This is a genomic window from Marinobacterium alkalitolerans (genome assembly GCF_017776525.1).
In the GTDB taxonomy this organism is placed as follows: domain Bacteria; phylum Pseudomonadota; class Gammaproteobacteria; order Pseudomonadales; family Balneatricaceae; genus Marinobacterium; species Marinobacterium alkalitolerans.
On sequence record NZ_JACVEW010000012.1, the window covers coordinates 1 to 108,644 of the forward strand.

The 108,644-nt window shown below is 55.9% G+C and carries 110 protein-coding genes and 2 pseudogenes; 34 read left to right on the plus strand and 78 right to left on the minus strand.

The window, feature by feature from the left end; all coding sequences use genetic code 11:
- Together H9C73_RS16240 and H9C73_RS08920 are read right to left on the minus strand one after the other, a co-directional pair.
- A partial coding sequence (locus H9C73_RS16240) for a tetratricopeptide repeat protein (RefSeq protein WP_209287475.1) occupies window positions 1-626 on the minus strand: 626 nt, incomplete at its 3' end.
- Window positions 627-770: 144 nt separating this feature from the next.
- Window positions 771-2,189 carry a mannose-1-phosphate guanylyltransferase/mannose-6-phosphate isomerase gene (locus H9C73_RS08920; protein ID WP_209287476.1) on the minus strand — a complete coding sequence of 473 codons (1,419 nt, stop codon included), beginning with the start codon at window positions 2,187-2,189 and terminating at the stop codon, window positions 771-773.
- Window positions 2,190-2,315: 126 nt separating this feature from the next.
- On the opposite strand from H9C73_RS08920, the gene rfaH reads away from it, so the two are divergent.
- The 3 genes from rfaH (at window position 2,316) to H9C73_RS16095 (ending at window position 6,016) form a co-directional block, all read left to right on the plus strand.
- Window positions 2,316-2,807 carry a transcription/translation regulatory transformer protein RfaH gene (gene rfaH / locus H9C73_RS08925; RefSeq protein ID WP_209287477.1) on the plus strand — a complete coding sequence of 164 codons (492 nt, stop codon included), beginning with the start codon at window positions 2,316-2,318 and terminating at the stop codon, window positions 2,805-2,807.
- Window positions 2,808-2,844: 37 nt separating this feature from the next.
- On the plus strand, window positions 2,845-4,182 hold the full coding sequence (locus H9C73_RS08930) for a magnesium transporter (RefSeq protein WP_209287478.1): 1,338 nt from the start codon (window positions 2,845-2,847) through the stop codon (window positions 4,180-4,182).
- Between the two features lie 88 nt (window positions 4,183-4,270).
- Entirely contained in the window at window positions 4,271-6,016 is a 1,746-nt protein-coding gene (locus H9C73_RS16095) for a PglL family O-oligosaccharyltransferase (RefSeq protein WP_209287479.1), read from the plus strand.
- A 5-nt stretch (window positions 6,017-6,021) separates the two neighbouring features.
- On the opposite strand, the gene H9C73_RS08940 is transcribed toward H9C73_RS16095, so the two are convergent.
- Window positions 6,022-6,579, minus strand: coding sequence for a DUF1285 domain-containing protein (locus H9C73_RS08940; RefSeq protein WP_209287480.1), 558 nt, complete (start codon window positions 6,577-6,579; stop codon window positions 6,022-6,024).
- A gap of 135 nt (window positions 6,580-6,714) precedes the next feature.
- Between H9C73_RS08940 and H9C73_RS08945 the strand changes: the two genes are divergently transcribed.
- Complete coding sequence (locus H9C73_RS08945) at window positions 6,715-7,680, plus strand: methylenetetrahydrofolate reductase (RefSeq protein WP_209287481.1); 966 nt, start codon at window positions 6,715-6,717, stop codon at window positions 7,678-7,680.
- A 55-nt stretch (window positions 7,681-7,735) separates the two neighbouring features.
- Here H9C73_RS08945 and H9C73_RS08950 read toward each other — a convergent pair whose 3' ends face one another.
- The 10 genes from H9C73_RS08950 to H9C73_RS08995 are packed head-to-tail and all read right to left on the minus strand — an operon-like array spanning window position 7,736 to window position 14,479.
- On the minus strand, window positions 7,736-8,083 hold the full coding sequence (locus H9C73_RS08950; RefSeq protein ID WP_209287482.1) for a HepT-like ribonuclease domain-containing protein: 348 nt from the start codon (window positions 8,081-8,083) through the stop codon (window positions 7,736-7,738).
- Window positions 8,076-8,381, minus strand: a complete 306-nt coding sequence (locus tag H9C73_RS08955; protein ID WP_209287483.1) for a nucleotidyltransferase family protein — start codon at window positions 8,379-8,381, stop codon at window positions 8,076-8,078. Before H9C73_RS08955 ends, H9C73_RS08950 begins: the two co-directional genes overlap by 8 nt.
- A gap of 44 nt (window positions 8,382-8,425) precedes the next feature.
- A complete protein-coding gene (locus H9C73_RS08960) occupies window positions 8,426-9,163 on the minus strand; it encodes a retropepsin-like aspartic protease (protein ID WP_209287484.1) in 738 nt (245 codons plus the stop codon).
- Between the two features lie 18 nt (window positions 9,164-9,181).
- Entirely contained in the window at window positions 9,182-9,556 is a 375-nt protein-coding gene (locus tag H9C73_RS08965; protein WP_209287485.1) for a translation initiation factor Sui1, read from the minus strand.
- A 44-nt stretch (window positions 9,557-9,600) separates the two neighbouring features.
- The gene (locus H9C73_RS08970) at window positions 9,601-10,917 is read right to left on the minus strand and encodes a deoxyguanosinetriphosphate triphosphohydrolase (RefSeq protein WP_209287486.1); all 1,317 of its coding nucleotides are present in this window, start codon (window positions 10,915-10,917) and stop codon (window positions 9,601-9,603) included.
- Window positions 10,918-10,923: 6 nt separating this feature from the next.
- Complete coding sequence (locus H9C73_RS08975; RefSeq protein WP_209287487.1) at window positions 10,924-12,390, minus strand: pilus assembly PilX family protein; 1,467 nt, start codon at window positions 12,388-12,390, stop codon at window positions 10,924-10,926.
- A gap of 57 nt (window positions 12,391-12,447) precedes the next feature.
- Window positions 12,448-12,837: a type IV pilin protein gene (locus tag H9C73_RS08980; protein WP_209287488.1), complete on the minus strand. Its 390-nt coding sequence runs from the start codon at window positions 12,835-12,837 to the stop codon at window positions 12,448-12,450.
- Window positions 12,838-12,846: 9 nt separating this feature from the next.
- Window positions 12,847-13,485 (minus strand): PilW family protein, encoded by a 639-nt coding sequence (locus tag H9C73_RS08985; RefSeq protein ID WP_209287489.1) that lies wholly within the window; start codon window positions 13,483-13,485, stop codon window positions 12,847-12,849.
- 2 nt (window positions 13,486-13,487) lie between these two features.
- Entirely contained in the window at window positions 13,488-14,021 is a 534-nt protein-coding gene (gene pilV / locus H9C73_RS08990) for a type IV pilus modification protein PilV (protein ID WP_209287490.1), read from the minus strand.
- Window positions 14,018-14,479 (minus strand): GspH/FimT family pseudopilin, encoded by a 462-nt coding sequence (locus H9C73_RS08995; RefSeq protein ID WP_209287580.1) that lies wholly within the window; start codon window positions 14,477-14,479, stop codon window positions 14,018-14,020. The genes pilV and H9C73_RS08995 overlap by 4 nt, the downstream gene beginning before the upstream one ends.
- Window positions 14,480-14,707: 228 nt before the next feature.
- Between H9C73_RS08995 and H9C73_RS09000 the strand changes: the two genes are divergently transcribed.
- Window positions 14,708-16,210, plus strand: coding sequence for a pilus assembly PilX family protein (locus tag H9C73_RS09000; protein WP_209287491.1), 1,503 nt, complete (start codon window positions 14,708-14,710; stop codon window positions 16,208-16,210).
- 233 nt (window positions 16,211-16,443) lie between these two features.
- Window positions 16,444-16,670 (plus strand): annotated as a pseudogene (locus H9C73_RS16100) (integrase core domain-containing protein); the annotation flags it as partial.
- 393 nt (window positions 16,671-17,063) lie between these two features.
- Here H9C73_RS16100 and H9C73_RS16460 read toward each other — a convergent pair.
- Entirely contained in the window at window positions 17,064-17,423 is a 360-nt protein-coding gene (locus tag H9C73_RS16460; RefSeq protein ID WP_209287492.1) for a prepilin-type N-terminal cleavage/methylation domain-containing protein, read from the minus strand.
- Between the two features lie 336 nt (window positions 17,424-17,759).
- Window positions 17,760-17,862 (minus strand): annotated as a pseudogene (locus H9C73_RS09010) (prepilin-type N-terminal cleavage/methylation domain-containing protein); the annotation flags it as partial.
- A 269-nt stretch (window positions 17,863-18,131) separates the two neighbouring features.
- Between H9C73_RS09010 and pilB the strand changes: the two are divergent.
- Genes pilB through H9C73_RS16465 form a run of 7 tightly spaced genes read left to right on the plus strand, consistent with a single transcriptional unit; the run spans window position 18,132 to window position 23,350 of the window.
- A complete protein-coding gene (gene pilB, locus H9C73_RS09015) occupies window positions 18,132-19,847 on the plus strand; it encodes a type IV-A pilus assembly ATPase PilB (protein WP_209287493.1) in 1,716 nt (571 codons plus the stop codon).
- A 12-nt stretch (window positions 19,848-19,859) separates the two neighbouring features.
- The gene (locus tag H9C73_RS09020; RefSeq protein WP_209287494.1) at window positions 19,860-21,095 is read left to right on the plus strand and encodes a type II secretion system F family protein; all 1,236 of its coding nucleotides are present in this window, start codon (window positions 19,860-19,862) and stop codon (window positions 21,093-21,095) included.
- Window positions 21,095-21,967, plus strand: a complete 873-nt coding sequence (locus H9C73_RS09025) for a prepilin peptidase (protein WP_209287495.1) — start codon at window positions 21,095-21,097, stop codon at window positions 21,965-21,967. Before H9C73_RS09020 ends, H9C73_RS09025 begins: the two co-directional genes overlap by 1 nt.
- The gene (coaE, locus tag H9C73_RS09030) at window positions 21,967-22,590 is read left to right on the plus strand and encodes a dephospho-CoA kinase (RefSeq protein WP_209287496.1); all 624 of its coding nucleotides are present in this window, start codon (window positions 21,967-21,969) and stop codon (window positions 22,588-22,590) included. Before H9C73_RS09025 ends, coaE begins: the two co-directional genes overlap by 1 nt.
- A complete protein-coding gene (locus H9C73_RS09035; RefSeq protein ID WP_236014189.1) occupies window positions 22,583-22,801 on the plus strand; it encodes a DNA gyrase inhibitor YacG in 219 nt (72 codons plus the stop codon). Before coaE ends, H9C73_RS09035 begins: the two co-directional genes overlap by 8 nt.
- A gap of 35 nt (window positions 22,802-22,836) precedes the next feature.
- On the plus strand, window positions 22,837-23,097 hold the full coding sequence (locus H9C73_RS09040; protein WP_209287497.1) for a DUF4160 domain-containing protein: 261 nt from the start codon (window positions 22,837-22,839) through the stop codon (window positions 23,095-23,097).
- A gap of 4 nt (window positions 23,098-23,101) precedes the next feature.
- Window positions 23,102-23,350, plus strand: a complete 249-nt coding sequence (locus H9C73_RS16465; protein WP_209287498.1) for a DUF2442 domain-containing protein — start codon at window positions 23,102-23,104, stop codon at window positions 23,348-23,350.
- 36 nt (window positions 23,351-23,386) lie between these two features.
- On the opposite strand, the gene phrB is transcribed toward H9C73_RS16465, so the two are convergent.
- From phrB to H9C73_RS09065, 4 genes are read right to left on the minus strand one after another with little or no spacing between them, the layout of a single operon-like run.
- Window positions 23,387-24,769 (minus strand): deoxyribodipyrimidine photo-lyase, encoded by a 1,383-nt coding sequence (phrB, locus tag H9C73_RS09050; protein ID WP_209287499.1) that lies wholly within the window; start codon window positions 24,767-24,769, stop codon window positions 23,387-23,389.
- Window positions 24,770-25,735 carry a YbgA family protein gene (locus H9C73_RS09055; protein ID WP_209287500.1) on the minus strand — a complete coding sequence of 322 codons (966 nt, stop codon included), beginning with the start codon at window positions 25,733-25,735 and terminating at the stop codon, window positions 24,770-24,772. It lies immediately after the preceding gene.
- A 9-nt stretch (window positions 25,736-25,744) separates the two neighbouring features.
- Window positions 25,745-26,404: a ChrR family anti-sigma-E factor gene (locus tag H9C73_RS09060; protein ID WP_209287501.1), complete on the minus strand. Its 660-nt coding sequence runs from the start codon at window positions 26,402-26,404 to the stop codon at window positions 25,745-25,747.
- Complete coding sequence (locus tag H9C73_RS09065; protein ID WP_209287502.1) at window positions 26,401-27,021, minus strand: sigma-70 family RNA polymerase sigma factor; 621 nt, start codon at window positions 27,019-27,021, stop codon at window positions 26,401-26,403. The genes H9C73_RS09060 and H9C73_RS09065 overlap by 4 nt, the downstream gene beginning before the upstream one ends.
- A 123-nt stretch (window positions 27,022-27,144) precedes the next feature.
- Here H9C73_RS09065 and H9C73_RS09070 point away from each other — a divergent pair, with 123 nt between their 5' ends.
- Genes H9C73_RS09070 through H9C73_RS09090 form a run of 5 tightly spaced genes read left to right on the plus strand, consistent with a single transcriptional unit; the run spans window position 27,145 to window position 32,421 of the window.
- Entirely contained in the window at window positions 27,145-28,536 is a 1,392-nt protein-coding gene (locus H9C73_RS09070; protein WP_236014190.1) for an NAD(P)/FAD-dependent oxidoreductase, read from the plus strand.
- Window positions 28,533-29,330, plus strand: coding sequence for a DUF1365 domain-containing protein (locus H9C73_RS09075; protein ID WP_209287503.1), 798 nt, complete (start codon window positions 28,533-28,535; stop codon window positions 29,328-29,330). Before H9C73_RS09070 ends, H9C73_RS09075 begins: the two co-directional genes overlap by 4 nt.
- The gene (locus H9C73_RS09080) at window positions 29,317-30,567 is read left to right on the plus strand and encodes an SAM-dependent methyltransferase (RefSeq protein WP_209287504.1); all 1,251 of its coding nucleotides are present in this window, start codon (window positions 29,317-29,319) and stop codon (window positions 30,565-30,567) included. The genes H9C73_RS09075 and H9C73_RS09080 overlap by 14 nt, the downstream gene beginning before the upstream one ends.
- Window positions 30,564-31,871 carry an MFS transporter gene (locus H9C73_RS09085; RefSeq protein ID WP_209287505.1) on the plus strand — a complete coding sequence of 436 codons (1,308 nt, stop codon included), beginning with the start codon at window positions 30,564-30,566 and terminating at the stop codon, window positions 31,869-31,871. Before H9C73_RS09080 ends, H9C73_RS09085 begins: the two co-directional genes overlap by 4 nt.
- A complete protein-coding gene (locus tag H9C73_RS09090) occupies window positions 31,861-32,421 on the plus strand; it encodes a DUF3833 domain-containing protein (RefSeq protein WP_209287506.1) in 561 nt (186 codons plus the stop codon). The genes H9C73_RS09085 and H9C73_RS09090 overlap by 11 nt, the downstream gene beginning before the upstream one ends.
- Window positions 32,422-32,453: 32 nt before the next feature.
- On the opposite strand, the gene H9C73_RS09095 is transcribed toward H9C73_RS09090, so the two are convergent.
- The 11 genes from H9C73_RS09095 to H9C73_RS09145 all read right to left on the minus strand — a co-directional run bounded on the left by H9C73_RS09095 (window position 32,454) and on the right by H9C73_RS09145 (window position 46,319).
- Window positions 32,454-33,545, minus strand: coding sequence for a methyl-accepting chemotaxis protein (locus tag H9C73_RS09095; protein ID WP_209287507.1), 1,092 nt, complete (start codon window positions 33,543-33,545; stop codon window positions 32,454-32,456).
- Window positions 33,546-33,690: 145 nt separating this feature from the next.
- Window positions 33,691-34,125, minus strand: coding sequence for a nuclear transport factor 2 family protein (locus H9C73_RS09100; protein WP_209287508.1), 435 nt, complete (start codon window positions 34,123-34,125; stop codon window positions 33,691-33,693).
- A complete protein-coding gene (locus H9C73_RS09105) occupies window positions 34,118-34,894 on the minus strand; it encodes an SDR family NAD(P)-dependent oxidoreductase (RefSeq protein ID WP_209287509.1) in 777 nt (258 codons plus the stop codon). The genes H9C73_RS09100 and H9C73_RS09105 overlap by 8 nt, the downstream gene beginning before the upstream one ends.
- The gene (locus H9C73_RS09110; protein ID WP_209287510.1) at window positions 34,887-35,576 is read right to left on the minus strand and encodes a DUF6134 family protein; all 690 of its coding nucleotides are present in this window, start codon (window positions 35,574-35,576) and stop codon (window positions 34,887-34,889) included. Before H9C73_RS09110 ends, H9C73_RS09105 begins: the two co-directional genes overlap by 8 nt.
- 87 nt (window positions 35,577-35,663) lie before the next feature.
- Window positions 35,664-37,346: a methyl-accepting chemotaxis protein gene (locus tag H9C73_RS09115; protein WP_209287511.1), complete on the minus strand. Its 1,683-nt coding sequence runs from the start codon at window positions 37,344-37,346 to the stop codon at window positions 35,664-35,666.
- 226 nt (window positions 37,347-37,572) lie between these two features.
- Window positions 37,573-38,322, minus strand: coding sequence for an acetoacetyl-CoA reductase (phbB, locus tag H9C73_RS09120; RefSeq protein WP_209287512.1), 750 nt, complete (start codon window positions 38,320-38,322; stop codon window positions 37,573-37,575).
- Window positions 38,323-38,498: 176 nt separating this feature from the next.
- Window positions 38,499-39,863, minus strand: a complete 1,365-nt coding sequence (locus H9C73_RS09125) for an MATE family efflux transporter (protein ID WP_236014192.1) — start codon at window positions 39,861-39,863, stop codon at window positions 38,499-38,501.
- Between the two features lie 97 nt (window positions 39,864-39,960).
- Window positions 39,961-41,277, minus strand: a complete 1,317-nt coding sequence (locus tag H9C73_RS09130) for a DUF1329 domain-containing protein (protein ID WP_209287513.1) — start codon at window positions 41,275-41,277, stop codon at window positions 39,961-39,963.
- Window positions 41,278-41,297: 20 nt separating this feature from the next.
- Entirely contained in the window at window positions 41,298-42,950 is a 1,653-nt protein-coding gene (locus H9C73_RS09135) for a DUF1302 family protein (protein ID WP_209287514.1), read from the minus strand.
- Between the two features lie 15 nt (window positions 42,951-42,965).
- Window positions 42,966-45,401 (minus strand): efflux RND transporter permease subunit, encoded by a 2,436-nt coding sequence (locus H9C73_RS09140; protein WP_209287515.1) that lies wholly within the window; start codon window positions 45,399-45,401, stop codon window positions 42,966-42,968.
- Between the two features lie 18 nt (window positions 45,402-45,419).
- Entirely contained in the window at window positions 45,420-46,319 is a 900-nt protein-coding gene (locus H9C73_RS09145) for a WD40/YVTN/BNR-like repeat-containing protein (RefSeq protein ID WP_236014193.1), read from the minus strand.
- A gap of 505 nt (window positions 46,320-46,824) precedes the next feature.
- Here H9C73_RS09145 and H9C73_RS09150 point away from each other — a divergent pair.
- A complete protein-coding gene (locus H9C73_RS09150) occupies window positions 46,825-48,075 on the plus strand; it encodes a YeeE/YedE family protein (protein ID WP_209287517.1) in 1,251 nt (416 codons plus the stop codon).
- A gap of 71 nt (window positions 48,076-48,146) precedes the next feature.
- Window positions 48,147-49,205: an alkene reductase gene (locus H9C73_RS09155; RefSeq protein ID WP_209287518.1), complete on the plus strand. Its 1,059-nt coding sequence runs from the start codon at window positions 48,147-48,149 to the stop codon at window positions 49,203-49,205.
- 46 nt (window positions 49,206-49,251) lie between these two features.
- Here the strand turns inward: H9C73_RS09155 and H9C73_RS09160 are convergent, their stop codons facing one another.
- The 8 genes from H9C73_RS09160 to H9C73_RS09195 form a co-directional block, all read right to left on the minus strand.
- On the minus strand, window positions 49,252-50,175 hold the full coding sequence (locus H9C73_RS09160) for a catechol 2,3-dioxygenase (protein WP_209287519.1): 924 nt from the start codon (window positions 50,173-50,175) through the stop codon (window positions 49,252-49,254).
- Between the two features lie 43 nt (window positions 50,176-50,218).
- A complete protein-coding gene (locus H9C73_RS09165; protein ID WP_209287520.1) occupies window positions 50,219-50,572 on the minus strand; it encodes a 2Fe-2S iron-sulfur cluster binding domain-containing protein in 354 nt (117 codons plus the stop codon).
- Window positions 50,573-50,715: 143 nt separating this feature from the next.
- The gene (locus H9C73_RS09170; protein ID WP_209287521.1) at window positions 50,716-51,777 is read right to left on the minus strand and encodes an NADH:ubiquinone reductase (Na(+)-transporting) subunit F; all 1,062 of its coding nucleotides are present in this window, start codon (window positions 51,775-51,777) and stop codon (window positions 50,716-50,718) included.
- Between the two features lie 11 nt (window positions 51,778-51,788).
- Entirely contained in the window at window positions 51,789-52,151 is a 363-nt protein-coding gene (locus H9C73_RS09175) for a phenol hydroxylase subunit P4 (protein ID WP_209287522.1), read from the minus strand.
- Window positions 52,152-52,227: 76 nt separating this feature from the next.
- Window positions 52,228-53,730: an aromatic/alkene/methane monooxygenase hydroxylase/oxygenase subunit alpha gene (locus H9C73_RS09180; RefSeq protein ID WP_209287523.1), complete on the minus strand. Its 1,503-nt coding sequence runs from the start codon at window positions 53,728-53,730 to the stop codon at window positions 52,228-52,230.
- Between the two features lie 16 nt (window positions 53,731-53,746).
- A complete protein-coding gene (locus H9C73_RS09185) occupies window positions 53,747-54,016 on the minus strand; it encodes an MmoB/DmpM family protein (RefSeq protein WP_209287524.1) in 270 nt (89 codons plus the stop codon).
- Between the two features lie 18 nt (window positions 54,017-54,034).
- Window positions 54,035-55,018, minus strand: coding sequence for an aromatic/alkene monooxygenase hydroxylase subunit beta (locus tag H9C73_RS09190; protein WP_209287525.1), 984 nt, complete (start codon window positions 55,016-55,018; stop codon window positions 54,035-54,037).
- A 27-nt stretch (window positions 55,019-55,045) separates the two neighbouring features.
- Window positions 55,046-55,357: a phenol hydroxylase subunit gene (locus tag H9C73_RS09195; RefSeq protein WP_209287526.1), complete on the minus strand. Its 312-nt coding sequence runs from the start codon at window positions 55,355-55,357 to the stop codon at window positions 55,046-55,048.
- Window positions 55,358-55,745: 388 nt separating this feature from the next.
- Here H9C73_RS09195 and H9C73_RS09200 point away from each other — a divergent pair, with 388 nt between their 5' ends.
- Window positions 55,746-57,461, plus strand: coding sequence for a sigma-54-dependent Fis family transcriptional regulator (locus tag H9C73_RS09200; RefSeq protein WP_209287527.1), 1,716 nt, complete (start codon window positions 55,746-55,748; stop codon window positions 57,459-57,461).
- 139 nt (window positions 57,462-57,600) lie between these two features.
- Here H9C73_RS09200 and H9C73_RS09205 read toward each other — a convergent pair whose 3' ends face one another.
- The 14 genes from H9C73_RS09205 to H9C73_RS09270 form a co-directional block, all read right to left on the minus strand.
- Window positions 57,601-57,792: a 4-oxalocrotonate tautomerase gene (locus H9C73_RS09205; RefSeq protein ID WP_209287528.1), complete on the minus strand. Its 192-nt coding sequence runs from the start codon at window positions 57,790-57,792 to the stop codon at window positions 57,601-57,603.
- Window positions 57,793-57,806: 14 nt separating this feature from the next.
- A complete protein-coding gene (dmpH, locus tag H9C73_RS09210; RefSeq protein WP_209287529.1) occupies window positions 57,807-58,613 on the minus strand; it encodes a 2-oxo-3-hexenedioate decarboxylase in 807 nt (268 codons plus the stop codon).
- Entirely contained in the window at window positions 58,613-59,641 is a 1,029-nt protein-coding gene (gene dmpG, locus H9C73_RS09215; RefSeq protein ID WP_209287530.1) for a 4-hydroxy-2-oxovalerate aldolase, read from the minus strand. The genes dmpH and dmpG overlap by 1 nt, the downstream gene beginning before the upstream one ends.
- A gap of 14 nt (window positions 59,642-59,655) precedes the next feature.
- Complete coding sequence (locus H9C73_RS09220; protein ID WP_209287531.1) at window positions 59,656-60,567, minus strand: acetaldehyde dehydrogenase (acetylating); 912 nt, start codon at window positions 60,565-60,567, stop codon at window positions 59,656-59,658.
- Window positions 60,568-60,597: 30 nt separating this feature from the next.
- Window positions 60,598-61,383: a 2-oxopent-4-enoate hydratase gene (gene dmpE / locus H9C73_RS09225; RefSeq protein WP_209287532.1), complete on the minus strand. Its 786-nt coding sequence runs from the start codon at window positions 61,381-61,383 to the stop codon at window positions 60,598-60,600.
- Window positions 61,384-61,392: 9 nt separating this feature from the next.
- A complete protein-coding gene (locus H9C73_RS09230; RefSeq protein ID WP_209287533.1) occupies window positions 61,393-62,853 on the minus strand; it encodes a 2-hydroxymuconic semialdehyde dehydrogenase in 1,461 nt (486 codons plus the stop codon).
- 353 nt (window positions 62,854-63,206) lie between these two features.
- Complete coding sequence (locus tag H9C73_RS09235) at window positions 63,207-64,271, minus strand: hypothetical protein (RefSeq protein ID WP_209287534.1); 1,065 nt, start codon at window positions 64,269-64,271, stop codon at window positions 63,207-63,209.
- A gap of 208 nt (window positions 64,272-64,479) precedes the next feature.
- Window positions 64,480-65,679 (minus strand): benzoate/H(+) symporter BenE family transporter, encoded by a 1,200-nt coding sequence (locus H9C73_RS09240; protein WP_209287535.1) that lies wholly within the window; start codon window positions 65,677-65,679, stop codon window positions 64,480-64,482.
- A gap of 12 nt (window positions 65,680-65,691) precedes the next feature.
- On the minus strand, window positions 65,692-66,084 hold the full coding sequence (locus H9C73_RS09245; RefSeq protein WP_209287536.1) for a RidA family protein: 393 nt from the start codon (window positions 66,082-66,084) through the stop codon (window positions 65,692-65,694).
- A 103-nt stretch (window positions 66,085-66,187) separates the two neighbouring features.
- Entirely contained in the window at window positions 66,188-66,973 is a 786-nt protein-coding gene (locus tag H9C73_RS09250) for a 1,6-dihydroxycyclohexa-2,4-diene-1-carboxylate dehydrogenase (protein WP_209287537.1), read from the minus strand.
- Between the two features lie 9 nt (window positions 66,974-66,982).
- Window positions 66,983-67,996, minus strand: coding sequence for a benzoate 1,2-dioxygenase electron transfer component BenC (gene benC / locus H9C73_RS09255; RefSeq protein WP_209287538.1), 1,014 nt, complete (start codon window positions 67,994-67,996; stop codon window positions 66,983-66,985).
- 70 nt (window positions 67,997-68,066) lie between these two features.
- Window positions 68,067-68,561 (minus strand): aromatic-ring-hydroxylating dioxygenase subunit beta, encoded by a 495-nt coding sequence (locus H9C73_RS09260; protein ID WP_209287539.1) that lies wholly within the window; start codon window positions 68,559-68,561, stop codon window positions 68,067-68,069.
- A gap of 2 nt (window positions 68,562-68,563) precedes the next feature.
- Window positions 68,564-69,916, minus strand: coding sequence for a benzoate 1,2-dioxygenase large subunit (gene benA / locus H9C73_RS09265; protein WP_209287540.1), 1,353 nt, complete (start codon window positions 69,914-69,916; stop codon window positions 68,564-68,566).
- Between the two features lie 200 nt (window positions 69,917-70,116).
- A complete protein-coding gene (locus tag H9C73_RS09270) occupies window positions 70,117-71,040 on the minus strand; it encodes a catechol 2,3-dioxygenase (protein ID WP_209287541.1) in 924 nt (307 codons plus the stop codon).
- A 237-nt stretch (window positions 71,041-71,277) separates the two neighbouring features.
- On the opposite strand from H9C73_RS09270, the gene H9C73_RS09275 reads away from it, so the two are divergent.
- The 6 genes from H9C73_RS09275 (at window position 71,278) to H9C73_RS09300 (ending at window position 76,745) form a co-directional block, all read left to right on the plus strand.
- Entirely contained in the window at window positions 71,278-72,453 is a 1,176-nt protein-coding gene (locus H9C73_RS09275) for an ABC transporter substrate-binding protein (protein ID WP_209287542.1), read from the plus strand.
- Window positions 72,454-72,518: 65 nt separating this feature from the next.
- Window positions 72,519-73,382 (plus strand): branched-chain amino acid ABC transporter permease, encoded by an 864-nt coding sequence (locus H9C73_RS09280; protein WP_209287543.1) that lies wholly within the window; start codon window positions 72,519-72,521, stop codon window positions 73,380-73,382.
- A gap of 13 nt (window positions 73,383-73,395) precedes the next feature.
- On the plus strand, window positions 73,396-74,358 hold the full coding sequence (locus H9C73_RS09285) for a branched-chain amino acid ABC transporter permease (RefSeq protein ID WP_209287544.1): 963 nt from the start codon (window positions 73,396-73,398) through the stop codon (window positions 74,356-74,358).
- Window positions 74,355-75,134, plus strand: a complete 780-nt coding sequence (locus H9C73_RS09290; protein ID WP_209287545.1) for an ABC transporter ATP-binding protein — start codon at window positions 74,355-74,357, stop codon at window positions 75,132-75,134. The genes H9C73_RS09285 and H9C73_RS09290 overlap by 4 nt, the downstream gene beginning before the upstream one ends.
- A gap of 1 nt (window position 75,135) precedes the next feature.
- Window positions 75,136-75,846, plus strand: a complete 711-nt coding sequence (locus H9C73_RS09295; protein ID WP_209287546.1) for an ABC transporter ATP-binding protein — start codon at window positions 75,136-75,138, stop codon at window positions 75,844-75,846.
- An 86-nt stretch (window positions 75,847-75,932) separates the two neighbouring features.
- Entirely contained in the window at window positions 75,933-76,745 is an 813-nt protein-coding gene (locus H9C73_RS09300; protein ID WP_209287547.1) for an IclR family transcriptional regulator, read from the plus strand.
- A gap of 19 nt (window positions 76,746-76,764) precedes the next feature.
- Here H9C73_RS09300 and H9C73_RS09305 read toward each other — a convergent pair whose 3' ends face one another.
- The 3 genes from H9C73_RS09305 to H9C73_RS09315 all read right to left on the minus strand — a co-directional run bounded on the left by H9C73_RS09305 (window position 76,765) and on the right by H9C73_RS09315 (window position 79,131).
- Entirely contained in the window at window positions 76,765-77,730 is a 966-nt protein-coding gene (locus H9C73_RS09305) for an AraC family transcriptional regulator (RefSeq protein ID WP_209287548.1), read from the minus strand.
- A 136-nt stretch (window positions 77,731-77,866) separates the two neighbouring features.
- A complete protein-coding gene (locus tag H9C73_RS09310) occupies window positions 77,867-78,181 on the minus strand; it encodes a c-type cytochrome (protein WP_209287549.1) in 315 nt (104 codons plus the stop codon).
- Window positions 78,182-78,252: 71 nt separating this feature from the next.
- On the minus strand, window positions 78,253-79,131 hold the full coding sequence (locus H9C73_RS09315) for a LysR family transcriptional regulator (protein ID WP_209287550.1): 879 nt from the start codon (window positions 79,129-79,131) through the stop codon (window positions 78,253-78,255).
- Window positions 79,132-79,333: 202 nt separating this feature from the next.
- Between H9C73_RS09315 and H9C73_RS09320 the strand changes: the two genes are divergently transcribed.
- Both H9C73_RS09320 and H9C73_RS09325 read left to right on the plus strand, forming a co-directional pair.
- Window positions 79,334-79,882: an antibiotic biosynthesis monooxygenase gene (locus H9C73_RS09320; protein ID WP_328797955.1), complete on the plus strand. Its 549-nt coding sequence runs from the start codon at window positions 79,334-79,336 to the stop codon at window positions 79,880-79,882.
- Between the two features lie 26 nt (window positions 79,883-79,908).
- Window positions 79,909-80,919, plus strand: a complete 1,011-nt coding sequence (locus H9C73_RS09325; RefSeq protein WP_209287552.1) for an LLM class flavin-dependent oxidoreductase — start codon at window positions 79,909-79,911, stop codon at window positions 80,917-80,919.
- Between the two features lie 56 nt (window positions 80,920-80,975).
- Here H9C73_RS09325 and H9C73_RS09330 read toward each other — a convergent pair whose 3' ends face one another.
- From H9C73_RS09330 to H9C73_RS09395, 14 genes are all read right to left on the minus strand, one after another.
- Window positions 80,976-82,271: an amidase gene (locus H9C73_RS09330; protein ID WP_209287553.1), complete on the minus strand. Its 1,296-nt coding sequence runs from the start codon at window positions 82,269-82,271 to the stop codon at window positions 80,976-80,978.
- A gap of 20 nt (window positions 82,272-82,291) precedes the next feature.
- Window positions 82,292-83,212 (minus strand): flavin reductase, encoded by a 921-nt coding sequence (locus H9C73_RS09335; RefSeq protein WP_209287554.1) that lies wholly within the window; start codon window positions 83,210-83,212, stop codon window positions 82,292-82,294.
- A 15-nt stretch (window positions 83,213-83,227) separates the two neighbouring features.
- Window positions 83,228-84,151 (minus strand): catechol 2,3-dioxygenase, encoded by a 924-nt coding sequence (locus H9C73_RS09340; protein WP_209287555.1) that lies wholly within the window; start codon window positions 84,149-84,151, stop codon window positions 83,228-83,230.
- Window positions 84,152-84,201: 50 nt separating this feature from the next.
- Complete coding sequence (locus tag H9C73_RS09345; RefSeq protein ID WP_209287556.1) at window positions 84,202-85,518, minus strand: TRAP transporter large permease; 1,317 nt, start codon at window positions 85,516-85,518, stop codon at window positions 84,202-84,204.
- On the minus strand, window positions 85,518-86,039 hold the full coding sequence (locus H9C73_RS09350) for a TRAP transporter small permease (protein WP_209287557.1): 522 nt from the start codon (window positions 86,037-86,039) through the stop codon (window positions 85,518-85,520). The genes H9C73_RS09345 and H9C73_RS09350 overlap by 1 nt, the downstream gene beginning before the upstream one ends.
- Before the next feature lie 9 nt (window positions 86,040-86,048).
- Window positions 86,049-87,077 carry a TRAP transporter substrate-binding protein gene (locus tag H9C73_RS09355; RefSeq protein WP_209287558.1) on the minus strand — a complete coding sequence of 343 codons (1,029 nt, stop codon included), beginning with the start codon at window positions 87,075-87,077 and terminating at the stop codon, window positions 86,049-86,051.
- Between the two features lie 85 nt (window positions 87,078-87,162).
- Window positions 87,163-88,125 (minus strand): PDR/VanB family oxidoreductase, encoded by a 963-nt coding sequence (locus H9C73_RS09360; protein WP_209287559.1) that lies wholly within the window; start codon window positions 88,123-88,125, stop codon window positions 87,163-87,165.
- Window positions 88,126-88,135: 10 nt separating this feature from the next.
- Window positions 88,136-88,891: an SDR family NAD(P)-dependent oxidoreductase gene (locus H9C73_RS09365; RefSeq protein ID WP_209287560.1), complete on the minus strand. Its 756-nt coding sequence runs from the start codon at window positions 88,889-88,891 to the stop codon at window positions 88,136-88,138.
- 10 nt (window positions 88,892-88,901) lie between these two features.
- Window positions 88,902-89,384: an aromatic-ring-hydroxylating dioxygenase subunit beta gene (locus tag H9C73_RS09370; RefSeq protein ID WP_209287561.1), complete on the minus strand. Its 483-nt coding sequence runs from the start codon at window positions 89,382-89,384 to the stop codon at window positions 88,902-88,904.
- Window positions 89,384-90,694: an aromatic ring-hydroxylating oxygenase subunit alpha gene (locus tag H9C73_RS09375; protein ID WP_209287562.1), complete on the minus strand. Its 1,311-nt coding sequence runs from the start codon at window positions 90,692-90,694 to the stop codon at window positions 89,384-89,386. The genes H9C73_RS09370 and H9C73_RS09375 overlap by 1 nt, the downstream gene beginning before the upstream one ends.
- Before the next feature lie 54 nt (window positions 90,695-90,748).
- The gene (locus tag H9C73_RS09380; protein WP_236014194.1) at window positions 90,749-91,264 is read right to left on the minus strand and encodes a nuclear transport factor 2 family protein; all 516 of its coding nucleotides are present in this window, start codon (window positions 91,262-91,264) and stop codon (window positions 90,749-90,751) included.
- Window positions 91,265-91,274: 10 nt separating this feature from the next.
- Entirely contained in the window at window positions 91,275-91,637 is a 363-nt protein-coding gene (locus H9C73_RS09385; RefSeq protein WP_209287564.1) for an IacB protein, read from the minus strand.
- A 24-nt stretch (window positions 91,638-91,661) separates the two neighbouring features.
- A complete protein-coding gene (locus tag H9C73_RS09390) occupies window positions 91,662-92,810 on the minus strand; it encodes an acyl-CoA dehydrogenase family protein (RefSeq protein ID WP_209287565.1) in 1,149 nt (382 codons plus the stop codon).
- A gap of 135 nt (window positions 92,811-92,945) precedes the next feature.
- On the minus strand, window positions 92,946-93,230 hold the full coding sequence (locus H9C73_RS09395; RefSeq protein WP_209287566.1) for a hypothetical protein: 285 nt from the start codon (window positions 93,228-93,230) through the stop codon (window positions 92,946-92,948).
- A gap of 99 nt (window positions 93,231-93,329) precedes the next feature.
- On the opposite strand from H9C73_RS09395, the gene H9C73_RS09400 reads away from it, so the two are divergent.
- The 4 genes from H9C73_RS09400 to H9C73_RS09415 all read left to right on the plus strand — a co-directional run bounded on the left by H9C73_RS09400 (window position 93,330) and on the right by H9C73_RS09415 (window position 97,555).
- Window positions 93,330-93,812, plus strand: coding sequence for a MarR family winged helix-turn-helix transcriptional regulator (locus tag H9C73_RS09400; protein ID WP_209287567.1), 483 nt, complete (start codon window positions 93,330-93,332; stop codon window positions 93,810-93,812).
- A gap of 60 nt (window positions 93,813-93,872) precedes the next feature.
- Window positions 93,873-94,586 (plus strand): 16S rRNA (uracil(1498)-N(3))-methyltransferase, encoded by a 714-nt coding sequence (locus H9C73_RS09405; RefSeq protein WP_209287568.1) that lies wholly within the window; start codon window positions 93,873-93,875, stop codon window positions 94,584-94,586.
- Between the two features lie 173 nt (window positions 94,587-94,759).
- The gene (locus H9C73_RS09410) at window positions 94,760-95,785 is read left to right on the plus strand and encodes a Fe(3+) ABC transporter substrate-binding protein (RefSeq protein ID WP_209287569.1); all 1,026 of its coding nucleotides are present in this window, start codon (window positions 94,760-94,762) and stop codon (window positions 95,783-95,785) included.
- Window positions 95,786-95,863: 78 nt separating this feature from the next.
- Window positions 95,864-97,555 (plus strand): ABC transporter permease, encoded by a 1,692-nt coding sequence (locus H9C73_RS09415; RefSeq protein ID WP_209287570.1) that lies wholly within the window; start codon window positions 95,864-95,866, stop codon window positions 97,553-97,555.
- Here the strand turns inward: H9C73_RS09415 and H9C73_RS09420 are convergent.
- The 8 genes from H9C73_RS09420 to H9C73_RS09455 all read right to left on the minus strand — a co-directional run bounded on the left by H9C73_RS09420 (window position 97,552) and on the right by H9C73_RS09455 (window position 107,734).
- Entirely contained in the window at window positions 97,552-98,100 is a 549-nt protein-coding gene (locus tag H9C73_RS09420; RefSeq protein ID WP_209287571.1) for a biliverdin-producing heme oxygenase, read from the minus strand. The two genes, H9C73_RS09415 and H9C73_RS09420, sit on opposite strands and share 4 nt — an antisense overlap.
- A gap of 4 nt (window positions 98,101-98,104) precedes the next feature.
- Window positions 98,105-99,586 (minus strand): GAF domain-containing protein, encoded by a 1,482-nt coding sequence (locus H9C73_RS09425; protein ID WP_209287572.1) that lies wholly within the window; start codon window positions 99,584-99,586, stop codon window positions 98,105-98,107.
- Window positions 99,587-99,596: 10 nt separating this feature from the next.
- Complete coding sequence (locus H9C73_RS09430) at window positions 99,597-104,105, minus strand: EAL domain-containing protein (protein ID WP_209287573.1); 4,509 nt, start codon at window positions 104,103-104,105, stop codon at window positions 99,597-99,599.
- 63 nt (window positions 104,106-104,168) lie between these two features.
- Window positions 104,169-104,633 carry a YiiD C-terminal domain-containing protein gene (locus tag H9C73_RS09435; RefSeq protein ID WP_236014195.1) on the minus strand — a complete coding sequence of 155 codons (465 nt, stop codon included), beginning with the start codon at window positions 104,631-104,633 and terminating at the stop codon, window positions 104,169-104,171.
- Complete coding sequence (locus tag H9C73_RS09440; RefSeq protein ID WP_209287574.1) at window positions 104,633-105,190, minus strand: nitroreductase family protein; 558 nt, start codon at window positions 105,188-105,190, stop codon at window positions 104,633-104,635. The genes H9C73_RS09435 and H9C73_RS09440 overlap by 1 nt, the downstream gene beginning before the upstream one ends.
- Before the next feature lie 20 nt (window positions 105,191-105,210).
- Complete coding sequence (gene queF, locus H9C73_RS09445) at window positions 105,211-106,035, minus strand: NADPH-dependent 7-cyano-7-deazaguanine reductase QueF (protein ID WP_209287575.1); 825 nt, start codon at window positions 106,033-106,035, stop codon at window positions 105,211-105,213.
- Window positions 106,032-106,805 carry an ABC transporter permease gene (locus H9C73_RS09450; protein WP_209287576.1) on the minus strand — a complete coding sequence of 258 codons (774 nt, stop codon included), beginning with the start codon at window positions 106,803-106,805 and terminating at the stop codon, window positions 106,032-106,034. Before H9C73_RS09450 ends, queF begins: the two co-directional genes overlap by 4 nt.
- Window positions 106,802-107,734 carry an ABC transporter ATP-binding protein gene (locus H9C73_RS09455; RefSeq protein ID WP_209287577.1) on the minus strand — a complete coding sequence of 311 codons (933 nt, stop codon included), beginning with the start codon at window positions 107,732-107,734 and terminating at the stop codon, window positions 106,802-106,804. Before H9C73_RS09455 ends, H9C73_RS09450 begins: the two co-directional genes overlap by 4 nt.
- A 146-nt stretch (window positions 107,735-107,880) precedes the next feature.
- Between H9C73_RS09455 and H9C73_RS09460 the strand changes: the two genes are divergently transcribed.
- A complete protein-coding gene (locus H9C73_RS09460) occupies window positions 107,881-108,291 on the plus strand; it encodes a PA2817 family protein (protein WP_209287578.1) in 411 nt (136 codons plus the stop codon).
- 129 nt (window positions 108,292-108,420) lie between these two features.
- Here H9C73_RS09460 and H9C73_RS09465 read toward each other — a convergent pair.
- A partial coding sequence (locus H9C73_RS09465) for a hypothetical protein (RefSeq protein WP_209287579.1) occupies window positions 108,421-108,644 on the minus strand: 224 nt, incomplete at its 5' end.

Genomic DNA, 108,644 nt, shown 5'->3' on the forward strand with positions numbered 1-108,644 from the left:
TGCTCCGGTTGCTCCGGTTGCTCCGGTTGCTCCGGTTGCTCCGGTTGCTCCGGTTGCTCCGGTTGCTCCGGTTGCTCAGTATCGAGTGCAGGCGCGGTTTGTCCAATCACATCTGCAGCTTCGGTGACGGGAGGCGAGGCCTCTACCGGTAAGGGTACAGCCTGCTCATTTTCATAAGCGACCGGCTTTCCTCTAAGCGCTGCAATGCGTGCCGCAAGCCTGCCCGAGTCCACTTCCAGCCGTTCGGTCATCTTGGGCAGCACACGATCGGCACGCGGGTCGCCATTTTCCTGCGCAAGATGCATCCAGGCGAGGGCTTCAAGCGGGTCCGGTCCCGCATGCTTGAGGTAAAGAATCGCCAACTGGTATTGAGCACGAGCATGCCCTTGTTGAGCGGCCTTCAGCCACCATTCACGGGTGACATCCAGATCCTTCTTTCCCGGCATAAAGTAATACAGCCGCCCCAGACTGACCTGAGCATCCACATGCCCCTGTTCAGCCGCTTGCAGCAGTAATGCATGGGCACGTTCCAGGTCTTTCTCCGCCCCGATACCATCCATATAGGACAGCCCGTCACGATACAAAACATCGGGATCAGCCGCATGCGCCGGGGTGAATAACAGCACACCAAGGCACAGCGAAAAACCAACACGCTTAGATGACCACGTCGTTACAGCCTTCAGGGATGACATCAACACTCAAGCTCCATGCATAAGACTGGCTTCAAGGCTATCAGATTGAACATTGGAACGGGAGCACGCTCCACCGCTTTACCCCTGCTCGCCCCTACCCGCCCTGCCATAGGGGTCTTCCAGGCGCTCGATGTCATCTTCCTGCAAATAGCTTCCAGACTGCACCTCAATCAGCTGCAAAGTGTCATCCCCCGGGTTTTCGAGTGCATGAGCCGTGCCGCAGGGAATAAAGGTCGATTGATTGGGGTACAGCTCAAAGATTTCCGCGCCACGGGTCACACGGGCAACGCCTTGCACAACCACCCAGTGCTCGGCGCGGAATTGATGCCGCTGAAGTGACAGCCGCCCCCCCGGATTAACCGCGAGCTGCTTGACCTTGTAACCGTGCGATGATTCCAGCACACGGTAGGTACCCCAGGGCCGGTGCACATCACGCTGACTCTCCCGACCGGCCTGAAGCGGTTTGATGCGTTCAAGCAACTCGGGCACGTCCGAAGCCTGATCACGGGAAGTCACCAGCACCGCTTCAGGTGTATCGGCCACCACCAGGTGTTCAACACCCACACACACCACCGGGCGAGTTTGAGCCACGACACAGGACTCACGCACCCGGTGTAATACTGCCGGCCCCACAGTAGTGTTAGCTGCTTCGTCCTGTGGGCCCGAAGCCCACAAGCTATGCCAACTTCCCAGGTCTGACCAGGGACTATCCAGCAACACCATTGAAGCCCTGTCTGTCTTTTCCATCACGGCCTTGTCCAGCGAAATAGCCGGACAGCCCTCAAGCGAAGTACCGACCGGGCGTAAGAAATACAGGTCCTGCTCAAGTGACTGCATGGCATTGGTACAGCACTCAAGCACATCAGGACAGTGCTGCTGCAGCGCATCAAGCAAAACGGAAGCGCGAAACATGAACATGCCACTGTTCCAGTAACAGCCCTGATCGATCAACGCTTGCGCCTGTTCAACGGGGGGCTTTTCCACAAATTCAGCCACATCCCACCCATCCCATACCGCCTGCCCCGGACGTATATAACCGTACTCGATTGCAGCCCGATCCGGCGTCACGCCAAAGGTCACCAGCCTGCCGCTCTCGGCCAGTCGCCGCCCGTGTTCGACGGATCGCGCAAACCCGGCCACGTCCGTAATCGTCTGGTCCGAAGGCAACACCAACAAAACGGGGTCATCTGCGCTTTCTGTGCAGGCCAATGCCGCCAGTGCAACCGCGGGAGCCGTACTCAGGCTTACGGGTTCCAGCAGTACGCGTGCATCACCATAGCCAGCGCAGCGTGCCACTTCCGCCACTTGAAAACGGTAATCTTCACGCGTGACCAGCAAGGGCGCCAGCACGTTGAGTGGCTGCAAACGCTCCAGCGTGAGCTGCAGCAGTGATGACTCACCTCCAGCCAACGGCAGAAACTGTTTGGGATGGGTTTCGGTGGAGAGCGGCCAGAGCCGCAGGCCACTGCCACCGGCAAAAATTACGGGCTGGATCATGTCAGAGTCCATCGGGTATCGGGGGCCTCATCTTAGCGACCACAACGGCGGTTGCAACTGCCACGCCCCCATACAAACCCCGGCCTAACTGTTAAAATAAAAGGGCGTGGAATAAAGGAATGTCGCATGTCTGATTACAAGTGGTACGTTATTCAATCCAAGCCTGGTCAGGCACAGCGGGCTGCGAATGAGTTGGAGAATCAGGGGTTCGAAACCTTTCTACCCATTATCAAGGTCGAAAAGCTGGTCCGAGGCACACGCACCTTGCGTGAGGAGCCGTTATTTCCCGGCTACGTTTTCATCGAACTGTCAGAGCTCAGCAGTAACTGGCGTCCGATTCGCTCCACCCGTGGCGTTGCGCGCCTGATCACCTTTGGCGATAAGCCGGCCGTGGTGCCGGATGACGTGATCGAGCAGATTCGGGACAGCGTGAAGCAGCAGGCTGAGATCAGCTCGCTGGAACCCAACCAGCCAGTCATCATTCAGGACGGCCCCTTCAGCCACCTGAACGCCGTGTTCATGGAGTATGACGGAGACAAGCGTGCGTTTCTGTTGCTGGAGCTGTTGGGCAAGTGGCAGCGCCTGTCGGTTCCGCTCTCAGCCATACGTAAAGCCTGACCTGCTTCATCACAGTATTTTCTCAGAGTAGCCACTTATGAACGACGATATTGGCCAGCATATAGATGAGATGATCCGGCAGGAGGATAGCGGTACTCGCCCCTCCGGCCAGGAAGCCTTTGACGACCTGGAGCCGGATCAGATCGCCCTGCTGCTTGAATCACTGCCGCTTGATGCGCGTGAGCATGCCTGGTTTCAGGTGCCGGTTGAAAGCCGCGCCGACGTTCTGGTGGCCATGCGCGCCGAGCCACGGGACAGCCTGCTGCGTCTGTTTGACAGCGAGGCGCTGGACCAGCTCACCTCCAGCCTGGATGCGGAAAGCCTGATTGAACTGGCGGACTCCCTGCCGGATGAAGTAGTGGATATCGCGCTGGCACGGATGGACCAGCGTCAGCGCCACTATTACGAGCAAAGCGCCAGCTACGAAGACACCCAAGTAGGTCGTTATGTCGACCACGAGCTGCTGATTCTCCCGCATAACAGCCGGGTACGCGATGCCACGCGCCTGCTGCGCCGAACGGTTCCCGAACACACCGGGCATCTCTGGCTGATTAACCGCACCGGTCATCTGGCGGGGGCGGTACCGGTCACCCGGTTGTTCTCAGCACGGGAGGCTCAGCCGTTGTCGGAGCTGATCGATGACGAAATTGAAGCCCTCAACGCAGGACTTGATCTTAAAGAGGCCACTGATCGATTTGAGCTGGCGGCAGTTCCCGCACTGCCGGTGGTGACCGATGAAGGTATTCTGCTGGGGCGCATGACCCAGAGCCTGGCGCTGGAGACCCTGCACGAGCACTACGAAGCACAACTGATGGCCACTGCAGGTCTCGATGAAGAGGAAGACCTTTTTGCGCCTGTTATGCGCAGCTCACGCCGGCGCGCGACCTGGCTCGGCATAAACCTGCTAACCGCCTTTCTGGCATCCTGGGCAATCGGCCTGTTTGAAGGCACGCTGGAACAGGTGGTGGCACTGGCCGTGCTCATGCCGGTCGTTGCCTCCATGGGCGGTATTGCCGGCAGCCAGACCCTGACTCTGATCATCCGTGGCCTGGCGCTGGGCCAGATCACCACCAGCAACGTAATGCCGCTGCTTAAAAAGGAGCTGAGCGTCGGCGGCCTGAACGGTGTGTTATGGGCCATCGTGATCGGAATAGTGGCATCCATCTGGTTCAACAGCGCCGCTATCGGGCTTGTGATCGGCCTGGCCATTGTGATCAACATTGCCGCGGCCGCACTCTCTGGCGTACTGATCCCGGTACTGCTGGAAAGGCTGAAGATCGACCCGGCCCTCTCAGGCTCGGTGATACTAACTACCGTGACCGACGTGGTCGGATTTGTTGCGTTTCTGGGGCTGGGGACGCTGGTGCTGCTTTAGATCATACCCGTGACTGGCCCCCGCCCAAGGGAACGGCTAACATCGAGCCTTGGGCGTTCAAACCTCACCAACCAGGGATGTATTGATTGTGAACCGGGCTTTTCTGTTTATTATTGCGCTGTTTTCGCTGCTGCCACTGCTCTACTTTCCAAACCCCGGGCACGATGCCTTATTGATCCCGTTCAATATCTTCATTTGGGAGATCGTCGCTGCATCGGTTTTTTTCGCAGGGCTTTACATCTACAAACACAAAACCCTTGTTTTCCCCCGCTATGCCATCTGGATTCTTGCCCTGCCGGCCGGCATGATTCTCAGCGGCTTTCTGACCGGGCTTGAGCGCCCCGTCGACTGGATGTTTCGGCTTGGCGCCATTTTGATGGGACTGCTGTTTTTCTTTTCCCTGTTTCAATTCCAGCCCAACCGCCGCATGCTGGACAATGCCATCTACATCATTCTGTTCGGAATGCTGGCAAATGCACTGATCAGCTTTCTGCAAATGATGCCCGGCCGCCCGTTGTCGGGCCTGATTCCGCACCCTGAAACGCCCCGTGCTGTTGGAGTGTTCATGCAGCCCAACATTCTGGCATCTGCCATGGTGACCGCCATCCTGCTGGCACTTTACCAGATCTCCTCACCGGCCTTCGGCAAGCGCAGCGGGCTAATCAAACTGCTCTGTTTTGCAACCCTCTTCGCGGCATCCATGATTGTATTGTCGACAGGTTCCCGCATTGGGCTGTTGGGGCTGGTATTTAGCCTGCCATTGCTGCTATTCGCTCGGTACAAAGTTTTTGCACGCCGCCGTCACCTGGCCTTGGCCGCGATGGTTGTCTTTGCAGCCGGGTGTGGTACAGGGCTGATGGTCAGTGAAGGTGCCTTGAAAGCCTATTCCAAACTGGAACGACTGGCCGAAGAAGGAACGGAAGCACGCCCTCATGTTTATCGCATTTCCTGGGAGCTGTTTACCGAAAAGCCCATATCCGGGCACGGTATCGGCAGTTTCCAATCGGTTTTCCATGAACGTGCCGCCGAATATCAGGCTGAACGTGGCGGAGAGCCACTGATCGGGCATGCCCGCTTTACACACACCCATAACGAGCTGCTGTTCTGGGCCGTCGAAGGCGGCATTCTGGCCCTGTCCGGCATTGTTGTACTGCTCGCCGTGACACTTATCCAGGCCTGGCGGCTGGGGCGGCAACGGGGTCTTGCCCTGTTGGCCCTGATGACCCCTATCGCCCTGCATACCCAGACAGAGTTGCCCTTCTATTCATCCATTTATCACTGGGTCCTCTTTCTGTTTCTGGCCTTTATGCTTTTTCGCCCCTTGTGCCGGTTTTATCAGGTTGAACGCAGTGAAACAGTACTGGTCCCCATTCCCGCTGCCGGCATGGCCGTGCTGGTCGCCACATTGATGTTTTGTACCTCGACCTTCGGCACTGCACGAGATTTGACCCGCTTTCTGCTCTACAAGGAGGTGAACATGCAGGAATTGCGAGCCGCCCAGGACAACCTTTACTTTAATGAGTTTGCGACTCTACTGAGTATGAAGGTGCTACTAAATCTCGATTTGAAACAAAACACACAGCACTGGACGCAAACCTATATCAACTGGACAGAAGACTACCTGCAGAAAATTCCGGAAACCTCATCGTTTCACGATCTGGCCCTGGCCTATAACCACTTGGGCATGAAGCAGAAAGCACATGAGGTTATTGATCGGGGGCTTTACCTGTTCCCGCAACACCCTGTGATCGGCAGCGCACGTGAAAAAATCAACAACCGTGCTCCTGCGCAGGCAGCCACCATTCCCGACGAAACCCTCGTGACGGATCAATAGGCTGCCTAGAGGTTACCCAGGCTGAACGACTCGCCCGCACTGTCCACTACCAGCTCAGTACTGTGCTTGTGGTGGACCATGCGCGCCAGCTCGACCAACTGATAAAACAGATTACGGCCAATCCGCCCCTCCATCCCGAAGCGAATCATCAAATAGGGCCGCGGTTCCCTGGTTGCAGGGTCCGTTTCAACACGAATCGGATGCTCGGCATCGGCACGAACGCGGTCCCCGGTTGATGTCGTGAAGATCATCTCAGGCCCCTTTTCACCCACTTCATGTTCGACACTGATCACTTGAAAAGGGACATCGTCTACCTGGATACCCACTTTCTCGACCGGTGTCTTGAGAAAGTACTGGTCTCCTTCCTTCCAGAGCACACGGGAAAACATCTTCACCATAGCGGGCCGACCAATGGGTGAGCCCTCATAGAACCATTGACCATCACTGGCGATCCGCATATCGATATCGCCACAGAACTCAGGGTTCCACTTTTCCAGTGGCGGGATTTCATCACCTCGCCCGACTTCGTTTTCAATTCGGGCCGGGTTAAATCCTGTGCTCATATCAGCTCTCCATGAATCAGGGTCAGGGCGCATGAGGAACCCTCAGCTTTGCAAAAGAAGATTTCATCATCTCGCCGCATAAAATGAATATAATTCACTCATGATCAAACACCAACCGAAGGACACCGAAACATCATGAGCGACTCCCTGCAACAGAAATTTGCCGACCCTCATCGCAGTGTCTGCTTTGTCGGAACCACTCCGCCCAAGGCCAGCACCGAGGACATGCAGATGCGGGAGATCGCCGAACGCCTGCTGGCACGGTTGGACACACTTGAGTATGACGGCCTGATCGTATACGACATCCAGGACGAAAGCAGCCGTATCGATACACCACGTCCTTTCCCTTACATGGAAACCCGGGACCCACGTGAGTACTCACAACTGCTGCACAGCCTGAGCCAGCGCCCGATCATCACCTATAAAAGTGTGGCACAGAAAAACAAGGCTGACTTTGATGCCTGGCTGGAAGAAGCCTGGAACGAATTCGGGCTGCGTAATCTGGTGCTGGTGGGAAGCCCCTCCTCAGAGGGTGATATCAAGCTGCCCTTGAACGATGCTTACGCTGCACTGCAGTCACACGACAAGCCCTTCCACCTGGGCGGTGTAACTATTGCAGAGCGCCACGCCGTTAAAGGCAATGAACATCAGCGCCTGATCAGCAAAACCGACAAGGGCTGCGAGTTCTTTGTATCTCAGGCTGTCTATAATGCTCAGGCGACCATCGACCTGCTTACGTCTTATGCACGCAGTTGCAAAGAGTCAGGCCAGACACCCAAGCGGGTCGTTTTGACCTTTACACCCTGTGGCAGTGCCAAAACGCTGGAATTCATGCAGTGGCTGGGTATTTCAGTGCCCGAAGCAACCCGCTATCGCATTCTGGATGCCGAGAAGCCTCTGGCCGAGTCTATTCGCATCTGCCAAAACAATCTGAATCAGATTCTGGATGCCTGTTTGCCCCTGGGCTTGCCGATTGGGCTCAACATTGAAAGCCTGACCAACCGCAAGGCAGAAATTGATGCATCCATTCACCTGTACCAGCTACTGAAGGCAACACTGGACCTGCGTCTGGCAGAGCGGAAGCTGGCGTCTTCCGAATAATATGCCTTCACGGGGGCTTTCTTGATTTTCAAAACACAAGGAAGCCCATCAGGCATTACAAATGAATACTTTCCAACTTGGTAATCAAATCAGGAAGCTCATCCTGAATAATGCTCCAAACAATATCGTCATCGATGCCAAGATAGGCATGAATGAGCCGATTACGGGTCGCAATCACCATTCGCCACGGAATCGCTGAATACTTCTCTCGGACAACATCAGGAATATTCGTTGCAGCTTCGCCAATCAACTCAAGGTTACGAAGGGTAGCATCATACACCAAAGGGTTTTCTACAAACTCCTCTTGTGTCAGCCCTGCAGTGTAGGCTTTTGCTTTACCGGCAAACCTCAGCATGTCATCAATGTAAAAACGCCATTCGCGTTCAGTTTTTTCTTCAGACATGCACCGCATCCCTCATGACAAAGGGCTTGAGCTCTGGACGCAAGGCTTTTTCAGTTACAAGATCAACGGGACAACCAAACAGGTCTTCAAGATAAAACTGAAGCCCAAAATAAAGCTGAGCCGTAACGTGATCCTCAAAGCTCACCAGCACATCCAGATCACTGCCTGAAACCGCTTCATTGCGAACGACAGAGCCAAACAGCGCAATACTTTTAACAGAAAAACGCTCTTTTATTTCACGCAAGTGAGCGTGTAATTGTTGGATTGCATCATTTCGTGTTGGTACGCTGGAAGGCATATACCTCTCCCGACGCCTGGGCATTATAAAGATAGCAAATGTACCTAAGGCTTGTTTTCGTCGTTGCCTGCTATGGCTAATTGCTCATCGTGCTCGGCCTGAAGCTCTCGGTAACGGTCGGCATGCCAAATCACGACCCCCCGCTCAATATCGATTTCGTATTTCAGAGATGAGAGCACATCCATCCCAAGCAGGCCATCATACTCAAGCGGCTCGCTGGGCGAGATAACGGCCAGCTCCCTGTCTTCGAGCGTGACCGGACCGAATGTCAGCGCTTCCACGGGCATGATTCCCAGCGGCAACTGAGCACCGCCAACGACCCGTGCCTGACCACTGGGCCGAGGCGTAACGCCCAGGCGGCGGGCAATATTGCGGTGGATAATGGTACGTGACGCACCGGTATCAACAATCAGATTAGCGGAGACCGAGCGGGTCAGGTAACGAATTTGAACAGGGATTCTGACGCTATTGCCCTGGATATCAGCCGGCTGCTCCAGTGCTTCCATTTCAGCTTTCAGCTGAGCGAGCCTTCCTTGCGCTCCCTTCTGGGCTTCGAGCGAGTCAAGCACTTGTTGTCGGCGTTCTCGTTCGGCGCGGCTCAGAGTCTCGGATTCCTCTTTACGAACCTCAACCTGATCTCGGTACTGGGCCGGAATCTGACTCTTGCGATCAACGTAAATCTTGCGACCACGATCATCCGTGTAATGAAAAATCTCGGCTTGCGCTGTCGCTACCAGCGAAAAGGCCAGCAGGCCAGCCAGTAAGTTGTATCCGCCCTTCATCCCTGCTCCTCTTGTTCGTTAGCCGCCGGACAGTTTCACCCTGTAGCCCTCTGCTTCCAGAGCGGCCTTCAGTGTCTGGCGGTGGTCACCCTGAATCTCGATCACGCTCTCCTTGACGGACCCACCCGTACCGCATTTTTGCTTGAGCTTTTTGGCCAATGTCTTGAGCTCTTTTTCAACCAAGGGCACACCGGTGATCGTGGTCACCCCCTTACCCTTTCGGCCACTGGTTTCACGGCGAATACGCACGATGCCATCAAGCGCTGCCAGCCGTTCCGCTTCCGCCTGCTCGCTGCAGCAGCAATCTGACAGAGCTTCTCCACAGTCCGGACAGTGACGCCCTGTTTCCGTTGAAAATACCAGACCGCCCAGTTGATCACGCAAGCTTGCCATAACCTATCGAATTACCTTTTGACTTGATGCAAAGAGAAACATGCTTATCCTCCCACTCCCGCTATCTGCCGCGCAAGATAGGTTGCATAGTTATCCGTCATGCCGGATATAAAATCCAACATTCGACGATACCCCTGATACAGCGAGCCTTCGGGGACCGGTGCGTGTATGCCCATCAAGCGAAGAATTTTCTCAGACCTGTAGCCCAGCCGATTACCTGAACATCGGTGTTGTTCAAACACGGCCTCACTGAACGCATCCAGCAGAATACCCAATGTCGTGTAAGCGCCCACTTCCAGTTCAGCCTTGCGGGTATCAGGAAACACCCGCTCTCGCGCAATGCGTTTTGCAGTGAGTATGCCTTCACGCACCATGGGGTCACCATCAAGCAAAAGCTCTCCACTGTACTGTCCCTGCATGATGCTTTCATACTGCTGATCGAACACGCCCACGACTGAGTTGACCATATTTTCCATCGCCTTGCCGCGCAAGGCCGAAATTTTTCGGCGGGCCGATGCCTCGGTCGCAAAGATGGCATCATCAAAGGCCAGGTCACCGCACAGTTGCAGCAAAATCTGCTTCACATCCTCAAACCCGAGGATATGCAGCTCAACTGCATCCTCAAGATCCAGAATGGCGTAACAAATGTCATCGGCCGCTTCCAGCAGATAGGCAAGCGGATGTCGATACCAGCGGTGCCTGCCCGTATTGATAAGTCCAAGGTCACGGCCCAGGGCATTCAAAATATCGACTTCAGACAAAAAAGCGCTGAACTTGCCTCGTTCACCGGCATGTTCAACACTCCAGGGGTATTTCAACAAAGCGCCCAGTGTCGGGAAGGTGAGGCGCAGCCCCCCATCGAACAGGTGGTTTTCAATCCGCGTGACCACCCGAAAGCCCTGAGCATTGCCCTCGAAGGTCAACAGATCACGGTATTCAAGCGACCCAAGCTCGGCCAAACGAGCGTCTCCCTCGCGACGCACAAACCAGTCACGAATGGCATACTCCCCCGCATGCCCAAATGGCGGGTTGCCGATATCGTGCGCAAGACAGGCCGACTGCACAATCATGCCGATATCATGCGGTGTTGCCCAGGCGGGTAAACTGTCCGCAATCAACTCCCCCACGCGGATACCCAGGCTGCGGCCAAGGCTGCCCACTTCCATGGAGTGGGTCAGGCGCGTATGAATGTGATCATTGAGGGAGAAAGGGTGCACTTGGGTTTTGCGCCCCAGGCGCCGAAAAGCACTGGAAAAGATGATACGGTCGTGGTCCTTGTGGAAATGGCTGCGCCCGACCTCATCAGGCTGCAGCGATTCATGGCCGTATCGGTGAGTGGTGAGAAGCTGGGACCATTTCATTCAGGATCAGTTACCCACTTCCTCGTACCAGTCAAAGACATAGAGGTCTCCATAGGTGCCTGTCTGACCATCACCATCCGGGTCAGGGCAACTGTCTGGTCCCGGGAAGCTGACATCAGGATCAATACCTGCACCCGCACCACCAGCTTCACTATCCAGCAGGAAGTTGTTGACCTTCTGTAACAGCTTACAGCCATAGCTGTAGCGTGCCGTACCACCACCGCTTACATCCCAGTCAATTAAAGGGTTGCCGGCATGGTCCCAGTTAGTTGTAAGCGGGGTTGGGGCATAGTATGTGGCGGTTTCACTGGTCTGGCAATTGCCGTCTTCATCACAGAACTCAGAGCCACCAAAATTCAGATTGGATACGATCATGGTTCCACGTAGACCATTGGTGGTACCGCCCCCCCCAATATCAACACGCCCGCCCAGTACGATAATCACTCCATCCCAGTTTGGCGTACCACCAAAGTGCGCCGTACCGGTCACCACCAGAATCCCGGATCCACTGAGGTTACCGGGCATATCCAGGTCGCCGTGGATAATGAGGGATTGCAGCTCATCGTAGTCGGTGGGGTCATCAGCATCACCGGGCTGTCCAAGATCAACACTGCTGAAATCGGGCGAGTTAAGGTCTACCGGCTCAACTCCCTTATTGGCATTTTTAGGAGGGGTGGGATACACATTCTGTGTATGTGAACTGGCTTTCAGCGCCGTATAAAAAGCTCTCAGGCCATTAGGATCGGTGAAGTCAGGTGCCGGGTTATTAGCAATGACCCCGCCAACCAGCTGACCACTGTCGCCATCGTCATCCCGAATATCTTCAGCACACTTCTGGGTATTGGTTGACAGCGCTGGGCCACCTTTCCCATCGTAAAGGTAAGCGCTTGAAGGGCCAAAGTCGAATTGACACGCATCAGGGTCACTAGGGGCATCAGGGTCATCATTGACAAACACCGCAGGCCAGCTGGCATCCCCTGTATCTGCCACATTAAAGTGCACTCGCCTGAGTGACTCCACCTGCGTTCCATTACTGACAAGACTGATTGATGTAACACCCTGCGCATCACTATCACAAGTGCCGCCATATTCTACTCGGTAGGTTGAGCCACCTGCGAAAGCCGTGTCTGCAATAAAGGTGGTATTTGAATCTGGCTCAAATACATTTCCGTCAGGGTCGGTAAGCTCTCCGCCACTACACGTGTAATAGAACCAGGCGGGCGGGTTATAGCTTTCATCCTGGGTCCATAATTTGACCAGCGCGTCCTCCATACCCGCTTCAGCAGCTGTGAAGGCATCCGAGGCTCGCTTGCTATTGCCACTGATCTTCTCATCCTGAATAGAGCTGTTCATGATGGTAACACCTGCAATCATTAAGATGACCAGGAAAACCATCCCAACAATCAAAACAGAGCCCCGCTCTTTCAAGGCCGCGCAGCTTTTAGGCTGACTCATTTTATAATGCGGTTTCATAGCGTTCTCCCCGCTAGTTAAAAAGCCTGTTCCCTGGCTTCTGGCTAGTGAAGGTTATCACCAACATGCGGCTGGTGAGGTAGCCCCTGTATTGGTCAATGTCATCGGATCGCACTCCCCATCACTGTGCTGCGCAGAAGTATCAGCTTCCAGCTGATAGCTGGCGGCTGACTCTGTAATCGAAACCACCCAGTTTCCGCTATCACTGTTAACAGTTGCGCCGCCATAGCAACCAACATAAGTATTACTTTCAGTAAAACAGCGCTCCATCCTTTGGGCGACCAGAGACAAAGCCGCCTTTGCTTCAGCACGCTTGGAATCCCGCACATAATCCTGATAGGCGGGCAGCGCAATAGAAGCCAAGATACCAATAATGACAACAACCACCATTACTTCAATTAAAGTAAAACCGCCCGCACGACGTGTGCTTCGTACATATCTATCCATTTAAACGTCCTATTTATTTTCCAGCCAGTTTGCAATTCGGTTACGCAGAGCAAACGTCGAAACAAGTGGTGTACTGGCCATATTCAAATCCAGAGTAGCGGTTTCAATATCCTCAAAAGTAACACGTGCACGAATGGCTATCACGTCATCCCACGACGATGGGCTAGCGTTGTAGGCAGTGTAACTAATGGTCGAGCCGCTCGCTTCTCCAAAAGCAATGTCAAAGGCGGCGACCCTGTCAACCAAAGTCCCTGCCCCAGTGCCATTTCGGCTATATTGAATCACTCCATCACTTTCAGTGAACGAATAAGTCGCTGTAACTTCACTACCCGTAGCCCCTATATATTTGATATCCAGCTGACTATCACCGGAGTTATAGGTATGGGACAAAAAGCTGGCAGGCTCTCCCCGCCCCACCATACGCAGATCACGCCCCATAAAATCAAACAGGAAGCGCGCATTATCAGTCACAGTCGCCATACTCTGACGAGCCGTGCTTGCCTCTTTACTGGCAAGCATGGTCTGAAGGACGCCACCAAGCAGGATCAATCCGATCAAAAGACCAATCATCAACTCGACAAGTGATAGACCTGCTTGCTTTCGCAATGAAGAAGCCGCTTTACGTGCTGATAACTTTAGCGTTTCCATGCTCATTTTCTCACCGTATAGGTAAAAGCTTGCGACTGTACGGATACACCTGTGTCCTGCTCGATTGCACGCTCATTCCATTGCAGTGTAATCTCTAAATCAGCAGATCCCGCAGAACTGGCAGGCCCTGATACACCTGCTGCTACCAGCAATCCACCAAATACTCTGAAATTATTTCCACACCAGTCCGCAGCATCATCAGCTGCAATAGATCCAGCATTACCGTTAAAGTTTTCTGGTGGTGTTATATCGGCAGCAGAATAATCAGCACAATCTATGGATGAATAATCACCCACACCCGCCTCAGGGTTAGCGCGGATGCGTTCCTCCATATCCATGGCCTGAATTGAGGCCAATGCTCGCAGGTAAGTACTATGGCTCATGCTGAGGGTTTTGGCGTACATGGCGGCAAGAGCCAGCAGTGCGAACGAAAACACAATCAGTGCAATCAGCGATTCCAGCAGCGTGAATCCCTTATGAGCATTCCTGGTCATCTTCCTTGAGCCACCTACTCCATTTCGAATAACAATTATCATGGGCAGGCTCCGTTAGTCAGCCTGACAGCTCCGCTTATGAATATTTGCACACAGCGGGACCCGCCACCGCTGTAAGAAACAGAGAATGCTTTTTCTTCCCCATCAGAGACCATACCCCTCCCATTGAAGCTGACGGCTGCATTATTATCGGTTGTCACATTAGCCGGGAACGCATCATAGACACGCAACTCCTCTCCCGTGCTTACAACCGAAACCGACCAACCGCTTTGGTAGGAACCCTCGGACTCCACCTCTTCATTCCTGGCAATCGCCTCGCTTCTGGCATACCTGAAGGAGTCAGCCATCGCTTCGGCCGCCGAGTCCAACCTGGACTTTTCCAGCATTGACTGAAACGAGGGCATCCCGATCCCGACGATAATCGCCAGAACAGCTACGGCCACCATCAGTTCAACAACCGAGAAGCCAAAAGAGTTTGAATGCAGATGTCTGTTTGGCATCCGTGCAGTGCTCTTGGTAAGTCTTTACTTGAGTTTACACCATGCACCCACTTCGACAACTGTCCGCCATCGGTTACATACCCCCTGATGTTCATTTTTTGAGCATTGTCATTGTCATGCTCTTTGTGTTAAGGCAATATTCAGATATCTCTGCAGGGAAGAAGTAGCAGCGAGCAAATGACGACAGTGCAGTTTAGCTGCCAGATACCCAAACAGCCGGAGGCCACCATGCCCACTCATTCCCCCACCCAGCAGCCCAAACGTGAGCAAGGCTCGGTCTTGTTGATCGGAATGATTTTTCTGGTCGTGCTGATGATCGGCGCCACCAGCATCATGAACTCTGCTGTTCAGGATGAACGGATTACAGGCAACACCAAAACAAGCCTGCAGGCATTTTTTGCAGCTGAGGCTGGGTATCGCGAGATGATTGAACATCTTGAGGCTACCGACCAAGGTGGGGACAACAACGTTAAGCAGGATCGCTGGGACAGTATCGCCAGCAAAGTATCCGCTTACTCCACGCAAAGTGACTGGGAACAGGCAGATATCGACAATAAGGTTAGCGGTTTCAATGCCAAAGCTTTTACTGGGCAAGACAAAGGCAAATCAGAATTCACGGTCAAGTTTTCCCCCGTATTTGATGATGATGGCAACCGTGTTAGCAACAAGATTCTGTTCTTCAGTGAAGGCAAGGCGGGGCAAGCATCACGAACCATTGGGTTTGAACTCGAGGGCGGTAGCGGCAATACCACACTGAATGCACCTGCCGCCATCAGTTGCTTTGGCTCCGGCTGCAAAATCACGGCCGGCGCAGGTAATGACTCCGTCATCAGTGGTCGAAACCACCCTGTACCTGACGCAAGTTGCAGCGGTAACAGCTGCTGGAAAGACCCTTATACCGAGGAAGACAACGCAAAGCTGAGTTACAGTGTTCCAGCGGCATACCTGACACATTATGAAAGTAGCACTCTGGGAAAACAGGGCACTGTTGGAACATCGGCCAGCGGCGGTGGTGGTGGTGGTGGTAAACCAGCTAAAGACAAAGAAAATGGCGGTGGCCAAGACAGGGATGACAGTTCAGGAGGGGATCAAACCGACGAAGAAGAGGGCAAAAGTAAGGATCTCTCCTTTATCGGTCAGGATAAAGGCTACTCCGAAAATGACGATGCCAACGAACACCACACCTCCGGCCCCGACAAAACTGCTGATTCGGTTTGGGTACCCAGCGACTATCCGGTTGACGAAAATGGCAAATCAACAGCCCCGTCCACTGACAAGTATTTTGGCAACAGTGACTCAATGATTACTGACCTCATGGACAAGGCCGGTGGTGAGATTGGGGACGTTGGCTCAGACAAAGTTGCATTGATCGATACCACCAAGACCAAGCAGCTGAATAAAAAACCGGCCGGTGGCGTACTGATCATTGACGGGAGCAATGCCTCAAACGACAAGAAGAAAGAGTTTAAAGCTGCCGGTACAGGCTTTTTTGCAGGGCTGGTTGTTATCAAGGGTTGTGCTCAGTGGAGCAGCCGAGGCAACTTTACAATCTACGGTGCCGTCATCGTTGACGCTACCGGGTGTGGAGATGATTACTTCCCGTTCGACAGCAAGGGTACGCCAGACCTCAAATACAGCAGCGAAGCCCTTGATAATGCTGGCGTCGGCAGCGGAGCCGGTTCAGGCTTTAACGGCAACATGACAGACTGGTATGAAGTAACCGGCTACTAATTGCATCCCTGAAAGAAAGAGAATGACTCATCACACTTTGTCAGGAAGTGCGACTTTGATTGTCAGGAAACAGGTTGTCGTTTTCCCTGCAGCCATAAGACATCCGCCTAATCACTTTGATCCGGTTACTCATCTTCCTTATCCAGGATGAACATTACTAAGGACTTGGTGAATTAGAAAGTGGGGGCAGGTCAAACAGGCCTGTCGTTCATTCGATGCCATAGTGGCTTTCAAGGGTCTACCCGAGCGCTGTCAGGGCGAACAAAGGGCCGGAGCTTACTGACAAGGCACTGGATCTGTGGGTCTATAAGAACAAGGTGAAACTGAAGCTGATACAGCCCGGAAAAACCGATGCAAAACGGCCATGTCGAGAGTTTCAATAAGCAAATTCAGGGATGAATGCCTGAGCGAGCATTGGTTTGGGGATTTGGCTCAAGCCCGGCAACTTATTAGCAAGTGGCTCATAACGAAAAGCAATACCACTCATCACTGCTGTTGAAACGAGGCAGGCTCATGACATACACATACAAGATATCACTCGTTTCGGGAGACCATGGCGCTTAACCGCTTTTTCTGACACCAAGTGAGCAACGCGATTGAGTTTCAACCGGCGGCGTACGGATTCAACGGCCCATTACGCCAAAAACAGGGTCTTTGAAATGTGCTTGGCGATCCATTTGAGTCTCAGGCGCACTTCTTGATTAGATCAGTACACCGTTAAGGCATCTGACACACTTTTCAGGCACCTGACTGGGTGAAATGCGCAACCCTCTGGACGTGACTTGAGACGGGACTGCTTCACGGTAGCACGTAATCCGATTTTACTCTGCCACCTTATCCTATTCTTACTTCATCAATTAACTGACTCATCCAAAACACAAGCAGTATCTGAGTTTAAATTACAGCTTGTCCCCACATCACCCGGAGGGTTTGGAAAAGCCTCAATAGTGGTGTTTGCAGATATACTGGCTATTTGGGATGCATCCGTTATCCACTGGCAAGACGACGTATTAGGCGAGGGTACTGATGAAGCGCCATCTGAAACCGCTACAATTACACTCATAGTGTAGCCTTTGGCCTCAGCAGAACATGCACTATTCGCCGCTTTTCTCGTGTAGTCGAAGTAAATAGGGACGGCTATTGCTGCCAAAATACCTATGATAGCAATGACAACCATCAGCTCAATAAGGGTAAAGCCTTTTCCTTCACGCATAGCGCCCCTCCTAGACTTAAAGGGCCAGCTCCCTTTCAGAAAGCCAGCCCTTAGACAACACTGCTTATGACAAGCAGCCTGATCAGTCTATGATATTAGTACAGCTGCCAGTGCTCATATCACACTCCACTGCATTAGCATCCCCCGGTGAAGCTGCAGAGACCTGAACACTACTTGTTCCCGCAGCAGCGGCAGCAACAGAAACTCCAGAAAGGTCATCGCACCGACTTTCTTCGAAGGTGGGGTCATTTGCACTTGCGCCATCCTCGGCAAATGCAACAATTACAGCATTCGCCTTCGCTTTCGCTTCAGCCAAGCACGCATTGTTAGCACTCTTACGGGTGTAATCCTGATAAGCCGGCAGTGCGATGGCAGCCAGAATACCGATGATCGCTACAACGATCATCAATTCAATCAGGGTAAAACCCTTCTGATTCATCTGTTTTTTCATGGTAGGACTCTCCAGCGAGTTTGAAATTTTGAAATCGAACGTTAGAACGTCCCTTTTCTCCGCTCTAATGCCATACTAGGTCAGCCCTGTTGCCGCTGTCCAGCCTGAACGCAAACTTAACGCAAATTTATCTTGCGCCCGGTCAACCTCTTGCCAGTTAGTTAGCTGTGGTTTACACCGCAGATGCGGCTATGCTTTTATTGCTTTATCATACGGCTGTTCTGTATTGACTCTGTTGCACGGTTACAGGAGTTCCGGTGTCTCAAGGTACACAACCCCTTACAGGGCTGGCCAAGCGGCTGGTCAACGATGGTGTCTTCTCGTCTGAAGTTGCGCAGGATGCGGTCGTTCAGGCACGGAAGACAAACCAGCCTTTTATCAGTTACATCATCTCGCACCGCCTGATCAGCTCACACCGGGCGGCCCAGGCTGCTTCCGAAGAATTTGGCTATCCTCTGTTCGACCTTGATTCATTAAGTGACGACTCCATTCCTCAGGGCCTGATTTCCGAAGCGCTGATCACCAAGCACTTCGTTCTGCCTCTTTTGAAACGCGATAACCGCCTCTATGTTGCCATCACCGACCCGACTAATATTCAGGCACTTGACGAGATCAAGTTCCATACCGGCATCACTACAGAACCCGTCATTGTTGAAGAGGACAAGCTTCAGCGCCGACTGGATCAGTTCCTGGACAGCACCAACGATGCAATGGAGGAACTGGAAGATACTGATCTGGAAAACATTGAGCTTCAAGAGGAAGAGGATGCCAGCAGTGAAAAAGAGTCGGCAGAAGACGCTGCTAACGACACACCCATTGTTCGGTTCATTAACAAAGTGCTCTTGGACGCGATCAAGAAAGGGGCGTCTGATATCCATTTTGAACCTTACGAGAAAAGCTACCGGGTACGCTGCCGTATTGATGGCATGTTGCAGGAGGTCCATCGCCCTCCCTTGAACCTTGCAACAAGACTCGCGGCACGCTTGAAAGTGATGTCACGCATGGATATTTCGGAGCGCCGCGTTCCCCAGGATGGCCGTATCAAGTTGAAGGTATCCAAGAAGCGCTCCATCGACTTCCGTGTCAACACGTTGCCCACCCTGTGGGGCGAAAAGATCGTACTGCGCATTCTGGACCCCAGCAGTGCCAAGATGGGTGTAGAGGCCCTTGGCTTTGAGCCGGACCAGAAATCTGCTTACCTGCAAACACTGGAGCAGCCTCAAGGCATGATTCTGGTCACCGGCCCCACCGGCTCGGGTAAGACCGTCACGCTCTACACCGGCCTGAATATTCTGAATACGGAAGAGCGCAACATCTCTACCGCAGAAGACCCGGTGGAAATCAACCTTGAAGGGATCAACCAGGTCCATGTAAACCCCAAGGTGGGCCTCACGTTTGCGGAGGCATTGCGCTCCTTCCTGCGACAGGACCCGGATGTGGTAATGGTGGGTGAGATCCGCGACCTTGAAACCGCTGAGATCGCCATCAAGGCGGCACAGACAGGTCACATGGTCTTGTCTACACTGCATACCAACAGCGCACCGGAGACTTTGACGCGCTTGCGTAATATGGGCGTGCCTTCCTTTAATATTGCGACCTCTGTCAGCCTGATCATCGCCCAGCGTTTGGGACGCCGGCTGTGTGAATCCTGCAAGGTCCCGGCCGAGATACCGGAGCCGGCACTGCTGGAAGAAGGGTTCTCCCCGGATCAGATCCCCGAACTGCATCTGTTTGACGCCAATCCGGACGGCTGCAGCAAGTGCAACCGTGGTTACAAGGGCCGTGTGGGTATCTATGAGATGTTGCAGATGACCCCTGAAATTGCGGAGTGCATTATGGAGAACGGCAACTCAATCGACATCATGCGTACAGCCGAAAAGCAGGGATTCAAGACCCTGCGCAAGTCCGGGCTGCTGAAAGTGGCGGCAGGTATTACCAGCCTGGAAGAGATGAACCGGGTAATCAAAACCTGACAGGGATAGAGCATGGCGACCAAGGCAGCGAAAAAAGCACCCAAGAAATCGACTTTTGTCTGGCAGGGCAAGGACAAAAGCGGCAACATCAGCAAGGGCAAGATCGATGCCGAAAACCTGGCGGCAGCTAAAACCTTGCTCCGCAAACAGGGCATCAACCCCAACAGGCTGGGTAAGGAGCGTGTCTCCTTGTTCAGCTCCAAACACAAGCCGATCAAGCCAGTGGATATCGCTTTTTTCATTCGCCAGGAAGCGACCATGATGAAAGCCGGTGTGCCATTACTCCAAGGCCTGGAGATCGTGGCTGAGGGTGCCGAAAAGGTGAAGCTTAAGGAGCTGATCAACGAGCTGAAAAACGACGTCAACTCCGGTAGCGACCTTTCCAAGGCGCTCGCTCGCCACCCGGAGCATTTTGACGACCTTGTGTGCTCACTTGTCCATGCCGGTGAGCAGTCCGGTGCGCTGGAGACCATGCTGGACCGCATCGCAACCTACAAGGAAAAAGTCGAGTCCCTGAAGAAGAAAATCAAAAAGGCGATGACCTACCCTATCGCGGTTATCGTGGTGGGTGTCGTCGTGTCTGCCATTCTGCTGGTCAAGGTCGTCCCTCAGTTTGAAACCGTATTTGGCAGCTTTGGCGCCGAACTTCCGGCGTTTACCCAATGGGTGATCGGGCTATCTGAAATGGCGCAAAAATGGTGGTTTGTTGGCCTGATTGGAGCCGTTGCTGGTGTTTTCGCTTTTATCAAAGCAAGACAAAAATCAGAACGCTTTTCCAATGCCGTGGACCGTGCCGTACTCAAGATCCCTGCAATTGGCACCATCCTACACAAGGCAGCCGTAGCCCGTTTTGCCCGTACCCTAGCGACTACTTTTGCGGCCGGTGTTCCTCTTGTGGAGGCTCTGGATTCAGCGGCAGGCGCCGCCGGCAACGTGGTGTACGAAAACGCCATCATCCAGATCCGCAACGGTGTATCCACCGGCCAGTCACTGCAAAGCGCTACCAACATGACTGGTGTTTTTCCCACCATGACCGTGCAGATGATCGCCATCGGTGAAGAAGCCGGCTCACTCGACATGATGCTCGACAAGGTCGCCACTTTCTATGAAGAGGAAGTGGATAATGCGGTCGACAACCTGTCCAGTCTGCTGGAGCCCATGATCATGGTTATTCTGGGTGTACTGGTCGGTGGCCTGGTTATCGCCATGTATCTGCCAATATTCCAGCTGGGTCAGGTTGTGGGTTAATGCTGGAGCTTTTACAGACATCTCCACTATTGGCAGTGGTTGCTACACTGTTGTTTTCGCTGCTGGTCGGCAGCTTCCTGAACGTGGTAATCCTGCGTTTGCCGGTGATGATGCAGCGCGAATGGGACGCCTGTATCCGCGCTGAAGCTGGTGCTCAAGCCGAAAGTGGCAATCCAGCCAGCGAACCCGAACGCTTCAACCTGATGGTACCCCGTTCCCGTTGCGGGCATTGTGGGCACGAGATTCAGTGGTATGAAAATATCCCTGTGCTGAGTTGGCTGTTTCTTCGCGGTCGTTGCAGCCAGTGCTCGACGCCCATCTCGGCGCGCTACCCCTTTGTCGAACTGCTAACGGGCATCGGTTCTGCCTGGCTGGTCTGGCATTTTGGCTTTACCCTTGAAGCAGGTTGTCTGGTTCTGTTGACCTGGGCGCTGATCACCCTGACGTTCATCGACCTGGATCACCAACTGCTGCCGGACTCCATCACCCTGCCCTTGCTCTGGCTGGGGCTGCTGATCAACACTCAGGGTGTGTTTGTGAGCCTGCACGAAGCCGTCCTGGGTGCAGCTGCGGGCTATCTCCTGCTATGGAGTGTGTACTGGCTGTTCAAGTTGCTCACCGGCAAGGAAGGCATGGGGTATGGCGACTTCAAGCTGCTGGCTGCCATCGGCGCCTGGGGCGGCTTGATGGTGCTGCCACTGGTGGTGTTGCTCTCGTCTGTTGTCGGGGTCGTGCTGGCGTTTGGCTTGATTGCATTTCGGCGTCATCAGGCGCAAAATCCACTTCCGTTCGGCCCCTACCTGGCCATTGCCGGCTGGATCGCGATGGTTTGGGGTGATTCCATCATTTCCGCATATCTGGGGAGCTTTTGATGCTGGTAGCAGGACTCACTGGAGGAATCGGAAGTGGCAAAAGTGCCGCCTCCGAGTGTTTCATTTCATTGGGTGTCCCCGTTATTGATGCCGATCAGGTAGCCCGCCAGGTCGTTGAACCCGGCAGCGAAGCTCTGACCAAAATTGCCGCGCACTTTGGTCAAGACGTTATCCGCCCTGACGGAAAGCTTGACCGCCCGGCCCTGCGCCGCATTGTATTTGACAAGGAGCGTGAGCGTAACTGGCTCGAGGCGCTGCTGCACCCTCTGATCCGTGACTCCATCCTGGATACTTTGGAACAGCTGGACGAAGACGGTCACGCCTATGCCGTGCTGGCATCTCCCCTGTTGCTGGAAACCGATCAACACCTTCTGATCAGCAAGGTGATCGTCGTGGACGTGCCCGAAGAGACTCAGGTTGAACGGACCATGCAACGCGATGGTATCGAAGAAGCCCAGGTGCGCCAGATACTGGCGGCTCAGATGACCCGTGAAGAACGACTGTCACATGCTGATTTTGTACTGGATAACAGCGGGTCTGAACAGGATCTGCACAGTGCAGTAGAAGCACTGCACCCGAAACTGAAACAGATTGCGGCCGAGGAGGATGCTGCCGATGACTGATGCCCGTATGGTCAAATGCCCACAGTGCAACAGCCCCGCCCCCTACTCTGAAGCCAACAAGTGGCGCCCTTTCTGCTCGGAGCGCTGCCGCCTGATCGATCTGGGCGAGTGGGCCAGCGAGGGTTACCAGATTGCCGCCGAGCCTTCCATGGATGATTTCAGCTCGGGCATGCTACCGGATGAAATGGGGTTTACGCCCACCCGCCACTAATTTCCTGTCATCATAAGGTCACAAGGAGTGTGACAATGCCAACAATCAGTGTGTTTTTCGGCATATTCATTCGTATGTATTACGATGATCATAATCCGCCACACTTTCATGCCTACTATGGCGACTTTCAGGCCATTATTGCGATTGAGACGCTCGAGATTCTGGATGGCACCTTACCAAAGCGAGCCCGGGCCATGGTGGTTGAATGGGCACTTGAGCACAGGCACGAGTTATTGGAGGATTGGAAACTTGCCGAGCAACACCAGCCGTTAAAAGGTATAGCCCCTTTGGAGTAGCACCGTGTTTCACAGAGTCATACAGGTCAGCGTCAAACCAGACTTTGTGCTGGAACTTACCTTTGAAGACCATACCCAGGGTGAAGTCTGTCTTAAGGACAGATTATTCGGGCCTGTGTTTGAACCGCTCAGAGACCCGGAAATTTTTGCTCAAGTGGAGATAGACCATTTCGGCGCCATTTGTTGGCCCAATGGAGCCGATCTTGATCCATCTGTCTTGTATGAACATGTCGTATCAAGCAAATTGAATTAGACCGATCTCCTATCAGGCGTGGCAGCATTCTTATCTTCAGCTGTTGTTATAATCGTCCAGCGCTGCCTTGCGGGCCGCTTTATAGTCAATAATCGGGGCGGGCCGACCATACCGCTGCCCGGCCCCCGGCTTGTGACGCTCCTTCGGCTCCAGATGCCGCAGCTCGGGTAACCACTCGGCGACAAACTCCCCGTTTGGATCAAACTTCTCGCTTTGCAGCTGAGGGTTGAAGATACGGAAGTAAGGCGCCGCATCTGCGCCAACAGAAGCACTCCAGGCCCAGCCCCCCAGGTTCGACGCAAAGTCACCGTCCATCAGCCTGGACATGAACCAGGCTTCGCCCTTGCGCCAGTCAATGCGCAACAGCTTGGTCAAAAAGCTGGCCACAATCATGCGCAGACGGTTATGCATCCAGCCGGTTGCGTTAAGCTGCTTCATGGCTGCATCCACGATCGGAAAACCGGTTTCGCCCGCCTTCCAGGCGTCAAAATGCGCTTCGTTATGACACCAGTGAATGCGTGCGGCCACCTCAGGGCGAAAAGGCGCATAGCGACTCAGTTCAGGAAAGCTCACCAGCAGATGTCGATAGAATTCGCGCCAGACCAGCTCGTTCAACCAGATACTGTGCTGCCAGCTGTCATCCTGACAGGCCTGTTTCAGGGCTGCCAGGCACTGCCTCGCTGACAGGGCGCCAATAGTCAATGCGGGTGAAAGCCCTGAAGTTCCGTGGCGTGCCGGATAGTCACGCAAACGCTGATAGTCCGGCTCCTGCTCAACGATAAAGCGCTGCAACAACGCCAGCAGGCCCGCATCGCTTACAGGATAGACTTGCTCCCGGCTCTGACGTACACCAAGAGGTACGGGCAGCGTTACCCGCTCACTGCTCGCCAGAGACAGCCCCTCAGGCAGCGGTAGCGGCGCATGTTCCAGCCGCAAAAGCTGCTTCATCCAGGCACGGCTGAACGGCGTGAATACCTTGAACGGTGTCCCGTTGCCTGTCACAACACTTCCGGGCGGGACAATCACATCGCCGTGATACCCCAACGCCTCAACCCCCTGTGCATTCAGGCTCTCACAGACGGCACGGTCTCGATTACGCTCATTAAGCGGGTACTCATAGTTGAAATGCAGCGCTTTGGCGCTAACGTCCTCAGCCAGGCGACTCAGTGCTGCTGAGCAATCCGAAAAGCGGCTGAGCTCAAGCCGGGTCAGCTCGATACCGCTTTGTTCAAGCTGCGTTTCAAGCCAGTCCAGCCGTGCAGACCAGAGATTGATACGTGCTTCGGACTCGTTATGTTCTGCCCACTGTGCCGGGGTCAAACATACAACAGCCCGGACAGGCTCCCCACTGGCGCAGGCATGATAAAGCGCCGGGTTGTCCACCAGGCGCAGATCGTTTCGAAACCAGACAAGATGCATTCAGATGTAATTCCTCAGCCCCAGTTCATGCGGGTGTGGATTCAGGTAGGTCTGACTGCGGATATAGTCCGAGCCGTGACGCTTTACATAGTGTTTCAGCAGGGTCAGCGGTACTACCAAGTGCACCTGTTCCTGACGGTACTGCTCAATCGCATCCAGCATTTCCTGCTTGGTATCACTGTCGATCTCTTTTTTCAGATACCCGAGGATATGCATGAGCACGTTGGTGTGCGTTTTCCGTGTCGCCTTGTGCGCCATGTGCTCCATAAAACGACTAATGTAATGCTCGATCACCTCCTCAAGCGGAAGGTCATGGGCCTCGGCCAGATAACGCCCCAGCTCTCGGTAGCCTTCGTAGTGGTGTGCCATCAGCAGGTATTTCTGACGACTATGAAACTGCAGGATGGCATGGTAGCTGGGATCCGGCTCCACAGTGGATTTCCAGTCATCGTAGGCAAACACCCGAGCAATAAAGTTCTCACGCAATACGGCATCATTCATGCGTGCTTCCTCTTCCAGAGGCAACACCGGATTGGACTCCCGCAAAGCACGTACAAAGACCCCCTGATCAGCATGATGAGGAATGCCGTTGGGGTGATACACCTTCACGCGCTCCATGCCACAACTGGGAGACCCCTTCATCAGGATAAAGCCACGCAAATGCCGGTGCTTTTCTGCAAATGTATGCCCGGTGTCCAGCAGCTTGTCTGTCACGTCCAGCTCCGGCTCTTTTGTTCCCTGAGCTCTGGGGTGCTCACCCTCCAGACCCACCAGCCGGATGGGATCGCGGGGTATGCCCAGACCAATCGCCACTTCAGGGCAAAAGGTTTCAAAGGAGAAACAGTCTTCCAGTACGTTCAAACAGTAACGGGAGCGCTTGTGGCCCCCGTTGTACCTCACCTGCTGCCCGGTCAAACAGGCGCTAATGCCAACCGGAATTTTCTTTTCAGGCAGGGTTGATTCCATGTCGTGCTCCTAGAGGCCGATAAACGGCTGTACCAAGCGTCCCATCAATCCGGAGAACTTCAGCGGTGCGTCCGTCGCGATCAAACAGATGCAATCTTCATCAGTATCGACCAGCGGCTGATGCTCCACATCGCCGTCCAGGTCGGCCACGTCTCCCCGGCAGAAGCGTCCCAACTCATCGTTGTAAGACCCTTTCAGAATGAGTGTCAGCTCATTACCGCCATGGGTATGATGCGGCACTGATACGCCCGGCGAGATACGCAGCAATCGTGCAGCACCGGGACCCTTCAACTCCAGGTCGATCTGGCGCACACCGTAACCGATCCGTTTCCAGGGCAGTTCATCCATCGGCGCGCCCAGAAGCTGCGCCAAAGGTGCCGGCAGCTCAGAATCACCGGCTGGCTCTGACCTGGAGTGCTCAGGCGATGCAAACTCCTGCTCGGGCTCATCAAGACGCGCCAGCAGGCTGTCCAGTGCATTATCGTCGAGTGCGGCTGGCTCAAGACGATCCAGCAGAGCACCGCCAACAGAGTTGGTCACTTCTACTCGATCACGGCAGTGCGGGCACCAATGCAGGTGGCAGGCAACCAACAGGGCCATGCCTTCCGGCAGTGTACCTGCGGAGTAGGCCATCAGGGTTGCGTCGTCAAAATGATGGCTGATATTCACACTTCTTCTCCCCAGTGAGCCTTGAGCTTACTGAATGCTAAACGGAGTCTTGATTTAACACTGCCGAGGGGAATCCCCAGTTGCTCGGCAATTTCTGAATGGCTTTTGCCTTCGTAGTAGGAAAGATGCAGCACTTGCGCCTGGCCTTCCGGCAGGGTTGCGATAGCTTCCTGCATACGCTCGGCGATGATTGAATGCTCACCCATGTCACGCTGTTCGGGGTCTGGCTCTTCTTCCGGCAGCTCATAAAACTGGACCTTGTCCCGTCGCATCCGATCGATACTCTGGTTTCGGGCCAGCGTAAAAATCCAGGTGCTGGCACTGGCCTTGGTTCGATTAAAAAGATGAGCCTTGCGCCATACCAGCAGCATAGCTTCCTGCATCACTTCTTCAGCGGTGGCATCCGGCATACCCAAACGTAATATGTAAGACTTGACCCGGGGCGCGAAGTATCCGAACAAGCGAGCAAACTCGGACTTGTCACGAGTCTCGGCCAGGCGGGTTAGACAGGCGCTCCATTCGTCTCGCACCTGCTTTCTCCTTTGCTCTGGTGTCAATGTCTGCGGGGTGACAGCGGCAGCGTTCACATCGCCTCCTTCGGCATCGAATTCCTGCATGTGTCCTCCTTACGCATCTGTGATGCCAAACGGATCAACCGTGGCTATTTAATCCTTGCAGCATTGAGCGCCGTTGTCGATGATCCGTGTACCCCCTTGGACACGTAACGGCCCGCAAAGGATATGACGAGCGACCCCACCATGAATGTACACGCCATCAAACCACTTAAAATAGCCGTTGTCGGTTCCGGTATCTCCGGCCTTTCCGCGGCATGGCTGCTGAACAAGCAGCACAAAGTGACGCTGTTCGAGAAGGACGATCGCCCGGGTGGCCATTCCAATACGGTCAATGTTCCGACTCAGGATGGTCCCCTGGCGGTGGATACCGGTTTTATCGTCTACAACCCCGTCAACTACCCCAATCTTGTCGAATTTTTTGAAACACTGGGCGTTCCCAGCCAAAACACCGACATGTCGTTCGGTGTTTCGATCAATGAGGGTGCCCTGGAGTATAGCGGCTGTGGGCTGAAAGGCCTGTTTGCGCAGAAGCGCAACTTATTGCGCCCCGGTTACTGGCGCATGCTGTCTGACCTCTTGCGCTTCTACCGTGAAGCCCCTGAGCTGATTGATGCCCCGGATGTACAAACGCAGACGCTTGGCGAGATGCTCAAGTCTCGCGGCTACGGCTCTGCGTTTATTCATCAGCACCTGATCCCGATGGGCGCCGCTATCTGGTCTACACCGGCAGATCAGATGCTGGCATATCCGGCCGTGACCTTCCTTCGCTTCTGCCAGAATCATGGCCTGGTTCAACTGAAGGACAGGCCTCAGTGGCGCACCGTCACTGGAGGAAGTCGAGAATATGTGAGTCGTATCTGCCGTGAGCTGGGTACCGGTGTTCGACTCAACAGCCGAATCCATAAGATTCACCGCCGCAATGGCAAGGTAATCGTTGAATTTCTGCATGGCGAGACCGAAACCTTTGATCATGTGGTGTTGGCCTGCCACGCTGATCAGGCACTTGAGCTTCTGGAGAACCCCACTGAACAGGAAAACCGGCTCCTGAGCTGCTTCCCCTACCAGCGCAACCGGGCGATTCTGCACACCGACACGGCCCTGATGCCCCGTCGGCGCCAGGCCTGGGCAAGCTGGAACTACCTCACGGACGCTCAACACCCACAGGGGCAACCTGAAGCCATTTCAGTCACCTACTGGATGAACAGCCTGCAACACCTGCCACAGGAGCACCCGGTGTTTGTCACCTTGAATCCGACTCAGGAGCCCGGAGACGGTCATATTCTGCGTAGTTTCCTGTATGACCACCCGGTGTTCAATCTGGATTCGATTGCCGCACAGAAATCCCTCTGGTCATTGCAGGGCAAGCAGAACACCTGGTTCTGTGGCGCCTACTTTGGCTATGGGTTCCATGAAGACGGATTGCAAGCCGGCCTGGCCGTGGCGGAACAGCTGGGCGGTACGCCTCGTCCCTGGACACTGCAGAACCCCAGCAGCCGTATCCATGTCACGGCCCCCATGAAACCCCGTGACATTTGGGTGCCGGGAGCGGTCGCATGAATCGCTCCTGCCTCTATGCCGGTCAGGTGATGCATCACCGCATGAAGCCATCCCGACATCGCTTCATCTACCGGGTGACATCCATGCTGCTGGATCTGGACGAACTGAACCAGCTCCATGGCCGGCTCCGGCTTTTCTCACGCAACCGGTTCAACCTTTTCTCCTTTCATGACCGGGACCACGGTGATGGCAGCGAGCGCCCCTTGGCTGATCAGGTGCGTTCGATCTTGCACCAGCATGACCTCGATCTGGGCAAGGGGCGAATTGAGCTGCTGTGCTATCCGCGAATACTAGGCTATGTGTTCAATCCGCTGAGCGTGTTTTATTGCTATGACGAGCAGGACAGTCTCAGAGCCATTCTGTACGAAGTCAGCAACACCTTTAACCAGAAGCACAATTATCTGATCCCGGTCGATCAGGAACAGGGACCGACTATCCGCCAGAGCTGTGACAAGGCCTTTTATGTATCCCCTTTCATCAGCATGGCCACGCAGTACCACTTCCGCATGCAACCGCCTCACAACAGAATAGCGGTCTGCATTCGACAGACAGACGAGGCAGGCCCCGTGCTGCACGCGACTTTCACGGGTCAGCGCAAGCCGCTCAGTGATGGAAGCCTGCTGAGTACCTTCCTTAAATATCCGTTGATGACCCTCAAGGTGATCGCTGGTATCCACTGGGAGGCCTTCCGCATCTGGCGCAAGAAAGTGCCGCTTCAGCCAAGGCCCAGCCCGCCCGCGACACGCACGACGCTGGTCAACCATTCGGGGGAACACACCCATGAAACCGTCTGAATATCGCACTCTGAGCCGAGCCGATGTAGTACCGCGCACCGGCTGGCTCAACCGCTGGTGTATGCAGGCTCTGCTTAACCACCTGCCACATATCGGATACGGCACACTGGACCTTCAGCTGCCTTCAGGACAACGGCTTCAGTTCGGCTCGGCTCGCGAGCATGAGCCGCGTGCCGAGATCCGGATTCATCATTTTCGTGCCTTTCGGCGCCTGCTCAGAGGCGGTGCCCTTGGCTGGTCAGAAAGTTACATGGACGGGGACTGGGACAGCCCGGATCTGGTATCCCTGTTTGACTGGGCGCTCGGCAACGAACACAAATTGCAGGACCTGATCAGGGGCCATTGGGTGCTCCGAGTGATAAGCCGACTGCGTCATCTGCGCCGCGCCAACACCCGCAGTGGCTCACGCCGCAATATCGCCTACCACTACGACCTGGGCAATGCATTTTACGGTCTCTGGCTCGACCCCAGCATGACCTACTCGGCTGCGCTTTACCCTCCCGACAGCACACGGCAGGGCATGGCAGCGCTGAATGAGGCCCAACTGAACAAGTACCGTCGAATCTGCCAGCTTCTGGACCTTAAGCCGGGACAAAAGGTACTGGAGATCGGCTGTGGCTGGGGCGGCTTTGCAGAGCTGGCAGCCCGTGAGTATGGGGCCGAAGTCCACGGCATTACGCTCTCGGTTGAGCAACTGCAATACGCCCGTGAGCGAATCGAAAAGGCCGGTCTGAATGAGCAGTGCCATTTCACACTGACCGATTACCGCGACGTGCGCGAGCAGTACGACCATATCGTATCCATCGAGATGTTCGAGGCCGTTGGCGAAGAGCACTGGCCTCGGTACTTCGAGCAGGTACGGAACTGTCTCAAACGCGGTGGACGTGCAGTGTTGCAGATTATCAGCATCGAGGACGAGCGCTTTGATGCCTACCGCAGCCGTGCCGACTTTATCCAGACCTACATCTTTCCGGGTGGCATGCTGCCCAGCCCCGAACGCTTGAAACAGGAAGTGGAGACATCGGGCCTGACATGGGAGCATGAGCAGACCTTTGCGCTGGACTATGCCGACACCCTGCGCGAATGGCGCCACAGTTTCATCGAGCAGTGGCCCCGCGTAAAGGCACAAGGGTTTGATGAGCGTTTCCGTCGCATGTGGCTGTATTATCTGGCCTACTGTGAAGGAGGCTTCCGCCACGGCAGCATTGACGTCGGGCTGTATCAGCTCCGCCGATGAAGCCGCTCAGCAGGCGACAACTGGTCAGCTATGCCCTGCCCGGACTGCCGTTGGCCATTCCCACAGTGGGTCTGTATGTCCTGCTGCCAACCTGGTATGTCGAGCACTGGTCACTCTCGCTGGGCCTGGTTGGGCTGCTGCTCATGTTGGCTCGACTGAGCGACCTGATCACCGACCCCTTGATCGGCCACTGGCTCGACTGTGGTCACCCCGCTCGCTTCAGACAGTTTATTCTGGCAGGCGCGTTCATCTGCCTGCCGGGACTTGGCATGCTGCTCTCCCCTGCTCAGAATGCCGAAGCCCTCTCCCTGCTGGCCGGCTCAGTCCTCCTGTATCTGGGATGGACCCTGATTCAGGTCCCCTATCTAAGCTGGCTGACCAGCCTCAGTCATGACAGCCACCAGCGAGCCCGCGCAGCCAGCGTGCGGGAAGGCTTTACCCTGGCAGGGCTGCTGATTTCCGCGGCGGCTCCTGCGCTGGGCCTCTATATGGGCCTGACCACGGGCCAGGTGCTGCTTCTTATGGCCGCCTTAACCGTCATACCGGGTATGTTGGCACTCACCTGCCTGTTGCGCGAAACGCCTCTGCCGGTGCGCCAGATTCAGCATCGCCCACACCACTGGCGCGGCATTCTGCGTAATCGCCCGGCCCGAATGCTGCTCGGAAGCTGGTTTTTCAACGGCATCGCCAACGGCGTTCCGGCCGTACTTTTTCCCCTCTTTGTTACCCAAACCCTGCAGGCTCGGGAGGCCGACAGAGGACTGCTGATTCTGCTCTATTTCGGTGCAGCGGTCGCGTCCCTGCCTCTGTGGCTGGCCCTGAGCCGGCGTTTCGACAAGGTAGATATATGGCGCTTCTGTATGCTGCTGTCAGTGCCCGCCTTCCTGCCCGCCACCCTGCTCGGCCCGGGGGATCTCAACCTGTTTGTTCCCATCTGTCTGCTCACCGGTTTATTGCTGGGTGCCGACCTGGCGCTTCCTCACGTCATGCAGGCGGAGGTCTGTGACTGGGACCGCTTTCGGTTCAGGTGCCAGCGCCGAGGCCTCCTGTTTGCCTGCTGGAATGCCGCGAACAAGCTGGCATTGGCGCTGGCCGCCATGATCGGGCTGGGACTGCTCCAGCTGGCCGAATGGCAGATACCCGCTCATTCAAGTCTGACCCTCGCCTTGATCTATGCCGGTATCCCCTGCGTATTCAAGACAGTTGCGGTGGTCTGGCTCAGAGGCTACCCCCTGCGCCAAGCTGGCCACCAGGCTCTGCGTGCACGCCTTGCAGGTACCGATGGAGACCCCCATGCGGATTAGACATTTTTTCTGGTTGTTTTTGCTTTCTGCGTTCATAACGGGATGCTCACCCATGAAGACAGACTCTCTCTACTCACAGGGTCCGACACTGAAGATCGAAGATTTTTTTCAGGGCAAGGTGTACGCCTGGGGGATCTTTGAGGACCGTTTCGGCAAGCTGCGACGCCAGTTCCAGGTCGAAATCGACGGTGACTGGAACGGCGAGCGCCTGGTACTGGATGAGAAATTTCTCTACGGCGATGGTGAGCAGGACCGCCGCGTATGGACAATCACCCCTACTGGAGACAACCGCTATATCGGCCAGGCCGATGACATACTGGGACACGCAGAAGGCGTTACCCAGGGCAACAGCCTCAACTGGCAATACAAAATGGAATTGAAGGTGGGCGATGGCAGCTGGAAGGTTGCCTTTAACGACTGGATGTATCTGCAGCCCGGCAATGTAATGGTAAACCGGGCCGAGGTCAGCAAATGGGGTGTCCAGCTGGGTACGGTCACTCTGTTCTTCGTCCGTGGAGAGCAGTTCAGGGAGATCCCATTTACACTCTGAGGACTCTCATCGAGTCCTCAAAAAAGTATTTCCTAAATCTGCTGCGATACCTCCACCATCAGGCGGTCAACCTGTTTAACGACCTCAAGGCTGGCCGACTCCATCTGTTCGAGATGCTGCAACATGCGGGTGTAGTCACCCGTACGACCCGCTTCAAGCGCTGCCTTACCCGATTCGTGTACACGGCGATGGGGACTTTCGAGTGACCGAAAGCTTTCCATATGCCCATAGTGAGAGGCGCCATACCCTTCGTAATACCAGTGCCCCAACCGACATTCTGTATGATCATTGGCACCTTCGGCAAAACGACCGGACTCAATCAGGCTGTAGACCCGGTTTTTCCACACGGCATGATCCAGTTTTACAGTATCCAGAAATGAAGCAGTGGTTGCTCGCGCGATGACACGTTGCATTTGATTGGACCGATCCAAAACATCAGCCACCACACCATCAATCTGTGTTGAGGAAGCCGAAACCTCTACCGCGCTCTCGTGATTCCTGGTCACGATCTCCTTGATAGTGCCGGTCTGATCCATCACCTTGCCAATCAGGCTCTCGATCTCACCACTGGCCTGATGGGCTTTGCTGGCCAGGTTTCGAACCTCATCAGCTACCACGGCGAAGCCCCGGCCGGCCTCCCCTGCACGTGCTGCTTCTATAGCGGCATTCAATGCCAACAGGTTGGTTTGATCCGATATTTCTTTGATGCCTACAACCAGTTTGCTGATTGACTCGGCGGTACCATCCAGCACCTCAGTTGCCTGCAAGCTGGACTCAGCATGATAGTTGATCTGTTCAGCGCGCTTGCTGAGCCTGGAGACCGCTGCTCGGGTGTCATCAAACACTGAGTCAATCTCAGCCAGTGACTTTCGCTCTTCAATCAGCTGCTCTGCGTTAATGGCCAGGCCTTCACGAATCGAACCCAGCATCTCATTGCCCTTGAGTTGGTAGGACAGGACTTTGGCTTCACTGTCACCCTGACGCTGAATCGCCTGTAACTGAGACTCCTTTTCTGCCACCAGCTCTTTAAGAGTATCGATCTCCTGCTGGTAATCCTTTTGGACAGCTGCCAGCTGTGCCCGCAACTGCTCTGTTTCCTGACTGGCTCGACGTGAGAACAACATGTTTTTCTCTGTTTTTATAAGTAGTAACTATTTGAAGGAGTGGTTCATTCACTCCTGCAAAACAACTGTTTGAGAAAGATTACTACGAAACAGGATATGCTGTCAGTTGTTGGCGTCATAATTTGCATACATTATGACCTGGCTCCTATGAGGCTTGACTGGAAATTCTGTGCCTGACACCGCGCAACAAGCGACCGATCAGCGGGAGCTTCAAGTACACGGGTGCACTGTCCCAGTAATCCATATGCGTACTGACCTGGCCGTGGGCATCAAACAGCACACGCGAACATCCCTCAACTTCCAGGCGCCCTATGACCGGCAGGTCTGCCCTGAAATGCCACCTGAGCCAGCCTGTTTCTGAAGCCTGATGCCAGCAGATAGTATCCACACTGAACGCAGGTCGTCCTGCACGCTCAAACATATCCAACAGCAGGTGCTTGAATGCCTGACGGCCTTGAATGTCGTTAAAGGGATCCTTGAAGTACACACCTTCACTGACCAGGGCACAAAGCTCATCCACCGTATCAGGTGTCAGGTTGGCAAAGGTTGTTGCATAGCGTTCCAGTGCTGCTTCACTCAAAACCGGTTCCCCGCTTGATCAGTCGAAAATACAGATTATCCGGCAACAGTTTCAAGCTGGCCATGAAGAGGGCAAAAAGCCTCGGGAAGCGGATTTCAAAGCGATTGGAAGTGAGCCCCTTGAGCAAGGCTCGGGCCGCCTCTTCGGCGGAAATCAACTGGGGCATCTCAAAGCGGTTCCGGTCGGTCAGCGGCGTTTTGACGAAGCCGGGATTGATCACCTGCAAGCGCACCCCCGTGCCCTGAAGTTCGACCTGAAGGGCTTCACAGGCGTTGATCAAGGCGGCCTTGCTGGCCCCGTAAGCAGCCGCCGTGGGCAAACCTCGATACCCGGCCAAAGAGGCTGTACAGGCAATCTGCCCGCGACCACGCCGCCGCATAGCAGGCACAAGCACTTCCAGCCCTGACATGACAGCAAAATAGTTCACTTCCATCAGGTCCCGGCAGGGTTTCACACTGAACTCATCCAGTGTCATGGCGTGGTGAGTACCTGCATTCAGGATGACCAGATCAGGAAGGGTCCATTCACGCTCGATGGTGTCCAGTGCCTGCCGGTAAGCGCCCGGCCGGGTGACATCCAGTACCAGTGGCCGGATACGGCCTTCAAGCCCGCTCTCCACTGCCGTTTGTACCACTTCGTTCAGAGGCTCATAACGGCGACCGCTGACCAGCACATCGCACCCACGCTCAGCCAGTGCAAGCGCTGTCGCTCTGCCGATACCCGTGCCCGCACCCGTGATCCAGGCCAGTCGCCAAGGCAGATCACTCATACGGTTCTCCCAGAGAAGCGGTCATCTGATCAGGCTTGAGCCACACTCGAACACGGCTGCCATCACGCGCACTGAACTCCATTCCCAGCCAGCGCCCCTGAGTGTCATACCAACTCAGCGTATCCTCAAGGTCACCGCCCAGACGGTAACGACGTGCCTGCACCCTGCGGTTACCCAGCTCGACCCATTCCTCGGCCTCAAGCTGTGCATTGATCTGGCTGACATCACCGGTGAGGGTATTGACCAGATTGGTGCGACGGACCAGCTCCGGGTGCCAGTGGTTGGTTGTCAGCAGGTCAGAGCCCAGACGCGTGCTGCCGCCTGGCTCCATTCGATACAAATATCCGTCGCGGCGCTCGAAGGCATACCGGGTCAGATCGCCATCGTCATCGATACGCACCAGCATCTGCTCAAGTGTCTGACTGTCTCTCCAGTACTCGTCAGACCGGTATTCAAAATCATAACTGAACAGACCCATGAACCGGATGTTCAGATCCATCGCGACGCTGACATGAGTGCCCCCCTGTCCCCAGGGCGAGAAGTTCAGGTGATAGTCACCGATGACCTTGCCTTTCCGTTCAACTTGATAGTGCGACTGGGCACCATATAAACGGGTCGGTTCAATGGCCCAAACGGGCAACGACAATGTAATGGAGCAGATGAGACAGAGTAGAGTACGCATAAAAAAGCCCTCCCCCGAAAAATACGCATGCGATGCAGAGGCGGTTCAGTCAGGGAAGGGCTTGCGCTACCCGATACCGTTTAACGATCAGGTTTTGAAGCGCGACACCAGCTGGTTCAGGTGGCGTTCCAGCTCACTCATGCCGGTCGCGGTGCCAGCCAGCTCCTCGGCATTCTGAGTCGCCTTGTCGGCAATGTCAGCGATCTGCTGAACGCTCTTGCTGATCTCATCGGCCACCGCCGTCTGCTCTTCTGCCGCACTGGCGATCTGAGTGTTCATCTCGGTGATCGTGCTGACAGAATGCGTAATCTGCTGCAGTGAACTGCGGGCTTCATCAGCACGCTCGATGGTGTCCTGGCTCTGCGCCTGTGAACTTTCCATTTCACGCACCGCCTGCTTGGCTCCGTTCTGCAGCCCCTCGATCATGCGCTGAATTTCATCGGTGCTCTGCTGAGTACGGTTGGCCAGCGTACGCACTTCATCCGCGACAACGGAGAAGCCACGCCCCTGCTCACCGGCACGCGCCGCCTCGATAGCCGCGTTAAGCGCCAGCAGGTTAGTCTGCTCGGCAATATCGCGAATCACGTTCACGACCGTACCGATCTCGTTCACGTCCGTACCCAGAGACCCGATCACTTCGGCGGAACGGTTAACGTCATCGGCCAGTCGATTGATGGAATCGATGGTCTGCTCGACGACATTCTGGCCGTTAACCGACTCGGAATCAGCTTCACGCGCCGATTCGGCGGCCTGAGAAGCGCTGCTTGCAACCTGCTGAACCGCAGCGGCCATTTCGTGAATCGCGGCAGCCGCCTGAGAGGTCTCACCCTTCTGGGTGTGGGCGTCCTCATGTGCACGGGTCACGACGGAGCGCATGGATTCTGTGGACTGACCCAGCGACTGGATGCCACGCTGAACTTCGATGATCAGCTGCTGAATCTTTTCCACAAACTGGTTGAAGTTCTGTGCCACTTCACCAATCTCGTCGCGGGTTTCTACCGGCAGACGCTGAGTCAGGTCACCATCCCCTTCAGAGATATCACGCAGCGCCATCGCCGTCTGGTGCAACGGATTGACGATGCGACGTGCCAGCCAGAGACAGATCACGGCCACGAGCACGATCAAGGCCAGCGAGGAAAGCGCAATCAGCATGAGCGTTTCGCCCATATCGGTCTTGAGCTGACCTTCCTTTTTGGCAATGGCGGCATCGATATCATCCACATAGAAGCCGGTACCCACCATCCAGTCAAACGCCGGCAACATGACGGCATAACTCAGCTTGGGGGCATCTTCTTCCTGACCGGGCTTGTCCCAGACGTACTCCACGAAGCCGTCACCGCTCTGGGCGGCATCAATCAGTTCACGCACCACCTTCACGCCGTTGGGGTCCGAGACCCCCATCATGTTGGTGCCGTTCAGGCTTGGCTTGGCACCATGTGCCCTGTTCACGCCATCAGTTGCATAGGCGAAGATGTAGCCATCTTCACCGAACTTGATGGCATTGAGTATGTCACTGGCACGAGCCTGCTTCTCCTGCTCGGAAAGTTCATTATTTTCGAGTACAGGCGTGAGGGCAGTAATCGCCTGCTCAACGTAATTCTTCAGCTCTTTCTGCTTGGCCGCCACCATATCCTGGCGAATATTCAGGACTTCCTTATCCCCCATCGCGAGCATTTCGATGCGCACGATCACCATCACGGCAGTCACCACCGCCAGCATGGGAATCAATGTCAACATCAGAAGTTTGGGAGTCAACTTGAGTCCGGACATGTAAGTACCCTTTCTGGAACATATCGTTCCCTAAGTGTACTCCATGCCTGCACTTTTTTTAATGAATTAACATCGTTGTAATGAACTAGGGCTGAGAGGATGCCTGTCGTGAATATGTTGTCTGGTATTGGGAGGGCTGAAGGCAAGAAAGATCGAGGAAGGACGAGCGGGGTGGAAGTGGCTCCAGCCTGCACACGGCAGAAGGAGCACACTCCCGGGAGTCGCATTAGAACATGTGCAAGCCGCCGTTGATGGAGAAATCAGCCCCCGTGATATAGGCTGATTGATCGTCCGCCAGGAAGGTTACAATTCGACCGATCTCGTCCGGCTCGCCCAAACGGCCGACGGGGATAGTCTTGGCAATTTTCTCCAGCACCGAGTCGTCAATCTTGGCAACCATCGGCGTCATAACGTAGCCCGGCGATACCGTGTTGACGGTCACGCCCTTGGCAGCCACTTCCTGTGCCAGTGCCTTGGTAAAGCCGTGGATACCGGCCTTGGCCGCTGAGTAGTTGGTCTGGCCAAACTGACCTTTCTGCGCGTTTACGGAGGAAATGTTGATGACACGACCAAAGCCCTGATCAATCATCGGGTTGATCACCAGTCGGGTCATGTGGAACATGGAATCCAGGTTGGCGCTGAGAACTTCATTCCACTGTTCCCAGCTCATTTTCTTGAACTGACCATCACGGGTAATACCCGCGTTATTCACCAGCACATCCACGTCACGGCCAGTGAGCTGCTTCACAGTTTCGATGCATGCAGCGCATGACTCCTCGCTGGTAACATCCCCGTAGGCCACATCAATTTCGTAGCCGGCCTCGCGCTGCTTCTCTTGCCATGCCTTGGCTTTTTCGTGATTGCCGCCGCTGTTGTAACCGGCAACTACGTGGTATCCGGCATCAACCAGTTTGCGACAAATAGCTTCACCCAGGCCACCGGTACCGCCGGTCACCAATGCAACTCGTTTACTCATACTTTGCATCCCTTTCCATGTTCTCGTCGCCTGCTCCACTCTGCAGCAGAATGGGGGCCGTCAGGCAATGTACGAAGTTTCTATGTGTGCAGTTAGCGGTGTAACCACACTGATCATAGTCCAAAAAAACGATGTCAGGAGTATGACTTTGGTGCAATCAGGGTATGTACTGATATTCAGGCAGCAGGTACGGCTTGATGATCCAGCGCAAGGGTTTTCAGGTAGCGCCGCACCCAGAAGCTGGCCACCATGGCGGTAACCGCATTGGCACATACCAGTGCCACGAACATGCCGGTCAATCCAAAGAAATGGTTGCCCAGCCAGCCCAGAGGGACATACATGAAAAAGAGTCTGAACAGGCTGATCCGCATGGCGCGCATGGGCTGATGCAGGGCGTTGAATGAGGAGGCACTCAGGAAGGTGGTTGCCTGGAAGCCAAAACCTGCAGGCACGATGACGAGCCAGAGCTGCAGCCAGCGCGCCACGTTTTCGTCGTCACTGAAGAGCCGCGAAATGGGTCCGGACGCGATCAGCAGCACACCGAAAATAAGCAGCTGCCACAACAGCGCAAAACGAACCGCGCCACGATAGGCTGAACGCACGCGCTCGAGTTTCTGGGCACCAAAATTCTGGCTGATGAAGGGGGGCAGTGTCATGGACAGTGCCAGACAGACCAGCAACGAAAGGGATTCGATACGCGCCCCCGCCCCAAAGGCCGCGACGGCTTCTGCCCCGTGGACAGCAACCAGCGCCGTCAGTATCCCGTTGGCCAGCGGCGTCATCATGTTGGACAGGGCCGCCGGAAGGCTGATCGATAGCACCTTGCGCCAGTGCCCCAGCATCTGTTTAAGGTCCGGCACTGTCAGCAGCAGCATCTGCTTACGGTGGTAAAGCAGATGCAGCGCCAGCAATGTGGTCGCCGACCAGGCGATCACGCTGGCCACTGCTGCGCCGCGTATCCCCATGGCGGGAACCGGCCCCCAGCCGAAAATCAACAGCGGGTCCAGCACCACATTAAGCAGGGATGAAATCAGCATGATGGTTGCCGACAGCCGGGTATCACCCGATGCCCTGAAGGTGCTGTTGCACACCATGTTCAGCACCAGAAACACGGAGCCTGCGAACCAGACTTCCATATAGGCATCAATCAGCGACATCAGCTCGGGCTCGGCCCCCATGAGCCGGAACACCGGGTCCGTGAGAAAGCGCCCCAGAGTGCCAACAACCGCCATCAGCAGCACCGTCAGTAACAGATTGTCCGTTGCCAGACGCGCCGCCCCTTCCCCACTGCCGCTGCCGATCAGGCGCGCCAAGGTGGCCGAGGTCCCTATCCCCAGACCGATCGCCAGACTGACAACAGAGAAAGAAACGGGGAAGGTAAAGGCCAGCGCCGCCATCGGCTGAGTGCCCAGTTGAGCGACGAACCAGATATCCGCCAGGTTGAACAGCATCAGGCTGACAATGCCAAACATCATCGGGATGGTCATCCGCACCAGCGTCGGACGTATGGGGGCATTGAGCAGATCGGGCCGCCGGGACATGCTGTTCCTGTCGTTACTTTAAAAGCGTGAGAGTGTAACAGAAAAAGCCCGGGGCTGGCCCGGGCAAAGGTTGAACGACCAAGGGGGGATCGCGCGGTTAACGGCCAGAGGCGCGCATGTTCTGCACACTGAACTTGTCCACCGGGCTGCGCTCCGGATCCACGATACCCTTGAACTGACCCGTAGTGCAGTGATTGGCCTGAATATCGATCATGGTGAAGGAATCATCGATGGACACGCCGGTGCCCTTGTTCACGGGCAGGTGGTGGTCCGGATGCGACTGACCGATGGTCCAGCTCTTCCACATATCCCCTTTACGGTCATAGGTGATATTGCGCGGAATGATAAAGGTCTGCGCATCCATGTAATGCTGTCGCTTGCTGATCGGATGGTTCGGATCGACCGGCTCGGACTCCACCACATAGACCTTGCGCAGCTGCCAGGTGATGTCCGGGAAGCAGCCGCCCTTGCCACCAAAAGCGATCACCTGATAGCCATCTTCATCCTGATGGGTTTCCGTATCCAGCGGCATGTCGTTGTGATTGTACATCGGCATCAGCAGGTACTTGGTCCCCTTGTAGGTCCACTTCATGTCGCTGATACGGCCGTTGTATCCCTCAAAATCCTCGATCATCACATCTGTGCCAAGGAAGGCATCGGTAGTCTGACCGGTCGACAGTCGACGCACGCGGCGCTGGAAGCCCAGGTACAGGTAGGCGTTATCCACCTTGGTATCGTCCTCGAAGCGATGGATCAGCAGCTGGGTGTTCTTCACGTCAAAGGGTTCCAGCACCTGAACGTAGATACCCCGGAACAGTTCTGAAGGGTTGGGCGTAATTTCCGGATAAGGCTCCTGCGAGGTTCTATGGGTGAAGTTCAGAAAGTGAAAGTTCATCTTGATGGTCCGTTCCTTGTTACCGGACTCCATATCCCGCATGGTCCAGTAGAACGGCATGATGGCGGCCGAGTCACCCCAGTTGTAGCCATACTTGTAGTTCCAGGCCAGTTTTTCGCCAGCACGAGGATCATCCAGTGACGGTTCCGCCGGGAAGGGTCGACCGGCAACCGTCTCTGAAATCTCACCGTGACCTTCACCCAGTTGAACATCCCCCGAATATTTGCGTGTCGCTTCAATGTAGCTGGGGTGCAGAGCAAAGTCCGTGGTTTCCCCCACCTTGATCTCGGTGTCGCCATTCTTGACAAACTGGTACATGGCCGGGTCCAGTGCATCCTTGAACTGTTCCACATTGCTCTGATTGATTGTCATACCAGCCTTCAGGCCGGGAAACGATGGCGCACCATCGGCATACGGGAAGAAGGACTCCTGAATGACCGCTTCTGAAACATCGGCGGCCTGAACATTGGGTACCAAGGCCAGAGCAATGGCGGCGGATAATACGGCTTTTTTAAACATACTGTGTTTCCTTATTTTTCTTAGAAGCTGTAGCGAACGGTGAGCTGGATTTCGTCTTCGTCATTGGCCACCCCGATCGGCCCATTGGTGAAGCGCGCCAGGGGCTCAAACTGAGGCGTTGAGTCGCCAAAGGCAGAGGCCACACTCCAGGGGAAACGTTCTTCGCCGCCGGTCTTGAAGTTCAGCCCCAGGTTGAACATCCAGTGGTTATCCGGTGTCCAGGACACACTGGGTGCGTAGACAGTGGACTTGGCCGCAAAATCATGTGCCACGATGATCTGCGGGCTCAATCGGTTGTTCATGTAGAAGCCTTTGAACAGTGCTGTCGCAATCCAGTTGTCTTGATCGTTGGGCATGTCAGACTCGTGATCGAGAATGTGTTCGCCAAACAACTGCGTCGACAGCAGGAATGCACTGCGGGTACCCAGCTCGGGAATGATGATGTTCTTATCGAAGCCGATCACGTAACGCAGCATGTCGGTTTCCTTGTGACCATTGAGATCACGCGGCATCTCCTCGCCTTCGGTGTACGCCATTTCAAGACGCCAGACCGCATCCATATCCATGGAGTAGTAATCGATGGAGCCACCGAGCAGGTTTACACGCGGAAACTTGATATCAAATACACCATCTGCGGCCGGTACGGGTGCTCCTGGACCCAAAGGACGAAAGTGCAAGGAAGGTAGTTGCTGACGGTAGGTCAGCGCATTGAGCGAGAAGGTTGCGTCGCCATAGACACCTTCCCATTTCAGGCCCAGCTGGGTATTGGCCAGGCTCCACTCGGGCTCTTCCACATCATGGATAATCGGCACCGGGTTGCTGTAGGGCCCGCCGGGAATCAGCTGAAGGTTGGCCGACGAGGAGAAGAAACAGCCTGCATCCAGAATGCGATAGGACTGCCCACAGGTCCCCAGATTGTTGGGACGGAATTTGTCGAAGTTCCAAACCAGAGACAGGTTGGAATCATCGAACACCTTGGTCGGCCCCATACGCCACTCGGCGGTCAGCATCCACTGGGGAATACGGATATCTTCCAGCTCGTCATAGATGTTATGGCGTGAGTAATCCACCGGGTTAATCACGTCCAGCACCCGGAAAAGGTCCGTTTTGCCCCAGATCACCTGCTGCTTGCCCAGACGAACGGACAGGATGTCACCGTTGTCCAGCTGCTTGTCCGCACTCAGGTACAGCTCACGAATGAAGTCCAGCCGGTTGTTGAACTCAGGGAAACGGGCGTCGTTTTCATCCTGGTCCATGTACCCGTCCAGGTTGTTACACAGGGTCGGATCGTTTTCACAGGGGAAGGGAACGCCCGACGTGAGCACCGAGGTCGAGGTGTCCTGGCCGTGCCAGTTCTGACCCAGGTAGTCCTGCTGTGCATCCTTGCCGAACTCACCGTCATTCAGGTCGTAGACGCCATCATAGGTGCCACGCAATACGCCGTTGAGGCGGACGGAGCGGAAGCTGTCGGAGTCGAATTTCGTCTCAAACTCGGCCTGGGCCGTGTTGCGGAACTTGGAGATGCCGACATCGTCGCGATGATAGGTCGCGTTTTCCACAAACCCGGCCCAAGTGGTTTCCGCTGCAATTGCCGGCATGGCAATACTGGTTCCCAGGGCTGCAGCAACACCCAGTGCGAGATGATTGAATGTCGTTGTTATTGTTTTCGACATGGAGTTTGGCCTCTTTTATGCCTTGGTTGTCATGACACAGGGGACCTCTGCCGCTTCGGAATCAGCGTGGATAACGCCATCCTCGTCGGCATAGGCTTCACAAATGAAGGAGGGTTTGAACACCAGCACCCAGCTGGGCACCAGCAGCATGGCCGCCGCGCCGTTGAGCACGACCATCACGATCAGCAACAAAGCCGCTTCCGCCTGGAAGCGCAGATCGGACAGCACCACCCACATGACGATGCCGGCAATCAGCGTGATCGCGGTAAAGCTGACAGCGAGTCCGGTGGTGCGAATCGCCCGGCGAACGGCCGCCTGAAGATCACCCAATGCGACCATTTCCGAGCGAATGCGATCCATCATGTAAATGGAGTAATCGATACCGATACCGACACCCACGGCGATGATCGGCACCGTATTGGAATTGATGCCCATCCCGCTCAGCCCCATGTAGGCGTACGTCAGTGTGGTCGCGAACAGCATGGCACCGAACATCATGGTGCCGGCCATAAAGGAGGTGTAGAAGAAGGTCACCATGGCGAAGATCAGCAGAAACACCAGCGGCAGCACCCAGAGGTTGGTTTCAAAAGCCGCTTCGTTTTGCGAGGCGATAACACCGATGGTGCCCCCGGCCAAACGGATGGTCAGCCCTTCAACCTTGCCCTCGTTTTCGGCGATCCACTGCTTGGCGGTGTGGATCGCACGGCGCAGGGTCTCGCCCTTGTGATCCTTGTAATAGAACACCAGGTTGGCCACGCGCTCATCACTGTCCACAAACTCCTTCAGCGCCCCCGGGATCGGGTTGGACATCATGTAGGTGAACATCAGACCGCCTACGTACATGGGGTCATCCGGAATCTGCGCCCAGCGCGGATCGTTGTTGTGTAGCAGTCGATTGACCTGCTTCACCAGATCGGGAATGCCCTTGGCTCCACCCACGCCGGGGTCGAGCAGCATGTGACGCTCGAGATCAGCCAGCGCCTTGAGCACTTCGGGCCGCTTGATCCCCCCCTTTTCATCGGTCTCCGCAACGATGTACATCTCCTCGGAGCCCGGGAAACTGTCGTTGATCGCCTTGGACGAGAGGTTGTAATCATGGTCCTGATACAGGATGGGCGAGCCCGGTTCGGATTCACCGATCACCACATGGGAGGAGAAATAGAAGCCAGCACACAGCAGAAGCGCCGCAATGCCCAGCGCCTTTTTGGCCGCCTTTTGACCGCTGATCAGATCGGCACAGACATAGCCCACGTTGCGGAAAATATTGTGCTTGATACCGGTCGCCTTGGGTTTCGGCAACACTGAAAGCAGCAGCGGCACCGCCAGCAGGACGGTAATGATGATGCTCAGTGCCCAGATCGAGGCATAGTGCGCCAGCTTGGTATTGAGCGGGATGGAACCGATGGCAATCAGCAGCAGACCGATTGCATCTGAAACCACGCCCAGGCTGCCCGGACGGAACAGGCTTTCAAAGGTCAGGCGCGCGGCCAGGTGGTGGTTATCGTGCGAGCTGAGCTCAAGGTAGTAGCGCTCGACCAGCTGAATGCCATGCGACATGGCGCGGGCCGAGATCAGGAAGGGAATCACCAGGCTAAGCGGGTCCAGGTTATAGCCGAACAGGGAGATGATCCCGACACCCCAGATCGAGGACACAATCACGCCTGCCAGCGGGATGAACACGCCGTACGCCTTGCGGAAATAGAACACCAGCAGCGCCAGCATGATCAGCGCAGTGAACAGGAAAATCTCGATGATCTGATCCAGATACTGGTAGGCCCAGCCCACCAGCATGGGCTGACCGGTGACGTGTATTTTTACGCCATCAGCCGCTTCCTGCTCCCGCATCTGCTGGATATGTGCATAGGTGGCGGCATAGTCCAGCTTGCCCTCGATCAGCTGCGCTTTCACCAGCGCCATATGCAGATCCGGGCTGACCAGCGGCCCCAGCACACGGGGGTCCGCTGCCACGTCCTTGCGCAGCGTGTTGAGCTGCTCAGTATTCAGGTCCGTGTGCTCCGGGTTGTAATAGGGCTCGGAATTGACATTGCCCTCGGGCGTCAACCAGACCTTGCGCGAGTTGCGATGGGTGACGCTGGTCACCAGGTTGTGATCGACGCCCGGCAGCGAATCCACCGCTTGCGTAATCCGATGAATACGCGCCAGTGCGTCATTATCAAAGATGTCATGTTCGGTGAATTCGACACCGACAATGATCACATTGGCTCCCCCAAAGGATGCCTTGATGTCATTGTGCAGCTCGATGTAGGGATGGCTCTGCGGCAACAGGTCCGCAAAATCGGAATACATTTTCACGCCGGGAATCTGGGCGGCAAACCAGAGAGTCGCCAACAGAATCAGCGCGAGTATGGTTTTGGGATAGTTGAACAGCTTCTGGTCGAGACTGTGCAACCAGTGAGTGGCCCGATGGGCACTGGCAGATCGTTTATCCATGGGAAAACCGTCTTGTTGTTATTGTGTATGTACTGACGTGAGCGTGCCGTTCCCGCCGGCGACCAGCAGCTCACCGTCGTCCAGCTCAATCAGGGAACGCAGCCAGACCGGACCGGTATCCACACTGAGGCGCCGCCAGACCGAGTCTTCCCGGGTTAACAGAGTGCCGTTCTCTCCGGTGGCGAAAAGCCCGGTACCGGTGTGGGAAATGCCATAGAGCGGGGCTGCTACCGGCGTGTGTTCCTGTTGCCAGCTGGCACCACCATCAGAGGTGTGCAGGATCATGCCATCCAGCCCGACCACCCAGCCGCGCCCAGGTGAACTGAAGTAGGCATCCAGGGGATAAAAGTCATTGGGGATATAATCCAGCGTTTGCCAGTTGCGGCCGCCATCCTCAGTGCGTGCCACCAGGCCAAACTCACCGGTCATCAGGGCTGTTTGCGGATCGACAAACTGAATGCTGGACAGCATGGCGTCTTCATTCAGACTGGTTTCAGACCAGCTGTTACCGGCATCACGGCTGACCATCAGGGTTGAAAAGCTGCCCACCGCCCAGAAGCTGCCATCGGGGGCACAGGTCGCTGCCAGCATGTTTTCAGGTGTCGGCAGCGCATGACGCGTCCACTGTTGAGCCTCTGCATCTGCGTGCCAGATCTCGCGCTCAAAGCTCAGGGCAATCAACGAGCCATCCGGACAGGTATCCACATCGATCAGATTGGGAGCGCCGTCCAGTATTCGCCGCTGCCAGGGGGATTGACTGGTTTGACGTGTGAGAATCAGGCCGTCGTTGCCCACCGCAACCTGCAGGCTTGAGTTGAGAGTCAGTGCCTGAATCTGGTCTGTACGCCGTACCGGATTTTCACGCTCTTTCTCAACGTCCGACAGGTTCAATGGGGCTTCACAGCCTGTCAGCAGCATGAGGCAACCGCTGAACGCAGATGCAAGAAGAAAACGGCTCACTTTCAGCGGATGGCCACTCGGGCAGCACACAGGCGCAGGCTGGCACGCCGCTGTCGTATTTTTTTCTAATATCATCGCTTTTTATTCTTCTGATGAATGGGTTCTTGGCTCGGCTCAACTAGTGTCAGCAACTGCTGTGCCAGAACGGCAAAAGAAAAATAAAAAGCTTTAAAAACATGATGTTAAAATTTAAATCATGAATAAGTACTGCCCATTCCGCTTTTGCTAACACGCGTATTACCCCAAGGGGGTTCATCAAATAATCAATGCCGCAAAAAGCGTTTGTTCAAATCATTAAAGTCCGTGAGGTTTTATAGAAGGGACTGCAGGCGGTGTTGGACAGATTATTTTCTTATTACATATTAGTCTTTGATAATCATTGATTCATACAAAAAAAGAATTAGGATTCCCTGCCTCTCAGCGCGGCCCGGCCGCCTGGTTGTATAGCGAACTGAGGCATCTCATGAACAAAACAGAAAACCTGAGCGGTTTTGCTCTACTGCTGCTCGTCGTCAGTGCCGGCAGCCTGGCACTGGAACCCGATATCTTTTTCCGTCTGCTCATCGGCCTGGGACTGGGCTACGCCCTGACCCGCTCTGCGCTGGGGTTTGCCGGCAGCGTTAACCGCGCCTTCAGAGCCGGTTCAACCAAACTGATGCGTGCATTGATGCTGATGTTTGCCGCCACGGCCATCGCAACGACCGCCTTTCTGTATAACCAGAACCCGAAGGATCTGGACCTGTGGGTCAACCCGATCAATGCAGGTCTAGTGATCGGCGGACTGCTGTTCGGGTTTGGCATGTCATTCGCCAGCTGCTGTGCATCCGGCGTACTGACCTACTTTTCCAGCAATCTGACGCGTCCGGCGTTGATTCTGCTGTGCTTTGGTGCCGGGGTATTTCTTGGCTTTCCTCTGCAAGCCACTCAGCCGTGGATTACGGATACGCTGATTTCGACCCAGACCTATGCGAACCAGGGCGTGTATCTGCCCGACCTGTTTCCGAATGACCCGATGAAAGGCTACTTTGGCGCTATCCTGCTGACGCTCCTGTTTGCGGGCCTGGTGAGCTGGCTGGCCCACCGCTACGAGCAGCATCGCCGCCGTAACGATACTTACATTGGTGTTGCCGCCGAAAAGGCTCAGGAAGAGCAGTCTTCCAGCAATATTGGCCAGCACCCGTTCTTCAGCCACCAGACGTATGAGGCGCTGTTCGTCTCCCGCTGGTCCATGACCACCGGCATCGCTGTCATCGTTGTGCTGTTCACCCTGCTGATGGGCGTGACGGGTGCCGGCTGGGGTGCCTCCTCACCCTTTGGTTTCTGGTTTGGCCGCCTGCTGATCGCCTTCGGTGCTGATCCGGCCGCCATCGCCGCATTTACACACCGACCGGTCGAAGTGTTTACCATGCCCTTCTTCAGTCACCCGGTGAACGTGCAAAACCTTGGCATCATGCTGGGCGCCATGGTGTCACTCTTGCTGGCAGGCCGTTTCTTCGGCAGCATGTCAAAAATGCGGTTGAGCGTAAAAGAAGCCCTGCTGCTGATCATTGCCGGGCTGGCCATGGGGCTGGGCACCCGCTTTGCCAATGGCTGTAACGTGGGCGCACTGTTCACACCGATTGCCAACTTTTCGCTCTCCGGCTGGATCTTTCTGGTCTTTATGGTCGCAGGTGGCGTTATTGGCAACCTGACCGGGAAACGACTGCAATCCTGACCACGGGTTGAAAAAATGTCTGCTCACCCACATGATCTGTAATACCTATTACAGATCATGTGGAGTGACTGATGCCAACCTTGTTCGATCCACTGCAGGCAGGCGCCCTGCACTTGCGCAACCGTATCGTGATGGCCCCGCTAACCCGTTGCCGGGCTGAAGCCGACCGGGTGCCGGGCGAGCTGATGGTGGAATATTACCGTCAACGTGCCAATGCCGGCCTGATCATCTCCGAAGCCACCTCCGTGACCCCCATGGGTGTCGGTTACCCGGATACACCGGGCATCTGGTCTGAAGCACAGGTGGAAGGCTGGAAAAAAGTCACCGATGCGGTTCATGCTGAAGGGGGATTGATCGTGCTGCAGCTGTGGCATGTGGGCCGTATTTCTCACCCCAGCTACCTTAATGGCGAACTCCCGGTGGCACCCAGTGCAATCAAGCCGGAAGGCCATGTGAGCCTGATCCGCCCCAAAGTGGAATATCCCACCCCTCGTGCACTGGAAACAGACGAAATCCCCGCCATTGTGGAGGCGTACCGCCAAGGCGCCGAAAATGCCAGGGCAGCAGGGTTTGACGGCGTGGAGATCCATGGCGCCAATGGTTACCTGCTGGAGCAGTTTTTGCTTGATGGCACCAACACTCGTACCGATGAGTATGGCGGCTCGCTCGAAAACCGAGCGCGCTTGATGCTGGAGGTGACCGATGCCGTGGTATCGGTGTGGGGCGCTGATCGCGTCGGCATGCACCTCTCTCCTCGTGCCGATGCCCACTATGTAAGCTGCAGTGACCGGGAAGCGACCTACGGCTATGTGGCAGAAGAGCTGGGCAAACGCAATCTGGCCTTTATTTGCACCCGCGAGCATGTGGCCGAAGACAGTATCAGCCCAATGCTGAAGCAGCGTTTTGGTGGTGTCTATATCGCCAACGAAGCCTTTACCGGCGTATCCGCGCAGGAGTATGTGGCTCAGGGCACAGCTGATGCGGTTGCTTTCGGCAAGCCCTATATTGCCAACCCGGACCTGGCACCGCGCATCGAAAAAGGTGCCGACTGGAATGAGCAGGACCCGAGCACTTTCTATGCATCCACTGCCAAAGGCTATACCGACTATCCGGCAATGAGCGGATCCTGAAACAGAAACGCCCCTCATCTGAGGGGCGCTTTATCAGCAAGCCTGATCAGGTTAACGCGGTCAGGAAGCGCTCGTTGAGCTGGCGGTCATGATAGAAGATCGCCTTGCCCAGTTCGTCCGCATCCCAGGTCACCGGCTCATGATCCGGGTAGTGGTAGTCACCGCCACAGAACACTTCGGTACGGTTGCCGGACGGGTCAAAGAAGTAGATGGTCTTGCCGTGTGTGAGGCCGTGACGGGTCGGGCCGATATCAATTGAGGTATCGGTCATGGAGATCAGGTCGGCTGCACGCAGTACGTCTTCCCAGGTATCCAGGAAGAAGGAGGCATGGTGAAACATGCCGGGTTCAGGGTGGTCGATGAAGGCGATGTCATGTGCTTTCATGCTGGCTGTCAGGAACTGGGCCACACGCTTGCCATCCGGCGTCAGTACCTGCTCGGCCAGATCAAAGCCGAGCACGTCGCGGAACAGCTCCAGCGTTTTGTCCAGATCGACACCGTACAGCAGGCAGTGGTCAAAACGGGTCGCCTTCATGCCCTGCAGTCCGCGCGGCCAGGCTTCCGGGTTGCGGTTTGACAGTCCCCACTTGCCGGTCTGCTTTTTGGTGGCATAGAGTTCAAATGCGTGCCCACTGGGCGCAACGAAACGCAGGCGGCGCCCACAGTCCTTCAGTTCGCCCTCCGGCACCTCTTCCACCTCGCAGCCAAAGGCTTTCAGGTCCTGATGCAGGTTGTCCAGCACGTCTTCATCCAGGCATTTGAAGCCCATGAAGTCCATACCCGCCTGGTCGGCTTCACGCAGCACCACGGAAAACTTGTCCACTTCGGTCCAGCCCTTGAGGTATACCCGGCCCTGATCATCACGGTCCATTTCGATCAGGCCGAGCAGGTCGACGTAGTGTTTCAAGGCTTCATCCATATCCAGCACGCGGATTTGAACATGTCCCGGACGCATTACACCTTTTTTCATAGTCTTCACCTTAACTGTTATTGTTCTGTTGTTGACCCGTTTGTTATTTCGTCTGGCTTTGAGGCCTGATCTCGGGCGGGTCCGGTTCGATCACCAGATCACCGCGTGCGAAGATCCGACACGCCAGGACGGTTCCAGCGGACTCCTGCTCCGGCGAAATCCAGGCCCGGCTCATCCGCTTGCTGAAGTACTCACCCTGTAAAACGTGGATACGGCACTTGCCACAGCCACCACCTCTGCAACCAACCGGTATCAGGTGTTGCCCTGCCCGCTCCATGGCGACCAGCACACTGACGTCCGATTTGGCGCGAAACCCGTCCTGCTCAGTCGCGTTCAGGGTAATGAGGTGCTCGGTAACGGTCTCCTGCTCGAGGCAGGTGTGATTATTGTTATTCATGCTCTGACCTCAGTTTCTGCCCGGGTCACGGGCACTGACTCTGTTCAGATCATCGGCTGTTGCCGGGCGCATAACCACCCACAGAGGTGGAAAGTTATAATCCCGAAAGCGGTCATATGGGCCTGCACGCCAGGCCCTCAGATTCAAATCCGTTTGAACAGGGCCGAGCGTGTCTGCTCCTCGGCACCGTCTGCCGCGGTCACAAAGCGTTCCATGTGGATATCCCGCTCGAACAGGCGCCCCTGCATCAGCGTGGTAATGGCTGCATCGATCATCGGTGGCGGGCCGCACAGGTAAGCCTTGTGCCCGCTGAAACGGTTATCGAAATACCTAGCGGCCGCCTCGTGTACGAAGCCCGTAAAGCCTGCCCAATTGTCGTCCGCCTGCGGCTCGTTCAAGGCAGGGATGTAGTGGAAGTTGTCATGCTCCCGATTCAGCGCCTCGAACAGTTCATGGTTGTAGAGCTCAGAGACATTGCGCGCCCCCTGGAACAGGTAGATCTGGCGGCTGTCACCCTCTTCCAGCATGTCGAGAATCATCGACTGCGGACTGGACAACCCTGATCCGCCAGCGATGAAAATCGCATCCTGCTCATCGGATTTGCGCACGAAGAACTGACCGTAGGGACCGGACACATCCAGCGTATCGCCCACCTGCAGGGTTTCATGCAGCCAGGTAGTGCCGGCACCTCCGGGCACCAGGCGCACATGCAGCTCCAGCTGCCGACTGTCTGACGGCTTGTTCGCGATGGAAAAGGCACGCGTACCTTCCACACCGGGGATGCGCAGATTCACGTACTGGCCGGCCTGGAATTCCATCTCGTCATCCAGTTCAAAGGTAATGCCCTTGATGGTGGGCGACAGGTCGACGATATCCTTGACGGTACCGACGAAGTCCCGTACCGGATGGCCGGCAAAATCCGGGTCAACGTCGATATCCGCTTCGATCACCAGGTCGGACTCCGGCATGGCACAGCAAGCCAGCACCTTGCCTTCATCACGCTCCATGTCCATCAGCGCAAAGGGCGAGGCGTTGCCGATATCGGCGTCACCCTCCAGCACCTGCACCTTGCAGGTGGCACAGGTGCCATGCCCACAGGCGAAAGGCAGCCAGACGCCCTGGCGCAGAGCGGCATCCAAAATGGTCTGCCCCTCCTCGACTTCCACCACATCGCCGGTGGGTTCTACGGTCACTTCATAGCTCATAACGGTGTTCCTCAGACTCCAGCGCCCTGATACCCCTTCAGCTCCGGGGTCTGGAAGCGCAACAGGGATTTGTGCCCGATGCCCTGATCCTGAATCGACACATCCATTTGCGGTTCAAAGGGCTGTCCATCCAGCAACCAGGTGGTCTTGCTCCAATCCACCTGATCCCATTCCGGGTGCAGGGAAAAGCCTTCCGGCATTACCTCCTCAATCAGTGCCCGAAAAGGCGTCTCGGGCGGCAGCGGATAGGCAAAGGCGGCGCAGAACATCAGGTGGTGATCCCAGCCCACGTATACCACCTGGTTGCCGTGGAAGTTTTCAAAACGATCTTTTACATCGCCTGTATAGTCCGGCGTAATTGCATGTACTGGCATTCTTCTTATCCTCAGCTTGTGCTTGATTTGCGAGTGGCTGAGAGGCACCGTTTCAGCGATACCCCTCAGTCTATGGTCAGGCGACGCCTTTCCACTTCTTCCATCGCTCCTCGTCCGGCGACCCCTTGATATCCATGTTGTCGGCGCCCAGGTTCATCTGGTAGTAATCGCGCAGAATGTCCTCGACACCCGGGCCACCGCAGTTGCCCTGGAAGATCTGGTGTACCGGCAGCCAGGACTGAACAAACTTTTCCGGTTCCTCATCGAAGATGTCCTTACAGCCATCCGAGCAGAAGTGATAGCGCTCGTCCTTGTAGATGGAATCGCGATAGCTGATCTGGGTCGGGTTATCCATCTCGGTGAACAGCATCGGGATCTGACAGGTGGTACAGAGCTGAGGCAGTGCCTTGGTGTAGAAACGCTCGCCTTTCGCTTCCATCTCCTTCGCCAGCTCCCAGCGCGGACGGTAGTACTTGTCGAATGTTTCCGGGTACTTTTCACTGAGCCAATCCAGCTCTTCGTCAGTCGGGATCCAGGTATGGAAACCGGCGGCATGGCCGTGGGTATAGAAGGTCCACCAGGCCTGATGGGAGATGTGTTCCTTCTCCTTCTCAATCACATCGGCATACTTGGGCATGCGGATGCCGTAGCGTGCCAGGTCCTTGAACAGGGCGCCGCCGGCTTCCTCGAAGTACACCTCCCAGGCCTCTTTCCAGCTCATCACCTTGTTGGGCAGCATGTAGTCCATCATCATCGCCACGATGGTGAGCAGACGGGTGCCACGCCAGAACCACTTGTCGATCCACTTCTGCACGATCGGCACGTTGTCTTCGTGCTGTTCCAGCAGGAACTTGATCACTTCCAGGCCCAGCGTCATGTGACGTGCCTCGTCGGACTGAGCCGAGAAACCGAAGGTCACGGTGGCCATGTCGCCGTTGTAGGCAGCTCCGGACATGAAGGGGACGAACAGCAGGTTGGTCAGCACGTACTCGAAGCTGAAGCCGATCGCGACCATGAACTCGAACGGGCCAGCGGCACGGGCATCGTTGAAGAACGACTTGGGTACCGAGAGATACCAGACGCGGTCGTGCATGTGTGACCAGTCCTGCAACCCGTCGAAGAACTTGTTGTAGTGGCTCATGGCGTGAACCTGGGTCTGCACATGACGCAGTTCATCGATCGACTGCATCTGACAGGCCACACGGGCACCGACACCACCGAACTGACGGCCAGTATGGGCAAAGCCCTGGAACGCCTGATATTCCAGCGGCGACACGCCGGTCAGGAAGATCTTCAGTGCGTTGACGTAGCGCGGATCAGAGATGTTGAGCTGGCCGTTGTTCTGGGCAAAGGCATCGAAGATCGCGTACAGCTTGCGCTCTTTCTCGGCCTGATATTTCCAGTAGGCATCCATGGTCAGGCGGAAAGGGTCTTCCCACTTGGACCAGTCGGTGATCTTGATGCCTTCGAACTCTTCAAACGGAAATGCCTTGCTGCGATCCTGATAGGAGAAATCCCAGTCCAGGTCACGGGTCAGGAGGCGATACTTGTCTTTGATGTTGAGCTTTTTGGCTGCCATTGGGGTTACCTTCTTATTATGAGTTCCAGGTCAGCGTGAGCTGATCATCGTCTTCGTCCACGTTGCCACCGAGGGTGATCAGGTTGATGTGCAGTTCCTGCACATCCCAATCACGGCCCATCTTCTCTTCGACGGTTTCACGCTTCACGGCCAGAAACCCTTCGGCTTCAATCCGTGTCATGGCCGGCATATGAATGACGGTGGCCTCAGGGTTGTCTTCCTCAATGGCTTCAACGATGTAGCGGGATTCATCGTTATCCTGCAGAGCGATATACACTTTGGACATGAGTCAGTTTCCTTGTTGTTATTTGATACCGGCCTTGGCGACCCGCTTATCCAGCCCGGCAAGTGCTTCTGCCAGCGCTTCGGGGCCTACCATCTGCTCAGCCAACGGAGCCAGCGCTTCGGCTGCCTTGCCGCGCCATTTTTCAACCCACTGTGCGAGCAGTGTCTTGTTCTCCTCGGATTCGGCCACCGCGGTTTTCATCACGGCATCCATCCAGCGGACTTCGTCCTTGTTCCACTGCTGCATGAACTCAGTGAGCATGCCGATATCCTGGGCGCCGGCATCCGACAGCTTCTGGTCGAACTGGCGGTACACAAGGTCCGTAACCAGGGCATCGATCACCAGGTTCTGGGCCACCATGACTTCGAACCAGTCCTCGGTCACCAGCGTTTCTTCACACAGGGCGCGCAGGCCCTGCCAGATATCGGCGTCCAGCCACTGCTGCTTGGCTTCGGCCAGTGCTTCACCGGTGTTGCCATCCAGAATCAGACCGATACGGGACAGGTACTGCGCCATACCCAGCCGGTCCATGCCGTTGAACAGCAACGCCTGAGTAATCGCGGTGCCGTAGCCGTAGGCCGTGCCGTACATGTTGTTCAGGTTGGCGGTATGCTCCAGGTGCCGCAGCGGCACCAGGAAACGGGTAACCTGCTGGCGAGCGTCCTCACTCAGAAAACGAGCCAGATCGCGTTTTTCAAAGAAGCTGTAGTTGCTTTCGGCCACGTCCTGCATTTTGGCGCGCTGCTGCACGTAGGCGCCGTAGTAGAACTGACGCGGATCCTTGAACGCATACCAGTCGCTCATCACGATGGCCGTACGGCGCGGATCGTTCAGCTCCAGCTCGGGCTGCCACAGCGGACGGTAGTGAAAATTGGTTTCCGACTGGAGGTCGTAAGTCGCCTCCTGATAGCGAGTCGCTGGCTTGTCACCGAAACGGCGCTCTACATTGGCGTAGGTATTGCGTACCGGTTCCAGCGTGGCGGTTTTGATCTCTATGGTCATGGAACTCTTCCCAGGCTGCTGTTGTTGTTATTCAGGGGTGCGGTTGTGGTTGTGCGACATCAGCGTCTCTTCGCCGTAACGCCACTTTTCCATCTCGGCGTCGACAGCCTCAATCTGCTCGGGTGTCATGTGCACAACATCGTTGGCTGCGCAGAACGCCTCAAAAGCGCCCTGCGGCATCACCAACTCGACAAACAGGGAGGGGTCGCCAATGGCAAAATCGAACTCGACAAAACGGTCACCCGGCTGACTGCGCACCCGGATATATTTGGTGAGGCGATCGAAGCCCTGCCGCTTGGGGCGGGAAACGTTACTCGTATGCAGTGAGAGTTTTGTCATTGTTATCCTCTGCTCATCAACGAATCGTGTCGTGATACAGAGGAGCAACAGGCGTGCCAAACCAAGTGAAAACGGGTTTAAACTGCCGAAAAAATCCAATAACACATTGATTTGTAATGAATAAATGAAACGTTTTCCAGGTAAAAAGCGGCTTCTGAAAACATGTTGCAGAACTTTTATTACAGAGCCTTTCTCATGCATTGATCAAAAAACACAGGGCTGATTGATCAAATGATCAAACTTGAGAATAGTGGAAAAATGCAGACTAAGACTTTAGTCTTAATACTCAAAAGACCCCTTCCAAAGCGTTGAAAAATGCTCCATGAATAAAAAAGGACCCGTTCCCGTTTCGCATCACTGATTCATCAAAGCCGGTATAAAAACAACTATGGCTAACTCACAAACACTCGAATTTCCGGGTATCAACGACCTGTTGTCCCAGATACGTTTTGAAAGCGACCAGGGAAAGGTCTGGCTGAACGAACAGCGCATGTTACTGATCCATTCCAGCGTGATGGGCCTGCTGCGCAAGGAGCTGATTGAAACACTGGGAGTCGAACGCGCGAAAGGATTTTTGATGCGCTTTGGCTACCACTCGGGCTGGAAAGACGCCGAGCTGGTCGACAAGGTTCGGCCCGATATGAGCAAGAAGGATGCCTTCTTTGTCGGCCCTCAGCTGCACTGCATCAAAGGCATGGTGAACGTAAAACCTGTTTCATTGGATTTGGACGTAGATACCGGCCATTTCAATGCAGAATTTGACTGGTTCGACTCATATGAAGCCGATGTGCACATGCAGGATTTTGGCCTTGCACAGGAGCCGATCTGCTGGACCTTGATCGGTTACGCCAGCGGTTACACAACTTATTTCATGGGCCGTACAACCATCTTCAAGGAGACCCAGTGTTCCGGGATGGGGCATGACCATTGCCACATTCTGGGCAAGCCTGCCGAGGAGTGGGAAGACCGGGCCGAGCTTGAACGCTACCTGCTGCCGGACCCCATCGCGGACGAGCTTTTCACACTGCAGAGTCAATTGAGTGAACTGCGTGACAACTTCCGCAGCTCAGGCCAGAGTGAAGACCTCCTGTTCAACTCCGTGGGTCAGTCCGGTGCCTTCAAGAACGTGTGCCAGATGATCCGACGCGCCTCTACCAGCCGCGTCACCGTACTCTTGCAGGGCGAAACCGGGGTCGGCAAGGAGATAGTTGCCAGGGGCCTTCATCAAAGCTCAGACCGGGCCGACAAGCCCTTTGTCGCCGTTAACTGCGCCTGTATTCCCCCAGATCTGATTGAAGCGGAACTCTTTGGCGTCGAGAAGGGAGCTTTCACGGGGGCGACCCAGTCGCGTGAAGGCAAGTTTGAGCGTGCCCATGGCGGCACGATTTTTCTGGATGAGGTGATCGAACTTTCCCCTCGTGCCCAGGCCAGCCTGCTGCGAGTGCTGCAGGAGAGTGAAATGGAGCGTGTGGGCGATACCCGCACCCGCCGTATCGACGTGCGCGTTGTGGCAGCCGCCAACGAAGACCTTGAGCAGGCCGTCAGCGACGGCAAGTTCCGTGCAGACCTCTATTACCGGCTCAATGTCTATCCGGTGCATGTTCCCCCACTGCGTGAGCGCACCGAAGACATTCCGCTGCTGGTAAACCACTTTCTGGAGAAATACCACACCCTCTACAACAAGCGCACTCTGGGTGTATCCGATATGGCGATGCAGGCGCTGATGCGCTACAAATGGCCCGGAAACATCCGCGAGCTGGAAAACATGATCGAGCGCGGTGTGATTCTCACTGACAACAACCACACCATCGACCTCGACGCCTTTTTCCCCTCGCTTTCGGAGCCCACTCACCCGCTGAACAGTATCAACCGACAGGGTGTGTTGGCCCAGCAGATCGCCAGCGAGGCGCCTTCTCAGACCGGTTCTCGCCAGGAGCTATGTGATCAACTGCTGGACGAAGACTTCAGCCTTGAGCAGATGGAAGAGCAGCTGATCAGGAGCGCCATGGAGCGAGCCGATGGCAATGTGTCACAGGCTGCACGCCTGCTGGGCATGACACGCCCTCAACTGGCCTACCGTTTGAAGAAGCTGGAAACCGCGTAAGCAGACCATCGCCGGGCAGCCCTTGCCCGGCCTTTTCTCACCTCTGCCTTCTCCACCACACCGTTTCTGAGTGACAAAAAAGCCCGCCATAAAGGCGGGCACAAGAGACTGACAATGAGAGTAGAGCAATGGGCCGCGCTTAGCGCCCCAGTTTTTTGGCGGACTGGCCACCAATACCGAAATGCTGCTTGGGCATCTCGGTAATCATCACCCGGACATTAGCCTCGGGTGAATCCAGTGAGCGAGCAATCGCGCTGGTGACTTCAGCGATCAACTGCTCTTTCTGCTCATCCGAGCGCCCTTCCATGATATGGATTTGAGCGATGGGCATGGCACACCTCCCTCTTAAGCAAACTTGCCGCTCAAGGTCCCAAGGCCCTGGTAACGCACGGTGAAGGCGTCACCCTTGTTCACCTGTACCGCAGCGGTGATTGCACCGATCATAATGAAGGTGCCCGCAGGCAGGCTTTCGCCGCGCTCGCCCATCATGTTCGCCAGCATCGCCACGGAGGCCGCCGGATGACCCAGCACGGCAGCACCTGCACCGGTCTGAACGACCTCACCGTTGATTTCCATCACCACACCCAGATTTTTCAGGTCCAGGTCAGCGATATCGGCCATCTGACCACCGGTCATGAAGCGGCTTGAAGAGGAGTTGTCGGCAATCACGCTCTTGAGATCGAACTTGAAGTCCTTGTAACGGGAATCGATCACTTCCACCGCCGGCATGACAAAGTCAGTTGCACGCAGCACATCACCGATATGCACACCCGGACCTTTCAGTTCGTCTTTCAGCACGAATGCCAGCTCGGCTTCGATTTTGGGGTGAATCAGCTCGTCGAATTTGAACTCACCGCCCTCAGGCACGCTGAAGTAGTCGGCCAGAAAGCCGTAGCAGGGCTGCTCAACCCCCATCTGTGCCATTTTGGCCCAGGAGGTCAGGCCCATTTTCATACCGACGATCTTGTTGCCACGCTCTTCCTTGCGGCGACGAATCTCCCACTGGATATCAAACGCATCCTTGTAGGTCATCTGCGGGAAGTCATCAGTGATCTTGGTGATCTCGTAGGCTTCCAGCTCAGCGTTTTCACAGTGGATTGCCAGCTCTGCAATCTGAGATTGAGTCAGCTTGTTTTCGTATGCTTCAGCCATTAGATCAGCCCCTTGTCTTTCGCCATGGTCAGTGCCAGGTCTTCAATCATGTCTTCCTGCCCGCCGACGGTGCCGCGGCGGCCCAGTTCCACCAGAATGTCGCGCGCCGAGATGCCGTACTTCTTCTCCGCACGCTGGGCAAACAGCAGGAAGGAGGAGTACACACCGGCGTAGCCCAACGTCAGCGCATCGCGGTCCACGCGGATCGGCTGATCCATGATCGGGAACACCCGGTCTTCGGCCACATCCATGATCTTGTACAGGTCGATACCGGTCTCCACGCCCATGCGGTCCAGCACGGCACAGAACACCTCCAGCGGCGTGTTGCCTGCACCGGCACCCAGGCCCGCAACCGAGCCGTCAATGCGTGAAGCGCCCGCTTCGATGGCTGCAAGGGAGTTGGCGATCGCCATGCCCATGTTGTGGTGGCCGTGGAAGCCGATCTCGACACTGCTCGGCAGTTCGGCACGCAGCAGGCCGATCTTGGCAGTCACTTCATCCGGCAGCATGTAGCCGGCAGAGTCGGTGGCGTAGATGCAGTTGGCACCGTAGCTGACCATCAGCTTGGCCTGTTCCAGGATCTTCTCCGGGCTGACCATGTGGGCCATCATCAAAAAGCCGACGGTGTCCATTTCCATCTTGGCGGCCATGCCGATGTGCTGTTCGGACACATCCGCTTCGGTGCAGTGAGTCGCCACACGGATGGTGGAAACACCGCAGTCTTTCGCCATCTTCAGGTGATCGACCGTACCGATCCCCGGCAGCAGCAGCGCGGAGATTTTGGCGTTTTTCATTTTCGGCACCACGGCGTTGAGGTATTCCTCGTCGCTGTGGGCCGGGAAGCCGTAGTTCACGGACGCACCACCGAGGCCATCCCCGTGGGTGACTTCGATCAGCGGCATGCCCGCTTCGTCCATGCCGGTGGCGATGTTGACCATTTCGTCCAGACTGATCTGGTGACGTTTGGCGTGCATGCCGTCACGCAGAGACATATCGTGCAGCGTGACTTTCTTACCGTTCAGGTTCATGTGTCTTTCCTCCGTTAGCCACGCTCAGGCAAAGTGATGGTGCCGTTGACCGCTTCTTCCGCGAACATTTCAGCGGTGCGCAGACCGGCTGCAGTCATGATGTCCAGGTTGCCGGCGTACTTGGGCAGGAAATCGCCCAGCCCTTCCACTTCCATGAAGCAGGAGACGCGGTTGCCGTCGAACACCGGACCGTTCACCAGGCGGTAGCCCGGCACGTACTTCTGCACCTCTTTCACCATCTGGTGAACGGATTCGGTGATGGCGGCCTGATCCGGCTCGCCTTCGGTCAGGCAGTGGATGGTGTCACGCATGATCAACGGCGGCTCGGCCGGGTTGATGATGATGATCGCCTTGCCACGCTTGGCACCGCCCACCTTCTCCACGGCACCGGCGGTGGTGCGGGTGAACTCGTCGATGTTCTGGCGCGTGCCCGGACCGACCGAGCGGGACGAGACGGTGGCGATGATTTCGCCGTACTCTACCGGCTGTACACGGGAGACTGCCGCCACCATCGGGATGGTCGCCTGGCCACCGCAGGTGACCATATTGACGTTCAGCTCCAGGTTCTTGGCGTGTGCTTCCAGATTCACCGGTGGCACGCAGTAGGGGCCGATGGCGGCCGGGGTCAGGTCGACCATGATCACACCCAGCTCGTTCAGCTTGCGGCTGTTCTCGGCGTGGACATAGGCGGAGGTGGCATCGAAGGCCACGCGGATGTCATCTTCGATCACGTGGGGCAGCAGACCGTCCACGCCGGTGGCGCAGGTCTTGATACCCATCTGTTCTGCACGCTTGAGGCCTTCAGACTCGGGGTCGATACCGACCATCCAGACCGGCTCGATCCACTCGGAGCGCTGCATTTTCATCAGCAGGTCGGTGCCGATGTTGCCCGGGCCGATAATGGCCGCTTTCAGTTTCTTGCTCATTCTTCTTATCCTGTAATCAACTTGGGCTGATCAGACAAAACGGACAGACGCACTGCCGATGCCACCGATGCTGACGCTCATGAAGTCACCGGCCTGTACCGGCTCCAGCGGCACCAGTGAACCGGACAGAATCACTTCACCGGCCTTCAACGGGATACCGAACTCGCCCAGCGTATTGGCCAGCCAGGTGACACAGTTCACCGGGCTGCCCAGTGCTGCGGCGCCAGCACCGGTGCTGATAATGGAGCCGTTCTTCTCCACCACCATGCCGCAGGTCGCCAGATCCACCTTGCGCGGATCCACGGCACGGTCGCCCAGTACGAACAGGCCACAGGAGGCGTTGTCTGCTACGGTGTCCTGAATCTTGATCTGCCAGTTTTCGACGCGGGAATCGACCACTTCGAAGCACGGCAGCACGCAGTCAGTTGCGGCCAGGACATCGGCCGCCGTAATACCCGGCCCCATCAGATCCCTTTTCAGAATGAAGGCGATCTCTCCTTCAGCTTTCGGCTGCATCAGGCGCTCGGAGATCGGCATCTCTTCGCCCTGGCTGAACGCCATCTTGTCGGTGAGGTAACCGAAGTCCGGCTGGCCCACGCCGAGCATGTTCTGCACCGCCTTGGAGGTCAGGCCGATCTTCTTGCCAATGATCTTTTCACCGGACTCGATGCGACGCTCCAGCATGCGCAGGGAGATGTTGTAGGCATCTTCAATGGTGATATCGCTGAAACGCTCGGTCAGCGGACGTACCGGCGTGCGTTCCAGCATCGCCGTGTACAGCTCGTCACCACATTGTTGAATCAGTTGCTTGTCCATCGTCTGTCCTCAGAGCTTGATGCAGATATTCTTGGTTTCGGTGTAGAACTCGAGTCCGTGTACACCGCCCTCACGGCCGATACCGGACTGTTTGGCTCCACCGAAGGCGGTGCGCAGGTCACGCAGGAACCAGGAGTTCACCCAGGCCAGCCCCACTTCCATCTGCTCGGCCACACGCACGGCACGGGCAGAGTTCTCGGTCCAGATGGCACAGGCCAGGCCGTAGTCGGTGTCGTTGGCCAGCTCGATCGCTTCCTCTTCGGTGTCGAACGGACGGATGTGGCAGCAGGGGCCAAAGATCTCTTCGCGGATGACGCGGGCATCATCGGACAGGCCTGTCCAAATAGTTGGCTCGATCCAGGCGCCGTCGTTCAGCTCGGCCCCCATATCCGGGATACCGCCGCCGATCTCGACGGTTGCGCCCTCTTCACGGGCCAGGTCGTAGTAGTACTTGACCTTCTCGCGATGCTCGAGGCTGACCAGCGGGCCGAAGTTGGCTTCCGGATCTTCCGGACGACCCAGCTTCAGCTTGGCCACTTCTTCCTTCATCCGGGACAGGAACTTCTCGAAGATCGGACGCTCGACGTAAACACGCTCGGTGCCCAGGCAGACCTGACCACAGTTCACGAAAGCCGAGCGCATGGTGCCTTCAACGGCCTTTTCGATATCGCAGTCGGCAAAGACTAACCCTGGGTTCTTGCCGCCGCACTCCATGGAGATGTTGCGCAGCCCGACAGACGCGGCACGCATGATCGCCTCACCGGTACGGGTTTCGCCGGTGAAGGTGATGGCGTCTACATCCTTGTGAGTCGTCAGGAACTCACCGGCCGAATCCGGCCCAAACCCATGCACCACGTTGAATACACCCGCCGGCACGCCACACTCGTTCATCACTTCGCCCAGCAGCGTTGTTGTAGCCGGTGTTTCCTCGGACGGTTTGACCACCACGGTGTTACCGCAGGCCAGTGCCGGGCCGACCTTGAAGGTCATCAGCAGCAGCGGCAGGTTCCAAGGCGAAATCACGGCGATCACGCCTTTCGGAGTGCGGTGACCCACGTTCAGGGCACCCTTGCCATCCGGGGTGTCCATGCGAAAGGCTTCGGTCGGGTGGTTGGCCAGGGTTTCGGAGAACGCCTTGAAGTTCGCCGCCCCTCGGGGGATATCGATGTGGCTGGCAATGTGTCGCGGTTTGCCGGTGTCCTTGCACTCGGCTTCCAGGAACTCGTCAAAACGCTCGTTGATCCGGTCGGCAACCTTGTTCAACAGTTCGGTCCGCTGGGCCTGGGTCAGCTTGCTCCAGGGGCCTTTCAGCGCCGCTTTTGCTGCGTTAACCGCCGCATCCACTTCCGCCTGGCCCGCCTCATGGACCATGCCAATCAGACTGTTATCCACCGGACAGCGATTTTCGAAGGTCTTGCCACTGGCAGACACAACATACTCGCCGTTGATAAAATGCTTGAACTCTTTCATGGCTCACCTTGATCTGTTTCAACCCCTGCTTCTCGGGTTGAGCGTTTTATTGTTGGATCACACTGCAACAGCCCCGCCAAGGGTCTGCCAGCCAGGTTGAAATCCAGTATAGCGTTGCAAAAACGGGATAAAACTCACAAAATCGGGGGCTGATAATTCCAATACTGGGAACTAATACAAGTAAGGTATAACGACCCTCGCCACTCCAAATCCGGCTTTTGGTTCCGCTATTTCAGCTCCTGACGGAACCACCATTTCATTTACGTACTGATTTATCACGCCTCTTCCGAGCTCAGAAAAAATAACCCGGGGAAGGGGACCCGGGTTACTTTTCACATCATTCCAATCAGCGATCAGAATTTATACATGGCCATCAGTTCAATCTGCTGACCGGCAGGGCGTGTGCCATGCGTAGTGATGTTCTGATCACGCCATTCGATACCGAAATCCAGTCCGGGCAAGTAGGTGTACACCAGGTTGGCATGCGTCATTTGCAGTGTATCCTCAGCCGCTACCGGCGTTTCATCGGCTTCAATTCGGGCATGGCGCAAACTACCGGTCAGCTTTTCATTGAATCGGTGTGACACACCGACCACAACACCTGTCGTCTTAATCAGTTCACCTTCTGCATTAGTATCTACAGCCGGCCTAAGAGTGGGGTGCCATGCTCCGCCATAACCAAAACCTGAATAAATACCCTGACCTTCTCCGGTATAACCATTAAAGTGCAACGTAGTAGCGCCAAGTGAGTATTTTCCGGCCAGGATCAGCGCTGCACCGAATTCAGAATCATCGCTATCGTTGGTGATATTGCTTTTGGCAACATCGCGTCCAGCCAAGGCAATACTAGCCGCATGTCCGCCGTCGAACTTCGACGCATAATTGATAACAAAGTCAGGATAATCGGCATCACTGTTGATCGGGTCCTGCAAAGTCAGGCGCACTCCTCCAACCTGATAATGCATGACCATGTCCGGTCGCACTACGCCACCATTGCCGCCGGTATTCCCCTTGCCCGCATTGAAGAAATCCAGATGAGGTACATCATAGGGAACTGAAGCCAGGAACTGACCGCTCCAAGTCTGCCCTAATGTCAGGTTGTCCACGTTGAGGTAGGCATGTCGCAAACGCCAGTCATAGGTTGAACCGGTCGCATTTCCGCCATAAAAGTCCCCCTCTACAAACCCCATGACTTTGTGGCCCTCCACATCTCGCTTGGCCGAAAAGTTGATGCGTGACTGGCGTGCCGTACCGTCAAATTCAGAGTCACCGGAGTCGGCATTGGTAAACCGCCCTTCGGCCTTAACATACCCCCCAACACTGAACGTAGTGCCATTAAATTCGCCTAGTTCCAAAGCATGTACATTGGAGATCGCTCCTGCCGCAATAATAGCTGCAGCTAACCGGGATTTACGCATAGTTTTATAATCCTTCGTTATTATCTTTTTAAAAGGAAATAAAAATATGACATCAGGCTTTTCATGCAGATATGCGTATAGCGCAAGTTTTATCCAACTGATGCACGCATGATTTTTTAATAAGCCAATATATTTACCGCCTCAAAACGTGTAAGGCGGATACTCAAGCTTGGATATCCACCCATTCACCATCCGTAGTAAAATTTAACTACTGCTGACTAAAAGCCCCCTTGCGTAGGGCTTCAGCCCGTTTGCTCAACCCCTGATTGAGTCCATATACTGAAACACCCAGCACGACTCCCCAAAAGGCAGCACCAATGCCCCACAGGCTGATACCTGACGCCGTTGCCATGAACGTCACCAATGATGCGTCCAGCTGTGACTTCTCCTCCAGCGCAGCACCCAGGCTGTTACTGATCGCCCCCAGCAAGGCGAGCCCGGCAATCATGGCGATCATTTCCGTTGGAAAACTGGTAAAAAACAGCACGATCGTGCCGGCGAGGGTGCCGCCAATGAGATAGAAAACCCCGTTGGCGATCCCTGCGATGTACCGCTTGTCAGGATTTTCGTGTGCATCCGGGCTGGTACAAATGGAGGCGGTAATCGCCGCAATCACCGTGGTAATACCCCCGAAGAATGCAGTGGGGATGGACACGAGGGAGAGCAGGCTGATAATGGGCCGGGACGAAACGTCATAGCCTGACGCTTTCAAGATGGCGAAGCCCGGCAGGAACTGCCCCGTGAGACTGACGATCACCAGCGGCAACGCAAGCCCGAGCGTCGAACTCCAACTCCACTCCGGCACAATCAGCATCGGCGAGGCCAGCTGCCACTCCAGTCGCCCAAGATTGGCATCCAGCATCGTCACGGACAGAAATATCCCCAGCCCCACCATCAAGACCAGAAAATAGGCACGACTGAAGTGCTTAAACAACACATAGCCCACCACCATCAAGCCGGCCACTAACGGCATGGACTCGAAGGCACGAAAGGCCCCCAGACCAAAATCAAACAGAATCCCGGCCATCATGGCAGCTGCCACACCACGAGGAATCAGCCGTACCACATGGTCAAACAGACCGGTGATACCAATCAGGAAAATCACGACCGCTGCCGTGATATAAGCCGCCACTGCTTCCTGAATCGACAAATTCGGAAACAGCGTTACCAGCAGCACGGTTCCCGGTGCCGACCAGGCGGTAATGACCGGAATACGGAACCAGACACTGAGTGCAATCCCGGTCACCGCTGCCCCCACCGATATAGCCCACACCCAGGAGGTCATCATCTCAGCGGATACACCGGCATTCTGGGCCGCCTGAAAGAAGATCGCCAAGGGCCCTGAGTAGGACACCAGTACCGCCATCAACCCGGCGATCAGGGTTGAAACCGAAACATCCCTCAACATGATTTGCCTCCGTTAATCCAGCTCGGCGATGGCTTTGACTTCCAGAAAATATCCCGGAGCCCCACACAACGAGGCCGCGCCGATGGCCGTCCAGGCCGGGTAACAGCCTGCCATGTAGCGATCCCGAACCTGCATGTACAGGGGCAGGTCACGCATGTCAGTGAGATAGCTGGTCACTTCCACCAGATGCTCAAAGCCGGCACCCGCCGCTTCAAGCACCTGCCTGAGGTTTTCAAATACTTGCGTAAATTGAGCCTCCTTGTCTGCCACCAGTTGCCGATCACTGCCACGGCCGATCTGGCCGGCAATATATAAACGCTGCTCCACCCGTACGGCGGGCGCATATCCCAGCTCGTCACGAATAAATTCCATTCCTTCAGGCACGATTATTGTTCTTGTTGCCATCAAGCGTCTCCTCAGCATGAAAAGCGCAAATCCCGGAGATGGGATTTGCCTGTGATACACACAAAAAAGCAGGGCTGAGCCCTGCTTGTGCTGGATACTTCGTTTATCCCTGATCCCCGCCCCCGACCGGCAGCACGCTACCGGTGATGTAAGAGGCGTCATCCGAAGCCAGGAACAGGATCGCATGGGCCTGCTCATCTGGCTGGCTGTACCTTTTCATCAGCGATGAATCCAGGGTCTGGTCCACAATGGTCTGGTACCAGACTTTTTCCTGCTCGGACTGGGTTTCAGTGTTACGCGGAATCCGACGCTCACCCACATCGGTCCCACCCGGCGCGACAGCGTTTACCCGTATACCGTGGCGAGCGTTTTCAAACGCCATACAGGCCGTCATCGCATTGACACCGCCCTTGGCGGCACCATAAGGCACACGGTTCAGACCACGTGTCGCAATGGACGACACATTCACGATGGCGCCAGCCTGCTGCGCCTGCATCGGTTTCAGTACCGCATGGCAACACCAGAGAGTGGGAAAGAGGGAGCGCCGTATCTCCGCTTCGATCTGCTCTTCTTCGTAGGCTTCATAGGGCTTGGCCCAGATCGTGCCGCCCACGTTATTGATCAGCACGTCCACGCGGCCAAAGTGTTCGATACAGGCATCGACAGCACGACAGCATTCGGGGTACCTCTCCAGATCCGCCGTCACGACTCTTACATCAGCAGCCCCCTTTGCTTCAGCTTCCTGCGCCACTTCATGCACGATATCGGAGCGATCCACCAGCAGCAGTGACGCTTTCTCCGCAGCCATCTGCAGGGCCACTGCACGTCCAATACCCTGTGCAGCCCCCGTCACAATGGCCACCTTGTTTTCAAAACGTTCAGGTCTCATACCTGCTCCTCACTGGCTGGCGGCAAACTTCTCGTAATGGAAGCTGGCCGGCTGAATATCCTGTTCCTGCATGTATTGGTTCACCGCCTCAACCATCGGCGGCGGACCGCACAGATAGATATCCACATCACCGTCATGCAGATGTTCAGGCTTCATGTGGTGAGTGACATACCCTTTCAGCGGCCATTCGCTCTCATCGGAAGCTACGCAGGCCGAGAAGGTGAAGTGGTCGATGCTGTTGGCAAACGCCTCAAGTTTCTCCAGCTCCACCAGATCCGCATCCTGAGTAACGCCATAAATCAGATGCACGGGCTGCTCGCAGCCCTGCTGCTGGATTTTCTCCAGCATCGCCAGAAACGGCGCCAGCCCGGTACCACCGGCCAGCATCAGCACGGGGCGAGTGATATCGCGCAGGTAAAAGCTTCCGAAGGGGCCACGCAACACCAGCTCATCGCCCACCTGGGCCTTGGCGGTCATAAAGGTGCTCATCAGACCTTCCGGCACCACCCGAATCAGGAACGAGACGGACTCCGCCGCTTCGTCAACCATGGAGCTGAACGAGTACGCACGGGTCTGGTCAGTCCCCGGTACCTGCACATTCACGTACTGGCCCGGCAGAAAATGCATGGCACGGACCTGGTCACCGGACACCGTAAAAGAGAGCGTGGTTTCAGACAGGCGATTGATTTCGGCCAAACGGGCATGCACATCCGCCTGCTGGCTGCGTACGCACACTTCCGAGGAAGCCGGCACCCTCACTACGCAGTCGGACTCGGGCACCATGCGGCATGTCAGCACAAACTGCTGCTCCGCTTCCTGATCGGACAGTGCGTCATCAATGTAGCCGTCCATTTCGTACTCACCGGATTCACAGTGACACTTGCAGGTGCCGCAGGCTCCGTCACGACAGTCCAGCGGGATATTGAGGCCGGAGCGATAGGCGGCATCGGCCACCGTTTCCATCGGCATGGTGGAAATAAAGCGGGTTACCCCATCTTCAAAGTTCAGAGCTACTTTATACATGGCGTGCTACCTCGGCCCCTTGATGGGGTATCCTCGATACCCCGGGGCACTTGTTATGGCTGTGGCAGGTTCAGAGGTGGTAGATATCCACCACGTGGTGGATGTAATCGTTCTTCAGGACGACTTTCTTGCGCTTGATCTTCAGCGCGCCGTTTTCACCGCGTACCAGCGTCACGAAAGCGGTACCGAAGTAGGTATCCACGTTGTTGTAACGCACGCTGTTGGTCATCCAGCTGTAGCGCACTTCGGCATCACCCGCAGAGGCCGTCAGCAGTTCCAGGTTGCTCAGCATGTGCTGGGTCCGCGGCTCCGGCAGCGAGCTGGCACTGGACCGGTCCGTCTTGATCCGGAACACGCGGTCTTCCAGACCATCCCGGCGGGCATAGTAAATCAGTGAGATTTCGGACTGCGGGTCCTGTGTCAGCTCTCCGTCCACATCCCAGCTCGGCACCCAGTACTCGGCTTCCTTGTCGTAGTGCTCCAGCCAGCTGTCATAATCCTTGTCGTCCAGCGCACGCTGCTCTGAGTGCAGAAAATCCCGTACATCTTCATAGGTGATGGTCATGTTTATTCTCCCTTCGCCTGTGCCTGTTTTTTGCGTGCCGCTGCTTCAAGTACCTTCTGCCAGTAGTGGTGCTGGATGATGTAGAGCCCTTCATCCTCGGTTTTTTCACCACTCATCACCGGGTGCACATCGATGCTTTTGGCATCCTCGTCCTGACCGTCAATCCAGTGCTCGGCACCCCGGCACATGTCATTCCAGGTCAGCTTGATGCCCTTGAAACCTTCCTGACAGGCACGGAACTCTTCCAGGTCATCGGGCGTGGCCATGCCGGAGGCATTGAAGAAGTCTTCGTACTGACGGATGCGGTGGGCCCGGGCTTCAGCACTTTCACCCTTGGGCGCGATGCAGTAGATGGTCACTTCCGTTTTATCCACTGAGATCGGTCGGAAATGGCGAATCTGTGAACTGAACTGGTCCATCAGGAACACGTTCGGATAGAGACAGAGGTTGCGCAGGTTGCCGATCATCCAGTCGGCACGCGCCTGACCGAACTTTTCAACCAGTTCGTCACGGCGCTCGTAGAGCGGACGATCTTCCGGGTTCGGCCAACGCATCCACAACAGAATGTGACCGTGTTCAAAGGCGTAGAAGCCACCCTTCTGCTTGTTCCAGGTGGAGGCGTCCATCGCCTTGACATCATCCATGGACATGCCGGCCTTGCGGCGGGCCGTGGTCGCTACATAGTTCCAGTGCGTGGCCGAGACATGGTAGCCATCGGCACCGTTTTCAGCCTGCAGCTTCCAGTTACCGTCATACACGTAGGTGGAGGAACCGCGAATGACCTCAAGCCCTTCGGGTGACTGGTCCACAATCATGTCGATGATTTTGGCCGCTTCACCCAGATGCTCCTTCAGCGGCTTGACGTCATCGTTCAGTGAGCCGAACAGGAAGCCACGGTAGTTTTCCATCCGCACTTCCTTCAGGTCATGCGAACCTTCACAGTTGAAGGACTCGGGATAACCGGCATCATTCGGATCCTTGACCTTCACCAGCTTGCCGGAGTTGCTGAAGCTCCAGCCGTGGAACGGACAGGTAAAGACAGCCTTGTTGTCTTTCTTTTTACGGCAGAGCACAGCACCGCGGTGACTACACGCATTGATGAGACAGTTCAGCTCACCCTCCTTGTTGCGTGTGATTACCACCGGCTGACGACCGATGTAGGTGGTGAAGTAATCGTTCGGGTTGGCCACCTGGCTTTCATGAGCCAGATAGATCCAGTTGCCCTCGAAGATATGTTCCATTTCGAGCTCGAACAGCTCGGGATCGGTGAACATGTCACGACGGCCACGATAAAGACCTTTCTCTTTATCGACCTCCATCATGCCACCGACTTTTGCGATCAGATTGTCTTGCATGCTATGCCCTCCTTATTGTTTGGATCCAGATTAGAGGGCGGGCTCAAGGCTCACTATCCAGCTTTTGCCATTCTTTATCCCATAGGTGCAGAGGGTGTATTGGCAAAGTCTGACGGCCCTGAAAACAAAAAACGCCGTCAAGGGACGGCGTGAAAATTCGACTGTGGAATTCAAACAGTCGAGTGCAGCACAAACAACAATCAGGTCAGCGCAGTCAAAAAGCGCTCATTGAGCTGACGGTCATGGTAGAAGATCGCCTTGCCCAGCTCATCCGCATCCCAGGTGACCGGCTCATGATCCGGGTAGTGGTAGTCCCCGCCACAGAACACCTCATTCCGATTACCGGCCGGATCGAAGAAATAGATGGTTTTGCCGTGCGTCAGGCCATGACGGGTCGGGCCGATATCCAGCGAGGTATCCGTCATTGAAATCAAGTCAGCTGCGCGCAGGACATCTTCCCAGGTTTCCAGAAAGAACGAGGCATGGTGAAACCTGCCCGGTTCGGGATGGTCGATAAACGCCACGTCATGCGCTTTCATGCTCGCCGTGAGGAACTGGGCGACGCGCTTGCCATCCGGGGCGACCACCTGCTCGGCCAAGTCAAAGCCCAGCACATCTCTGAACAGCTCCAGCGTGCGATCCAGATCGATGCCATACAACAGACAGTGATCAAAGCGAGTCGCCTTGATGCCCTTTAATCCTCGTGGCCAGGCTTCGGGGTTTCGGTTACTCAGCCCCCACTTGCCGGTCTGCTCCTTGCTGGCATACAGCTCAAAATCATGCCCGCTGGGCGCCTTGAAGCGGATCCGCCGACCACAGCCTTTCAGCTCCTCTGCCGGCAGCGTCTCAACCTCGCAGCCAAACGCCAGCAGGTCCTTTTCCAGCTGATCAACACTGGCCTCGTCCAGACATTTGAAGCCCATGAAGTCCATCCCCGGCTGGTCCGCTTCACGCAGGACTACCGAAAACTTGTCGACCTCTGTCCAGCCCTTCAGATACACACGCCCCTGTTCATCACGATCCATTTCGATCAGTCCCAGCAGTTCGACGTAGTGCTTGAGAGCTTCTTCCAGGTCCAGAACCCGAATCTGGACATGTCCCGGGCGCATTACACCTTTTTTCATAGCCACCTCTTTGTTCTTATTCAGCCGTTTGGCACCCGTGGCGCCTTTGTAAACAGGCTCACTATTACAACCTGCCCCGCCGCAATAAATCCGCTGGCTGCAAGCCTTATCCCCTGCCTGCAAAGGTGTCGCGATTGCAGTTTCCGGACACTGCTGTGCACCTGATGGCTATTTCTGCAGGCCCCGCTTCTTTCTAATCATCAGACCATAAAAATAACGAACTCCATGAGGTAAATGATGATCAAGCCCAATACGCTCCGTACTGCCGTACTCGCAGGCCTTACGTCACTTGCTCTTGGCCAGACGGCCGTTGCCAATACTCAGGCACCGATCAAGGTCGGCATCATGCTGCCCTTCAGTGGTGTCTACGGTGCGCTCGGGGATGCCACCCGAAACGGCATGAAAATGGCACTTCAGGAAAAGGCATCCGAGCTGCACGGTCGCAAGATCGAGTATATCGAAATCGATACGGAAGCCCGCCCCGAACGCGCGCCCGAGATCTCCTCTTCTCTGCTGAATAACAGCAAGGCCGATTTCATCGTAGGCCCGGTCCACTCGGGCGTCGCCATGGGGATGATGAAAGTGCTGCGCGGCAAGGATACGGTCATGATCGTGCCTAACGCAGGCGCAGGCCCCGTCACCGGTCCGCTGTGTGCACCCAACGTATTCCGAACCTCTTTTTCGTCCTGGCAGCCGTCCTATCCGATGGGCAAGGTGGCGCTGGACAAGGGCTACAAGAAAGTCGTCACCATGAGCTGGAACTACGGTATGGGCAAGGAAAGCCTGGACGCGTTTGAAGAATCCTTTACCGCCGGTGGCGGTGAAATCCTGAAGAAGATTCTGGTGCCTTTCCCGAAAACCGAATTCCAGGCCTATCTGTCCGAAATCGCATCCATCGAGCCGGATGCCGTCTTTGTATTCTTCGCCGGCGGCGGTGCGGTGAAATTCATCAAGGATTACGACGCGCTGGGCCTCAGTGGCAAGATCCCTCTGCTGGGTTCCGGCTTCCTGACGGAAGGCACGCTTGAAGCTCAGGGCAAGGCCGCCGAGGGCGTCATGACGACGCTTCATTATGCCGACTCTCTCGACAATGAGATCAACAATCGCTTCCGCGCCTCCTACAAGGAACAGTTCGGCAAGGCATCCGATATCTACGCGGTACAGGGGTACGACACCGGTCTGATGATTGCCTCGGCCATCAACCGTCTGGGTGGCGATATCGAAGATCAACAGGCCCTGATCAAGGCACTGGAAGAGACTCGGGTAAACAGTCCAAGAGGTGAGTTCACCTTCTCGGCTGCCCATAACCCGGTGCAGAACATCTACCTGCGGACCGTTGAGAACGGTGAAAACAAGGTCATCGAGGTTGCCGCCCCGGCACTGGCTGATCCAGCCCGTGGCTGCAAACTCTGATAGCCGTTCGGGCAGGCGTGGGCCTGCCCGATTAATTTCCAACCTTGTTGCTTCTGGTTACCGTTATGACCACGTCCCTGTTTTTAGTACAGCTGATCAACGGCCTTCAATATGGCCTGCTGCTGTTTTTGATCGCTTCTGGCCTGACGCTGGTGTTTGGCGTCATGGGCATTCTGAACCTGGCACATGGCTCCATGTACATGGTGGGTGCCTACCTGGTGTGGTACTTCTTTGAACACACCGGCAGCTTCGGGCTCAGCGCACTGATCTCGGCGGTGATCGCCCTGCTGGTGGGCGTTTTCATGGAACGGACCCTGATCCGCCAGCTCTACCGGCGCAACCACCTGGACCAGGTGCTGCTCACCATCGGCATGATTTTCGTTTTCAACGCGCTGCAAAGCATCCTCTGGGGGAATGACCCTCTCGGCGTGGCGGTCCCCCCCAGCCTGTCGGGCGCCATTCCCATGACAGATGTTCTGGAGTACCCGATCTATCGGATTTTTGTGGCCCTGCTCTGTGTCCTCATTGCCGGTGTCATGTACTTCATGATCAACAAGACACGACTGGGGATGCTGATCCGTGCCGGTGAATCCAACCGGGAGATGGTGGAGTGCCTCGGTATTGATATCCGCAAGCTGTATACCATCGTGTTTGCCATTGGCGTCATGCTCGCAGCCGTGGCGGGCGTTGCCGCTGCTCCCATGTCATCCATTGTGCCGGGCATGGGCGAACATATCCTGATCACCTGCTTTGTGGTTGTCGTCATTGGCGGCATGGGTTCGATCAAGGGCGCTTTCGTTGCGGCACTGCTGGTCGGCCTTGTCGATACCTTTGCGTCCGTCATGGTGCCACAGCTCTCGAGCATGATGATCTACATCCTGATGGCCTTCATTCTGCTCATAAAGCCCCAGGGGCTGTTCTCTTCCTGATCCGGAGCCTGTCATGTTTTTCAATACACGTACTGAACGCATATTCATCTGGGTGTTCTTTCCACTGGCGCTCCTGCTGCCCCTGTTTCTGGCCGAGAACACCTTTTTCGTCAGCAAGCTGACCAGCGTGATGATCTTTGCGCTGTTTGTCATGTCGCTCGATTATCTGGTGGGCCGCTGTGGCCTGATCACCCTGGGCCATGCCATGTTCTATGGCCTCGGCGGCTATCTGTTCTGGATGATCGCCCCGGAGTACGAGGCCGTTAACTTCTGGGTGTACACCTTTTACATCTGCATGATTGCCGCGGCCGTGGCCCTGGTCATCGGCTTCCTGGTACTGAGGACCAGCGGGATCTACATGATCATGATCACGCTGGCCTTTGCCCAGATGGCCTTTTATTTCTTCTCGGACTCGATCGATTTTGGCGGTACCGACGGTCTGTTTATCTATGTAAAACCTGAAACCAGCATTTTCGGGCTCAGTTTTTTTGATCTGGATAACCCGACACACTTTTATTACCTGTGCCTGCTGTCACTGTTCAATACACTGATTTTCTTCCGCCTGCTGATTCGCTCCCGTTTCGGCCGTGTCGTGGACGCAATCCACGAGAACCCGGGCCGTACCACCGCACTGGGCTACAACATCTTTCTGTTTCGACTGATGAGCTACGTCATTGCCTCTGCACTGGGCGCCTATGCCGGTTACCTGTTCACATTGCAGTACGGCTTTGTAAACCCATCCATGCTGGCCTGGACCACCTCCGGCTCGGCTCTGGTGATGTCCATTCTTGGGGGGATGGGTTCTATTTATGGCGCCATTCTCGGCACCTTCGTCTATGAAGGGCTGCACTTCTCGCTGGAGCACCTCACCGAACACTGGATGCTGTTCATGGGCATCCTGATCATCACCATGGTCATGGTGTTCAAGAATGGCATCGCGGGATACCTGGAAAAACTGCTGGAGAAGCGCGCATGAATACTCAAGTATCACTGGACGTGCAGGTCATGCTGGAAACCCAGGGGCTCTGCAAGTACTGGGGCGGCCTCAAGGCCCTGGACGACATCAGTCTGCAGTTTCATGACAAGCAATTGCACGGCATCGTCGGCCCCAACGGCGCAGGCAAAAGTACCCTGCTGAATCTGTTGTGTGGTCATTACAAGCCCACCCATGGACGCATCCTGCACAAGGACGAACCCATTGAGGCCATCAAGCCCTGGGCATTTGCACGGCGAGGCATTGGGCGCAGCTTCCAGAAAACCAACATCTACCCCGATGCCACCTGCCTGGAGAACTGCTGTGTGGCTGTTCAGCGCCGCATGGGGGGCAGCTTCAACTTCCTGCGCTCGCGTTACAGCCAGAAAGTACTGGATGAAATCGCCACCGACGCACTGGAAAAGGTAGGGCTGGGAGGACGCCGCAACGAAGTCGCAGCCCATATCAGTTACGGCGAGCAGCGCCAGCTTGAAATCGCCATGGTACTGGCCACTGCCCCCGAGGTCCTGCTGCTGGACGAACCCATGGCCGGCATGGGGCATGAAGAATCTCAGTTGATTATCGAGCTGCTGAAAAAACTGCGCCGGGAGTACTGCATCGTTCTGGTCGAGCATGACATGGATGCAGTGTTCGAGCTGTCCGATCAATTGACCGTTATGGTCGATGGACAACACCTGACAACGGGAACCGTGGATCAGGTACGCGATGACCCGCGAGTAAAAGAAGCCTACCTGGGCCAAGGTGACGAGGTATTCTGAAATGACAAAGCTGCTGGAAGTGAAAGGGCTTCACACCTTTTATGGTGAAAGCCATATACTGCACGGGGTCAGCTTTGACCTCGAACCGGGCCAGGCGGTCAGCCTGATGGGCCGCAACGGCATGGGTAAAACCACAACGCTGAAGTCACTGCTTGGCCTGGTACCACCCCGCAGTGGTCAGGTTTATTTTCAGGGCGAGGAGATCAGTGACCTGCCCACCTGGCAAAGGATGCGCAGGGATATTGCCTACGTGCCCGAGGGGCGTGGCATGTTCCACAACCTCAGTGTACGCGAGCACCTGGAAATGGCGGCACGCCCGAACCGCCATGGCGAGCAGAACTGGACCTGCGAGCGCGTGCTGGACACTTTCCCCCGACTGCAGGAACGGCTTGGCAACCTGGGCACTCAGTTGTCAGGCGGTGAACAGCAGATGCTGGCGATCGGCCGTGCCCTGGTCACCAACCCTTCCCTGCTGATTCTGGATGAAGCAACGGAGGGACTGGCGCCGCTGATCCGCAAGGAGATCTGGGATGTCATTCGCACGATCAAGGAAAGCGGCATTTCCACACTGATTGTGGACAAGAACATTCAGGTACTGAAAGAGCTATGCGATACGCATATCGTACTGGTGAAAGGTCAGGTTGTGTTCAGGGCCAACTCCAGTGAACTCATGCACAATCTGGAAGAGGTGGAATCCTACCTGGGCATCTAGGCATTTCCCCCGACCTGCCCATGCAGGTTGGGGGTTCCAAACACTGTTGGTAGAATCCCTTAAACCCACTGGTATGGATTCGTTTGATGTCTGAAGAACTTGCCTCCCCTTCCGATGCCCCGCGTCAGGGCATCAGCTCGCTCGAGATCGGTTTACGCATTCTGAATACATTGACTGAATCCCCGAAGCCTCTCACGCTGAAGCAACTGTCAGGCAAACTCGGCCTTTCACCCAGCCGGCTGCACAAGTATATGGTCAGCCTGCAGCGCATGGGATACGCCACCCAGGATCAAACGCAGGGCTACGTGCTGGGCAAATCCAGCCTGACCCTCGGGGTTGCTGCCCTGAGCCGTATTGATCCCATCCAACAGGCCTTTCAGGCTGTTGAAGCCCTCAATCGGGAGCTCGACAAAACGCTGTCCGTCACCGTATGGAATGGGCATGCACCGCTCGTCATCAAATGGCTGGATGCCAGTCAGCCTGTTGCCGTGAACGTGCGCCTGGGCATGGAACTGTCGCCCTTCTTCTCGGTTTCAGGCCGTATCTTCCTGGCCCATCTGCCCGACACCCGGCGCGATGAAATACTCGATGCCTTTTATCAGGCCCCCCCGGCATTGCCTCGTCATAAAGGGCAACCCCTGAAGCGGGACGCATTTGAGCGCCACCTTGAACAGGTCAGGGCTGAGAATCTGTGCTGTTTTTACGGGGACTTTCTGCCGGATATCAACGTTGTTGCCAGTGCCATCCATGATATCAATGGCAACATTTCATCCGTGGTCAGCCTGATGGGGCTGAATGGCGATACCGATGTGCGCCCCGGCAGCCTCTACAGCGAAAAGGTTTCAGGCTGTGCACGCAGTGTCACTGAAGCGATTTGTGGCGCCCGCGCTCAAGGGTAAAAAGGCCTTCCCTGGCCTTTCAACGTGCCCGTTTCAGTGTCTCGGAAGGCAGCTCACCGAACATCTTTCGGTAATCGGATGAAAAACGCCCCAGGTGGGTAAAACCGTAATCCAGCGCCACACCCGTCACGTTGCAGTGCCCATTATTGTGTCTGAGCTCTTCACGCAAACTTTTCAGCTTGGCCTGCTTGATATACAGCTTGGGCGTCACGTTGAAATACTTGGCAAACAGGTTGTACACCGTCCGCACGCTGACGTTCCCCATCTGCGCCAGATCTTCGACACCGATGTCATCTCGAATATGCGCATCAATATGGGCCAATAGCCGTGAAAATCCGCGATCATGCAGATGTGCCTCTTCGCTGGCACCGGCGTTGCTGTCAAACTGCTGCAGCAGCTTGCGGATCAGAATGTCGCGGTAAGGGAGCTGCAGATGACTCAGATCCAGCTCGGTTTCATTGGCTTCCAGCAGCAACGCATCCAGCAGGCGCATGAAGCCCAGCGACTGTTCCAGCTGGATGATCTTGCGCTCGAAACGCAGCCCGGCTGCGGGAACACGACCGGACTGCTCACGGCACACCTCTTTCACCAGCGCTTCGGGCACCTTGACGATGATCTTTTCGCAATCATCAGAGTATGCGAGGTCGATTTGCTCACCGGGGTTCATCATCAGTGCCTGCCCGCGTGTCAGCTTCAACCGCTCGTCCCTGAAAAACCAGCGGCATTCACCTCGGGTGACAACCTGAAAATGATAGATATTTTGCAGATCCGGACAACGGACGTGTACATCATCCCCGTAACTGAGGGAGGACAGTCCGATGCCGGCAAAATCGCGATAGCGCAGCCGTGACTCAGGGCGGCGACTGCAGTGAAGGTCGTTGAACTCCAGCTTGTGGTGCCCAACGTGTTTATCGACATATTCAGAGACTTCGAGCGGGTGCGCACCGTCGAAGATCACAGCATTGCTGAGAGCATTGGAGAACATCTGACACACCGTTTTTTTGTAATTATTGTTAATGGCTTGATTATAAGTAAACGAAAGTCAGATGCAATGCCTGTTTTTTGAACAGTTGGAACCTGAGGCCAAATGGCTCAAGCCATCCAACGGCACGGCCAGGACGCTAGCGCTTGATATTATCAAGCAGGTACCGCGTGATGCGCTTGGCCTGCTCTTCACTGAGAGAGTCAAACACCGGCATCTCCTTGCCTTCATGACCCCTGGTGATCAGCTGCACGATACTTTGCTCGCTCAGGGACGTTGTCCTGTTGGGCGGGACGCCATCAAGAAAGGAGCCCGACCCATCCGCTCGGTGACAGCTCGCACAGTAGAGCCCGTACAGCGCTTCACCACTGGCATCCTCCGGCACGGAGTCATTCCCACAAGCCGTCAGAACAACAGCCGCTCCCGTCAAAACCAGATAACGAAGTCTTTTCATCGGTCTATCCGCTTCAGGTGACAAGATCAGGGGGCCAGCGTCTTTCAATTACAGGATAGTCCTGAAAGCGATTAATGACCGTCGACCTTGGTCATGACGAACTCAATCAGAGCACGGGTCTTCACCGGCAGGCTTTCCCGGTGTGGATAGAGCATATGCATGGTACGCCCTTCCATCGGCCAGTCCGGCAACAGCTGCACCAGCTCGCCGGATTCAAGCTCACTGGCGACCACATACCTTGGCAGGCAACAGGCCCCCAGCCCACGTTTGACCGCATCCACCGCAAAGCGAATTTCATCCGTGCGCAGATGTGCATGGGGAGTAAAGGTTACGGCCTGCCCCTCAGGGCTTTGAAAACGCCAGAAGGCGGAGCGCTTGAGCACGACCAGTGGCAAGGCGGCCAGCTCTTCCGGCTGGGTTGGCGCCGGGAATTGGGTCAGCAGCTCAGGCGTTGCGACAACGACCATCTCGGTTTGCATCAGCGGTCGGGATATCCAGTCATTCAAGGTGACTTTGCCCAGCCGAAAGGCGATATCGATACTGTTCTTGACCAGGTCCACATTTTCGTTGCTCAGAAACATCTCCACGCTGACGCGCGGATTAATTTCCATGAACTCGAACACCCAGTCCTTCACATAATGATGCCCCAGCGTCAGCGGTGCCGTGATCTTGATATCGCCTGACAGGGACGAGAGTTCGGAATTCACATCCTCCGAGCGCATTTCCAGTTCAGTCATGACCGGCGAGAGGCTGCTGAAAAAACGCTGCCCCGACTCGGTCAAGCCAAACTTCTTGGAACTGCGGTGCACCAGCTTGTAGCCAAGCTGTTGCTCGAACGCCTGCAGACGGCGTGACAGGGTGGAGGTCGGAATGTCCAGATAGCGGGCTGCAGCCACCAGGCTGCCCTTCTCGACCACCTTGATGAAGTAGTAGAGGTCTTGGTAGTTCATGTTCTTATTCTCATATATGAAATTACAGCTTCCCGTGTTTCACGTAGATAAAAATCGGCATAAGCCTATATTGGGTAGCTGTAATCTCGATTTTACCGGCACTGCAGACGATCCTATACAGAACCCGGGTAAATTTCACGCACCTTTTTCAAGGGCCATCATGATGCCAGAAACAGAATCTACTCATCCTCTGGAGACGGCGGTGACAGTTGTCATCTCTCGCCGGGTCATCAAGGGCCGGGGAGCCGCCTTCGAGGCCCTGAGCAACAGAATGACTCAGTGTGCCTCACGCTATCCGGGCTACCTGGGGGCCGACATGTTCCGTCCGGCCAGTCCGAATGACCCCGAGTACAGGATTATCTTCAAGTTTGCAGATGAAACGTCACTGGCCGCCTGGCAGGCATCCTCCGAGCGTGCCGAATTGCTTGAGCAGATAGAGCCGCTTCTGATCGCACCGAGCAAGGTGGAAACACAATCGGGCATCATTAACTGGTTTACATTGCCCGGCCATAACCCGGTCAAGCCACCCTCCAAATTCCGCATGACGGTGGTCAGCTGGCTGGCGCTTTATCCCACGGTCACGCTGATTTTCTTTCTGTTTGGCGATCTTTTGTCGCAGGTGCCGCTGTTACTGCGCACGCTGCTTGTGACGGCCGTGGTCATGGTTGCCATGTCCTACTGGCTGATGCCCCGATTTACTCGCTGGTTTGCGTTCTGGCTGTTCCCCAGGCACGAACGGAATGAACGCTGACCCCGTACCGAATACCAGGAACTCTCATGAACTTGAAACTGACTGCCGTCGACCAGTCGCCCGTACAGGGCCTCCCCAGTGACGTCTCACCTGTCGCCATTACGGTTGATCTTGCACGCGCCTGTGATCGACTTGGCTACCACCGCTACTGGCTGGCCGAGCACCACAACAGCATCAACTTTGCTGGGCCCTGCCCGGAAATTCTGATTGGACATATTGCAAGCCAGACCGAGCGCATCCGTGTTGGCAGTGGCGGTGTCATGCTGACCCATTACAGCCCATACAAGGTGGCTGAACAGTTCAGCATGCTGGAAACCCTGTACCCCGGCCGCATCGATTTGGGCATCGGCAGAGCGCCCGGCGGTGATGCACTGGCCTCGCACGCACTGGCGTACCCCGCCCAGCCGGGTCTTGAGGACTACGCCGAGCAGGCCTGGTTGCTGCAAAACTTCCTCCAGCGCTCCCTGCCCGAGGATCATCCCTACGCCGGGTTGGGTATCATGCCGGGTACACCTGCCATTCCACAAACCTGGATGCTCGGCTCCAGCGGTGGCAGTGCGGGCCTTGCGGGCGAGATCGGCATGAAGATGTGTCTGGCGCTGTTTATCAGCCCCGATCCGGCTCCGCCCAGTGTGATCACTGAATACAAACAGGCCTGGACTGAGGCGGGCCATGCTGGCAGCCCTGAAGCCAGTATCGCAGTCGCGGCCCTGTGCGCCGACAGCCGTGAAGAAGCTGAGTATCTGGCTGCGCCGGCGGTGTACTGGAAGGTCAAAGCCTTCCGTCAGGGGATTCGTGAAGTGGTGAAGCATCCTGATGAAGCCTTGCAGCTGAAGCGAGCGTTAAGCCCTTCTGATCAGGCGTTCTTTGATGCTGTTTTGAACTCGATGATCCTGGGGGATGCCAAGAGCTGTGCCGAGCAGATCTGGCAGGTAGCCGACCGTTACCAGTGCGACGAGGTGGGTATCGTCACGGTCACACATGATTACCAGCATCGCCTGCGCAGTTACGAGCGACTGGCCGCAACGTTGCTCTGACCGCACCCGTTCTTTCAAGGCACAGAGGGATAACCTGCCTCTGTGCCTTAGTCCTGTTATGCCCCTGTGAGCAGGGTTTCAAGCCAGCGAGCCATATCCAACAACTTTTGATCCTCATGCATGCGCCCTGCCAGCTGAATCCCCAGCGGCAAGCCCTGCTGATCCGTCAGCCCCGGCAGAGTGACCACCGGCAAGCCCATAACCTGCCAGGGTCGGCTCATGTGCGGTGCTCCTGTTTTGCCCAGTCCCAACGGGGCCACGCCCGGTGCTGCAGGCGCCAGCACGGCATCAACCTTGTCATGACGGGCCCAGAGATCAGACCGTGCCTTATCGACACACTGCAATGCCCGCAGATACTCGCTGCGTTCCATCTGGAGTCCCTTGTCAATAAGGTCAAGCAGAGGGGCACTGAGCTGATCCAGCTGGGCTGACTCTTCTACCAGATTACGCGCCACCTCATAAGCCATAATGGTCTGATGATGCTCAACCAGCTCGGATAGGCCTGCTGCCTGATCCAGCCGCGTGGTTTCAACCCCTTCGGCCTGCAACAGGGCTTCAAGGCGCTCAATGGCATGCTCCATGGCGCTGTCTGTCTCGCCAACCAGATGCCCGGGGCAAATAGCGATCCGTGTGGGACGCGCATTGATTTCGGGGCCGTTTGCTCGGCTGTTCCGCAACAGGATGGCCCGCATCAGATCAATATCCTCAGCATGACGTGCCAGAATGCCCAGTGAATCCAGTGACTGCGCCAGCGGTTGCACACCGCGCAGTGAAAACTCGCCACGGGTGCCCACATACCCTGCCGCACCGCAATACGCCGCGGGACGAATCACTGAGGCTGCGGTTTGAGATCCCAGCGCAACGGGCACCATCGCATCGGCTACGGCTGCTGCCGAGCCGCTGGAAGAGCCGCCCGGCGTGCGCTGCAGATCTCTCGGATTGGCGGTCTTGCCCGGTTTGAAATAGGCAAATTCAGTGGTCACGGTTTTGCCCAGCACAATACCGCCGGCCTGACGTATCAGCCCGACACAGGACGCATCATTCACCGGCTCCCGCCCCTGATGAATGGGTGAACCCATTTCAGTTGGCATATCCGCCGTGTCGATGATGTCCTTGATACCCACCGGCAACCCTTTGAGCAGACTTTGCTCATAGAACCCCTGATGCTGACGGTAGTGCGACAGATACTCCTCCCGCGTCAGGCGATACTGCCAGGCACCGACGACAGGCTCCCGTGCCTCAATCCGGTCAAAACAGGCGTTGATCACGTCTACGGCTGAGCATTCCTGTTTTTCGATGGCGTTCAGGGCCTCTCTCAAACCGACCTCATGCCACGCCTTTTGATTCTTCATCCGTTTTTCCTTCCTTACCATCAAGCAGCAAAGCCCTGTTGCAAACGTTTCAGACTGGCTTTCAAGATCTGCTGCTCCTCATCACTCAGGCAGGCCATGGCCTGGCGTTCATGCTCGATCGCCTTGTCCAGTAATTGGGCCGCCAGTTGCCGACCTTTCTCGGTCAGCAGGAAGCCCTTTTCTGTCACATTGAGCAGGCCTTTTTCCTGCAGCCACTCGCCGGTATCAGCCAGCTCCTTCAGGGGCTGGGACACGAAATGGCTGATCTGCTCCGCTGGCATGGCATCACCATCTGCCAGCAGGGTCATAACGCGCCACTCTTCGGTGGTCACGCCAAAATGACCAAGCTGTGGATAAAAGTCGGCAGCGTAGGCATTCAGGGTCTGGCGCAGCTGGTACAACAGGTAGTCCCCCAGGAAGCCTCGTGCTTCAAGGGACTGGGTGGGTGCCTGTACCGCAGGATGCGTGTCCGCAACGGCATAGCGGCCGTTATGGAACACCAGTGAGCTCACATTATCTTCATAGTGGTAAGCGGTGACCTGGCCCACGATGATCAGGTGGTCGCCCCCTTCGTACACTTCCCAGGTGTTGCAGGCGAACCAGGCGGCCGTATCCGGCAGCAGGGGGGCACCATTGTCGCAATCACGTGTGCTGACGTTGGCAAACTTGTCTTCTCCCCGGCGAGCAAAGCCGTTGGACAGGTCCACCTGATCGCTGCGCAGCACATTGATGGCAAACCCCTTGCCCTTGGCAAAAGCGTCCAGGCTGTATGCGCCTTTATCGATGCTCCACAGTACCAGTGCCGGATCGATCGACAGTGTGTTGAAACTGCTTGCGGTCATTCCGATCGGGTTGCCTTCGGCATCGCGTGTAGTGATAACGGTCACACCGGTCGGGAACTTGCCCAGTGCCCGGCGGAAATCCTTGGGATCAAATGACATGGTCGCTCTCCGGGATCAGGTTAGGGCCGTCAGGAAACGTTCGTTCAGCTGGCGGTCGTGATAGAAAATCGCCTTGCCCAGCTTGTCCGCATCCCAGGTGATCGGTTCGTGGTCGGGATAGAAGTAGTCCCCGCCACAGAACACCTCGTTGCGGTTGCCTGAGGGGTCGAAGAAATAGATGGTCTGACCGTGGGTGATACCGTGGCGGGTGGGACCGATATCAATGGAGGTATCGGTCATGGAGATCAGATCTCCTGCACGCAGCACATCTTCCCAGGTTTCCAGATAAAAGGAGGCATGGTGAAACCTGCCCGCCTCGGGGTGATCGATGAAGGCGATGTCATGCGCTTTCATGCTGGTGGTGAGGAACTGTGCCACCCGCTTGCCATCCGGGGTCATCACCTGTTCGCACAGGTCAAAGCCCAGCACTTCCCGGAACAGGTCATAGGTTTCATCCAGATTCGGGCCGTACAACAGGCAGTGGTCGAAACGCTGGGCCTTCATGCCCTTCAGGTCGCGCGGCCAGGCTTCCGGGTTATGGTTGCCCACACCGTAACGACCAGTCTGTTCCTTGGTGGCAAAAAGCTCGAAATAATGACCTGTCGGTGCCTGGAAACGCAGGCGACGGCCGCAATCCTTGAGTTCACCCGCCGGCACTTCTTCCACTTCAACGCCGAAGGCGATCAGGGACTGATGCAGTTGATCAAGGGTTTGCTCGTCAAGACACTTGAAGCCCATGAAATCCATTCCCGGCTGATCGGCTTCAACCAGCACCACGGAGAACTTGTCCACTTCGGTCCACCCTTTCAGGTAGACCCGCCCCTGAGTGTCAGAATCCATTTCGACCAGACCCAGCAGGTCAACGTAATGTTTGCGGGCTTCTTCCAGATCCAGTACACGAATCTGAACGTGTCCGGGACGCATTACACCTTTTTTCATTGGGTTACCTCATCGTTATTGTTATTGGTGGTTGAGTGTTTCAAACGCCCCTAGCCCACGGCATTCGGCAGCATGAGCGACAGGGACGGGATCGTAATAATGAGTACGAGGCGAACGATATCCGCCAGCCAGAACGGGGTGACACCGCGGAAGATGGTGGACAGTTTCACGTCCGGGATCACGCCCCGCAGGACAAACACATTCATGCCGACCGGCGGCGTGATCAGGCTGATCTCGGTGACCACGACCACCAGAATGCCGAACCAGATCAGGTCAAACCCCATCGCCTCGACCATCGGATAGAACACGGGAACGGTCAGCAGAATCATCGACATGCTTTCCAGCACGCAGCCCAGCAGCAGATAGACACCGACCAGAATCAGGATCACCACGAAGGGGCTGAAACCGGACTCCAGTACCCAGTCCTTCAGCATCATCGGCATGCCGGTCAGGTTGATGAAGTTGGAGAAAATCACCGCGCCGATCACCAGGAAAAACAGCATCGCCGTGGTGCGGGCGGCATTGGTCAGTGAGCGCTGGAACATTTTGAAGCTCAGCTTGCCGCTGAACAGCGCAATCAGAAAGGCACCTGAAGCCCCGATGCCGGCGGCCTCTGTCGGGGTAAAAATCCCTGCATAGATGCCACCCATGACGATGATAAAGATCAGGTTGATTCCCCAAACCCCTTTCATCGACAACAGGCGTTCTTTCCAGGTGGAGCGCTTGCCAGCCGGACCGATCTCCGGTTTGAGGCGCACGGCAAAGACTACCGCCAGCATGTACAGCACCACCCCGATCATGCCCGGTATCAGCCCCGCAATGAACAGTTTGCCGATGTCGCTTTCGGTCATCAGGCCATAGATCACGAGAATCACACTGGGCGGAATCAGAATGCCGAGCGTACCGCCAGCCGCAATGGCACCGGTAGCCAGGCTGTCGGCATACTTGTATTCACGCATGGATGGCATGGCCACCTTGGACATGGTGGCTGCCGTTGCCATGGAGCTGCCGCACACGGCGGAGAAAGCGCCGCAGGAGACCACGGTTGCCAGCGCCAGCCCACCCTTGAAGTGCCCCAGAAAGGCGTTGGCCGCGCGATAGAGCTCCTTCGACATGCCCGATTCCGTAATCAGGTTGCCCATCAACAGGAACAGGGGCACCACCGACAGGCCATAGGCCAGACCGGTATCGAACGCGGTGGATGCGATCATGTTCAGCGCCGTATCCCAGCCACGCGGATTGCCGTAGGTCAGCAGCTGGACCAGGGCGAAGCCAACGACACCCACAATGCCCATTGCGATACCGAGCGGTATCCGGGCCAGTATCAACAGCATCAATGCTGCAAAGCCGATCAGACTTGCCTCCATTACTGCACTCCTTCCGAGGTCTTGCCGTTACGCTCAAACAGCAGCTTGATGAACAGGATAAGGACAGATACCGAAGCCGTTGCCGCCATCAAAAACGCCAGCCAGGCATAGGGAATCTGCAACACGGCCGTGGTGTCTTGATAACGCAGCACCTTGAAGGCGTGCTCCCAAAGCACCCAGGCGAAGATGCCGAACGCCAGTACGTTGATCACACCGATCAATACGTCCTGGACCGCGCGGACGCGGTCCGTGAGCGCCGAGTCGAGGATGTCCACGGCAATGTGGCCACCCTCGGCGGTAATCAGCGGCAATCCCAGAAAGATCACCGCTGCCAGCATCAACTCCGTCACCTCAAAGGCCCCTGTAACCGGTGCCGAGAACAGATAACGTCCCATCACATCGACCAGTGTCAGCGCCATCATCAAAAACATGACCAACGCCGCTGAGCCACTGAGCAGTGTATTGAGCAGTCCCTGCCCCCGAACCAGCCAACCGTTACTCTGTGTGCGAGTTGCGTTCATGGGTTACCCTCAGCGAGTTTGCGCCACATCCTGCTGATGGCTCTGCTTACGGAAGGCTTCCAGTGCGGCCTTGCCATCCACGCCCAGTTTTGCCGCGGTTTTCAGCCACTCGGCTTCCATCGGCGCACTGGCATTGCGGATTTCAGTCAGGAAGGCTTCGTTGGCAGTGACCACCTCGTTGCCGTTGGCCTGAATCGCTTCCAGACCCTTGGCATCCTGGGTATCCCACATCTTGCCGGCCAGGCGAGCGAAGGCTTCACCGGAGACGGACTCGATCGCCTTTCGATCCTCTTCCGGGAGATCCGCGAAGCGGTCACGGTTCATTACCAGGAAGAAGCTGAAGTTATACAGGCCTCCCGGCACCAGCGTGGTGTGAGTGGTTTTGTCCTGAATGTTGAAAGCCGGGACAGATTCCAGCGGGAACAGAGTGCCGTCCGCTACGCCACTGGAAACCAGCTCATAGGTGCTGGAAGAGGGTTTCTGCAGGGTCACGGCGCCCAGTTCGGTCGCCATGTCGTTCATGATGCCGCCACCGACACGCATCTTGAGCCCCTTCAGGTCACTGGCTGCATTGACGGTACGCTTGCTGTTGTGGATATGACCCGGACCATGGGTAAAGAGCCCCAGCAGTTTGACATCCTTGTGCTCGCCGGCCGGTTTCAGATAGTCGTTATAGACGTTCCAGTACGCAACCGATGTGCCGACTGCACTGTCACCGCCGAAGGGAAACTCAACCATTTTGTAAAGCTTGAAGCGGCCCGGAGTATAACCGTGCGCGCTATAGGTGATATCAGCCTGCCCTTCACGCGCGATGTCGTAGTGGACCTTGGGGTGCCCCAGGGCGGACGGCAGCATGATGATCTTGACCCGACCATCCGTGGCTTCCTCCACGTTTTTGATCCAGGGCTTCATCACATCCTTGACCAGAGGGTGCCCTGAAGGCAACCAGGACGACATGGTCAGGCGCGTTTCGGCGCTTGCTTGAGTGGCCAGAAGTGCAAGGGTTGCTGTCGCTGCAACTCGGAGAATCGTTTTCATTGTTGTCTCTCCCCATTGGGTTATGGTTCCGGGCTTAACCGGGTTTGCCCCCTGACGACCATGCCAGGGCGCCAGGCTTACAAAGTCAGATATCCACGACCAGACGGCTGCTCTTGGCGCGTGAGCAACAGAGCGCGATCTGGTCGTTGTCGTCTTTCTCCTCATCCGTCAGGAAGTGGTCACGGTGATCGGGCGTACCTTCGATCACGTCACAGATACAGGTGCCGCACACCCCCTCTTCACAGGACATCTGCACCTTCACGCCCGCAGCCTTGAGCGCGGTCGCGATGCTTTCGCTGGGCCCAACCTGCACTGTGATGTCACTGGCTTCGGCATACACTTCAAACGCCTCGCCACTGATGTCGACCTCAGCGTTGAAATACTCGAAATGGATCTGGTTGTCCGGCAGGCCTGCCGCCTTGCCCTGTTCGATCACCCAGTCCATGAAACCACTGGGACCACAGACATACAGGTGCGTACCGGGCCTGGCTGCTGCCAGTGTTTTGGGGTCGATGCGCTGGTCTTCACCGGCATCGTCAAAGTGCAGCACCAGCTGCTCGCCAAACTCACGCTTGAGTTCATCCAGAAATGCCGCCTTGTGCTCGCTGCGGGTGCAGTAGTGCAGCTCAAACGATTTGTCTGCCTGTTTCAGGGCATAGGCCATGGCGATCATCGGTGTGATGCCGATCCCGCCGCCAATCAGCAGGCTGTGCTCGGCATTCAGGTCGAGCGGGAAATGGTTTCGCGGTGCGCTGATCTGGATCGCTGCACCGGCTTCCAGTTCGGCATGGATCTGGCGTGAGCCGCCACGCGAGTTCGGGTCATTCAGGATGCCCAGACGGTAGGTCGTTTCACCCGGCGCATTGCTCAACGAGTACTGCCGCACCAGATCAGGTGCAACCACCACATCGATATGCGCGCCGGCTTCAAAGACCGGCAAGGCGCTGCCATCGGCCGAGCTCAGCTCGAATACCGCGATCTCGTCGGTCTGGTCTTCGCGGCGTGTCACCGTCGCGTTGATAAGTGTGTTATCGATACTGCTAGTCATAGGAATTGCCTCAGCGCATGAACAGGCCGCCGTTGATGTCCACCGTAGTGCCGGTGGTGAAACTGGCTTCAGGCCGTGCCAGCTGCACCACCATATCGCCGATAAAATCGGCATCGCCCAGCTGGCCAACCGGAATGGCCCCGAGCAGTGTGGGCAAGCGTTCTTCCGGCACCAGCGCCTTCACCATTGGCGAGTCGATCGGGCCCGGAGCAATGGCGTTGACCGTCACCCCCTGCCCCGCCAGCTCCTTGGCGAACACCTTGGTCAGCGTCAGGATGCCGCCCTTGGACGCGGCATAATGAGCGCCCGTTGAGGTGCCCCCGTTCTGGCCAGCCAAAGAAGACATATTGATGATCCGTCCGTAGCCCTGCTCGGCCAGGTAACGCCCAATCACCTGACAGCCCACAAACGTGCCGCCCAGGTTGATATTGACGATCTCGTTGAATTCCTCGGCCGAAATCTCCATCACCGGCGTGGCGCGGGTGACGGCTGCATTGTTGACCAGCACATGCAGGGCGCCCCAGCGTGCCAGAATCTGATCCAGCGCCGCTTCAAAGTCCTGCTTTTGAGCCACGTTGAGGCTGGTCGCCATGGCGGTCTCACCGCTGGCATCCAGAGCATCAGCCGCCTGACGGGCAGCGTCGGTGTTAATGTCGCTGAGCACCACTCGGTAGCCGGCGTCGTGCAGACGCCGGGCGATGTGATTGCCCAGCCCCTGAGCGGCACCGGTGACCAGCGCGACTTGAGACTGTGCAGGTGTGGACATGGCGGCCTCCTTAGAAGATGAAGCTGACAGTGCGCAGGAAGCCGTCGGCATGCAGCAGTTTCACCACCTTCTGCTCCAGCTTGAAGCTGTCACCGCTGGGCTTGAGGGTGTACTCCACATTGGCCGGATAGGTCACCAGCTTGCCGTGACGCAGCTCGTTCAGCGTCATGGCACAGCGGGCAATCACCAGATCGTCACCGGCTTCGAGCACGCGCACACGCGACATCATGCGCACGGTGCTGCCCACGGAGTTGGCCGATACCGACTCCCCGTTTTCCAGTCGCGCCACCCGCATGCGGCGCATGTCCGCATCATCCAGCGCCAGATTCAGAGTGCTGAGATAATCGGTTTCGTTCAGATCGGCCGGCACGATATACAGGCCGCTATCCGTCCACAGCGACAGCCATTCCTGGTACCCCTTGTGATCCAGCAGGTCCGCCTCATAACCGATAAACTCGGTGACTTTTGCCAGCAGTTCGGTATTGGATTTCATTACTTGCTCTCCTCTGCTGTCTGGTCGGCGCCGGCGGCCGCCATCATTTTCTTGTATTGGCGGTAGGCCCCACGCATGCCGGTTTCGGAGCAGACGGCACCGGCAACATTGCCATCCCTGGACTCGTGCAGGTTGTTCATGCCGCGGTTCACGAGAATCCAGCCGTCAGTCCCGGCCTGGGCCCCTTTCTGAACCCGCTCCCAGGCTTCGCCGTCGTCCGGCGTACCGAAGCCCATCGGCCCCTGGAAATGCTCATGCAGACGCATGCGTTTGCGGTTAAAGGCTTCCGGGGCGCCTTCGCCACCCAGTGCCACGTGCTGAATCTCGGTTTCGCCCACGCTGACCGGTCGCAGGACACGGAAGAACGCCATGGAGCAGGACACATTCGGGAACAGGTTCAGGTTGAAGCCGGTACCGTGTGCGGCGCGCACCAGCTTTTTGACTTCATCTTCAGACTTGCCTTCTTCACGCAGCGCCTGTGCCAGCTCGGCAAAACGATCCGGAATCGGCTGATCCAGATCCGCTTCCAGGTCGACCAGCTGCGGGATCATCACCATCACGCTGTGACCATTGCCCAAGTCTTCGACAAAGCCTTCACCATCGAGGAAATCAAAAATATCGGCCGTCGCTTCATCCAGCGAGGTCACGAATGACTTGTGTACGATCGGGAAATGGTAGGCGTCGGTTGTGTTTTCCAACTGGATCTTCCAGTTGCCCGGGAAGTTGAAACGGTGCTCGCCCAGCACTTTCACCGGATAGCCACCGCCCTGCTTCATGAACAGGTCGATCCACTTTTTGGCACCGCCCAGGAAGTCTTCCAGCGGCTCAATGTCATCCTTGAAGGTGGCAAACACCAGGCCGTTATAGGTTTCCACCCGCAGGCTCTCCAGCGGCATCTCTTTCTTGTCGAAGACACCGTCATACTCTTCCGGCTTCGGCAGTGCGCGCAGGCTGCCATCCAGGCCATACCCCCAGCCGTGGTAGGGGCAGGTGAACGCCTTGGTCTTGCCCTTGCGCGCTTCACAGACGGTCGCACCGCGGTGACGACAGCGATTCTGCAGCACGTGCAGGTTCATTTTGCGGTCACGGCTCAGAATCACCGGCTGACGGCCAATGTAGGCGGTCTTGAAGCTGCCGGCTTCCGGCACTTCACTCTCGTGCCCCACATAGACCCAGGTGTGGTTGAAGACTTTATTCAGCTCTTCCTCGAAGATCTCCGGATTGGAGTAGAGGTCCTTGTGCACTCGGCCCTCTTCCACCATGTCAGCCGCTTTCAGGCTGACGTTCTGCAGTTCGATCAGTTCACTCATCTGCGTGTTCTCTTTATTCATACATGGCTGTGGGCAATACCCCGCAACCTTTTATTACTCGGGCACCGGCAGCGGCCTGGGGTTATCCCAGGGCGTCTGGACCGGGCGGTTAAAGCGACTGGTGGTGCAGAAGTGCGCGATCTTCCAGTGCTCGCCTTCCTTCCGAAAGCGCACGTTCAGCAGCGCACTGCTGAGCTGGGAGCGCCCATCGGCAAAGGTCGCGGTCTGCAGCAGAACCCAGGTGCCTTCGGCATCGGTCTCGCCCAGCACGTCGACCCTTTCCGAAGTCAGGAAATGCACATTCAGAGCAAAGTGCGCGGGTGGTTGCGTATAGGTCGAAAACATCTCCCGGATCGCAGCGCGACCTTCACGGCGGCCAAAGGTCGCGGCATAACGCTTGCCCTTGCCTTCCCACACCGCATCCTCGGTGAACAGCGCCATCAGCGGATCCAGGTCAAAGCCTTCGTCCAGGTAGTCGCACAGCTGCATGTATTCATGCAGGCAGGCACTTACATCCCGGGCCGCTTCCAGTGCGTTGACGCGCTTCCGCAGTTGCTCCAGTTCGCTCATGCTGGACTCCTCAGGCACGCTGCACGATCAGTTCACGACCGATCCGAGCTTCTACCTTGGCGTAGCGCCACAGCTTGTAGGGGCCCTTGCCCACCTCAGTGGAGCGGAACAGGTTGCAGCAGGCGCATACGGTGTCGTAATCCTTCACATCTGCCAGCAGGTAAGTCGTCCAGGGGTAACCGCTGGATGGCCCAACCATGCTCTGGTCGTCATCCATGTTGCCGATCACTTCAACGCCATCCATGTCGTGAATGCCGTTCCACATTTCGCCAAAGGCCGCCCAGACATCGAGCTGCTCCTCACGCGGCGCATCCATGAAGTTCTGATTGATGCCCATGCAAAAAAGAACGCGCAAAGGTGTCTTGTCACTCATGGTGTGTCTCCTTGTTATTGTTGGTTACAGGTAGCCCGGCAAGGGGTCATGACCGAAGAACATGGCCCCGGCATTTTTCAGGGTGACGGCCCCCATGAAGGCGTGCTGTGTCGCCATCATGGAATCACGCAGAATGCGGGACAGGGGGTGGTCGTTATAGGTACTGGTCATGCCAGCCACCTGGTAGGCAATGCGAATGGCTTCGGCACATTCATGGGTCAGGTTGGTGGTCGCAAGGCGCACCAGGTTGATCTGGTCGCGACTGGGGGTGCCGCCTGCCTGAATGCTGTTCCAGGCATCCTCGGTGGCTTCATAAAAGAAGGCGCGAGACGCACGCAGCTTGGCTTCCGCCCTGGCTATCTCGATCTGAACGTATTCACGTTCTCCCAGGTTCGGTGCGCCTGTGACCGATTTGCGGCCTGCCGCCATACCCTGAACCACATCCAGCGCCTCACGCGCAAGACCAGCCGTGGTTACGGACAGCACCTGAGCGGCGAAGGCCAGTGAGGGATAGCGGAAGAAGTCGGAATCGATATTGGGCTTGCCACCGCGAACGAAGGTCCACTCCTCCGGTACAAACACCTCTTCAACAACCAGATCGTGACTGCCGGTTCCCACCATGCCGATCACGTCCCAGTTGGGCTCGATCTTGACCTGACTGGCCGGCATGACGGCCATGCGCGGCAGGGGTTCACCGTTATCCGGCTGAATGCCGACGCCGATGAGACAGGCGCCCATACAGCCGCTGCCAAACTTCCAGCGGCCATTCACGATGTAGCCACCGTCAACCTTGCGGGCGGGCTGGGTCGGAAAGATGCCACCGGCGAACACGATGTTCGGCGTCTCGGACCAGACCTTGTCGATGGTGGCGGGGGGCAGGGCTGCAAGATACGCCGGGTTCATGCCAAAACTGGCAACCCAGCCGGCCGAACCATCGGCCGCCGCCATCGCTTCCACCATCTGGAGAAACTCCATTGGACTGCGCTCATCACCGCCCAATGACTTGGGGACCATCGCCCGATACACACCGATGTCCTTGAAGGACTCGATAATGTCCTGGGAGATGTACTTCTGGTCTTCGAACTCCTGTCGGCGCGTACGCACCTCGTCCAGCAGGGCATCGAACACGGTGTCTCCGCCCCAGAGGGATTTATCGATTTGATAACCAGGCATATCGCTCGGCTCCCGTAATTGTTGTCTTTATTGTTCGGCGGCCTTACCCCGCCGGAGGCCTTTCGACCCTTGATTCCCTGCGGTTTCGGACAATTATGAGTGCTTCCAGATGCCCGAATAGCTTCACAAAGAATTTCACCCATCACTTGATTCGTCAACTAAACTGACAGGGCAAAAGCGATGCCAACGGAACGCTTTTACATCAGAACGAAGTCCAGCAAGGAATATACCAACGAAATAAAAATCATAGAAAAAGCTGCCAAAAATCACCAAAAAGACGAAAAAACACTTATTAAAAACAAAATATTCGCTAAAGCGCGGCACCGGCCAGCCATCTACAATCCCAATTTCGACACCTGTAAATCCCGATTTCGGATACAGACAGGGCTCAAAAATGGGGCATAAAATAGTGCTGCGCACCAAATATTTTCACTGCATTAAAATTCAGGATATACTTTCCCAGTCAACTATATTCACTGATACCGCATACACGCTCGGCCATGGAGACCTGATTTCGCGATGAGCAACAAACGCAAAGCCGACATGTACGACCCGCTCAGCGACGACTTTAAAAGACGTGAATTCCCGTTTTATTGGGTGGCCCAGCTCAACGCACGCTACACTCAGGAGATGGAACGCCTGCTAAAGCGTGTCGATATGGATGTACCCCGCTGGCGTATCATCATGATCCTGAAAGAACATTCGGAGCTGAGCATCTCCGAGATCGCGGATCATGCCGTTGCTAAACTGCCCACTACGACCAAGATTCTGTACCGCATGCGTGACGAAGAACTGGTAACACTGAAAACGTCACCGGAAGACGGCCGAGTGACACTGGTATCGCTAACAGAGAAAGGGGCAGAGCGACTGGAGGAGATTCGAGGCTCGGTCAGCCAACTGTTCAAGCGCAGCTTCAAGGGACTGACCTCGGCCCAGATCAGCCGGGCCAACACCCTGCTGGCCAAAATCTATGACAACCTGAGCCGCGACCCTGACTGGTAGCCACTTCAGGGGCCACCCACCGAATGATATGATCGCGCTTTTCTGGCCGGAAGCTCCATTGTGAACCTGATCCTGTTATACACCTCCGACTTTATTGATGCCCGACATGTCAGGATCAGTGACCGCAGGTTTCACCACATGCGCCAGGTTCACGACGCCCAGCCGGGTGACAGCTTCAAGGTCGGCGTTCTGAATGGGCTGATCGGCCGCGGGGACGTTGTCGCACGCAACGACGACTATATTGATCTCTCCATCCGACTGGACCGCGCACCGCCAAAACCCCTTCCGCTGCGCCTGATTATGGCCCTGCCGCGCCCCAAAATGCTCAAGCGCACGCTGGAAACCGTGGCCACCCTCGGCGTCAAGGAGCTTTGGCTGATCAACTCCTACCGTGTAGACAAAAGCTACTGGTCGACACCGATACTCGCGCCTGCGCGAATCCGCGAACATTTTCTGCTGGGGCTGGAACAAGCCGGCGATACGCGCATGCCTGAAGTGCACATTCGCAAGCGCTTCAAGCCCTTTGTGGAAGACGAGCTGGCCGACATTGCCAAGGGTACTCGCGCACTGGTCGCACACCCCTATGACGCCGAGCCTTGCCCTCACGCCTGCAGCGACGCCACCACACTGGCCATTGGCCCCGAAGGCGGTTTCATTGCCTATGAAGTGGAAAAACTGCAGGCGGCCGGACTGACCCCCATCCACCTTGGCCCCCGCATCCTGAGGGTAGAGACTGCGGTACCGGTCCTGCTTTCCAGGCTGTTCCCGCTGTAAACCTGATCTACCTCAATGGAACAGTTTGACCTGCCCCCCTTATAATCAGCACAGCGAAGTATTAATAAGAATCAGACTCACTACCGTTGACAGACAACCTTAAACTGATAATAATTCGCATTAACTTTTTGGTATATTTGATTCCGGCATCCTGCCGACGTATGGAGAAACAGATGACTGCAAAGAAAGTACTGCTGACAGGTATTGCGCTTACGGCTTTTGCGGGAACGGCTCAGGCAGCTGATGAGGTAAACATTTATTCCTACCGTCAGGAGTTTCTGATCAAGCCGCTGCTGGAAGCCTTTACTCAGGAGACCGGCATCAAGGCCAATGTCATCTTTTCCAAGAAAGGTCTGCTTGAGCGACTGGAGCACGAGGGTGCCAACTCGCCGGCGGACGTCATCCTGACCTCCGACATCGGCCCGCTGCATGATGCGGTTGAACGGGATCTGGTGGCTCCCATCGACAGCGATGTTGTCGACAGCAACGTACCTTCACACTATCGCTCCAAGGAAGACAAGTGGGTGGGCCTGACCGCGCGTTCACGCATCATCTATGCCTCCAAGGACCGTGTTGAGCCGGGCGAAGTTCAAACCTACGAAGACCTGGCCGATCCTAAATGGAAGGGTCGCATCTGCACCCGCAGCGGCAAGCACTCCTACAACCTTTCCCTGATCGGCTCCATGATCGAGCACCATGGCGCTGAAGAAGCCGAACAGTGGCTGAGCGCAGTGAAAGATAACCTGGCTCGCCGCCCTCAGGGTAACGACCGCGCCCAGGTCAAGGCCGTCAAGGAAGGTCAGTGCGATCTGGCACTGGGCAACAGCTACTACTACGGCAAAATGCTGACCAACGAAAAGCAGCCGGAACAGGTCGAGTGGGCCAAGTCGGTTAACCTGATCTTCCCGAACCAGGATGGCCGCGGTGCTCACATGAGCATCTCCGGTGCCGCACTGGCAAAGCATGCCCCTCACAAGGATGCCGCCATCAAGCTGATCGAGTTCCTGACCAGCGAACAGGCACAGCGCATGTATGCCGAGGTGAACTACGAGTTTCCGGTACGCCCGGGCATTGAGTGGTCCGATCTGCTGAAAGAGCACATGAGTGACTTCAAGGCAGACGAAGTCAACCTGGGTGATGTGGTCAAGCATCGCGCCGAAGCATCCCGCATGGTTGATCAGGTCGGTTTTGACAACTGATCAACCGTCGAATAATCGACAGTTGCACGCTGAAACGGTAGTCTTCCCGGCTACCGTTTCTGTGCTGATACTCGAACCATGACCGACATCACCGCCACCGCCTCAGCCACGCTGGTCGATACCCGCAAGCCTCGCCGCTACATGCCGGGCTGGTATTCGATCGCCTGGGGCAGCGCCATTCTGGTGATGCTTCCCGTGCTCGCCGTTTTCTGGCTGGCACTGTTCCCGACCGACAACATCTGGCCCCATCTGGCCGAGACGGTCCTCCCCGTTTACGTGCAAACCACCCTGCTGCTGCTGGCAGGCGTGGGCGGCCTGTCCGTCGCCATCGGGGTCAGCAGCGCCTGGCTGGTCACCATGTGCAACTTTCCCGGCAGGCGTCTGTTTGAGTGGGCTTTGCTGCTGCCCTTTGCCATGCCGGCCTACCTGATCGCCTACCTCTACACCGACTTGCTGGAATATGCCGGCCCTCTGCAGACGTTTCTGCGCGAGCTTTTTGGCTGGCAAACCGCAAGGGACTACTGGTTCCCCGAGATCAGAAGCCTGGGCGGCGCTATCGGCATGCTCACGCTGGTGCTGTATCCATATGTCTACCTGCTGGCGCGCGCCAGCTTTCTGGAGCAGTCCATGAGCATCCGGGATGCCAGCCGCATATTCGGTTGCACGCCCTGGCAGAGCTTCTATCGCGTTTCCCTGCCCATTGCGCGCCCGGCGATTGCCGTGGGCCTTTCACTGGTCTCCATGGAAACCCTGAATGACTTTGGTACGGTCGATTACTTTGCCGTCAAAAGCCTCTCGGCCGGGATTTACGACGCCTGGCTGAACCGGGGCAACCTGGGTGCGGCCGCACAGATCGCCACTCTGATGATGGTATTTGTGATCATGCTAATATCACTTGAGCGCATCGCACGTTCGCGCCAGCGTCAGTTTACCGGCAGCGACCGCTTCAGAAGCATCGACCGTTACAGCCTGAGTCCCGCACGCGCATGGCTGGCCACTCTGGCGTGCGCCCTGCCCGTCATTCTGGGTTTTCTGATTCCCTTTCTGGTGCTGGGAAGCTACGCCATACGCCGGCTGGACCAGTTCGCGGAAGCCGACTTTCTGGCCTACGCCAGTCACAGTTTTACGCTTTCAGCACTGGCAGCCCTGCTGACCGTGGCGATTGCCGTCATTCTGGCCTACAGCAAACGTCTCTACCCGACACAGCGTTCACTTACCCTTGCCGCGCGTTTCAGCAGCATGGGCTATGCATTGCCGGGTGCGGTGCTGGCAATCGGGGTGATTATCCCGCTGGCCGCATTCGACAACAGCGTGGATGCGTTCATGCGTGAATACTTCGGTATCAGCACCGGCCTCTTGTTAAGCGGTACGCCCTTCGCGATCGTTTTTGCCTATTGCGTTCGCTTTCTGGCCGTTTCCAGTGGCAGCGTGGATGCTTCACTGGCCAAGGTCACGCCCAGCATGGATATGGCCTCACGCTCACTGGGGCTGAACCCGTTACAAACACTGCGCCGCGTTCACCTGCCTCTGATCCGAGGCGGCCTGTTAACGGCGGTGCTGGTGGTGTTTGTGGATGCCATGAAAGAACTGCCGGCCACCTTGATCCTGCGGCCGTTCAACTACGATACGCTGGCCACTTACGTGTACCAGTACGCGTCGGACGAGATGCTGGAAACCAGTTCGCTGGCTGCGATGCTGATCGTGCTGGTGGGAATCGTGCCGGTGATTCTATTGAGCCGAACCATTACTTCTACGCGCCAGGGGAACTAGTCGTCCTCTTGCAGGACCTGGTCGGCCGCTTTCAGGTAAAGCAGGAACACCCGGCGGGCAGCAGAAATCGACGCTTGTATATCCGCTGGCTGTTCCAGCTCTTGTAAACGCCCCAACAATACCGGCCAAACCGAACTTCTGCTTGCAGCATTAGAGTAAAAGGTTTGCGGCAGCTGCGGTGAACCCGCCAGGTGCCTGGCAATAACCCTGGCGCCAAGGCGAGAGCCTTCAAGTACATACAAAGCCCCCAACCGCTCGGGCTCAGAGTGGAAAACCAAACCAGAAAAGCCACGCGTATCCGGCTTCTCACCGAGCTGGCTCAAATCCTGTTTAAGATAAACAGATAACCGGTCAGGCCGGAGAGCCGTATCAGGTTTCGACAGCAACGCGTTTTCCAGCGACAGTTGCGGTTTATAAAGCGCCTTCAATGCTCGTGTATATGCAATTGGGCAAAGCTCAGACGCCATAAGCGCGGTGTACACAGGGTGCTGATCCAGCTCCTCATGCAAACTTGATGTAGACTGCTTCAGCAATGCCCTGTCCATATACTTATGCCTCTGGCAACCGGGCAAACCCTGGCAGCTCAATGGGATAATCCAGTGACTGCAGCTCATCGCGCAACCGCAATAACTGCAAGCGCACTTCCCGTGTCCATGGCTCGCTGTACCCTATTCGCTTCTCCACCCAGCGGGAAAAAGAGTGCCGAGGCGCTATCCCCAGTTCTCCATCATGAAACTCAGCAGGCTTGTCAGGGTTTCCTCCCCAGCTCACTTGCGCTATTTGCTCGGTGCGGAAAAAATAAAGACGAACCGACTCTCTTCCGTAACGCAGGCGGACGCCAGCTGCTCCCGCCACTTCGGTTAGCCAATCCTGACCGGACCAACCCCTGAAATGGTCGGTTGTAAATACGAACTCTCTGGACTGCTGCGTGAACCAGTCGTCGATCCAGGCAAGCTGGTCCTCTGACAGTTTCAGCCCCGCCTGCAAGCACCGATTGCCATATAGCCATGCAACACCTTCAGCATTAAAACGCTTGCGCAGACTAAGATTGAACCTTTCCCAAACAGCCTCGCCAGACAAGGTGCTCAAGTCCCTGAGCTCCTTGCGCAACTCGTATCCGGTTTCGTCCAGCAGGCGCACCTTTTGACGGGTATTGAAGTCACGCAGATAAACATTGAACTGGCGCACCTTACTTGAAATCAGTCGTTTCACGGGCAATGGCAGCGCGGATGGCATGTCATCATGACAGGAAACGAGTGCATCCAGTCCCTGCCCCATAATGATGGGTAGACTGAAAGATGCCAGATCCCCCATGTTCTGCATGTAAATACTGTGCACAGGAGATACGCTGCGCATATCGGTATAGGTGAGATTAAGCACTCCACCCCCCCTGACCGGCACGGGCTCTTTGGAAGCATCTATAATGGAGCGCCAAGGGTTACGTAAATAAATATCACGTGCTATCTGAGGTATATCACTTGCGGGGAAGCGCAGCCCCGCATAGGTACCAGCCTGCTCATCACGAGTGACTTCAGTCAGAACAACCCCATCCCCCCCTTCCAGAAACTGGTAATACATGACCCTGCGAAAGCCCGTTACGTTGGCGATCCACTCAACCAGGGCCTGACGCATTGAAGCAAGGTGCCGATGACTCCGAACTGATTCAAGCAGGTCAAACTCGTACAGATTACCGCGTCCCCGGAACGGCGTGATATCTATCAGGATTTCACCCGATTCCCCTCTGTTCAGAACGGCTTCTACCGGACCATCACCAAGGCCACCAAGCTGCTCCAAATAGTATCGGGAACCGGTAGTCGCGCCCAAGGATTCTGCCGCATACCGCAACTCGCCATGCAACACCTGGCCAACGTTACAGGAGTCAGATGTCACAAACTCGCTGAGGTTATCCGAAACATGCGTCACAACGAACTCTGGCGATGCAACAATGAGCGCGCAACCTGCCTGTACATGGCCAGAAAACTGCAATGCTTCCCGCTCACACTGCGCCAGAAATCCCCTCGTCACTGACATGACCGTTCCTTTAACCCCTGTATTGCTCAGTCAGCATTTCAGCGAATGCTTCGATAGTAACCGGTTTCGACAGCAGGTATCCCTGAATGACGTCACAGCCCTCCCGTTGCAACCAGGCCAACTGCTCTTCTGTTTCTACACCTTCAGCGACCGTTCTGAGTGAAAGCGTTTTTGCAAGGGCAAGAATGGCTCTTGCAATGGCTTCGTCATTTTCATTTTTGCCAAGACCATCCACAAATGACTTGTCAATTTTCAATTCTGCCAAAGGCAAACGCTTCAGGTAGCTAAGGGAGGAGTAACCGGTTCCAAAATCGTCAATCGACAGTTCAATACCGTTATCCCTGAACAGCCTGACGGTCTCAACTTCATTATTATTGTTGCTTAAAAGTGCCCCTTCAGTGATTTCAAGCTTTACCGCCTTCTTCTCCAGGCCATGCTGCTCAATCTGATTCTCCAGCCTCTCGACAAACTCCTCATCTCTGAAACTCTGTGCACTGACATTCATGGAAATTGTCGGACAGACCAGGCCCTGCTTTCTGAAGCCAGCAACCGTGCCCAGAACCAGTTTTTCCACCAGCCGGCCAAGATCTTTCATAAGACCTGTTTTTTCGGCAACCGGGATAAACTCGGCTGGACTGACAACCCCCAAGGTAACATCCGTCCACCTCAAAAGCGCTTCGCCACCAATCAGGCGACTGGGCTCTTGTGCGTCATACTGGGGCTGAATAACGATGCGGAGCTGCTCGCGACGGATTGCTTCATGCAGCGCACTCTCGATAGCCGCGACTTGCAGCAGTTCTGTTCTAAGCTCGGGCCGGAACAATCGCAAGCGGTTACGCCCTTCCTCTTTTGCCTGATACATCGCCGTATCCGCCGCTTTAATCAAGCCGGAAGCATCCTCGGCATCAATCGGATAAAAGGCCGCACCGATACTGGCGGATACAAACTGGCGGCGACCCGCTATTTGAAAGTGCTCGCTCAGTGCATTCAATATCCTGAAGCCTGCGAACTCGGCATCTTCAACCGAGCAGTCTGACAGGATGACTGTGAACTCATCTCCGCCCACGCGGGCAACAGTATCTACGTCGCGCAGGCAGTGCCTCAGCCGCTCGGCAACTTGCGTCAGCAGCTGATCACCCACATCATGCCCAAGGGTGTCATTTACTGACTTGAAGTTATCAACATCGATAAACAGCAGCGCCACATGTGAATCATGCCGCCTTGCATAAGCCAGCGCGTGTTCCAACCGGTCCTGAAACAGATGCCGATTTGGCAACTTGGTCAAGGGGTCATGCGTGGCCAGGAACTCAACTTTGCGCTGAGAGTCTTTCAGGTTCGAGATATCCGAAAAAACAGCCACATAGCTGACTTCTCGGTTCATGACACCGCTCGCGCTTCGGCCTTCATCAATACGGTTAATGGTCAACCACTCCGGATACACTTCACCGCTTTTGCGCTTGTTCCAGATCTCCCCCTGCCAGTACCCTTTGGTGTTAAGCTCTCCCCAAAGCTGATGATAAAACTCTCGACTGTGCCGCCCTGAACGCAACAGGCTACCAATATTGGCTCCCATGGCATCTTCATGGCTATAGCCTGTGATCTCTATGAACGCCTCGTTGATGGACTGAATCGTACCCGACGCATCAGTCACCACAATGGCCTCACCGGCCTGCTCAAACACCTTTGCAGCCACTCTAAGCTGTTCTTCGGCCTCCTTGCGGCGTGTAATGTCTTCAGTCTCATTGATGATAACTTCGGGGCGTCCTTCAGAGTCTTTCAACACCTGATGAACCGTACGATAGGTGCGCTTTCGCTGGCCTTTCAGCTGATGCTCGGTATCGATCACCTGCTCTGAGCGCAGGGCTTCCAAGTCTTTTGACCAGAGGCTGCCCGCAAAATCTCGGCCAAACAGGTCAAAGTCACTTTTCCCCATATAGCCTGCTGCGTCGATGGAAAATGCTTCCAGAAAGCGCTGATTGGCGAAGAGGTACCGCCCGGCCATATCCTTCATCGCCAGCAAAACAGTGGTATTTTCCATCAAGGTTTGCAGCCTTGAACGGGAGTGGCTCAAATCTTCTCTGGCCCTTACCACATCCGTGATATCCAGCAACATGACAACAAGCGTCTGCAGCTCTTCTCGCTCATTAAGTCCGGGCGTAACACTCAACTGAAATGTACGACCGTCCCCCTGGACCAATTGTTCTTCCCTGCTCCCATGTGCCAGTACTTTTTGCAACATTGATTCAAGCAGGGACAGGTATTCAGGCAGTCTAAGGGCCCTCACGGGCTGATTGCGCGCACTGGATATCAGGTTAAGACGACGTGCGGCCGGTGCATTAAAGCGCTTAAGAGCACCGTGGCAGTCAAAGACAAGAATCGGAAATTCGAGAGCATCATACAGGTGGCTGTACTCATTATTCAGGAAACTGAGTTCAGCAGTCTTGGCATTATGCTCCTCGTTGAGGCTGACCAGTTCTTCATTGGTGGCCTGAAGCTCTTCGTTTGCTGCCTCAAGCTCTTCATTGGTAGCCTGCAGCTCTTCATTTGAAGCCTGTGCTTCCTCATTCAGAGACTGCATCTCTTCATTGGCCGTCGCCAGCTCTTCAATCAATGACTGCAAATGCTCGCGTGTGGCCGTCAACTCATTTTCAACCGAGCCATCAACAGAGCGTGCCAGTTCAATAACCTGAGAACCTGAGCGATGTGCTGAGGGAACAGGTGAAATGATAACGATACTGTAGTCATTCTCATGCCCCGGAACGCCGCATACTGCCACTTGCCAGTACTCACCCTCAAACGCTCTGGGGCGACCAGACTGGGGTTTGCGCAGTTTATTAAAGCGATGCAACAAGGCCATCACTTCGCCCTGAAACGCCTCCAGTACGACATCGCAAATGCTGACATCCATGCTGCCCACCGGGAACCTGAGAAAGCGATCCACCTTGCCGGCCGTATGCTGAACATGACCCTGACCATCACAAAGCGCCATGGTAGCGCCCAGATACTCGGCCGTTCCCTCCAGCAGGAGTCGAACCTGGTCATTCCAGCGGGTGCGTGAGGAAACCGTTGTTACTCCGGTGGCGCGAGAAGGCACGCTGGGTGCCTGACTATTGCCTTTTTTGAGGAAGAGGCGGTCTCGGCGACCCACTGCACTGAACAACTGCTCTGCTTGAGCAACGCTTTCGGACCGTCCAAGGAACAAAAGCCCTGAGCTTCGGAGGGCAAAATGGAAACGCTGCAGAACGCGCGTTTGTAGAGGGTTGTCAAAGTAAATCAGTACATTCCGACAAGTCACCAGGTCCAGCCTTAAAAACGGCGGATCATCCACCAGGTTATGCCGGGCGAACACGATCATATCGCGCAGTGGCTTGGCAACCTCGAAGTGCTTCCCTATCGCATGGAAAAACCGATTTAAACGCTCAGGCGAAACGGCTGAAAGCGCAGCAGCCGGATAAACGCCACGCCGCGCAATGTTAAGAGCATCTTCATCAATATCCGTTGCAAAAATCTGTATTGGCTGTACGCCCATACGATCGCCCAGCACTTCCGTTAGCAAAATGGCAACGGAATAGGCTTCTTCACCGCTGGCACAGCCTGCTACCCAAATCCGGATTTCGTCTGAAGTACCGTGCTCCTCACATAACTGTTCAAGACGGGAACGAAGAGCAGAGAAGGCATCCGGGTCACGAAAAAAAGCCGTCACCGAGATCAGGATATCCCGTGACAAGAGATTCAATTCACTTTTGTTCTCTGCTATCCACTCAAGGTAGCTTTCTATTGTTTCATGGCCGGTAGCCACCAGGCGCCGTTTGATACGGCGAGCAAGGGTACCTTCCTTGTAACCGGAGAAATCCACTTTACACTGAGTCTTTAACAAGCCCAAAAGCTGCTGCATGGCATTTCGGGATACCGGCTCTGCCGATCCTGTCGTTCCCTTTACCAGCTTGGGCAGGTTTTCAGCAATTTCCTCCGGTGTAAAAACGAAATCAGCCACACCCGCCTCTATTGCGGAAAGGGGCATGCCCGAGTATTTGGCAGTTTCCGGGTTCTGTGCAATACAGATGCCGCCCGCTGCCTGAATCGCCCTGAGGCCAGCGGTACCGTCAGACCCGGTGCCTGAAAGCACGATACCGACGGCGGCTTCACCTGCATCAGCGGCAAGCGAGATAAAGAACTCATTAATCGATGGCTTGGGAACGATTTCAGGTGGCGCTTGCCGGAGCCTGAACAAACCATTGTGGACACTGGCGTTATAACTGGAGGGAACAACATAGATCACGCCGGGTTCCGGCTTGAGACCATCCTCAAAAGGTTTGACGTCCAGGGCCGTTTCACGTTCGAGAATCTCGACCAGCATGCTTTTGTGAGAAGGCGACAGATGCTGCAATACGACGAACGCGAGATACGAATAACCGGGCAGGCTGGCAATCAGGGCGGCTACAGCTTCAAGACCTCCTGCAGAAGCACCCACCCCAACAAGAGTAACCGACGGCAGATCCCTAGTGTCCGCTTCAACCAAGGGCTAAACTCCTTTTTACAATCCACTTTACCGCAAAACAGAGCAAGCTAATGTAGCTATAAATTAAGCAGAGTCCCTGTTTATTGCAACATAAAGTCCTTGCATCTCAAGACAGACCTCTTCCCGGCAGCACACTTGTACAGTCAATTGCAGCCGCGCCTTTCCTCTTTCCCGCACACGCGCTGCCAGGTTTTCGGCATCCTCCGGCATATCCAGCGCCACTCGGGTCACAAAGTTCCGGGTGACGGGCTTCAGGTATTTGAGATGGCTGTCTGCAATCACCACATCACAATCCAGGCCACGCTCACGCAGGCACAGCGTTGTGAGACACCAGCCCGCCACAGTGGCAATTGCCGCCTGAGAGCCGCCAAAGCCGGTCCCCTTGTCATTCACATTCGGCGCCAGCGGCGTCGGCAGCTCCAGCGCTCGACCATCCCAGACCAGCTCATCAATTCCCAGGTGCTCCAGCAGCGGAATCTGCGTCTTCAACCAGGCCAGAAATTCGTCCGTGTTCGTCTGCACACTCATCAGTCACTCCAGTGTGTCACGAAGGTATCCAGGTCCAGCTCCGGAACCTCCTTGTTGCGGCACGCCTGCCCCAAGTAGATAAAGCCGGCAATTTCTTCACCCTCTGCCAGCCCCAACCCTCGCTCAACGACCGGGTTATAGGCCATATCACCGGTGCGCCAGATCGCCCCAAGCCCCAACGCATAGGCGGCCTGTGTGATCGCATGGGCGGCGCAGCCTGCGGAGATTCGCTGCTCATCCACAGGGACTTTCGGGTGATCCTGAGTCACGGCCACGACGGTAATAATCATGGGCGCACGCAACGGCATTTTCAGGCACTTCTCGCGCCGCGCCTCAGGGATATCCGGATCCTCTGCTTCGGCTGCCTCTGCAAACAGCTGCCCAAGCCGTTCCAGCCCCTCCCCCTGTGTAATTACAAAGCGCCAGGGTTTCAGCGCGCCGTGATCGGGCGCACGCACAGCCGCCTTCAGCATCCATTCCAGCTGCTCGGCTGTAGGCGCCGGGCCCTCAAGCCGGGGGCAGGAAACACGGTTGGTCAGCACATCAAGTGCCTGCATGGAGAACCTCCTGTTTAACGTTACTGACGTGCCAGTCGCACATTCACCGGTGCATCATTCATGCTGGAGCGATAGGGGTTGATATCCAGCCCACCCCGTCGCACATAACGTGCATAGACACTCAGCTTTTGAGGGCGACAGCGCTGCCAGATATCCATGAAGATATTCTCAACGCACTGCTCATGAAAGTCGCCATGTTCACGGTAGGAGATCAGATAGGCCAGCAACCCGGTATGGTCGATTTTCGGCCCCTTGTAGCGGATCTGGATGCTGGCCCAGTCCGGCTGGCCAGTCACCGGACAGTTGGATTTCAGCAAATGACTCACCAGCGTTTCATCCGCAACCGGCCCGGTCGCACTCAACAGCTCGGGTGCCGGGGTATAGTGCTCCACGTTCAAGGGCAGCTCATCGAGACACAGCCCTTTGAGCTGACACACCTCTACCGGCTCACTCATTGAGCTCAAACGAACGTCAACCTGCGCACCGGCCGCCGCGGACAGGTCCCGCTGCATGGAAGCCACCACATCCGCCTCGCTTTCGAAACGGCTCAGGTTGTAGGAGTTCAGGTAGAGTTTGAACGACTTGGACTCAATGATGTTGGGCGAATTGGCAGGGATGCGAAACTCTGCCAAACGGACCACCGGCTTTCCGCCCCGGTCCAGCCAGGACACCTCGTAGGCGTTCCAGATATCCACACCACGAAACGGCAGCGTAGCCCGCTTGACCCCCTTGGCCTCCCAGTTCAGGTCACGCGCAATGGGGTACAACAACGACGGGTCGTATTCGTTGACATAGGCGGTCTCCTGCCCCAGCGGTGAGGCCTTGACCTGTTCATGCTCACTCATTCGCGAATCCCCTTGCCCGTGTTGAGCAGATGCATGGCAAAGCCGCTCAGCAGCGCGATAAAGCCCAGAATCATGACAAAGGCAAAACCGATATTGATGTCACTGACACCAAGAATTCCGTAGCGGAAGCTGTTCACCATGTAGAGAATCGGGTTCAGCTGGGATACCCCCTGCCAAAAGTCCGGTAACAACTGAATACTGTAGAACACCCCGCCCAGATACGTCAGCGGCGTAAGGATAAAGGTCGGTACAATCGCAATATCGTCAAAGGTCTTGGCATAGACGGCATTGATAAAGCCACCCAGCGAAAACAGGATTGCCGTCAGCAGCACCACCGTAATGGTAATAAAGAGATGATGAATCTGCAGGTCGGTGAAGAACAGTGACAACAGCGTGACGATAAAGCCGACACCCAGCCCGCGCGCAGCCCCGCCGATCACGTAGCCCGCCAGAATAACCCAGTTGGGCACCGGCGATACCAGCAGCTCTTCGATATTGCGCTGAAACTTGGTTCCGAAAAACGATGACACCACATTACCGTAGGAGTTGGTGATCACGGACATCATGATCAGCCCCGGCACGATATACTCCATGTAATCGAACCCACCCATATCACCAATACGCGAGCCGATCAGATTGCCAAAGATGATGAAATACAGCGTCATGGTGATCGCCGGCGGCAGCAGCGTCTGTACCCAGATACGAGTGAAACGTCGGATCTCCTTGACGACAATGGTGACAAAAGCGGTCCAAAGCAACCCGGTATTCATGCAGTCTCCTGATTCAAGTTCTTGTCGACCAGTGACACAAACAGCTCTTCAAGCCGGTTGGCCTTGTTACGCATACTGGTCACCTCCATGCCCTTTGACGCCAGGTGCTGGAACAGCGTGTTAAGGCCTTTCTCCTTGGGCACATCCACTTCCAGCGTATGCGCATCGCGTGGTCGAATGACGTAGCCATCCAGCACGGGCAGCTCGTCAAAATCCTCGGCCAGATCCAGAACGAAGGTTTCCGTATCCAACTTCTGCAGCAGCGCTTTCATGCTCGTGTTCTGGATGATGCTGCCGTGATCAATGATGGCAATGTTGCGACAGAGACTTTCGGCTTCTTCCAGATAATGCGTGGTCAGAATGATCGTGGTACCGGCCGCATTGATTTCGGTAAGAAAATCCCACATGGAGCGGCGCAGCTCGATATCAACCCCGGCAGTGGGCTCATCCAGAATCAACAGACGCGGCTCATGCACCAGCGCACGGGCAATCATCAGGCGCCGCTTCATGCCGCCGGACAGCATGCGTGCGCGCTCATCGCGCTTGCTCCAGAGCCCCAGCTTGCGCAGATAGTGCTCCGCCCGCTCGGTTGCCTGTTTGCGTCCGATGCCGTAATAACCCGCCTGGGTCACGACGATATCCAGCACCTTCTCAAACGGATTGAAGTTGAACTCCTGCGGCACCACGCCCAGGCACTGCTTGGCCTGTGCCAGATGAGTATCCAAGTCGTAACCGAACACGCTCACCTTGCCGGAGGTCTTGTTCACCAGCGACGAGACAATCCCCAGAGTCGTGGATTTGCCGGCACCATTGGGCCCCAGCAGGGCGAAGAAGTCCCCTTCTTTCACCTCCAGCGAGATACCCTTGAGAGCCTCGAACTCATTTCCGTAGGTCTTGCGCAGGTTTTCTATCGATAGCGCTGTCGTCATATCCTGCCTTGTATTGCTACATTAGAAGAAGTAAAACAATGCGGCCGCATCTTGAAAATTCAACCCGAACTCCCCATTGTACCTGTTCCCACGGCCGGGTTCTTGCCCGGACAAGCGATTTGCCACCCAACCCCCTGGAGTCTTGCGTGACCGACACACACACCTTTCACCTGAACCTGCTCAAAATTGCCTACAACAACCTGATGCAACAGGATGATTTCAAGGGTGAGGATACAGACCCGGTCAACCTTGAGTTTCTGGATCTGTTTGCAGAGCTTGTGGCCGCATACGAGAGCCACGACACCGGGGCATTCGATCTGGGACAGGACCTGCTGGTACGTCTGGTTCGTGCCTACCCCCAATACGTTCATCTGGTGGCGCGGGATCTGTTCTGGCTCTTCGGCGGCGAGTGCCTTCACTTCATGAGCGATGAAGAGATCGAACAGTTCCAGCGACTGGATGAAGCACTGGCCGAGGCGGACAGCTCCGACAATGAAGTGGACTACATGCAATTGCGTCAGGCGATCATCGGCGACCAGTCACAAACCCGCCACTAAGCCTTCTGATCGGCTCTCTGGGCATACAGAGAGCCTAATCACACTCCCCACCACGCAATCTCAATAAAGCCCAGAAGCACCTTCAAACGACAGACTAGAAACAAGAAAGGTGTGCAAATCAGACAGGTATTAAAAGAAACCGGCACAAAAAGCGATATAACGCAGAAAGGTAATTGGAACGGGAAACAAACTCGATCCGGCCGGCGCTCCGGTCGCGGCCCCAACAATACAGTGGGTCGCTTTTATAGAATCAAACAAAGCTTGAGAATGTAATGAGGGGGGATTGGAGCGGGAAACGAGACTCGAACTCGCGACCCCAACCTTGGCAAGGTTGTGCTCTACCAACTGAGCTA

Bases quoted from the DNA above. Each gene is read 5' to 3' on its own strand.
- H9C73_RS08920 (WP_209287476.1), bottom strand. From the start codon at position 2,189: ATGATCCAGCCCGTAATTTTTGCCGGTGGCAGTGGCCTGCGGCTCTGG.
- rfaH (WP_209287477.1), top strand. From the start codon at position 2,316: ATGTCTGATTACAAGTGGTACGTTATTCAATCCAAGCCTGGTCAGGCA.
- H9C73_RS08930 (WP_209287478.1), top strand. From the start codon at position 2,845: ATGAACGACGATATTGGCCAGCATATAGATGAGATGATCCGGCAGGAG.
- H9C73_RS08940 (WP_209287480.1), bottom strand. From the start codon at position 6,579: ATGAGCACAGGATTTAACCCGGCCCGAATTGAAAACGAAGTCGGGCGA.
- H9C73_RS08945 (WP_209287481.1), top strand. From the start codon at position 6,715: ATGAGCGACTCCCTGCAACAGAAATTTGCCGACCCTCATCGCAGTGTC.
- H9C73_RS08950 (WP_209287482.1), bottom strand. From the start codon at position 8,083: ATGTCTGAAGAAAAAACTGAACGCGAATGGCGTTTTTACATTGATGAC.
- H9C73_RS08955 (WP_209287483.1), bottom strand. From the start codon at position 8,381: ATGCCTTCCAGCGTACCAACACGAAATGATGCAATCCAACAATTACAC.
- H9C73_RS08960 (WP_209287484.1), bottom strand. From the start codon at position 9,163: ATGAAGGGCGGATACAACTTACTGGCTGGCCTGCTGGCCTTTTCGCTG.
- H9C73_RS08965 (WP_209287485.1), bottom strand. From the start codon at position 9,556: ATGGCAAGCTTGCGTGATCAACTGGGCGGTCTGGTATTTTCAACGGAA.
- H9C73_RS08970 (WP_209287486.1), bottom strand. From the start codon at position 10,917: ATGAAATGGTCCCAGCTTCTCACCACTCACCGATACGGCCATGAATCG.
- H9C73_RS08975 (WP_209287487.1), bottom strand. From the start codon at position 12,390: ATGAAACCGCATTATAAAATGAGTCAGCCTAAAAGCTGCGCGGCCTTG.
- H9C73_RS08980 (WP_209287488.1), bottom strand. From the start codon at position 12,837: ATGGATAGATATGTACGAAGCACACGTCGTGCGGGCGGTTTTACTTTA.
- H9C73_RS08985 (WP_209287489.1), bottom strand. From the start codon at position 13,485: ATGGAAACGCTAAAGTTATCAGCACGTAAAGCGGCTTCTTCATTGCGA.
- pilV (WP_209287490.1), bottom strand. From the start codon at position 14,021: ATGATAATTGTTATTCGAAATGGAGTAGGTGGCTCAAGGAAGATGACC.
- H9C73_RS08995 (WP_209287580.1), bottom strand. From the start codon at position 14,479: ATGCCAAACAGACATCTGCATTCAAACTCTTTTGGCTTCTCGGTTGTT.
- H9C73_RS09000 (WP_209287491.1), top strand. From the start codon at position 14,708: ATGCCCACTCATTCCCCCACCCAGCAGCCCAAACGTGAGCAAGGCTCG.
- H9C73_RS16460 (WP_209287492.1), bottom strand. From the start codon at position 17,423: ATGCGTGAAGGAAAAGGCTTTACCCTTATTGAGCTGATGGTTGTCATT.
- H9C73_RS09020 (WP_209287494.1), top strand. From the start codon at position 19,860: ATGGCGACCAAGGCAGCGAAAAAAGCACCCAAGAAATCGACTTTTGTC.
- H9C73_RS09025 (WP_209287495.1), top strand. From the start codon at position 21,095: ATGCTGGAGCTTTTACAGACATCTCCACTATTGGCAGTGGTTGCTACA.
- coaE (WP_209287496.1), top strand. From the start codon at position 21,967: ATGCTGGTAGCAGGACTCACTGGAGGAATCGGAAGTGGCAAAAGTGCC.
- H9C73_RS09035 (WP_236014189.1), top strand. From the start codon at position 22,583: ATGACTGATGCCCGTATGGTCAAATGCCCACAGTGCAACAGCCCCGCC.
- H9C73_RS09040 (WP_209287497.1), top strand. From the start codon at position 22,837: ATGCCAACAATCAGTGTGTTTTTCGGCATATTCATTCGTATGTATTAC.
- phrB (WP_209287499.1), bottom strand. From the start codon at position 24,769: ATGCATCTTGTCTGGTTTCGAAACGATCTGCGCCTGGTGGACAACCCG.
- H9C73_RS09055 (WP_209287500.1), bottom strand. From the start codon at position 25,735: ATGGAATCAACCCTGCCTGAAAAGAAAATTCCGGTTGGCATTAGCGCC.
- H9C73_RS09065 (WP_209287502.1), bottom strand. From the start codon at position 27,021: ATGCAGGAATTCGATGCCGAAGGAGGCGATGTGAACGCTGCCGCTGTC.
- H9C73_RS09070 (WP_236014190.1), top strand. From the start codon at position 27,145: ATGACGAGCGACCCCACCATGAATGTACACGCCATCAAACCACTTAAA.
- H9C73_RS09075 (WP_209287503.1), top strand. From the start codon at position 28,533: ATGAATCGCTCCTGCCTCTATGCCGGTCAGGTGATGCATCACCGCATG.
- H9C73_RS09080 (WP_209287504.1), top strand. From the start codon at position 29,317: ATGAAACCGTCTGAATATCGCACTCTGAGCCGAGCCGATGTAGTACCG.
- H9C73_RS09085 (WP_209287505.1), top strand. From the start codon at position 30,564: ATGAAGCCGCTCAGCAGGCGACAACTGGTCAGCTATGCCCTGCCCGGA.
- H9C73_RS09090 (WP_209287506.1), top strand. From the start codon at position 31,861: ATGCGGATTAGACATTTTTTCTGGTTGTTTTTGCTTTCTGCGTTCATA.
- H9C73_RS09095 (WP_209287507.1), bottom strand. From the start codon at position 33,545: ATGTTGTTCTCACGTCGAGCCAGTCAGGAAACAGAGCAGTTGCGGGCA.
- H9C73_RS09105 (WP_209287509.1), bottom strand. From the start codon at position 34,894: ATGAGTGATCTGCCTTGGCGACTGGCCTGGATCACGGGTGCGGGCACG.
- H9C73_RS09110 (WP_209287510.1), bottom strand. From the start codon at position 35,576: ATGCGTACTCTACTCTGTCTCATCTGCTCCATTACATTGTCGTTGCCC.
- H9C73_RS09115 (WP_209287511.1), bottom strand. From the start codon at position 37,346: ATGTCCGGACTCAAGTTGACTCCCAAACTTCTGATGTTGACATTGATT.
- phbB (WP_209287512.1), bottom strand. From the start codon at position 38,322: ATGAGTAAACGAGTTGCATTGGTGACCGGCGGTACCGGTGGCCTGGGT.
- H9C73_RS09125 (WP_236014192.1), bottom strand. From the start codon at position 39,863: ATGTCCCGGCGGCCCGATCTGCTCAATGCCCCCATACGTCCGACGCTG.
- H9C73_RS09130 (WP_209287513.1), bottom strand. From the start codon at position 41,277: ATGTTTAAAAAAGCCGTATTATCCGCCGCCATTGCTCTGGCCTTGGTA.
- H9C73_RS09135 (WP_209287514.1), bottom strand. From the start codon at position 42,950: ATGTCGAAAACAATAACAACGACATTCAATCATCTCGCACTGGGTGTT.
- H9C73_RS09140 (WP_209287515.1), bottom strand. From the start codon at position 45,401: ATGGATAAACGATCTGCCAGTGCCCATCGGGCCACTCACTGGTTGCAC.
- H9C73_RS09145 (WP_236014193.1), bottom strand. From the start codon at position 46,319: ATGCTGCTGACAGGCTGTGAAGCCCCATTGAACCTGTCGGACGTTGAG.
- H9C73_RS09150 (WP_209287517.1), top strand. From the start codon at position 46,825: ATGAACAAAACAGAAAACCTGAGCGGTTTTGCTCTACTGCTGCTCGTC.
- H9C73_RS09155 (WP_209287518.1), top strand. From the start codon at position 48,147: ATGCCAACCTTGTTCGATCCACTGCAGGCAGGCGCCCTGCACTTGCGC.
- H9C73_RS09160 (WP_209287519.1), bottom strand. From the start codon at position 50,175: ATGAAAAAAGGTGTAATGCGTCCGGGACATGTTCAAATCCGCGTGCTG.
- H9C73_RS09165 (WP_209287520.1), bottom strand. From the start codon at position 50,572: ATGAATAACAATAATCACACCTGCCTCGAGCAGGAGACCGTTACCGAG.
- H9C73_RS09170 (WP_209287521.1), bottom strand. From the start codon at position 51,777: ATGAGCTATGAAGTGACCGTAGAACCCACCGGCGATGTGGTGGAAGTC.
- H9C73_RS09175 (WP_209287522.1), bottom strand. From the start codon at position 52,151: ATGCCAGTACATGCAATTACGCCGGACTATACAGGCGATGTAAAAGAT.
- H9C73_RS09180 (WP_209287523.1), bottom strand. From the start codon at position 53,730: ATGGCAGCCAAAAAGCTCAACATCAAAGACAAGTATCGCCTCCTGACC.
- H9C73_RS09185 (WP_209287524.1), bottom strand. From the start codon at position 54,016: ATGTCCAAAGTGTATATCGCTCTGCAGGATAACGATGAATCCCGCTAC.
- H9C73_RS09190 (WP_209287525.1), bottom strand. From the start codon at position 55,018: ATGACCATAGAGATCAAAACCGCCACGCTGGAACCGGTACGCAATACC.
- H9C73_RS09195 (WP_209287526.1), bottom strand. From the start codon at position 55,357: ATGACAAAACTCTCACTGCATACGAGTAACGTTTCCCGCCCCAAGCGG.
- H9C73_RS09200 (WP_209287527.1), top strand. From the start codon at position 55,746: ATGGCTAACTCACAAACACTCGAATTTCCGGGTATCAACGACCTGTTG.
- H9C73_RS09205 (WP_209287528.1), bottom strand. From the start codon at position 57,792: ATGCCCATCGCTCAAATCCATATCATGGAAGGGCGCTCGGATGAGCAG.
- dmpH (WP_209287529.1), bottom strand. From the start codon at position 58,613: ATGGCTGAAGCATACGAAAACAAGCTGACTCAATCTCAGATTGCAGAG.
- dmpG (WP_209287530.1), bottom strand. From the start codon at position 59,641: ATGAACCTGAACGGTAAGAAAGTCACGCTGCACGATATGTCTCTGCGT.
- H9C73_RS09220 (WP_209287531.1), bottom strand. From the start codon at position 60,567: ATGAGCAAGAAACTGAAAGCGGCCATTATCGGCCCGGGCAACATCGGC.
- dmpE (WP_209287532.1), bottom strand. From the start codon at position 61,383: ATGGACAAGCAACTGATTCAACAATGTGGTGACGAGCTGTACACGGCG.
- H9C73_RS09230 (WP_209287533.1), bottom strand. From the start codon at position 62,853: ATGAAAGAGTTCAAGCATTTTATCAACGGCGAGTATGTTGTGTCTGCC.
- H9C73_RS09235 (WP_209287534.1), bottom strand. From the start codon at position 64,271: ATGCGTAAATCCCGGTTAGCTGCAGCTATTATTGCGGCAGGAGCGATC.
- H9C73_RS09240 (WP_209287535.1), bottom strand. From the start codon at position 65,679: ATGTTGAGGGATGTTTCGGTTTCAACCCTGATCGCCGGGTTGATGGCG.
- H9C73_RS09245 (WP_209287536.1), bottom strand. From the start codon at position 66,084: ATGGCAACAAGAACAATAATCGTGCCTGAAGGAATGGAATTTATTCGT.
- H9C73_RS09250 (WP_209287537.1), bottom strand. From the start codon at position 66,973: ATGAGACCTGAACGTTTTGAAAACAAGGTGGCCATTGTGACGGGGGCT.
- benC (WP_209287538.1), bottom strand. From the start codon at position 67,996: ATGTATAAAGTAGCTCTGAACTTTGAAGATGGGGTAACCCGCTTTATT.
- H9C73_RS09260 (WP_209287539.1), bottom strand. From the start codon at position 68,561: ATGACCATCACCTATGAAGATGTACGGGATTTTCTGCACTCAGAGCAG.
- benA (WP_209287540.1), bottom strand. From the start codon at position 69,916: ATGCAAGACAATCTGATCGCAAAAGTCGGTGGCATGATGGAGGTCGAT.
- H9C73_RS09270 (WP_209287541.1), bottom strand. From the start codon at position 71,040: ATGAAAAAAGGTGTAATGCGCCCGGGACATGTCCAGATTCGGGTTCTG.
- H9C73_RS09275 (WP_209287542.1), top strand. From the start codon at position 71,278: ATGATCAAGCCCAATACGCTCCGTACTGCCGTACTCGCAGGCCTTACG.
- H9C73_RS09280 (WP_209287543.1), top strand. From the start codon at position 72,519: ATGACCACGTCCCTGTTTTTAGTACAGCTGATCAACGGCCTTCAATAT.
- H9C73_RS09285 (WP_209287544.1), top strand. From the start codon at position 73,396: ATGTTTTTCAATACACGTACTGAACGCATATTCATCTGGGTGTTCTTT.
- H9C73_RS09290 (WP_209287545.1), top strand. From the start codon at position 74,355: ATGAATACTCAAGTATCACTGGACGTGCAGGTCATGCTGGAAACCCAG.
- H9C73_RS09295 (WP_209287546.1), top strand. From the start codon at position 75,136: ATGACAAAGCTGCTGGAAGTGAAAGGGCTTCACACCTTTTATGGTGAA.
- H9C73_RS09300 (WP_209287547.1), top strand. From the start codon at position 75,933: ATGTCTGAAGAACTTGCCTCCCCTTCCGATGCCCCGCGTCAGGGCATC.
- H9C73_RS09305 (WP_209287548.1), bottom strand. From the start codon at position 77,730: ATGTTCTCCAATGCTCTCAGCAATGCTGTGATCTTCGACGGTGCGCAC.
- H9C73_RS09310 (WP_209287549.1), bottom strand. From the start codon at position 78,181: ATGAAAAGACTTCGTTATCTGGTTTTGACGGGAGCGGCTGTTGTTCTG.
- H9C73_RS09315 (WP_209287550.1), bottom strand. From the start codon at position 79,131: ATGAACTACCAAGACCTCTACTACTTCATCAAGGTGGTCGAGAAGGGC.
- H9C73_RS09325 (WP_209287552.1), top strand. From the start codon at position 79,909: ATGAACTTGAAACTGACTGCCGTCGACCAGTCGCCCGTACAGGGCCTC.
- H9C73_RS09330 (WP_209287553.1), bottom strand. From the start codon at position 82,271: ATGAAGAATCAAAAGGCGTGGCATGAGGTCGGTTTGAGAGAGGCCCTG.
- H9C73_RS09335 (WP_209287554.1), bottom strand. From the start codon at position 83,212: ATGTCATTTGATCCCAAGGATTTCCGCCGGGCACTGGGCAAGTTCCCG.
- H9C73_RS09340 (WP_209287555.1), bottom strand. From the start codon at position 84,151: ATGAAAAAAGGTGTAATGCGTCCCGGACACGTTCAGATTCGTGTACTG.
- H9C73_RS09345 (WP_209287556.1), bottom strand. From the start codon at position 85,518: ATGGAGGCAAGTCTGATCGGCTTTGCAGCATTGATGCTGTTGATACTG.
- H9C73_RS09350 (WP_209287557.1), bottom strand. From the start codon at position 86,039: ATGAACGCAACTCGCACACAGAGTAACGGTTGGCTGGTTCGGGGGCAG.
- H9C73_RS09355 (WP_209287558.1), bottom strand. From the start codon at position 87,077: ATGAAAACGATTCTCCGAGTTGCAGCGACAGCAACCCTTGCACTTCTG.
- H9C73_RS09360 (WP_209287559.1), bottom strand. From the start codon at position 88,125: ATGACTAGCAGTATCGATAACACACTTATCAACGCGACGGTGACACGC.
- H9C73_RS09365 (WP_209287560.1), bottom strand. From the start codon at position 88,891: ATGTCCACACCTGCACAGTCTCAAGTCGCGCTGGTCACCGGTGCCGCT.
- H9C73_RS09370 (WP_209287561.1), bottom strand. From the start codon at position 89,384: ATGAAATCCAATACCGAACTGCTGGCAAAAGTCACCGAGTTTATCGGT.
- H9C73_RS09375 (WP_209287562.1), bottom strand. From the start codon at position 90,694: ATGAGTGAACTGATCGAACTGCAGAACGTCAGCCTGAAAGCGGCTGAC.
- H9C73_RS09380 (WP_236014194.1), bottom strand. From the start codon at position 91,264: ATGAGCGAACTGGAGCAACTGCGGAAGCGCGTCAACGCACTGGAAGCG.
- H9C73_RS09385 (WP_209287564.1), bottom strand. From the start codon at position 91,637: ATGAGTGACAAGACACCTTTGCGCGTTCTTTTTTGCATGGGCATCAAT.
- H9C73_RS09390 (WP_209287565.1), bottom strand. From the start codon at position 92,810: ATGCCTGGTTATCAAATCGATAAATCCCTCTGGGGCGGAGACACCGTG.
- H9C73_RS09400 (WP_209287567.1), top strand. From the start codon at position 93,330: ATGAGCAACAAACGCAAAGCCGACATGTACGACCCGCTCAGCGACGAC.
- H9C73_RS09410 (WP_209287569.1), top strand. From the start codon at position 94,760: ATGACTGCAAAGAAAGTACTGCTGACAGGTATTGCGCTTACGGCTTTT.
- H9C73_RS09415 (WP_209287570.1), top strand. From the start codon at position 95,864: ATGACCGACATCACCGCCACCGCCTCAGCCACGCTGGTCGATACCCGC.
- H9C73_RS09420 (WP_209287571.1), bottom strand. From the start codon at position 98,100: ATGGACAGGGCATTGCTGAAGCAGTCTACATCAAGTTTGCATGAGGAG.
- H9C73_RS09425 (WP_209287572.1), bottom strand. From the start codon at position 99,586: ATGTCAGTGACGAGGGGATTTCTGGCGCAGTGTGAGCGGGAAGCATTG.
- H9C73_RS09435 (WP_236014195.1), bottom strand. From the start codon at position 104,633: ATGAGTGTGCAGACGAACACGGACGAATTTCTGGCCTGGTTGAAGACG.
- H9C73_RS09440 (WP_209287574.1), bottom strand. From the start codon at position 105,190: ATGCAGGCACTTGATGTGCTGACCAACCGTGTTTCCTGCCCCCGGCTT.
- queF (WP_209287575.1), bottom strand. From the start codon at position 106,035: ATGAGTGAGCATGAACAGGTCAAGGCCTCACCGCTGGGGCAGGAGACC.
- H9C73_RS09450 (WP_209287576.1), bottom strand. From the start codon at position 106,805: ATGAATACCGGGTTGCTTTGGACCGCTTTTGTCACCATTGTCGTCAAG.
- H9C73_RS09455 (WP_209287577.1), bottom strand. From the start codon at position 107,734: ATGACGACAGCGCTATCGATAGAAAACCTGCGCAAGACCTACGGAAAT.